119 protein-coding genes and 1 riboswitch (1 of these 120 cut by a window edge) are annotated in these 112629 nt (G+C 68.5%); of the genes, 69 read left to right on the plus strand and 50 right to left on the minus strand.

Annotated features, from left to right (window positions below):
- The 3 genes from EV643_RS04645 to rsrA all read left to right on the plus strand — a co-directional run.
- On the plus strand, positions 1-7 hold the final stretch of the coding sequence (locus EV643_RS04645; protein WP_133798714.1) for an alpha/beta hydrolase family protein. It extends 626 nt beyond the left edge of the window; only the last 7 of its 633 coding nucleotides appear in the window; the start codon falls outside the window, past its left edge; the stop codon is at positions 5-7.
- Positions 8-119: 112 nt separating this feature from the next.
- Complete coding sequence (locus EV643_RS04650) at positions 120-734, plus strand: sigma-70 family RNA polymerase sigma factor (protein WP_133798715.1); 615 nt, start codon at positions 120-122, stop codon at positions 732-734.
- Positions 731-1003: a mycothiol system anti-sigma-R factor gene (gene rsrA / locus EV643_RS04655; RefSeq protein WP_133798716.1), complete on the plus strand. Its 273-nt coding sequence runs from the start codon at positions 731-733 to the stop codon at positions 1001-1003. The genes EV643_RS04650 and rsrA overlap by 4 nt, the downstream gene beginning before the upstream one ends.
- 121 nt (positions 1004-1124) lie before the next feature.
- On the opposite strand, the gene EV643_RS04660 is transcribed toward rsrA, so the two are convergent.
- Positions 1125-3518 carry an XRE family transcriptional regulator gene (locus tag EV643_RS04660; protein WP_133798717.1) on the minus strand — a complete coding sequence of 798 codons (2394 nt, stop codon included), beginning with the start codon at positions 3516-3518 and terminating at the stop codon, positions 1125-1127.
- Positions 3519-3846: 328 nt separating this feature from the next.
- Complete coding sequence (locus EV643_RS46820; RefSeq protein ID WP_370452229.1) at positions 3847-3921, minus strand: 50S ribosomal protein bL37; 75 nt, start codon at positions 3919-3921, stop codon at positions 3847-3849.
- A gap of 260 nt (positions 3922-4181) precedes the next feature.
- On the opposite strand from EV643_RS46820, the gene EV643_RS04665 reads away from it, so the two are divergent.
- Positions 4182-5531 (plus strand): HD-GYP domain-containing protein, encoded by a 1350-nt coding sequence (locus EV643_RS04665; protein ID WP_133798718.1) that lies wholly within the window; start codon positions 4182-4184, stop codon positions 5529-5531.
- A complete protein-coding gene (locus tag EV643_RS04670) occupies positions 5532-6797 on the plus strand; it encodes an HD-GYP domain-containing protein (RefSeq protein WP_238165358.1) in 1266 nt (421 codons plus the stop codon).
- Here the strand turns inward: EV643_RS04670 and EV643_RS04675 are convergent.
- The 4 genes from EV643_RS04675 to EV643_RS04690 all read right to left on the minus strand — a co-directional run bounded on the left by EV643_RS04675 (position 6759) and on the right by EV643_RS04690 (position 10368).
- Positions 6759-7343 (minus strand): DUF5317 family protein, encoded by a 585-nt coding sequence (locus tag EV643_RS04675; protein WP_238165359.1) that lies wholly within the window; start codon positions 7341-7343, stop codon positions 6759-6761. The genes EV643_RS04670 and EV643_RS04675 overlap by 39 nt on opposite strands.
- 121 nt (positions 7344-7464) lie before the next feature.
- A complete protein-coding gene (gene mctP / locus EV643_RS04680; protein ID WP_133798719.1) occupies positions 7465-9114 on the minus strand; it encodes a monocarboxylate uptake permease MctP in 1650 nt (549 codons plus the stop codon).
- Positions 9111-9374: a DUF3311 domain-containing protein gene (locus EV643_RS04685; protein ID WP_133798720.1), complete on the minus strand. Its 264-nt coding sequence runs from the start codon at positions 9372-9374 to the stop codon at positions 9111-9113. Before EV643_RS04685 ends, mctP begins: the two co-directional genes overlap by 4 nt.
- An 85-nt stretch (positions 9375-9459) precedes the next feature.
- Positions 9460-10368 (minus strand): DUF2785 domain-containing protein, encoded by a 909-nt coding sequence (locus EV643_RS04690; RefSeq protein WP_133798721.1) that lies wholly within the window; start codon positions 10366-10368, stop codon positions 9460-9462.
- A 103-nt stretch (positions 10369-10471) separates the two neighbouring features.
- Here EV643_RS04690 and EV643_RS04695 point away from each other — a divergent pair, with 103 nt between their 5' ends.
- Positions 10472-11947 (plus strand): sensor histidine kinase, encoded by a 1476-nt coding sequence (locus tag EV643_RS04695; protein ID WP_133798722.1) that lies wholly within the window; start codon positions 10472-10474, stop codon positions 11945-11947.
- 110 nt (positions 11948-12057) lie between these two features.
- Here EV643_RS04695 and EV643_RS04700 read toward each other — a convergent pair whose 3' ends face one another.
- Positions 12058-12309 (minus strand): WhiB family transcriptional regulator, encoded by a 252-nt coding sequence (locus EV643_RS04700; RefSeq protein ID WP_012922773.1) that lies wholly within the window; start codon positions 12307-12309, stop codon positions 12058-12060.
- Between the two features lie 396 nt (positions 12310-12705).
- Between EV643_RS04700 and EV643_RS04705 the strand changes: the two genes are divergently transcribed.
- The gene (locus EV643_RS04705) at positions 12706-13116 is read left to right on the plus strand and encodes a hypothetical protein (protein ID WP_133798723.1); all 411 of its coding nucleotides are present in this window, start codon (positions 12706-12708) and stop codon (positions 13114-13116) included.
- Here EV643_RS04705 and EV643_RS04710 read toward each other — a convergent pair whose 3' ends face one another.
- The 5 genes from EV643_RS04710 to EV643_RS04730 form a co-directional block, all read right to left on the minus strand.
- Positions 13117-13911, minus strand: coding sequence for an RNA polymerase sigma factor SigF (locus tag EV643_RS04710; RefSeq protein WP_133798724.1), 795 nt, complete (start codon positions 13909-13911; stop codon positions 13117-13119).
- Positions 13908-14300, minus strand: coding sequence for an ATP-binding protein (locus EV643_RS44650; protein WP_133798725.1), 393 nt, complete (start codon positions 14298-14300; stop codon positions 13908-13910). The genes EV643_RS04710 and EV643_RS44650 overlap by 4 nt, the downstream gene beginning before the upstream one ends.
- A gap of 171 nt (positions 14301-14471) precedes the next feature.
- A complete protein-coding gene (locus tag EV643_RS04720; RefSeq protein ID WP_133798726.1) occupies positions 14472-15227 on the minus strand; it encodes an amino acid ABC transporter ATP-binding protein in 756 nt (251 codons plus the stop codon).
- Positions 15227-16045: an amino acid ABC transporter permease gene (locus tag EV643_RS04725; RefSeq protein WP_238165360.1), complete on the minus strand. Its 819-nt coding sequence runs from the start codon at positions 16043-16045 to the stop codon at positions 15227-15229. Before EV643_RS04725 ends, EV643_RS04720 begins: the two co-directional genes overlap by 1 nt.
- Positions 16046-16047: 2 nt before the next feature.
- Positions 16048-16893, minus strand: a complete 846-nt coding sequence (locus tag EV643_RS04730) for an ABC transporter substrate-binding protein (RefSeq protein WP_133798728.1) — start codon at positions 16891-16893, stop codon at positions 16048-16050.
- 302 nt (positions 16894-17195) lie between these two features.
- On the opposite strand from EV643_RS04730, the gene EV643_RS04735 reads away from it, so the two are divergent.
- The 4 genes from EV643_RS04735 to EV643_RS04750 all read left to right on the plus strand — a co-directional run bounded on the left by EV643_RS04735 (position 17196) and on the right by EV643_RS04750 (position 20951).
- A complete protein-coding gene (locus EV643_RS04735) occupies positions 17196-18428 on the plus strand; it encodes an NAD(P)-dependent malic enzyme (RefSeq protein WP_133798729.1) in 1233 nt (410 codons plus the stop codon).
- 542 nt (positions 18429-18970) lie between these two features.
- Positions 18971-19939 carry a zinc-binding dehydrogenase gene (locus EV643_RS04740; RefSeq protein ID WP_133798730.1) on the plus strand — a complete coding sequence of 323 codons (969 nt, stop codon included), beginning with the start codon at positions 18971-18973 and terminating at the stop codon, positions 19937-19939.
- A gap of 39 nt (positions 19940-19978) precedes the next feature.
- Positions 19979-20512, plus strand: coding sequence for a GNAT family N-acetyltransferase (locus EV643_RS04745; protein WP_133798731.1), 534 nt, complete (start codon positions 19979-19981; stop codon positions 20510-20512).
- 136 nt (positions 20513-20648) lie between these two features.
- The gene (locus EV643_RS04750) at positions 20649-20951 is read left to right on the plus strand and encodes a WhiB family transcriptional regulator (RefSeq protein ID WP_133798732.1); all 303 of its coding nucleotides are present in this window, start codon (positions 20649-20651) and stop codon (positions 20949-20951) included.
- A gap of 91 nt (positions 20952-21042) precedes the next feature.
- Here the strand turns inward: EV643_RS04750 and EV643_RS04755 are convergent, their stop codons facing one another.
- Positions 21043-22293, minus strand: a complete 1251-nt coding sequence (locus EV643_RS04755; RefSeq protein WP_133798733.1) for a calcium:cation antiporter family protein — start codon at positions 22291-22293, stop codon at positions 21043-21045.
- A 114-nt stretch (positions 22294-22407) separates the two neighbouring features.
- Here EV643_RS04755 and EV643_RS04760 point away from each other — a divergent pair, with 114 nt between their 5' ends.
- Positions 22408-22764, plus strand: a complete 357-nt coding sequence (locus EV643_RS04760; RefSeq protein ID WP_133798734.1) for an ArsR/SmtB family transcription factor — start codon at positions 22408-22410, stop codon at positions 22762-22764.
- A 21-nt stretch (positions 22765-22785) separates the two neighbouring features.
- Here EV643_RS04760 and EV643_RS04765 read toward each other — a convergent pair whose 3' ends face one another.
- The 4 genes from EV643_RS04765 to EV643_RS04775 all read right to left on the minus strand — a co-directional run bounded on the left by EV643_RS04765 (position 22786) and on the right by EV643_RS04775 (position 28097).
- Positions 22786-23274 (minus strand): AAA family ATPase, encoded by a 489-nt coding sequence (locus EV643_RS04765; RefSeq protein ID WP_238165361.1) that lies wholly within the window; start codon positions 23272-23274, stop codon positions 22786-22788.
- Between the two features lie 26 nt (positions 23275-23300).
- Positions 23301-23477, minus strand: a complete 177-nt coding sequence (locus EV643_RS44015; protein ID WP_165554028.1) for a DUF6104 family protein — start codon at positions 23475-23477, stop codon at positions 23301-23303.
- Position 23478: 1 nt separating this feature from the next.
- On the minus strand, positions 23479-27270 hold the full coding sequence (locus EV643_RS04770; protein WP_133798735.1) for a multifunctional oxoglutarate decarboxylase/oxoglutarate dehydrogenase thiamine pyrophosphate-binding subunit/dihydrolipoyllysine-residue succinyltransferase subunit: 3792 nt from the start codon (positions 27268-27270) through the stop codon (positions 23479-23481).
- A 416-nt stretch (positions 27271-27686) separates the two neighbouring features.
- Complete coding sequence (locus EV643_RS04775) at positions 27687-28097, minus strand: DUF3052 domain-containing protein (RefSeq protein WP_133798736.1); 411 nt, start codon at positions 28095-28097, stop codon at positions 27687-27689.
- A 42-nt stretch (positions 28098-28139) separates the two neighbouring features.
- On the opposite strand from EV643_RS04775, the gene EV643_RS04780 reads away from it, so the two are divergent.
- On the plus strand, positions 28140-28811 hold the full coding sequence (locus tag EV643_RS04780) for a FadR/GntR family transcriptional regulator (RefSeq protein ID WP_133798737.1): 672 nt from the start codon (positions 28140-28142) through the stop codon (positions 28809-28811).
- Between the two features lie 219 nt (positions 28812-29030).
- On the plus strand, positions 29031-30623 hold the full coding sequence (locus EV643_RS04785; RefSeq protein ID WP_133798738.1) for an ABC-F family ATP-binding cassette domain-containing protein: 1593 nt from the start codon (positions 29031-29033) through the stop codon (positions 30621-30623).
- On the opposite strand, the gene EV643_RS04790 is transcribed toward EV643_RS04785, so the two are convergent.
- The 4 genes from EV643_RS04790 to EV643_RS04805 form a co-directional block, all read right to left on the minus strand.
- Positions 30617-31480: a S1 family peptidase gene (locus EV643_RS04790; RefSeq protein WP_133798739.1), complete on the minus strand. Its 864-nt coding sequence runs from the start codon at positions 31478-31480 to the stop codon at positions 30617-30619. The genes EV643_RS04785 and EV643_RS04790 overlap by 7 nt on opposite strands.
- Positions 31481-31664: 184 nt before the next feature.
- Positions 31665-32660, minus strand: a complete 996-nt coding sequence (locus EV643_RS04795; protein ID WP_133798740.1) for an aldo/keto reductase — start codon at positions 32658-32660, stop codon at positions 31665-31667.
- Positions 32657-33409, minus strand: a complete 753-nt coding sequence (locus EV643_RS04800; protein ID WP_133798741.1) for an SDR family NAD(P)-dependent oxidoreductase — start codon at positions 33407-33409, stop codon at positions 32657-32659. Before EV643_RS04800 ends, EV643_RS04795 begins: the two co-directional genes overlap by 4 nt.
- Positions 33406-34722, minus strand: a complete 1317-nt coding sequence (locus tag EV643_RS04805) for an L-fuconate dehydratase (protein ID WP_133798742.1) — start codon at positions 34720-34722, stop codon at positions 33406-33408. Before EV643_RS04805 ends, EV643_RS04800 begins: the two co-directional genes overlap by 4 nt.
- A gap of 180 nt (positions 34723-34902) precedes the next feature.
- On the opposite strand from EV643_RS04805, the gene folP reads away from it, so the two are divergent.
- The 3 genes from folP to EV643_RS04820 are packed head-to-tail and all read left to right on the plus strand — an operon-like array spanning position 34903 to position 37172.
- Positions 34903-35715: a dihydropteroate synthase gene (gene folP, locus EV643_RS04810; protein ID WP_133799194.1), complete on the plus strand. Its 813-nt coding sequence runs from the start codon at positions 34903-34905 to the stop codon at positions 35713-35715.
- Between the two features lie 22 nt (positions 35716-35737).
- The gene (locus EV643_RS04815) at positions 35738-36484 is read left to right on the plus strand and encodes a pyrimidine reductase family protein (protein WP_238165362.1); all 747 of its coding nucleotides are present in this window, start codon (positions 35738-35740) and stop codon (positions 36482-36484) included.
- A gap of 1 nt (position 36485) precedes the next feature.
- Positions 36486-37172: a class III extradiol dioxygenase subunit B-like domain-containing protein gene (locus tag EV643_RS04820; RefSeq protein WP_133798743.1), complete on the plus strand. Its 687-nt coding sequence runs from the start codon at positions 36486-36488 to the stop codon at positions 37170-37172.
- A 129-nt stretch (positions 37173-37301) separates the two neighbouring features.
- Here the strand turns inward: EV643_RS04820 and EV643_RS04825 are convergent, their stop codons facing one another.
- Positions 37302-37961: a hypothetical protein gene (locus tag EV643_RS04825; RefSeq protein WP_133798744.1), complete on the minus strand. Its 660-nt coding sequence runs from the start codon at positions 37959-37961 to the stop codon at positions 37302-37304.
- Between the two features lie 54 nt (positions 37962-38015).
- A complete protein-coding gene (locus EV643_RS04830; protein ID WP_133798745.1) occupies positions 38016-38855 on the minus strand; it encodes an ABC transporter substrate-binding protein in 840 nt (279 codons plus the stop codon).
- Between the two features lie 303 nt (positions 38856-39158).
- On the opposite strand from EV643_RS04830, the gene EV643_RS04835 reads away from it, so the two are divergent.
- From EV643_RS04835 to egtD, 8 genes are all read left to right on the plus strand, one after another.
- Complete coding sequence (locus EV643_RS04835; protein ID WP_238165363.1) at positions 39159-40145, plus strand: FecCD family ABC transporter permease; 987 nt, start codon at positions 39159-39161, stop codon at positions 40143-40145.
- Positions 40142-41191 carry a FecCD family ABC transporter permease gene (locus EV643_RS04840; RefSeq protein WP_133798747.1) on the plus strand — a complete coding sequence of 350 codons (1050 nt, stop codon included), beginning with the start codon at positions 40142-40144 and terminating at the stop codon, positions 41189-41191. The genes EV643_RS04835 and EV643_RS04840 overlap by 4 nt, the downstream gene beginning before the upstream one ends.
- A gap of 3 nt (positions 41192-41194) precedes the next feature.
- A complete protein-coding gene (locus EV643_RS04845) occupies positions 41195-41971 on the plus strand; it encodes an ABC transporter ATP-binding protein (RefSeq protein WP_133798748.1) in 777 nt (258 codons plus the stop codon).
- Complete coding sequence (locus EV643_RS04850; RefSeq protein WP_133798749.1) at positions 41968-42636, plus strand: (2Fe-2S)-binding protein; 669 nt, start codon at positions 41968-41970, stop codon at positions 42634-42636. The genes EV643_RS04845 and EV643_RS04850 overlap by 4 nt, the downstream gene beginning before the upstream one ends.
- A 127-nt stretch (positions 42637-42763) precedes the next feature.
- Complete coding sequence (locus EV643_RS04855; RefSeq protein ID WP_133798750.1) at positions 42764-43990, plus strand: glutamate-cysteine ligase family protein; 1227 nt, start codon at positions 42764-42766, stop codon at positions 43988-43990.
- The gene (egtB, locus tag EV643_RS04860; protein ID WP_133798751.1) at positions 43987-45345 is read left to right on the plus strand and encodes an ergothioneine biosynthesis protein EgtB; all 1359 of its coding nucleotides are present in this window, start codon (positions 43987-43989) and stop codon (positions 45343-45345) included. The genes EV643_RS04855 and egtB overlap by 4 nt, the downstream gene beginning before the upstream one ends.
- Positions 45345-46193 carry a class II glutamine amidotransferase domain-containing protein gene (locus EV643_RS04865; RefSeq protein WP_133798752.1) on the plus strand — a complete coding sequence of 283 codons (849 nt, stop codon included), beginning with the start codon at positions 45345-45347 and terminating at the stop codon, positions 46191-46193. Before egtB ends, EV643_RS04865 begins: the two co-directional genes overlap by 1 nt.
- Positions 46190-47155 carry an L-histidine N(alpha)-methyltransferase gene (gene egtD, locus EV643_RS04870; protein WP_133798753.1) on the plus strand — a complete coding sequence of 322 codons (966 nt, stop codon included), beginning with the start codon at positions 46190-46192 and terminating at the stop codon, positions 47153-47155. The genes EV643_RS04865 and egtD overlap by 4 nt, the downstream gene beginning before the upstream one ends.
- A 66-nt stretch (positions 47156-47221) precedes the next feature.
- Here the strand turns inward: egtD and EV643_RS44655 are convergent, their stop codons facing one another.
- The 4 genes from EV643_RS44655 to EV643_RS44665 form a co-directional block, all read right to left on the minus strand.
- Positions 47222-47650: a hypothetical protein gene (locus EV643_RS44655; protein ID WP_202869390.1), complete on the minus strand. Its 429-nt coding sequence runs from the start codon at positions 47648-47650 to the stop codon at positions 47222-47224.
- Complete coding sequence (locus EV643_RS44660; protein WP_202869391.1) at positions 47647-47883, minus strand: hypothetical protein; 237 nt, start codon at positions 47881-47883, stop codon at positions 47647-47649. Before EV643_RS44660 ends, EV643_RS44655 begins: the two co-directional genes overlap by 4 nt.
- A gap of 69 nt (positions 47884-47952) precedes the next feature.
- The gene (locus tag EV643_RS04880) at positions 47953-49140 is read right to left on the minus strand and encodes an RNA-guided endonuclease InsQ/TnpB family protein (RefSeq protein WP_133798754.1); all 1188 of its coding nucleotides are present in this window, start codon (positions 49138-49140) and stop codon (positions 47953-47955) included.
- Between the two features lie 28 nt (positions 49141-49168).
- On the minus strand, positions 49169-49465 hold the full coding sequence (locus tag EV643_RS44665; RefSeq protein ID WP_202869392.1) for a sugar ABC transporter permease: 297 nt from the start codon (positions 49463-49465) through the stop codon (positions 49169-49171).
- A gap of 294 nt (positions 49466-49759) precedes the next feature.
- Here EV643_RS44665 and EV643_RS04890 point away from each other — a divergent pair, with 294 nt between their 5' ends.
- From EV643_RS04890 to EV643_RS46380, 3 genes are read left to right on the plus strand one after another with little or no spacing between them, the layout of a single operon-like run.
- The gene (locus EV643_RS04890) at positions 49760-50770 is read left to right on the plus strand and encodes a LacI family DNA-binding transcriptional regulator (RefSeq protein WP_238165364.1); all 1011 of its coding nucleotides are present in this window, start codon (positions 49760-49762) and stop codon (positions 50768-50770) included.
- Positions 50771-50818: 48 nt separating this feature from the next.
- Positions 50819-51589 carry an alpha/beta fold hydrolase gene (locus tag EV643_RS04895; protein ID WP_166665325.1) on the plus strand — a complete coding sequence of 257 codons (771 nt, stop codon included), beginning with the start codon at positions 50819-50821 and terminating at the stop codon, positions 51587-51589.
- Positions 51579-51704 carry a hypothetical protein gene (locus EV643_RS46380; protein ID WP_255512934.1) on the plus strand — a complete coding sequence of 42 codons (126 nt, stop codon included), beginning with the start codon at positions 51579-51581 and terminating at the stop codon, positions 51702-51704. The genes EV643_RS04895 and EV643_RS46380 overlap by 11 nt, the downstream gene beginning before the upstream one ends.
- A gap of 59 nt (positions 51705-51763) precedes the next feature.
- Here the strand turns inward: EV643_RS46380 and EV643_RS04900 are convergent, their stop codons facing one another.
- Positions 51764-52459 (minus strand): CHAP domain-containing protein, encoded by a 696-nt coding sequence (locus EV643_RS04900; protein ID WP_133798756.1) that lies wholly within the window; start codon positions 52457-52459, stop codon positions 51764-51766.
- A gap of 188 nt (positions 52460-52647) precedes the next feature.
- On the opposite strand from EV643_RS04900, the gene EV643_RS04905 reads away from it, so the two are divergent.
- The gene (locus EV643_RS04905) at positions 52648-53331 is read left to right on the plus strand and encodes an NBR1-Ig-like domain-containing protein (protein WP_133798757.1); all 684 of its coding nucleotides are present in this window, start codon (positions 52648-52650) and stop codon (positions 53329-53331) included.
- Positions 53332-53443: 112 nt separating this feature from the next.
- Positions 53444-55300: an alpha/beta fold hydrolase gene (locus EV643_RS04910; RefSeq protein ID WP_133798758.1), complete on the plus strand. Its 1857-nt coding sequence runs from the start codon at positions 53444-53446 to the stop codon at positions 55298-55300.
- A 64-nt stretch (positions 55301-55364) separates the two neighbouring features.
- On the opposite strand, the gene EV643_RS04915 is transcribed toward EV643_RS04910, so the two are convergent.
- Positions 55365-55868: a GbsR/MarR family transcriptional regulator gene (locus EV643_RS04915; RefSeq protein ID WP_238165365.1), complete on the minus strand. Its 504-nt coding sequence runs from the start codon at positions 55866-55868 to the stop codon at positions 55365-55367.
- Positions 55869-55965: 97 nt separating this feature from the next.
- Here EV643_RS04915 and EV643_RS04920 point away from each other — a divergent pair, with 97 nt between their 5' ends.
- The 8 genes from EV643_RS04920 (at position 55966) to EV643_RS04955 (ending at position 63172) form a co-directional block, all read left to right on the plus strand.
- Positions 55966-56883 carry an ABC transporter ATP-binding protein gene (locus tag EV643_RS04920; protein WP_133798759.1) on the plus strand — a complete coding sequence of 306 codons (918 nt, stop codon included), beginning with the start codon at positions 55966-55968 and terminating at the stop codon, positions 56881-56883.
- Positions 56880-58478: an ABC transporter permease gene (locus EV643_RS04925; protein WP_133798760.1), complete on the plus strand. Its 1599-nt coding sequence runs from the start codon at positions 56880-56882 to the stop codon at positions 58476-58478. Before EV643_RS04920 ends, EV643_RS04925 begins: the two co-directional genes overlap by 4 nt.
- Before the next feature lie 124 nt (positions 58479-58602).
- The gene (locus EV643_RS04930; RefSeq protein ID WP_133798761.1) at positions 58603-59004 is read left to right on the plus strand and encodes a pyridoxamine 5'-phosphate oxidase family protein; all 402 of its coding nucleotides are present in this window, start codon (positions 58603-58605) and stop codon (positions 59002-59004) included.
- Positions 58997-60193: a precorrin-6y C5,15-methyltransferase (decarboxylating) subunit CbiE gene (gene cbiE, locus EV643_RS04935; protein ID WP_133798762.1), complete on the plus strand. Its 1197-nt coding sequence runs from the start codon at positions 58997-58999 to the stop codon at positions 60191-60193. The genes EV643_RS04930 and cbiE overlap by 8 nt, the downstream gene beginning before the upstream one ends.
- Positions 60190-60930, plus strand: coding sequence for a precorrin-4 C(11)-methyltransferase (gene cobM, locus EV643_RS04940; protein ID WP_133798763.1), 741 nt, complete (start codon positions 60190-60192; stop codon positions 60928-60930). Before cbiE ends, cobM begins: the two co-directional genes overlap by 4 nt.
- Complete coding sequence (locus EV643_RS04945; protein ID WP_133798764.1) at positions 60927-61655, plus strand: cobalt-precorrin-6A reductase; 729 nt, start codon at positions 60927-60929, stop codon at positions 61653-61655. The genes cobM and EV643_RS04945 overlap by 4 nt, the downstream gene beginning before the upstream one ends.
- 12 nt (positions 61656-61667) lie before the next feature.
- Complete coding sequence (rpe, locus tag EV643_RS04950; protein ID WP_133798765.1) at positions 61668-62342, plus strand: ribulose-phosphate 3-epimerase; 675 nt, start codon at positions 61668-61670, stop codon at positions 62340-62342.
- 38 nt (positions 62343-62380) lie between these two features.
- A complete protein-coding gene (locus EV643_RS04955; protein ID WP_133798766.1) occupies positions 62381-63172 on the plus strand; it encodes an HAD-IIA family hydrolase in 792 nt (263 codons plus the stop codon).
- Here the strand turns inward: EV643_RS04955 and EV643_RS04960 are convergent.
- The 7 genes from EV643_RS04960 to EV643_RS04990 all read right to left on the minus strand — a co-directional run bounded on the left by EV643_RS04960 (position 63169) and on the right by EV643_RS04990 (position 69277).
- The gene (locus EV643_RS04960) at positions 63169-63888 is read right to left on the minus strand and encodes a polysaccharide deacetylase family protein (protein WP_238165366.1); all 720 of its coding nucleotides are present in this window, start codon (positions 63886-63888) and stop codon (positions 63169-63171) included. The two genes, EV643_RS04955 and EV643_RS04960, sit on opposite strands and share 4 nt — an antisense overlap.
- A gap of 41 nt (positions 63889-63929) precedes the next feature.
- Positions 63930-65492 (minus strand): IS200/IS605 family accessory protein TnpB-related protein, encoded by a 1563-nt coding sequence (locus tag EV643_RS04965; RefSeq protein WP_202869393.1) that lies wholly within the window; start codon positions 65490-65492, stop codon positions 63930-63932.
- 50 nt (positions 65493-65542) lie between these two features.
- Positions 65543-65827 carry a hypothetical protein gene (locus EV643_RS04970; RefSeq protein ID WP_133798768.1) on the minus strand — a complete coding sequence of 95 codons (285 nt, stop codon included), beginning with the start codon at positions 65825-65827 and terminating at the stop codon, positions 65543-65545.
- A gap of 159 nt (positions 65828-65986) precedes the next feature.
- Positions 65987-66658, minus strand: coding sequence for a polysaccharide deacetylase family protein (locus tag EV643_RS04975; RefSeq protein ID WP_238165367.1), 672 nt, complete (start codon positions 66656-66658; stop codon positions 65987-65989).
- 216 nt (positions 66659-66874) lie between these two features.
- The gene (locus EV643_RS04980) at positions 66875-67666 is read right to left on the minus strand and encodes an amino acid ABC transporter ATP-binding protein (RefSeq protein ID WP_238165368.1); all 792 of its coding nucleotides are present in this window, start codon (positions 67664-67666) and stop codon (positions 66875-66877) included.
- Positions 67650-68399: an amino acid ABC transporter permease gene (locus tag EV643_RS04985; RefSeq protein ID WP_133798770.1), complete on the minus strand. Its 750-nt coding sequence runs from the start codon at positions 68397-68399 to the stop codon at positions 67650-67652. The genes EV643_RS04980 and EV643_RS04985 overlap by 17 nt, the downstream gene beginning before the upstream one ends.
- Positions 68399-69277, minus strand: coding sequence for an ABC transporter substrate-binding protein (locus EV643_RS04990; protein WP_133798771.1), 879 nt, complete (start codon positions 69275-69277; stop codon positions 68399-68401). The genes EV643_RS04985 and EV643_RS04990 overlap by 1 nt, the downstream gene beginning before the upstream one ends.
- A gap of 147 nt (positions 69278-69424) precedes the next feature.
- Here EV643_RS04990 and EV643_RS04995 point away from each other — a divergent pair, with 147 nt between their 5' ends.
- The 6 genes from EV643_RS04995 (at position 69425) to ribH (ending at position 74755) form a co-directional block, all read left to right on the plus strand.
- Positions 69425-70363, plus strand: coding sequence for an MBL fold metallo-hydrolase (locus tag EV643_RS04995; RefSeq protein ID WP_202869394.1), 939 nt, complete (start codon positions 69425-69427; stop codon positions 70361-70363).
- An 83-nt stretch (positions 70364-70446) separates the two neighbouring features.
- Positions 70447-70579, plus strand: a riboswitch (FMN riboswitch).
- A 160-nt stretch (positions 70580-70739) separates the two neighbouring features.
- The gene (gene ribD, locus EV643_RS05000; protein ID WP_202869424.1) at positions 70740-71741 is read left to right on the plus strand and encodes a bifunctional diaminohydroxyphosphoribosylaminopyrimidine deaminase/5-amino-6-(5-phosphoribosylamino)uracil reductase RibD; all 1002 of its coding nucleotides are present in this window, start codon (positions 70740-70742) and stop codon (positions 71739-71741) included.
- 1 nt (position 71742) lies between these two features.
- Entirely contained in the window at positions 71743-72372 is a 630-nt protein-coding gene (locus EV643_RS05005) for a riboflavin synthase (protein ID WP_133798773.1), read from the plus strand.
- A complete protein-coding gene (gene pnuC, locus EV643_RS05010) occupies positions 72372-73049 on the plus strand; it encodes a nicotinamide riboside transporter PnuC (RefSeq protein WP_133798774.1) in 678 nt (225 codons plus the stop codon). The genes EV643_RS05005 and pnuC overlap by 1 nt, the downstream gene beginning before the upstream one ends.
- A 3-nt stretch (positions 73050-73052) precedes the next feature.
- Entirely contained in the window at positions 73053-74285 is a 1233-nt protein-coding gene (locus EV643_RS05015) for a bifunctional 3,4-dihydroxy-2-butanone-4-phosphate synthase/GTP cyclohydrolase II (protein WP_133798775.1), read from the plus strand.
- Positions 74285-74755, plus strand: coding sequence for a 6,7-dimethyl-8-ribityllumazine synthase (ribH, locus tag EV643_RS05020; RefSeq protein ID WP_133798776.1), 471 nt, complete (start codon positions 74285-74287; stop codon positions 74753-74755). Before EV643_RS05015 ends, ribH begins: the two co-directional genes overlap by 1 nt.
- A gap of 103 nt (positions 74756-74858) precedes the next feature.
- Here ribH and EV643_RS44670 read toward each other — a convergent pair whose 3' ends face one another.
- The gene (locus EV643_RS44670) at positions 74859-75878 is read right to left on the minus strand and encodes a hypothetical protein (protein ID WP_202869395.1); all 1020 of its coding nucleotides are present in this window, start codon (positions 75876-75878) and stop codon (positions 74859-74861) included.
- The gene (locus tag EV643_RS44675) at positions 75791-76738 is read right to left on the minus strand and encodes a hypothetical protein (RefSeq protein ID WP_202869396.1); all 948 of its coding nucleotides are present in this window, start codon (positions 76736-76738) and stop codon (positions 75791-75793) included. Before EV643_RS44675 ends, EV643_RS44670 begins: the two co-directional genes overlap by 88 nt.
- A 61-nt stretch (positions 76739-76799) precedes the next feature.
- On the opposite strand from EV643_RS44675, the gene EV643_RS05035 reads away from it, so the two are divergent.
- Positions 76800-77771 carry a helix-turn-helix transcriptional regulator gene (locus tag EV643_RS05035; RefSeq protein WP_133798777.1) on the plus strand — a complete coding sequence of 324 codons (972 nt, stop codon included), beginning with the start codon at positions 76800-76802 and terminating at the stop codon, positions 77769-77771.
- Here the strand turns inward: EV643_RS05035 and EV643_RS05040 are convergent.
- Positions 77759-78229, minus strand: coding sequence for a MarR family transcriptional regulator (locus EV643_RS05040; protein WP_133798778.1), 471 nt, complete (start codon positions 78227-78229; stop codon positions 77759-77761). The genes EV643_RS05035 and EV643_RS05040 overlap by 13 nt on opposite strands.
- An 85-nt stretch (positions 78230-78314) precedes the next feature.
- On the opposite strand from EV643_RS05040, the gene EV643_RS05045 reads away from it, so the two are divergent.
- Together EV643_RS05045 and EV643_RS05050 are read left to right on the plus strand one after the other, a co-directional pair.
- Positions 78315-79256, plus strand: coding sequence for an NmrA family NAD(P)-binding protein (locus tag EV643_RS05045; protein WP_133798779.1), 942 nt, complete (start codon positions 78315-78317; stop codon positions 79254-79256).
- A complete protein-coding gene (locus EV643_RS05050) occupies positions 79253-79789 on the plus strand; it encodes an anthrone oxygenase family protein (RefSeq protein ID WP_133798780.1) in 537 nt (178 codons plus the stop codon). Before EV643_RS05045 ends, EV643_RS05050 begins: the two co-directional genes overlap by 4 nt.
- Here the strand turns inward: EV643_RS05050 and EV643_RS05055 are convergent.
- Positions 79755-80567: a P1 family peptidase gene (locus EV643_RS05055; protein WP_133799203.1), complete on the minus strand. Its 813-nt coding sequence runs from the start codon at positions 80565-80567 to the stop codon at positions 79755-79757. The genes EV643_RS05050 and EV643_RS05055 overlap by 35 nt on opposite strands.
- 360 nt (positions 80568-80927) lie before the next feature.
- On the opposite strand from EV643_RS05055, the gene EV643_RS05065 reads away from it, so the two are divergent.
- On the plus strand, positions 80928-81758 hold the full coding sequence (locus EV643_RS05065) for an MBL fold metallo-hydrolase (protein WP_133798781.1): 831 nt from the start codon (positions 80928-80930) through the stop codon (positions 81756-81758).
- Between the two features lie 157 nt (positions 81759-81915).
- Here EV643_RS05065 and EV643_RS05070 read toward each other — a convergent pair whose 3' ends face one another.
- Positions 81916-82548, minus strand: coding sequence for an HIT family protein (locus tag EV643_RS05070; protein WP_133798782.1), 633 nt, complete (start codon positions 82546-82548; stop codon positions 81916-81918).
- Positions 82549-82604: 56 nt separating this feature from the next.
- Here EV643_RS05070 and EV643_RS05075 point away from each other — a divergent pair, with 56 nt between their 5' ends.
- Positions 82605-83042: a cupin domain-containing protein gene (locus EV643_RS05075; RefSeq protein WP_133798783.1), complete on the plus strand. Its 438-nt coding sequence runs from the start codon at positions 82605-82607 to the stop codon at positions 83040-83042.
- Between the two features lie 12 nt (positions 83043-83054).
- On the opposite strand, the gene EV643_RS05080 is transcribed toward EV643_RS05075, so the two are convergent.
- Entirely contained in the window at positions 83055-83885 is an 831-nt protein-coding gene (locus tag EV643_RS05080) for an LLM class F420-dependent oxidoreductase (protein WP_133798784.1), read from the minus strand.
- Between the two features lie 127 nt (positions 83886-84012).
- Positions 84013-84753: a phosphotransferase gene (locus EV643_RS05085; RefSeq protein ID WP_133798785.1), complete on the minus strand. Its 741-nt coding sequence runs from the start codon at positions 84751-84753 to the stop codon at positions 84013-84015.
- Positions 84754-85095: 342 nt separating this feature from the next.
- Between EV643_RS05085 and ald the strand changes: the two genes are divergently transcribed.
- The 9 genes from ald to EV643_RS05130 all read left to right on the plus strand — a co-directional run bounded on the left by ald (position 85096) and on the right by EV643_RS05130 (position 94704).
- On the plus strand, positions 85096-86211 hold the full coding sequence (gene ald, locus EV643_RS05090) for an alanine dehydrogenase (RefSeq protein ID WP_133798786.1): 1116 nt from the start codon (positions 85096-85098) through the stop codon (positions 86209-86211).
- Positions 86208-87176: a site-specific tyrosine recombinase XerD gene (xerD, locus tag EV643_RS05095; RefSeq protein WP_133799204.1), complete on the plus strand. Its 969-nt coding sequence runs from the start codon at positions 86208-86210 to the stop codon at positions 87174-87176. The genes ald and xerD overlap by 4 nt, the downstream gene beginning before the upstream one ends.
- A gap of 475 nt (positions 87177-87651) precedes the next feature.
- Positions 87652-88563: a ParA family protein gene (locus EV643_RS05100; RefSeq protein WP_133799205.1), complete on the plus strand. Its 912-nt coding sequence runs from the start codon at positions 87652-87654 to the stop codon at positions 88561-88563.
- On the plus strand, positions 88548-88967 hold the full coding sequence (locus tag EV643_RS05105) for a hypothetical protein (protein ID WP_133798787.1): 420 nt from the start codon (positions 88548-88550) through the stop codon (positions 88965-88967). The genes EV643_RS05100 and EV643_RS05105 overlap by 16 nt, the downstream gene beginning before the upstream one ends.
- A gap of 7 nt (positions 88968-88974) precedes the next feature.
- On the plus strand, positions 88975-89964 hold the full coding sequence (locus EV643_RS05110; protein WP_133798788.1) for a segregation and condensation protein A: 990 nt from the start codon (positions 88975-88977) through the stop codon (positions 89962-89964).
- On the plus strand, positions 89961-91415 hold the full coding sequence (gene scpB / locus EV643_RS46825) for an SMC-Scp complex subunit ScpB (RefSeq protein WP_370452219.1): 1455 nt from the start codon (positions 89961-89963) through the stop codon (positions 91413-91415). The genes EV643_RS05110 and scpB overlap by 4 nt, the downstream gene beginning before the upstream one ends.
- Positions 91408-92142 (plus strand): pseudouridine synthase, encoded by a 735-nt coding sequence (locus EV643_RS05120; protein WP_133798789.1) that lies wholly within the window; start codon positions 91408-91410, stop codon positions 92140-92142. The genes scpB and EV643_RS05120 overlap by 8 nt, the downstream gene beginning before the upstream one ends.
- Positions 92143-92233: 91 nt before the next feature.
- Positions 92234-93595, plus strand: a complete 1362-nt coding sequence (pafA, locus tag EV643_RS05125) for a Pup--protein ligase (protein ID WP_133798790.1) — start codon at positions 92234-92236, stop codon at positions 93593-93595.
- Between the two features lie 146 nt (positions 93596-93741).
- Entirely contained in the window at positions 93742-94704 is a 963-nt protein-coding gene (locus tag EV643_RS05130) for an FKBP-type peptidyl-prolyl cis-trans isomerase (RefSeq protein ID WP_133798791.1), read from the plus strand.
- 48 nt (positions 94705-94752) lie between these two features.
- Here the strand turns inward: EV643_RS05130 and EV643_RS05135 are convergent, their stop codons facing one another.
- Together EV643_RS05135 and EV643_RS05140 are read right to left on the minus strand one after the other, a co-directional pair.
- Entirely contained in the window at positions 94753-95217 is a 465-nt protein-coding gene (locus tag EV643_RS05135; RefSeq protein ID WP_133798792.1) for a hypothetical protein, read from the minus strand.
- 31 nt (positions 95218-95248) lie between these two features.
- On the minus strand, positions 95249-96349 hold the full coding sequence (locus tag EV643_RS05140) for a DUF3866 family protein (protein ID WP_133798793.1): 1101 nt from the start codon (positions 96347-96349) through the stop codon (positions 95249-95251).
- A 236-nt stretch (positions 96350-96585) separates the two neighbouring features.
- Here EV643_RS05140 and EV643_RS05145 point away from each other — a divergent pair, with 236 nt between their 5' ends.
- Together EV643_RS05145 and EV643_RS05150 are read left to right on the plus strand one after the other, a co-directional pair.
- A complete protein-coding gene (locus tag EV643_RS05145) occupies positions 96586-97548 on the plus strand; it encodes a helix-turn-helix transcriptional regulator (RefSeq protein WP_133798794.1) in 963 nt (320 codons plus the stop codon).
- Positions 97545-98522, plus strand: a complete 978-nt coding sequence (locus EV643_RS05150; protein ID WP_133798795.1) for a helix-turn-helix transcriptional regulator — start codon at positions 97545-97547, stop codon at positions 98520-98522. Before EV643_RS05145 ends, EV643_RS05150 begins: the two co-directional genes overlap by 4 nt.
- Before the next feature lie 3 nt (positions 98523-98525).
- Here the strand turns inward: EV643_RS05150 and EV643_RS05155 are convergent, their stop codons facing one another.
- A complete protein-coding gene (locus EV643_RS05155) occupies positions 98526-99716 on the minus strand; it encodes a winged helix DNA-binding domain-containing protein (protein ID WP_133798796.1) in 1191 nt (396 codons plus the stop codon).
- A gap of 117 nt (positions 99717-99833) precedes the next feature.
- On the opposite strand from EV643_RS05155, the gene EV643_RS05160 reads away from it, so the two are divergent.
- The 5 genes from EV643_RS05160 to EV643_RS05180 are packed head-to-tail and all read left to right on the plus strand — an operon-like array spanning position 99834 to position 104995.
- Complete coding sequence (locus tag EV643_RS05160; RefSeq protein WP_133798797.1) at positions 99834-100025, plus strand: hypothetical protein; 192 nt, start codon at positions 99834-99836, stop codon at positions 100023-100025.
- Positions 100026-100079: 54 nt separating this feature from the next.
- Complete coding sequence (locus EV643_RS05165; protein ID WP_133798798.1) at positions 100080-100394, plus strand: Sec-independent protein translocase subunit TatA/TatB; 315 nt, start codon at positions 100080-100082, stop codon at positions 100392-100394.
- 27 nt (positions 100395-100421) lie between these two features.
- Positions 100422-101237, plus strand: coding sequence for a twin-arginine translocase subunit TatC (gene tatC, locus EV643_RS05170; protein ID WP_238165370.1), 816 nt, complete (start codon positions 100422-100424; stop codon positions 101235-101237).
- Entirely contained in the window at positions 101237-102109 is an 873-nt protein-coding gene (locus tag EV643_RS05175) for a diacylglycerol/lipid kinase family protein (protein ID WP_133798799.1), read from the plus strand. Before tatC ends, EV643_RS05175 begins: the two co-directional genes overlap by 1 nt.
- A gap of 57 nt (positions 102110-102166) precedes the next feature.
- Positions 102167-104995: a DEAD/DEAH box helicase gene (locus EV643_RS05180; protein ID WP_133798800.1), complete on the plus strand. Its 2829-nt coding sequence runs from the start codon at positions 102167-102169 to the stop codon at positions 104993-104995.
- Here the strand turns inward: EV643_RS05180 and EV643_RS05185 are convergent, their stop codons facing one another.
- The gene (locus tag EV643_RS05185) at positions 104996-106264 is read right to left on the minus strand and encodes a glycoside hydrolase domain-containing protein (RefSeq protein WP_238165371.1); all 1269 of its coding nucleotides are present in this window, start codon (positions 106262-106264) and stop codon (positions 104996-104998) included.
- A 221-nt stretch (positions 106265-106485) separates the two neighbouring features.
- Here EV643_RS05185 and EV643_RS05190 point away from each other — a divergent pair, with 221 nt between their 5' ends.
- The 3 genes from EV643_RS05190 (at position 106486) to EV643_RS05200 (ending at position 109906) form a co-directional block, all read left to right on the plus strand.
- On the plus strand, positions 106486-106959 hold the full coding sequence (locus tag EV643_RS05190) for a GyrI-like domain-containing protein (RefSeq protein ID WP_133798801.1): 474 nt from the start codon (positions 106486-106488) through the stop codon (positions 106957-106959).
- Positions 106960-107087: 128 nt separating this feature from the next.
- The gene (locus tag EV643_RS05195; RefSeq protein WP_133798802.1) at positions 107088-109022 is read left to right on the plus strand and encodes a hypothetical protein; all 1935 of its coding nucleotides are present in this window, start codon (positions 107088-107090) and stop codon (positions 109020-109022) included.
- Between the two features lie 65 nt (positions 109023-109087).
- Positions 109088-109906 (plus strand): oxygen-binding di-iron domain-containing protein, encoded by an 819-nt coding sequence (locus tag EV643_RS05200; RefSeq protein WP_133798803.1) that lies wholly within the window; start codon positions 109088-109090, stop codon positions 109904-109906.
- Positions 109907-109947: 41 nt separating this feature from the next.
- Here the strand turns inward: EV643_RS05200 and EV643_RS05205 are convergent, their stop codons facing one another.
- A complete protein-coding gene (locus EV643_RS05205) occupies positions 109948-110991 on the minus strand; it encodes an NAD(P)-binding domain-containing protein (protein WP_238165372.1) in 1044 nt (347 codons plus the stop codon).
- Between the two features lie 109 nt (positions 110992-111100).
- Here EV643_RS05205 and EV643_RS05210 point away from each other — a divergent pair, with 109 nt between their 5' ends.
- Complete coding sequence (locus EV643_RS05210) at positions 111101-111988, plus strand: LysR family transcriptional regulator (protein ID WP_133798805.1); 888 nt, start codon at positions 111101-111103, stop codon at positions 111986-111988.
- 103 nt (positions 111989-112091) lie between these two features.
- Here EV643_RS05210 and EV643_RS44685 read toward each other — a convergent pair whose 3' ends face one another.
- Both EV643_RS44685 and EV643_RS44690 read right to left on the minus strand, forming a co-directional pair.
- Complete coding sequence (locus EV643_RS44685; protein WP_202869397.1) at positions 112092-112271, minus strand: cupin domain-containing protein; 180 nt, start codon at positions 112269-112271, stop codon at positions 112092-112094.
- A gap of 72 nt (positions 112272-112343) precedes the next feature.
- On the minus strand, positions 112344-112580 hold the full coding sequence (locus EV643_RS44690) for a cupin domain-containing protein (protein ID WP_202869398.1): 237 nt from the start codon (positions 112578-112580) through the stop codon (positions 112344-112346).
- Positions 112581-112629 lie beyond the last annotated feature (49 nt).

The following is a 112629-nucleotide window of genomic DNA, read 5'->3' on the forward strand; positions in this document are numbered from 1 at the left end:
CGGCTGAGACCGCCCCGGCCGGGAATGTGCGCGCCGCCGGGGATGTTGTGACGAACATGATGGCGACGAGTGTGGCTCCGGCGCGGAACGACGTGCCTGCCCCGGTATTCTCGATCACGATGCCGACTCCCACCACCACCGAGACACCCGAGCAGCGGACCGAGCGCTTCGAGCGCGAGGCGTTGCCTTTCCTCGACCAGATGTACGCCGCGGCGATGCGGATGACCCGTAATCCGTCAGACGCCGAAGACCTGGTCCAGGACACCTTCGCGAGGGCGTACAGCTCGTTCCACCAGTTCACGCCCGGCACCAACCTGAAGGCGTGGCTCTACCGGATCCTGACGAACACCTTCATCAACGGATACCGGAAGCGGCAGCGGCAACCGACGCAGTCGCCGACCGAGGAGATCGAGGACTGGCAGCTCACCGCGGCCGAGTCGCACACCCCGGGCGGACTGAAGTCGGCCGAAGCGGTCGCGCTGGAGCACCTGCCCGACTCCGACATCAAGGAGGCGCTGCAGGCGATCCCGGAGGACTTCCGGCTCGCCGTGTACCTCGCCGATGTCGAGGGCTTTGCGTACAAGGAGATCGCCGAGATCATGGGTACGCCGGTCGGCACGGTGATGTCGCGGCTGCACCGCGGCCGGCGCCAGCTGCGCGAGCTGCTGGCCGACTACGCGCGTGACCGGGGCCTGATCCCGGCGGACGAGACCGGAACCGAGGAGGAGTCGTGAGCTGCGGCGAGCACCACGACGTGGACTGCAGCGAGATCCTGCAGCGTGTTTACGTCTTCATCGACAATGAGCTCGAGGACGCCAGTAACGACGAGATCCGCCAGCACCTGGAAGAGTGCGCTCCCTGCCTCGACCAGTACGATCTCGAGCGCTGCATCAAGAAACTCGTCCACCGTTCCTGCGGCGACGACCACGCCCCCGAAGCCCTCCGCCAGAAAATCCTCCTCCGCCTAACCCAGATCCGAGTGGAAACCACCACCACGGACTGACCGCCGGCAAACGCCGGGGCGAAATCAATGACGGAACGCCGGTATCTGGGCACCCGCTGCCATCGGCCGGCTTCGGCTGGAGAAACGCATTCGGAGAGGTCGCGGATGCAATTCGGAGGATTCACTGCTTTGCGGTGAGTCGGGCGCGGAGGGCTTCGGCGTCATGGGGGATGTTGTTGGTTTCGAAGATGGTGATCGCTCGTTCACGGAGCGCGCGGGCTTCGTCGGGGGTGTTGGTCGCGTCCAGGATGTCGGCCAGGACGGCGAGCACCGAGCCTTGGCGGAAGGTGTCGCCGTACTTTTCGGCCAGCCGCAGGGCCTCACGAGCCGACTGTTCGGCCTCGGCGTGCCGTCCGAGGGTGAACCGGGCTGTGCTCAGGTGATGCAGGGCCTCGGACAGGCCGATCGGGTCCTGCTCGTCCGCGAAGACGTCGAGGGCCGCGTTCAGATGGTCGATGCCGCGCTCGATCTGACCGTTCTCCAGATAGCTGGTCGCGGCGACGCGTTGCCGGCGGCCGAGCGAACGACGGTTGCCGGCGGCAATGGCTAGGTCGAAGCTGGCCTGGAATGCCGCTGCCGCGTCGTCGGCCCGGCCGACCCGGTTGTAGAGAACGCCCAATGCCAGGTGGCTGGTGCCGAGCACCGTCGGATCACTTGCCCGGCCGGCCAGCTCCAGTCCGCGCTCGCCCCAGCTGATCGCTTCGTCGATCCGATCGAGGCGTTCGCAGACATGGCTCAGGCTGGAACAACTCCTCGCCATACCGGCCAGGTCACCCGCCTTCTCGAACAACTCGAACCCTCGCAGCAGGCCTGACCGGCCGTCCTCGAAGTGGCCTTGCTCCACCTCGGGAATCGCGCGGTCGTGCACCAGCCAACCCGCGGTCGCCGGATCACGCTCGACGTCGACGGCTTCGAGCGCGTAGTCGTAGATCAGGCGCATCTTCTTCCACAGCGCCCTGATCTCCAGGTAGCCGAACAGTCCCAGGGCGAGGGACGGTCCGAAACGTTCGGCCAGTCCCGGTACGCCGATCGCGCGCCGGTAGAGATCGACGATCCCGTCGATCTCGGCGTCGATCCAGGCCAGAGCCGATCCGACGTCCGCGAACTCCGGAACTCCGGTCTCATCGAGCGCCCGGGGTGGACGGCGTCCGCTCCAGGGATGGGTGAGGCGATGGATCCGCCACGACGCCGCGACATAGAATTCGAGACCGCGCTCGATCGCGGCGACCCGCTCCGTACTACGCGGCGCCGCGCCGAGTCGTTCGCCCGCGTAGGTGCGGAGTAGATCGTGCATCCGGTACCGGCGTGGGCCGATCGAGTCGAGCAGATGCAGGTCGACCAACCGCTCGAGCAGGTCCTCGGCGCCTGCTTCGTCGACGTCCAGGAGTCTGGCGATCAGCTGCACGGAGATCTCCGAACCCTCGGCAAGACTCAGCAGGTCGAAGGCGCGGACCGCGTCCCGGTCGATCTGGTTCGGGCTGGCGAGCAGTTCGTCCAGCGAACCCGCGAAGCTGGCGCGGACACCGGAATGGTCCAGCCCGAGCTCGTCGAGCCGACGGTGCTCGTCCTGGAGCTGGTCCGCGATGTGCTTCAGCAACCAGTTCGGCCGGGCCGCGAGCCGGGCGCCGACCAGCCGGATCGCGAGCGGAAGACCACCGGTCAAGGTGAAGACCTCGCGTGCGGCCTTGCCCTCCGCGGCCACCCGTTGCTGGCCAGCGACGCTGGAGAGGAGCTGGAGGGAGTCTTGTTCGGCCAGTGCCGACAATCTGACGATCAGACTGCCGGGCAGACTGGCGAGGAACCGCCGACTGGTCACGATCGTGGCGCAGCCGGGATCGCCCGGGAGCAAAGGCGTGACCTGGTCAACGGAGTTCGCGTCGTCGAGCAGGATCAGCATCCGGCGTCCGGCCAGCCGCGAGCGGTACATCGTCGCCATCTCGTCGACGCCGCCGGGAATTGCCTCGTGCCGGACGTCGAGGGATCGGAGCAACTGTCCGAGTGCCTCGCTCGGAGTCAACGCCGCGCCCGGATCGTACCCGCGGAGCTTGACGTACAGCTGGCCGTCGGGGAAGTACTTGGCGGCCAGATGCCCTCCGTGGACAGCGAGTGTGGTCTTCCCAACCCCACCCATCCCGGTGACTACAGTCAGCGTGCCGGCCCGGCGGATGGCGGCCAGTACGGTGGCGAGCTCGGCCTCGCGACCGGTGAAGTCGGCAACAGTCGGTGGAAGCTGCCAGGGGATGTCGAGCTGGGGGACGGCCGGCTCCTGCTTCGGCCGAGCGGCCGCACCGGCACGTGGCCGGCCGGCCAGGAGCAGAACCTGCTCGGCTTCCTGGTCGAGCCGCAGAGCTGCTGCCAGGGCGCGGATGGTCTCCTTGCGAGGACGGTTCCGTACTCCGCGTTCGAGCAGGCTGACCGCTTGCTCGCTCAGCCCGGCCACCTCGGCCAGCCCGGCCTGGGTCAGACCCGCGTCGAGTCGGTGGCGCCGCAGCAACTCGCCGAACGACTGGCTCATGCGGTCACCTCCCCGTCGTATACACACCGCTCGCCAACTCTAGGTCGGAACCGCGCGTTGATGCGGCCCGTTATCGACAGGTCAGAACGACCGGCATAGTCCAATTCAAACAGTCGTTGGATGCCGGAACGCGGAATGACGGGCGAGTTGCGAGGGTGTCGAGGCGAGGTGACGTCGCACTGGACGGCCGCCCAGGATTAGCACTAAGTGTTCACAGAGAAACCCTCTGTGTGCAAACCAGTGTGTTCATTGGTCTTGTCGAGACATGTGACCAAATTGCAAAGACCCCGGTTTTTGCCGGGGTCCTCGCTGTGCGTAGCCGCCTGACTCAGGCGTTCGGACGCTTTCCGTGGTTAGCGCCCTTCTTCTTGCGTCCGCGACGCTTACGTCCGGTCTTGCCCATTAGAAAGCCTCCTTGTAACAACTGCAAAGAGTCACAGTCTCTCATACCATAAAGGTGTCTTCACCGCAGTGCGGCGAGTCTCGGTCTGGCCTACAGTGTTTCGCGGCGCGCCTGATGAGCAAAATCATGACGAGTCAGCGAAGTGCTGTCTGCCCCCCTGTGCCCACTTTCCGGTGGGCACAAGACCGCGACCGCTGATCGGAGGTGACCTGACGTGTTTGGTAGTGACGCCTGGGAGTGGTGACGGTTACAGTTCCTGCGTGAACAGCCGCTGGCCGCTCCGTCTGACGGTGGCGTTCAGCGCTGGTATCGCGACCGTGGCACTGTTCGTCGCCCTTTTCCATACCAGGCCTGACGCCCCGACGTTAACGCTTGGCCTGCTCCTGTTGGTGGGGGCCCTACTCCGGTCCAAGGTCGGTCCCGTCCGGGCGTCGTTGGACTACGTGGTCGGTATCGCGCTGTTCCTCTTGTCCGGTGTGGCGGCCGCTGTGGTCGTTTCGGTTCTCCTTCCTCTCACTCAAGATCGTCGACTGCCGCTGATGCGGCGGGTCTTCAACGGCGCCATGGCCGTCCTCTGTGCGTCTGCCGCGGGTCTTGTCTTCCTCCGGGCGGGTGGTGTCCAGGGCAAGGAAGTTCTGGAGTCCCCGGGCCGGGCGATGTTCGCCGCCACCATGGCCATCATCACGTGGCTGGCGGTCAGTGCTGTGCTGATGTGTCTCGTGCTGTGGCTGGACCGCGGTGCGACCTCCCCGCTCGACTTCCTTCGCAAGGTGGCCGCCCCCACCGTCCTGCCGATGATGGGCTACGGCCTGCTCGGCGTACTGCTCGCCGTCGTCTGGATCGGTGGGCTCGGGATCGGCGCGGCTATCCTGGTCGTCGTTCCGTTGCTGGTGGCCCGCTGGACGCTGTCCCTGTACGAGGCCGAGCGGAACGCCCAGGCGGCGACGATGCGGGCCTTCATCCAGGTGATCGAGACCAAGGACCTCTACACCCGCGGTCACTCCGAACGGGTGAGCGAAGGCGTCGGGATGCTCGGCCGGCATCTGAAACTGAGCGAGAACCGGCAGCAGGCCCTCGAGCACGCGGGCCTGCTGCACGATGTTGGGAAGGTCGGCGTGCCGACGAACATCATCCGCAAACCCGGTCGTCTCGACGCGTCGGAGATGGACGCCATTCGCCTGCACCCCGCCCGCGGGGTCGAGCTGATCGGCAACATCCCCTTCCTCGAAGAGGTCAAGTCGGCCGTGCTGCACCATCACGAGAAGTTCGACGGGTCCGGCTATCCGGCCGGCCTCAGCGGCCAGAACATTCCGTACTTCGCGCGGATCATCGGCATCGTGGACGCGTTCGACTCGCTGACCTCGACGCGTTCGTATCGACCCGCCCGGGATATCGAGGAGACCTTGCAGATCCTGTTGCAGGACCGGTACACGCACTTCGATCCGCACCTGGTCGACGCGTTCGTCGAGGTCATCCGGGCGCGCGGCTGGGTGACGGTGACCGACCAGCCGGAGCCCGATAGCACGGTTCAGGCGGCCATCGACCACGACGACCTCAGTCTCGGCAGCGGCGGCGGTGCCACAGGTTCCGCCGCGGGTCCCGGGGCCTAGATGAGCGAGGTGGTAGAGCGCAGGCTGGGCAGCGGCGCGGTCCTGATCCTCGCCGGTGGAGTGCTCGGGCTGGCGGCGCTGATCATCACGGTTCGGCGGGGCGTCACGGAATGGCCCTACGCGCTGACGTTCGGCATCCTGATCGCGATCGGCGAAATGGTCCAGTTCCGCGTCGACCGGAGCCGGAACCGGGCGCCGATCGCAACCAGCGCCGCCCTCGGGTACGCCGTACTGCGCGGCCCGGAGGTAGGGATCCCACCGGACGTCGCCCAAGTCATCGCCGTCACCGGAATCGCCACCCTGGCAGGTGTCCTGCCCCGAGTGATCGCGGGCATGCGCTGGGACATCGTCGTGTCCTGCCGCCGGGTGCTGTCGGTGGCAGGTGCGGCCGCGGTCTTCTCGGCGGTCACGCCGATTGATCTGTACTGGACCGGATCCTGGCGTCATGCCCTTCCGCTGACCGGCGCCATGCTGCTCGCGGTTCTCGGCGCCGCCACGATGGACGCGCTGATCGGTGCCGGCCAAGCGACCGAGAAGTTCAACCAGCCGTTCCCCGCCGCCTTGCGCGATGAGGTCGTGATGGCCGGCCGGATCGGCATGGCGATGGGGATCAGCGGCATCCTGCTGGCCTGCGGAACGTCCTTGCTCGGACTGTGGGGACCGCCGCTCGTCGTTGTCCCGCTTTTCCTGACCCAGTTCGCGTTCCGGCGATTCGCATCGGCGCAGCGGACCTATCGGACAACCGTGCGTTCGATGGCGCGCAGTACGGAGATCGCGGGGTTCAGCAGTCCCGGGCAGAACGCGCGGACCGCACAGCTGGCGGTGACCCTCGGGCATGACTTGGGGTTGACGCCGGCGCGGATGGAGGCGTTGGAGTATGCCGCGCTGCTGTCGGGGGTGGGGCAGTTGGCGTTGGCGGATCCTAGTCCGGGTGGGGCGTCGTTGCTGCGGAGCCGGGGGGAGCGGCAGCAGGCGGCGGAGATCGGTGCCTCGATCATCGAACGGTCGGGGGTGCTGGATCACGTGGCGGAGATCGTGCGGCACTCCAACGATCCGTATCGGCAGGGCCGGGCGAACAACTCCGACATCCCGGTGGAGAGCGGAATCGTCAACGTGGCCTTGGCGTACGAGCAGCTGGTTGGCGAGGGCAACGGTCAGAGTCCGGAGAAGGCGATGGAGTCGATCGGGCTGGGGATCGGCGCGGAGTACGACCCGGTCGTGGTGGAGTCACTCCGCCGGGTGATCGGTCGCGGTTTTCGTTTCTAGTTCCTGCCAAGTCGGTGTGGGTTCGGTAGGGATATGGCCCGCGCCGTCCATCCCGGCGTACAGGAGTAAGGCGGCGCCGGCGGCGATGAGGACGTCGCCGGGGCTGACGGCCTGGCTGAGCCAGGGGAGGGCGACCGGTACGACGTCGCCCAGCCACGGCAGGACTGTGTGGGGGCCGGACAGCTCGTGGCGGGGATCGTTGACGGCCGAGGCCGACACGCCGGCGCGGGCGAGAGCGGCGACGGAGACAGGCATGGCGCCGTTCAGGATGACGACCATCGCGTTGCTCAGGAAGCCGATTGCGAGCAAGGCGACACCCGGCCGGAGCAGGTTCAGGCGGAGGAACACGATGATGCAGAGGGCCGAGCCGATCAGGCCGACGGGGTAGGCGATGCCCCCGGTGATCGAGCCGAGGAGCTGGCCGGTCGCCGCGGCGGCGAGCCAATGCAGGCCGACGAGGGTGTTGTCGGCCAGCGCGGTGAAGCGGCCACCCGTGAGGAGCGCCGCCCCCGCGGCCAGCACCATGACGAGGAGAACCAGCAACACCCTCGCGATTCTGCCCCGCCGTACGACGCATCCGGCGTACCCCTGTGCTTCTGAGCGTGTCGACATAACCGCAAAGCGTGATGGGCGGCACACACCAGTGTGCCGCCCATCACCACACACCTCAGGACTTGGCGGTGGCCCCGCCCTCGTCCAGCAGTTCGGGCAGATCCTTCACGCCCGGGTCGCCCGCATCGGCCGTGTAGTCGGACGCATGGGTCGAGTCGACGCCGTCCACCACCTTCAGCGCCTTGAAGACCAGCGTCAGCACGATCACCACGACCAGGTTGATGACGAGCGCCGTCAACGCGATGTACGCCTGCTTGTCGGTCCCCGGGATGTTCGCCAGCGATCCGCCGAAGTGCTTGCCGGTCACCGGATTGACCACGTTGTACGCCCTGATCGTGCCGTACACCATCGCCACCGCCCAGCCGGCCAGCAACGCCCAGCGGTGGAACCACCGGGTGAACAGGCCGCCCACGATCGCCGGGAACGTCTGCAGGATCCAGATCCCGCCGAGCAGTTGCAGGTTGAGCGAGATCGTCTTGTCCATCCCGAGCACGAAGATCAGCGCGCCGAACTTCACCAGTAGTGACGCGAGCTTCGACACCTTCGCCTCCTGGGCCGGGGTGGCGTCCGGCTTCAGGAAGTCGCGATAGATGTTGCGGGTGAACAGGTTCGCGGCCGCGATCGACATGATTGCCGCCGGCACCAGTGCGCCGACCGCGATCGCCGCGAACGCGATCCCGGCGAACCAGGACGGGAACTCCTGGTCGAACAGCCGCGGGATCGCCAGCTGCGGGTTGTTCAGCCCGTCGAGACCCTTGATGTTGACCTGGGCCTTGATCGCCATGAACCCGAGCAGCGCCAGCAACCCGAGCAGCAGCGAGTACGCCGGCAGGATCGCCGCGTTCCGCCGGACCACGTTCCGGTTCTTGGTCGACAGCACCGCGGTCACCGAGTGCGGATACATGAACAACGCCAGCGCGGATCCGAGTGCCAGCGTCCAGTACGCCGAGTAGCCCGCCTCGCCCGGGATGAACGCGCCGGTCGGCTTCCCGGTGGCGGGGTTCTGCGTCTCCATCTTCGTCTTGGCCGCGTCGAAGATGGAGTCCCAGCCGCCGAGCGCGTGCGGCAGGTAGAGGATCGCGACCGCGATGACGAGGTAGATCAGGCCGTCCTTGACGAAGGCGATCATCGCCGGTGCCCGCAGACCCGACGAGTACGTGTACGCCGCCAGCACCGCGAACGCGATCAGCAACGGAAGGTCCTTGGCCAGCAGGTTGTCGCCGCCCAGACCCATCGTCTCGAACACGGCCTGCATGCCGACCAGCTGCAACGCGATGTACGGCATGGTGGCCAGGATCCCGGTGACCGCGACGGCCAGCGAGAGCCCGCGACTGCCGTACCGGCCGCCGACGAAGTCCGCCGGAGTCACGTAACCGTGGCGGTGCGAGACCGACCAGAGCCGGGCCATGAAGATGAAGATGATCGGGTAGACCACGATCGTGTACGGCACGGCGAAGAAGCCGCTGATCGCACCGGTCGCGTACATCGCGGCCGGGACGGCGATGAACGTGTAGGCCGTGTAGAGGTCACCGCCGAGCAGGAACCAGGTGATGAAGGTGCCGAAACCCCGGCCGCCCAGACCCCATTCGTCCAGGCTCTCCAGGTCCCCGGTCCGCCGCCAGCGCGCGGCCATGAAGCCCATCGCGGTGACCGCGCCGAAGATCAGGATGACGATGCTCAGCTGAACCCAGTTGACGTCGTTCACTTGGCGCCCTCCCCGGGCTTACCGAGACCCTGGGCGGCCCGGCGCCGCCGTTCCTCCCGGATCACCAGCTGGTAGGCGATACTCACGGTGATCGCGGAGATGAACACCCACATCAGCTGGTACCAGTAGAAGAACGGGAAACCCCACAACCGGGGTTCGTCCCTGGCATAGGTGGAGACCAGCAGCGGTACCACGACCGAGACCGCCAGCACGACGCCGGCGATCCAGTACGCGGGTCTGACCGCGGACAGCTTTGACACAGCTACCTCCTCGGGGGCACAAGGCGCAACGGAGCACGCTACCGTCAGGCACAAGACGGTTACCAGCCCGAGTTCAGGAGTGAGATCAGCTCTGGGCGGCGGCGGGGCGGTAGATGTATGGCTGGGAGGAGCGGACCGCTTCGGTGACCATCAGGAGCAGGTCGGCGCGGGCCTCGATCGGGCGGCCGAACAACTCGTCGTCGCCTGGGATCGGGAAGCCCTTCACGCCGATCGCGAGCTGGCTGAGCAACACGTGCAGCACGCCGCGGGCGTTGAACACGTTCGGCGTCGGCCACTCCGGCAGGGTCTCGTGCATCAGTGGCTGCTGGGCCGCGGTCGCCGCGATCGGCTTCAGCCAGCGTTCCAGCTCGTCGCTGGTCAGCATGTTGCGGTGCAGGATCGTCATCACCGCGTGCGCGACCCTGTCGTGCTCCTCGTGCACCCAGCGGTACTTCGTCTCCTTGACGATCCGGTCCGCGAGCACGTCGAGCAGCGCACGCAGTACGCCGGCGTCGCAGTGCCGGGATCGGGCCAATGCGCCGATCGCGTCCGCGCCGTGGGCCACCGCGTGCGCCCAGCCGCAGTCCTGGACGAAGCCGCGGAGGTCGCGTTCGCGCAGCAGCCAGGTGGCCAGCCGGTCGCCCCAGCGCATCACCACCTCGTCGTGCACCAGGAACTCGGCGTTGTCCCGGTGGATCACCTCGGCCAGCGTGAGCGCGGTGAAGGACCGGCGGAACACGGTGTCCGTGCCGTCCTCACCGAGCCCGTAGGCGAGTCCGGCGCAGAGGCCGTCACCGAAGCCCGGCAGCAGGTCGTCGTACACCCCGCGCTCCAGCCAGGTGGCCAGGGTCGGGTACGCCAGGGCGTCCCGGATCTGCGGGTTGGTACTGGCCAGGCCGCGGACGAGCTCTTCGGTGAGGTCGGTCAGCGCACGGTCGTGCGGCACCGCGTAGTCCGCGGCCATCACGTCCTGCCAGTACGACGTCGACTCCACCGAAACATCCTTTCACTCGAACCTGCTCAATCAACACCCATCCAGCCCCATCTGTCGAGCATCCTTCACTTTCGTGATCAGCTGCCAGGCTAGGCTCAGCTCCGTGCCGTCGCTGACCGACGTGGTGCGGAACCACACGACCCTGGACCAGGCGGACCTGGACCGGTTGCAACTGCTGGTGTCCGACTGGCAGATGCTGGCCGACCTGTCCTTCGCGGACCTGGTGCTGTGGCTGCCCGACACCGAGGGGCTGGGTTTCTGGGCCGGTGCGCAGATGCGGCCGACGACCGGGCCGACGGCGTACCTGGACGACATCGTCGGCAGCTTCATCCCGCGGGACCGGCGGCCGCTGCTGGACCAGGCCTACGACCTCGGCCGGATCTGCCGGGAGGGCGATCCCGAGTGGCGCGACGAGGTCCCGGTCCGGGTCGAGACGATCCCGGTACGCCGCGGGGCCCGGGTGATCGCCGTGATCGCCCGGAACACCAACCTGCTCGGTGTCCGGACCCCGTCCCGGCTGGAGATCGCCTACCTGCAGAGCGCGACCGATCTGGCCCGGATGATCACCGACGGCATCTTCCCGTACGGCGGGGAACGGCTGCTGTCCACGAGTCCACGAGTGGGCGACGGGTGCATCCGGGTCGATCGGCACGGCATGGTGACGTTCGCCAGCCCGAACGCGTTGTCCGCCTACCGCCGGATGGGACTCGTCACCGACCTGGTCGGGAGCCGGCTGAAGGACGTCACCGGTGAACTGCTGCACAGCGGCCACAAGGTCGACGACGTGCTCGCCTCGGTGCTGACCGGCCGGGCGGCCAAGGAGATCGAGATCGAGAATCCCGAGGCCACCCTGTTCCTCCGGGCGATCCCGTTGCGCGCCGACGGCGACCACGTGGGCGCGCTGATCCTGCTCCGCGACGTCACCGAACTGCGGAGCAGGGAGCGGGAGCTGGTCACCAAGGAGGCGACCATCCGGGAGATTCATCATCGCGTCAAGAACAACTTGCAGACCGTCGCGGCGTTACTCCGGATGCAGGGCCGGCGGATCACCGTGCCGGAAGCCCAGGCGGCGCTGGCCGAAGCGGTACGCCGGGTCGGGTCGATCGCGATCGTGCACGAGACGTTGTCGGAGTCGTTCGACGAGAGCGTGGACTTCGATGACGTCGCCGACCGGATCGCGGCGATGGTGGCGGATGTGTCGACCGTCGCGACCCAGGTGGAGACCCGGCGGACCGGGAGTTTCGGCGTACTGGACTCCGAGGTCGCGACCCCGCTGGCGATGGTGCTCACCGAGCTGATGCAGAACTCGGTCGAGCACGCTTTCGGCACCCGATCGGGTGACGCCGCGATCGGCGTGATCGAGCTGGATGCGCAGCGGTCGGTCGGGCGGTTGCGGGTGGTGATCACCGATGACGGCAATGGACTGCCGGCCGGGTTCGACTCGGAGACCTCGGGCAACCTCGGGCTGTCGATCGTGCGAACGCTGGTGATCGGTGAACTCGATGGCGTGCTGGAGTTCCATCCCCGGCACGACGGGCCCGGCACCACGGTCGTCCTCGACATCCCGGTCAAGGAGTAGCAGGCCTCGCAGTACAAGCGGTCCTGCACATCAAAGCTGCGCTGCAGATCAAAGAAACCTGCAAATCAAAAGGCCCCGCGGATCCCGCGGGGCCCCATCGCGTTGCTGCTTCAGGCGGTGCGGATCCGGGCCCGGGCGTTCCGGCGCTTCAGCGCACGGCGCTCGTCCTCGCTCAGGCCACCCCAGACACCGTGGTCCTGGCCGGCCTCCAGTGCCCAGGCGAGGCACTGTTCACGCACGTCGCAACGGCGGCACACCTGCTTGGCTTCCTCGATCTGCATGATCGCAGGGCCGGTGTTGCCGATGGGGAAGAACAGTTCCGGGTCCTCATCGAGGCAAACGGCCCGGTGGCGCCAATCCATGGCGGATCCCATCTCTCTCGGTAGTTGTCGTACGCTGACTCGGGACTGTGCCCGATCAGCGGGTCGATACTCGTTGCTCACTCGCACCGGGGGGTGGTGCGGCGTGTTGTGAAGCCGTTCGACCGTGTTGTGAACGTTTTCACGAACGAGTCCATGTTCCCAATCCCAGGGGATCGAAACAAGGGTTATTGACTTGTCGATCGGATCACAACACTTCCTTAACACTCCGAACCGGTGCGTGGCCGTACACCACGTCCGTTTTCCGGACGGGGCCTCTGGCTGCGATCACCCGTTCACTGCAAGTAACCGATCCAACGGCCTTCGGGTTACGCAAAACCTTCGGAGTCCCTGTGGGGTCAAGGTTCTGACGCGCTGCGAACCACTAGGCTGGCGGTTGTGCCGACCGATTCGGAATCCGCTGTCGTCCCGCGCCCGCTCAAGCTAGCCGCCGGTGTGGTCGCTGCGGAAGGGGTTGTGGTCGCCGCACTCGGAATTGCTGAAGCTTTTACGATCGACAGCTCCCGCCTGGTCCTCGGGCTGACCACGACGGTGTTCCTGCTCGCGTACGGCGGCGGCCTGCTGGTGGTGGCTCGCGGGCTGACCCGGGCGTCGACCTGGAGCCGCGGGCCGACCGTTTTCAGCCAGCTCATGCAACTCCTGATCGCCTGGAGTTTCTGGGGTGGCTCGACCAAGTGGGTCACGATCGTGCTGGCGGTCGCGGCGCTCGCAGTACTGGTCGCCGTCTACCAGAAGGCGTCGATGGACGCGCTGCGGGATGACCCGACCAAGGATCATCCCGTTCTCTAACTACTCCTTCAGCAGGCCCGCTCTGAGCTCGGTGAGGGTACGGGCGAGCAGCCGGGACACGTGCATCTGGGAGATGCCGATCTCCTCGGCGATCTGGGACTGGGTCATCCCGCGGAAGAACCGGAGCGTGAGGATCCGCTTCTCGCGCGTTTCCAGCTGGGCCAGCAAGGGTTTGAGTGATTCGCGGTACTCGACGCTCTCCAGTGCCTCGTCCTCGCCGCCGAGCCCGTCCAGCACGGTGGTGGCGTCCTGCTCGTTCTGGTCCGGAGCGTCCAGGGACAAGGTGTTGTAGGCGTTCGCCGACTCCAGGCCTTCGATCACCAGGTCCTGGGCCAGCCCGAGCCGGTGGGACAGTTCCGCGACCGTCGGAGCCCGGCCCAGTTCCTGGGTCAGCTCGGCCGTCGCGGCGGTCAGCGAGAGGCGCAACTCCTGCAGCCGGCGGGGGACCCGGATCGCCCAGCCCTTGTCCCGGAAGTACCGCTTGATCTCACCCAGGATGGTCGGGGTCGCGTACGTCGAGAACTCCACGCCGCGCTCCGGATCGAACCGGTCGATCGCCTTGATCAGGCCGATCGTGGCCACCTGGACCAGATCGTCGTACGGCTCGCCGCGGTTGCGGAACCGGCGGGCCAGGTGCTCCACCAGCGGCATGTGCAACGAGACCAGTCCGTCCCGGGCCACGACATGCTTGGGGTCGCCCGGAGCCGCGGCCGCCATCGCGGCGAAGAACTCCGCCGTCCGGGTACGCAGGTCTGTTGGTTCCTGGGGATCGCCCAGGGTTCGGCCGTCGGTCACGCCTTCTCCGAGGCGTGGGCGGACGCCGTCACGGTGATCGTCAGCCTGCCGTCGTCGGTCTCCGCCGCGACGGACTCCACCAGCGCGGTCAGCACGGTCCAGCCGAACGAGTCGGTGTCCGGCATCCAGCCACTCGGCACCAGCGCGGACGTCCGTACCGTGAGCTGCGGCGGGTCGATCTCGAAGACGCAGTCCAGTACTCCGTCCGTGGCCTGCGGCAGCAGTAACGCGCACGCCTCGTCGATGGCGATCCGCAGGTCGTCGATCGCGTCCACGGTGAAGTCGTTGCGGGCCGCCAGGTTCCCCACGACCGACCGTGGTACCGCGATGTAGGCGCTGTCGGCGGGGATGCTGAGGCGGACCTCGGCCGGGCGTCCGGTGCTGCTCACAGTGCTCTTGCCTCCCAGGAAGGGCGTTGGTGTTTGGGCTCCCCTGACTGGGGCGGTGGGACGGGGAAAGAAATGACACCGCTTATATCTTCCCCGGTACCCGGGTTCTGTGCATGTGAACAGCCCTGGAGGCCGGTCCCGTACCGCGGAACCGGCCTCCTGCGGGTGGTTTCAGCTGGTGGGCTCGACGTGCGTCGGGTCGAGCACCCGGCGCAGGAACGTCCGGGTGCGCTGGTGCTGCGGGTTGCCGATCACGTCGGCAGGTGGTCCCTGTTCGACGATGACGCCGCCGTCCATGAAGACGACCCGGTCGGCCACCTCGCGGGCGAACGCCATCTCGTGGGTGACCACCAGCATCGTCATCCCGTCCAGGGCGAGCTTGCGCATCACCGTGAGCACGTCGCCGACGAGCTCCGGGTCGAGCGCCGAGGTGGGCTCGTCGAACAGCATCAGCGCCGGGTCCATCGACAGCGCCCGGGCGATCGCGACCCGCTGCATCTGCCCACCGGACAGCTGCGCCGGGTACGCCGTGACCTTCTCGCTCAGGCCGACTCGCTCGAGGTTGGCCCGGGCGATCTGCTCGGCGTGCGCCTGTTTCCGCTTCAGCACCGTGATCTGGGCGACCGTGCAGTTCTGCAGCACGGACAGGTGCGGGAACAGGTTGAACTGCTGGAACACCATGCCGATCTGCTGCCGCGCGGCGTCCAGGTGGCAGTCCCGGTCGGTGATCTCCTCACCGCGGACGAACACCTGGCCCTCCTGCGGTTGCTCGAGCAGGTTGACGCAGCGCAACAGGGTGGACTTGCCCGAGCCGGACGGGCCGATGACGCAGACCACCTCGCCCTGTTCGACGGTGAAGTCGATACCGCGCAGGACGTGGTTGCTGCCGAACGACTTGTTCAGGTTCTTGATCTCGACCAGAGCCATCAGCGCGTCCTCGCCGCCTTCGCCTCGAGCCGGCGGACCAGGATGCCCAGCGGCAGGGTGATGATCAGGTAGCAGAAGCCCGCGGTCACCAGCGGAGTCAGGTTCGCCTCCGTGTTGGCCAGGTCCCGGCCGAACCCGGTCAGCTCGTACGCGTCGGCCGCCGTACCGATGATGAAGACCAGGGACGAGTCCTTGACCAGCAGGATCAGGTCGTTGGTCAACGGCGGCAGCACGATCCGGAACGCCTGCGGCAACACGATCTTGCGGGTCGCCAGCCCGGCCGGCATACCGAGCGAGCGGGCCGCCTCGACCTGGCCCTTCGGCACCGCCTGGATCCCGGCCCGGATCACCTCGGCCATGTACGCCGCGGCGACGATGCCGAGGGCCAGCCAGACCACGCCGTACGGGTCCCAGGGGATCGTCATCCCCTCGAACGCCAGCGGCAGCAGGCTGAACGCGATGAACACCACGATGGCCGGCAGACCGCGGAAGAACTCGATGTAGGCGGTCGAGAGCCACCGGTACGGTCCGACGCTGCTCAGCCGCATCAGTGCCAGGATCGTGCCGCCGACCAGACCGATCACGAACGCGCCGGCGGTGTACTCCAGGGTCTTGACCAGCGCATCGAGCATGCCGTTCTCGAAGGCGGACTTGATGAACTCCGGCTTGAAGAAGACGTCGGCGATCTGGCCCCAGTTCGCGGTGAACGCCGCGACCAGGACCATGACGACCAGGATCGCGTACTGGATCCAGCGGGACCGCTGAGCCCGTTGCCGCGGGCTCAGCCCCTTTCGCTCGACGGTGTCAGTGGTCGGCACGCTCACTTCTTCGGCTCAACCCCGAACCACTTCTTGTAGATCTCGTTGTACTTGCCGTCGGTCTTGGCGGTGGCCAGCAGGGTGTTGAACTTCTCCACCAGCTTCGGCCCGCTGCCGTCCTTGAGCGCTCCGAACCCGTACTGCTCACCGGTGTTGAACTCGGCCGCCACGGCCATGTCCGGGTTGTCCTTGACGAAGTCGTAGAGCACACCGTTGTCGTTGATGGCGGCCTGGACCCGGCCGGACTTGACGTTGTTCTCCTGCAGCGCGAGGTCGTTGAACACGACCACCTCGAAGCCGTTCGTCTTCGCCTGCTCGTCGGCGTACACCTTGCCGGTGGTGTCGGCCTGGACGCCGACCTTCTTGCCCTTCAGGTCCGCGAGCGACTTGATCCCCGAGTCCGCCTTCACCATCAGCACCTGGGTGGCGTCCATGTACGGGTCGGTGATGCTGATCGCGGCCTGCCGCTCCGGGGTGATGGTCATCGCGCCCATGCCCATGTCGCACTTCTTGGCCTGGAAGGCGGCACCCGAGGTGACCTGGGCCCACTCGATGTTGACCACTTCCTGGGTCAGGCCGAGGTCGTTCGCGACCAGGTTGAGCAGGTCGACGTCGAAGCCGACAACGTCGTTGCCTTCCTTGTACTGGAACGGCTTGTACGGCAGGTGGGTGCAGACCGTCAGCTTGCCGGACTTGACCAGGGTGATCCCGGCGGCCGCGGCTTTGTCCTCGGTGCCACCGCTGGGGGAGTCATCGCTGCCGCAGGCTGTGAGCACGAGCGCGAACACGGCGACCGATGCGACGGCGGCCGCTGCGCGACTCTTGCGGAGGGTGGTGACGATGTTCATCGCGAATACTCCTCGACACTGGTTGTGGAAACTCCGGGTCGGACGTTACCGGTCCGGAATGTGCGCATCCTGACACAGCAGGCAGCCGCATGTCGGCTGGTAACGGGGCCCGAGACTCTATCGTCACCCGGATGAGTCCTGTGGGGACCCTCACAGACCAGACCAGTGCGTGCTGTGGTTTACTCGTAGCCACGGGTGACCCCCTGTAATGCCGCCGTCCGACGCACCCTCATCGGACGGCCGATCCGCATTCCGCTCTGTAAACGCTTGCCCGCTGTTCGCCGGGCTGACGAAGGGTCCCCATGGCCGCCGAAGCTTTCCCGTCCGAGGTTTCCGATTCCGATCCGTACGCCGATAACGCTGTCGATGTTGATCCGTACGCCGGTGACGCCGTCTTCGAGCTGCACCGCGGCGGCAAGATCGAGGTGACGTCGTCGGTCCAGGTCCGCGACGCCGACGACCTGTCGATGGCGTACACCCCGGGAGTCGCCCGGGTCTGCACCGCGATCGCCGAGGACCCGTCACTGGTCCGCCGGTACACCTGGAAGTCCAACGTCGTTGCCGTGGTCACCGACGGAACCGCCGTACTGGGTCTCGGTGACATCGGCCCGGCCGCATCGCTCCCGGTGATGGAGGGCAAGGCGCTGCTGTTCAAGGAGTTCGGCGGGGTCGACTCGGTGCCGATCGCGCTGGACTGCACCGACGTGGACGAGTTCGTCGACACGGTCGCCCGGCTGGCCCCGACGTTCGGCGGGATCAACCTGGAGGACATCTCCGCGCCGCGTTGTTTCGAGATCGAGCGCCGGCTGAAGGAACGCCTCGACATCCCGGTCTTCCACGACGACCAGCACGGTACGGCGGTAGTCGTACTGGCCGCGCTCCGTAACGCGCTGCGGGTGACCGGCAAGAAGATCGGGGACGTCCGGGTGGTGATCTCGGGAGCAGGTGCGGCTGGGGTCGCCTGCGCGCGGATCCTGCTGCAGGCGGGCGTCGGCGACCTGACCGTTGTCGACAGCAAGGGTGTGCTGTCCGAGGACCGGGCCGACCTGAACCCGGTGAAGCTGTCCCTGGCCCGCGACACGAACACCGCGCAGTTGTCCGGCCGGCTGGTCGACGCCCTCGACGGCGCGGACGTCTTCCTCGGCGTCTCCGGCGGCACCGTGCCGGAAGAGGCGATCGCGCGGATGGCGCCGGGCGCGATGATCTTCGCCCTCGCGAACCCGAACCCCGAGGTGCACCCCGACATCGCCCACCGCCACGCCGCGGTGGTCGCCACCGGCCGCTCGGACTTCCCGAACCAGATCAACAACGTCCTCGCCTTCCCCGGCATCTTCCGGGGCGCCTTCGACGCCGGCGCCACCCGGATCACCGAAGGCATGAAACTCGCCGCCGCGGACGCCCTGGCAAACCTCGTCTCCGACGAGGACCTACGCGCCGACTACATCATCCCGTCCCCCTTCGACGACCGCGTCGCCCCCGCCGTCGCCACCGCGGTAGCCACCGCAGCCCATCAGGACGGCGTAGCCCGCCCCTGAGCCCGACAACCCCGAGCCGGGGCGCCTGCGGCCGTAGTACAGAACCCCCGGGCCCGCCTCGCGACACCGTCGGATGTGTCGCCGGGCGGGCCCGGCCTCTGTTCAGGCCCCGTGCAACAACCCACCACACCGCAACCGGCGCCTGGCCTGACCCCAATCTCAGGGGTTGGCCACTCAGATTGGGGGTTGCCCACTCAGATTCTGAGTGGGCAACCCCTCATCCGAGGGGTCAACCACCGAGATTCGGCCGAGGCGGGTTTGCAGGCGTGGCCACGTCTCCAGGCCGCCACGCCACAACGACAAGTTCGCACGGGCGACGAATCCCGCCGGTGGCGGCGCTGTGCGAGCGCGTGCTGTGTACCGCTCGACATGAGGTAGTCGCCTGACCGGCAGCTCTTCACGCCTGGGATCCACCGATCGCAGGCGCCGTTGGCTACTACCTCATGTCGATCCGTACGCCGGGCGCACCTGAAACCTGTGGGTGGACGTGCGCGGTGATGTGTCTTACTGACGGGAGGTGGGGGCGGGCCTAGGGTAGGCGCATGCTTGCTGCCTATGCCGCCAAGTTCGATGCTGACGACCCGGTTTCCGTGTTGGAGGTGGGGGAGCGGCCCGAGCCGGTGGTGCCGGACGGGTGGGTGACGGTCGACGTCAAGGCGTCGGCGTTGAACCATCACGATCTGTGGTCGCTGAAGGGGGTCGGGCTGGCGGAGCGGAGTCTGCCGATGATCCTCGGTTGTGACGCGGCCGGGATCGATGTGGATGGCAACGAGGTGGTCGTGCACGCGGTGATCTCGGACCCGGCCTGGAAGGGGGACGAGACGCTCGATCCGAAGCGGTCGCTGCTGAGCGAGCGGTATCAGGGGACGCTGGCCGAGAAGGTCGCCGTGCCCGCGCAGAACGTCGTACCGAAGCCGGCCGGGTTGAGCTTCGAGCAGGCCGCGTGCCTGCCGACCGCGTGGCTCACGGCGTACCGGATGTTGTTCACGCAGTCGGGGTTGAAGCCGGGCGACACCGTGCTGGTCCAAGGGGCCGGTGGTGGCGTGGCGACGTCGCTGATCACGTTGGCGCGGGCGGCCGGGATCCGGGTCTGGGCGACGAGCCGGGACGAGGCGAAGCGGGCGAAGGCGGTGGAGATCGGCGCGCACGAGGCGTTCGAGTCGGGCGCGCGGCTGCCGGAGCGGGTGGACGCGGTGATGGAGACCGTGGGGCAGGCGACCTGGTCGCATTCGCTGAAGTCGTTGAAGCAGGGCGGCACCCTGGTGATCTCCGGGGCGACCAGCGGGCAGGCGCCGAAGTCGGCCGAGCTGAACCGGATCTTCTTCCTGCAGTTGCGGATCCAGGGGTCGACCATGGGGACCCGGCAGGAGCTGGCCGAGCTCGTCCGGTTCATGGCGAACGCCGGCATCGAGCCGCACATCGACTCCACCTTCCCGCTCGCCGAGGCGCGCACCGGCTTCGCGAAGATGAACGACGGCGACGTCTTCGGCAAGATCGTCTTCACGGTCTAGGCTGACGAGTTCGGAGCGGGTTGCCGGGGGCGGGTTGCCATGAACGAAAGTGTCGAGATCCGGCGCGCCGAGGTGGCCGATGCCGAGGCCGGCGCGCTGTGCCATCTGACCTGCTGGCGGGAGGCGTACGCCGGGATCGTGGAGCCCGCCTTGCTCCTCGAGCGCACGAGCGACCTGGTACGCCGTACCGAGCGCTGGGCCGCCGCGCTCGCCGACGGAGTGGTTCGGTGGATCGCGGTCAACCCTGATCCGGCCGCTCCCGTGGAGGATCGCGTGATCGGCTTCTCGGCGCCCGGTCCGGCCCGGGACGAGGACTCGCCGGTCCAGCTCGAGCTCTACGCGATCTACGTTCGCCAGAGCTGGTGGGGGACCGGCCTCGGCGCCCGGCTGCTGGATGTTGCCATCGGCACCCAACCGGCCTGCCTCTGGGTGCTGGAGGCGAACGGGCGGGCGCGGGCCTTCTACCGCCGGCATGGCTTCGTCGAGGACGGCAGCCGGGTCGACGAGCCCTTCTTCGACGTGCCCGAGATCCGGATGATTCGCCCGCATGGAGTGTCAGCGGCACCGTTGTGACAGGCGGCGCGCGGGACGTTTCATGCTTGAAACATTGCCGTCTCGGCGGGGCAACGCTTCTGGCTCAGGCTGTGCTTACCGCGGGAAACCCCCGCGGATTCGATCCGCCCGATCGAATGAGGGAGCAGGAGTGCCCATGAGGCCGACCTTGACGGTGATCGCCGACCCCGCCGACCGCTGGATGACGAAGGCCGCGTGCGTCGGCCAGGCCCCGGCGTACGACGAGACCGCAAGCCAGTGGGAGCAGCGTAAGGCGCAGGCGGTCTGCCTGACGGCGTGCCCGGTACTCGAGGAGTGCCGGGAATGGGCCCGCCGGACCAAGTTCACCGGGACCGCGGCCGGGGAGAAGTTCCTGTACGGCCGCCGTCGCGGGCGCCCCGGCCCGGCCGAGCGTCGCCGTACCGCGGTCGTCGGCGAGGAGCAGCAGCAGGCCAGCTGACAAAGACAGGCCTGCGGTTCGACTGACTGCCCAGTCGAACCGCAGGCCTTTGCCGTTCCAGCGGCCTGTTCCGGCGGCGTGTTCCGCGGGATCAGACCCCGACGAGCTCGTCCGCACGCTCCTCGACCTGCACCGACTGCCCCGACTTCTGCTTGTTCCGGCGGAACGGCTCGGCCAGTGTCGGCAGGATCTCCCGGCGGTGGTGGACGAAAGCGACCGCCGCGAGTACGGCGTAGATCCCGCAGAGGATGTACCGCCCCGTCTGCCCCGGTACGGCGAACTGCGCGGCGAAGAGACCCAATAGCGTCCAGGCGGCCCAACGCGGGAACCGGAGACTGAGCAGCACCGCGATCCCCAGCAGCGTCTGCGTCGCGGTGAGCATGAACTCCTCGACCTGCCGGCCATCCAGGTGCAACGCGGCCGAGCCGCCGCCGATGCCGTACGCGATCGGGAGGCTGCCGATCAGCAGCGTCCACTGGTTCACCTTGGCGGAGATCAGCAGAGCGAGCGCGGCCGCACCCTTGCCGCGCCACGCGAACAACAGCGCCACTATGAACTCCGGCGCCTCCGAGGCGAGCGGCGCCAGCCACTGTACGAGCAGGAACTGGTCGATCCCCAGCGCGTGCCCGCCTTCGACCAGCGAGTCCGCGAACGGTTCGGCCGATGCGACGATCACCGCGGCCGACACCATGAACATCGAGATCACCGCGAACCGCCGCTGCGCCGTCGAGAGCGCCCCGATCCGCGCGGCCGGGCCGATCAGGTCGGGCTCCTTGTCGTGGTCCGACGCGGCCGCGCGCCACAGGTAGTACCCGAAGAAGGCGAGCAGCGCGATCCCGAGGAGCAGGTGGATCTGCCCGGTCACCGGGATGACGAACGCGACCACGGACGCGATCGCGAGGAATCCGAGTTCGCGCCGATAACCCGACTCGAGCACCAGTTCCTTGACCGATCGGCCGCTGCGCCGACTGGCGACGTACAGGCTGATCAGGACGACACTGGACCAGCCGAGGCCGAGCAGTAGCCGGTTCGAGCCGGTCATGTTGGCGGCGGCGAACTGCACGTACTCCGGTTGGCTGCCGGCCGTGTGTGCGAAGTACAGGTCGACCGCGTACTCCGGGAGGACGGCGATCACCGCCAGCAAGGCGATCGCGAGTCCGCCGGAGATGTCGACCTCCGCGGCCTCGGCGGCCCACGCGAGGACGAACGACGCGGCGACGACAGCGACGCCGAAGAGAACGATCGCCAGCGGAGCGGCCGGGTGGGTGCCGGTCAGCCGGAGAGCGATCGCGGGGATCGCCAGTGCGAGGAGGAGCAGCACGGGGCGGAGAGCTCTTGGCATGCCTCCAGCCTGCCATCGTTTTGATACTTTCGCAATTGCGAAAGTGTGCGAGCGTGGTCACCACCGGCCTGCCGTGTTCCGGGGACCTGCTCCAGCGGTCACAATGACTCCGCGATGACGACACCGAACCCCGAACCGACGAAGGCTCAGCTGGATTCCGCCGCCGGCACCTTCGCGATGCTGTCCGCGCCGGTGCGGCTGCATCTGGTCTCCCTGGCGGCGCAGGGCGAGTACGACGTGGGCACGCTGGCCGAACGCGTCGGCGTGAGCATCGCGACGGCGAGCCAGCACCTGGGCAAACTCCGTCTGGCCGGCATCATCACGGCCCGCCGGGAGGGCCGCCGCCACATCTACACCGTCGACGACCCGCACGTACTGAACCTGGTCGACCAGATCTTCGAACACATCGCCCCGGACGGCTCCCTCGCGCCCGACCCGCCCCGCCGGACCAGGCCACCGCACACCGACTAGAGGATGTGCCGCAGGTACCGGTCAGGTGCGTCCAGGTAGGCCCGCCAGTTCCGCACGAGTTCGAGCTCGGACCAGGTGGTAGGCCGGATGCCCCAGTCGCCGATCTCCAGGATCGTCGCACCAGGCAGAGCGGCGATGACGGGGGAGTGGGTTGCGCACAGCACTTGTGAGCCCGTCGCGGCCAGCGCGGAGGAAGAACCCGGCCCGGCCTGCGCCGACCCCTCGGGTCAGCCGGATGTCGTCGGACAGGGCGGACTCCGTGGATCGGGTGGTGAGGCGGGCACCCGTCGAGCCGCCTTCGGGGGAGAGACCGAAGGCGATCGCGATCGCTTCGACCAGAGTGGACTTGCCGGTGCCGTTCTCGCCGACGAGGAAGGTGACGCCGGGAGCGAGGTCGAGCCCGTCGGTCAGCAGCTGTGCGACCGCTGGGATGGTGTGCGGCCAGTGGTTGGACACACGAATGCCCTCCGCGGCGGCGACTCGGCGTACCGGGTGGTCGGCGAAGGGCATTCGGTCAGACTAGATCAGCCGGTGGATCAGTCGTCCTCGTCGTCGAGGCGGGCCAGCCAGGTGGCGAAGCGTTCGATCGGGGTTTCGAACTCGGGGTTCAGGTCGACGAACTCGCGCAGCCGCTCGGCGACCCAGGCCAGCGTGACGTCTTCCTCGCCACGCCGGCCCTCGAGCTCCTCGATCCCTCGGTCGGTGAAGTACACGTCAGCTGAAGGCCTGCTTCATCAGCGTGGCCTGCTCCGCGACGTGCACGCCGTGCGAGCCGACCGACGGCGCGGACATGGCCGGCCGGGAGACCCGGTAGAACGGCAGCCCACCCAGGTGCTCGGTCAGGTTCAGCGCCATGAACGGCCACGGGCCCTGGTTCGCCGGCTCGTCCTGCACCCAGCGGACCTCTTGCAGGTTCGGGTACTTCGCCAGCTCCGCCTTGATCTCCTCGGACGCCAGCGGATAGAGCTGCTCGACCCGGACGATCGCCGTGCTGATCTTGTCCGGTTCCGCCTTCTTCCGCTCGGCCAGCAGGTCGTACACGACCCGGCCCGAGGCCAGGATCACCCGGTCGACCGCACCGGTGTTCGCCTCCGCCTCGGGGTCGTTGAGCACCGGCCGGAAGGTGCCGCGGGTGAGCTCTTCCGGCTGCGACACCGCCTCCTTCCGCCGGAGCAGCTGCTTCGGCGTGAAGACGATCATCGGGTTGTGCTCCTCCTGCAGCGTGTGCCGGCGGAGCAGGTGGAAGTACGACGCCGGTGTGGACGGCTGCGCGACCGTCAGCGCGTTCTCCGCGCACAGCTGCATGAACCGCTCGATCCGGGCCGACGAGTGGTCCGGGCCCTGGCCCTCGTACCCGTGCGGCAGCAGCAGTACGACGCCGGACTTCTGGCCCCACTTCGCCTCACCGGACGAGATGTACTCGTCGATGATCGACTGGGCGCCGTTCACGAAGTCGCCGAACTGCGCCTCCCACAGCACCAGCGCGTCCGGCCGGGCGACGGAGTACCCGTACTCGAAGCCGAGGGCGGCGTACTCGCTCAGCAGTGAGTCGTAGACGTAGAAGCTCGCCTGGTTCTCGTCCAGGTGCTGCAGCGGTACGTGGTCCTGACCGGTGACCCGGTCGACGACCGCGGCGAACCGCTGCACGAACGTCCCGCGGCGGCTGTCCTGTCCGGCCAGCCGGACCGGGCGGCCGGCCACCAGCAGCGACCCGAACGCCGTGATCTCGGCGCTGGCCCAGTCGATCGGGCCCTGGGTGATCGCCGCGGCTCGGCGCTGCATCTGCGGCAGCACCTTCGGGTGCGCGGTGAAGCCCTCCGGCAGCGTGGTGTACGCGTCGGCGATCTTCTTCAGGATCTCCGGCGTCGTGGCCGTCGCGTCCGGGCCCTCCGGCTTGTCCGGGTAGACCGGGACGGTCACGTACGGCGCCGGGGTGTCCGGCTGGCTCTTCGCATCGCGGACCTCGGTGAAAACCCGCTCCAGCCGCTGCTGGAAGTCCCGCATCGCCTGCTCGGCCTCGTCCACCGTGATGTCGCCACGGCCGATCAGGGCCTCGGTGTAGAGCTTGCGGACGGACCGCTTCTGCTCGATCAGGTCGTACATCAGCGGCTGGGTGAAGCTCGGGTCGTCGCCCTCGTTGTGACCGCGGCGGCGGTAGCAGACCAGGTCGATCACGACGTCCTTGTTGAACGCCTGGCGGTACTCGAAGGCCAGGTCGGCGACCCGGACGCAGGCCTCGGGGTCGTCGCCGTTCACGTGGAAGATCGGCGCCTGCACCATCCGGGCCACGTCGGTGCAGTACATCGACGACCGCGACGCCGCCGGCGAGGTGGTGAAGCCGACCTGGTTGTTCACGATCACGTGGATTGTGCCACCGGTGCGGTAGCCGCGCAGCTGGGACAGGTTCAGCGTCTCGGCCACCACGCCCTGGCCGGCGAAGGCCGCGTCACCGTGCACCAGGACCGGCAGCACCGGGAACGCGGCGCCCAGGTCGAGGAGGTCCTGCTTGGCCCGGGCGATGCCTTCCAGTACCGGGTCGACGGTCTCCAGGTGGGACGGGTTCGCCGCCACCGACACCTTGATCCGGTCGCCGAACTCGGAGACGAACTCGCCCTCCGCGCCCAGGTGGTACTTCACGTCACCGGAGCCCTGCACCGTCCGCGGGTCGATGTTGCCGTCGAACTCGCGGAAGATCTGCCCGTACGACTTGCCGACGATGTTGGCCAGCACGTTCAGCCGGCCGCGGTGCGCCATCCCGATGACGACCTCGTCCAGGCCGGCGCCGGCCGCCTCCTCGCAGATCTCGTCGAGCAGCGGGATGGTGGTCTCGCCACCCTCCAGCGAGAACCGCTTCTGGCCGACGTACTTGGTCTGCAGGAAGGTCTCGAACGCCTCGGCCTCGTTCAGCTTGGCCAGGATCCGCAACTGCTCCTCGCGCGGCGGCTTGGTGTGCGGCCGCTCGACCCGCTCCTGCAGCCACTTGCGCTGCTCGGGGTCCTGGATGTGCATGTACTCGATACCTGTGGTCCGGCAGTACGAGTCGCGCAGGATGCCGAGGATCTCGCGCAGCTTCATGAACCGCCGGTCGGTCGCTGCGCCGAACGACCCGGTGGCGAACTCGCGGTCCAGGTCCCACAGGGTCAGCCCGTGGGTGGCGACGTCCAGGTCCGGGTGGCTGCGCTGCTTGTACTCCAGCGGGTCGGTGTCGGCCATGATGTGGCCGCGCACCCGGTACGCGTGGATCAGCTCCAGGATCCGGGCCTGCTTGCTGATGTCCTCCTCGTGGCTGTGCGGGAGGTCGGCGGCCCAGCGGATCGGCTCGTACGGGATCCGCAGGGACTGGAAGATCTCGTCGTAGAAACCGTCCTCGCCGAGCAGCAGCTTGTGCAGCCGACGCAGGAACTCACCCGACTGGGCGCCCTGGATGATCCGGTGGTCGTACGTCGAGGTCAGCGTCATCACCTTGCTGACCGCGAGCTTGGCCATCGTCTCGTCGGCCGCGCCCTGGTACTCCGGCGGGTACTCCATCGCGCCGACGCCGACGATACAGCCCTGGCCGGCCATCAGCCGCGGCACCGAGTGCTGGGTGCCGATCGTGCCGGGGTTGGTCAGGCTGATCGTGGTGCCCTGGAAGTCGGGCAGCGCGAGCTTGTTGTCCCGGGCCCGCCGGACGATGTCCTCGTAGGCCATCCAGAACTCGGCGAAGTTCATCTCCTCGGCGGCCTTGATCGACGGCACCAGCAGCTGCCGGGTGCCGTCCGGCTTCTGCATGTCGATGGCCAGGCCGAGGTTGATGTGCTGCGGCTGGACCAGGGTCGGCTTGCCGTCGGTCTCGTCGTACGAGCCGTTCATCTCCGGCAGCGTCTTCAGCGCCCGGACCAGCGCCCAGCCGATCAGGTGGGTGAAGGAGATCTTGCCGCCGCGGGCCCGCTTGAGGTGGTTGTTGATGACGATCCGGTTGTCGATCAGCAACTTGACCGGCACCTGCCGGACGCTCGTCGCCGTCGGCACCTGGAGGCTGGCCTCCATGTTCTGCGCCGTCCGCGCGGGCGCGCCGCGCAGGATCACCCGCTCGGCGTCCGCGCTGGTCGCGGGAGCCGGCTTGGGCTTGGCCGTGGGCGGCTGGTTCACCGTTCCTCCGGTCGAGGCAGGAGCAGGCCGGGCAGGCGCGGCTGTGGCAGCGGCAGGTGTCGCGGGCGCCGGTGCGGCAGGCGCCGGTGCGGCTGCGGCTGCGGCCGGAGCCGAGGTGGCAGCGCCGCGGACAGGGGCCTCGGGGGTCTTGTTGTCGGACACCGCATCGGGTCGGGGAGCGTCGGCCGGACCGGTCGTCACCGGCGTCGCGTCACCCGGGCTGTTCCCCTTCGACTTCTTCCCCTCGAAGTAGACCGACCAGGCCGGATCCACCGACTTGGGGTCCTGAAGGTACTTCTCGTACATCTCGTCGACCAGCCATTCGTTCGCGCCGAAGGCTGCAAGGGGATTCGTGTCTGATGGCTCGGTGGCCACTTGGCAGTTCGCCTCTTCCGATGTGCGGGTCTGATACCACTGGTTATGACTGCTGAAGTTATGGGGTGCGTCCCGAGGGCAAGGTTAATAGGACGGGCAACACATCTACAGCCCGGGATCACCGGACCAGTGTGTCGAGTGGTTGCGTCGTCCCGGGATCCCCGGCCGGCTGCTGAAACACCCGGCTGCGAGGTGTTCCAGCATCGTCGCCGGCTGTTCTTTCGCCGTTCGCCGCGTTGGGAGCAGGCAACGCATCGAGACCCGTTGCATTCGTGGGATTTTGCGCTGCTCGCGGGGTGGCCGGCGGCATCCGGTACGCCTGGCTGCCCACTGTATGCAACTGCGCGGTCTCCAGCCGTAATGCTCAGTCGTCAACAAAAATGTGGTGAAGCTCACTCACTGGATCAGTCCAGTTCTCACCGATTGGCCAGCCGGCGTACCAGTTTCAGGCCCGACCAGGTGGCATCGACCGCGCACACCTTCACGTCCACCACGCCGAGCGGCAGCGCGAGGTTGCGGACGCCGTTCTCGTCCAGATCGGTCGGCACGCCGGACGACCGCTTCGGCCACGCGATCCAGATCATCCCGGCCCTCGTGGTCCGCTCGAGCAGGACCGGCAACCTCTTGGCCAGCCGCGCCCGATCCGGACAGAAGGCCAGCACCACGTCGTACTCCGTCCGCCCGGCGCGGGTCGCCGGCCGGATCCCGTCCGGCAGCCCCTCGATCGTGAAGCCCGCCGGCCCGTTGTCGAGCAACACCGCGTGCTCCGGCTTGATCCCGAGCTTCGCGGCCAGCGGCTTCCCGGAGTACCCGGGCGTGGTGGCCATGGTTTCGATGGTAAGTACCGTCCCGGGCGGCATACTGAGCGGATGGCGCTGACGGATGAGGCGATCGTCAAGATCAAGGAGATGATCACCTCGGGTGAGCTGGGTCCGGGGGACCGGTTGCCGAAGGAGGCGGACCTCGCGGCGCGGCTGGGGTTGTCCCGGAACTCGCTGCGCGAGGCGGTCAAGGCGCTCACCCTGGTGAATGTGCTGGACGTCAGGCACGGCGACGGCACCTATGTGACGAGTCTGGACTCGGCCCACCTGCTCGACGCGCTCAACTTCATGGTGGATCTGCACCGCGACGACTCGGTACTGCAGTTCTTCGAAGTCCGCCGGCTGCTCGAGCCCGGGGTCGCCGCGCTGGCGGCCGGCCGGATCAGCCAGGATCAGGTCGAGGAGCTCCGCCGGCTGACCAACAGCCTGGCGAACGACCCGTCGGTCGACGACCTGGTCGCGAACGATCTGCGCTTCCACCGGGCCATCGCCGAGGCGACCGGCAATGCGGTCGTCTGTTCACTGCTCGACGGCATCTCGGGGGCCACTCAACGGGCCCGGATCTGGCGTGGCGTCACCCAGGCCGGCGCGGTCGAACGCACGCTCGCCGAGCACACCGCCATCCTGGACGCGATCGAACAAGGTGACGCCGAGGTCGCCCGGGCCTGGATGACCGCGCACATCGCCGGCGTCGAGGCCTGGCTCCGCAGCGCCCCCTGATCGCCGCAGCGCCCTCTGATCCCGCAAGGCCCTGGATCGTTGCCGGCCGCAAGGATCGGAAATGGGCTTGAGCCACCTGCGCCGGTTGCCTACTCTGGTTGACGTCACATTGCCTACGTCAGGGGTGCGGGTTGTAACTCCGAGGTCTTTCCTCCGCGATTGATCGCCACCGGTCCGGTGCCGCGATCTCGTTCCGAGACCTCTTTGGAGTACCCCACGATGGCTTCTCTTACTTGTCACGACCTGTACTTCGCCTGGCCCGACGGTGACGTCCTCTTCGACGGGCTGAGCTTCGTCGCAGGCCCGATGCGCTCAGGTCTGGTCGGCCGCAACGGCGTCGGCAAGTCCACCCTGCTCAAGCTGATCGCCGGCCGGCTGAACCCGCAACGGGGCTCGATCCGGGCGACCGGCGAGCTCGCCTATCTCCCGCAGGACCTGACCCTCGACACCACCCTGCAGGTGGACCAGGCCCTCGGGATCGCCGAGATCCGCCGGGCGATCACCGCGATCGAGCAGGGCGACGCGTCCGAGCAGAACTTCACCACGGTCGGCGACGGCTGGGACGCCGAGGAACGCGCCGAGGCGATGCTGGGCAAGCTCGGCCTCGGTGCGATCGGCCTGGACCGCAGCGTCGGCGAACTCTCCGGTGGCGAGACGATCCTGCTCGGCCTGGCCGCCGAACTGTTGAAGCGTCCCGACGTACTGCTGCTCGACGAGCCGACCAACAACCTCGACCTCCGCGCTCGCCGGCACCTGTACGAGGCCGTCGAGTCGTTCCGCGGTGCCCTGATCGTGGTCAGCCACGACCGCGAGCTCCTCGACCGGGTCGACCAGATCGGTGACCTGCGAAAGGGCGACATCACCTGGTACGGCGGCAACCTCACGGCGTACGAGGAGGCGGTCGCGATCGAGCAGGAGGCCGCCCAGCGGTTGATGCGCAGCGCCGAGTCCGACGTCCGCAAGCAGAAGCGCGACCTGATCGAGGCCCGGATGAAGATGGACCGTCGCCGGGCCGCCGGACAGCGCGCCTTCGAGCAGGGCGGCATCCCGAAGATCATCGCCGGCGGCCTCAAACGGTCCGCGCAGGTCTCGGCCGGCAAGCACCTCGGTATGCAGTCCGAACGCCTCGAAGCCGCCCAGGATGCACTCGCCGACGCTGAGGAACGCGTTCACGACGACGACACGATCCGCGTCGACCTGCCGAAGACAGAAGTCCCCGCAGGCCGCGTCGTACTGAAGCTGGAGGACCTTGTACTGCGCACCGGGCTGCACGTCGATCTGGAGATCCGCGGCCCTGAGCGGATCGCCCTGATCGGTCCGAACGGCGCGGGCAAGTCCACGTTGTTGCATGCCATCACCGAGGAAGAGCTGCCCCGGGTCCCGTACCGCCTCCTGCCCCAGCGACTCGACCTACTACGCGACGAGTTGTCCGTTGTGGAGAACCTTGCCCTGCTGGCGCCGAGCGCGGAGAACCAGGAACGCCGGGCCCGGCTGGCGCGGTTCCTCTTCCGCGGTCGAGCGGCGGACCAACCCGTCAGCACCCTGTCCGGCGGCGAACGGTTCCGGGCAACGCTGGCGGCGCTCCTCTTGGCCGAGCCGCCACCGCAACTCCTGATGCTGGACGAGCCGACCAACAACCTCGACCTCTCCAGCGTCGCCCAGCTGCAGGACGCCCTGGCCTCGTACCAGGGCGCCCTGTTGATCGCCAGCCACGACCTCCCGTTCCTCCGGGAGATCGGCATCACCCGTTGGCTCCAGCTCGACAACGGCGAACTGACCGGAATCGATCCGCCCTTCGAGCCCGGTCAGTAGACGGTGACGCCGTACTTGTTCGCCGCTTCGGGGACGGGCTGGTAGAAGGTGGTGCCGCCGGAGCTGCAGTTGCCGCTGCCGCCGGACGTGATACCCAGGGCCCTGGTGCCGTTGTACAGCGGGCCGCCTGAATCGCCGGGTTCGGCGCAGACGGTGGTCTGGATCATGCCGCGAACCGTGCCGCCGCCTTGGTAGCGAACGGTGACGTTCAGCGCGGTGACCGTTCCACTGTGGGTGCCGGTGGTCGACCCAGTGCGCTTCACCTGCTCACCGACGAACGCGTTGGCCGCGGTGAAGCCACCGGGGTGGCTGAGCGAGGTGTTGTCGTACCGGACCAGGGCGTAGTCGTTGCCCGGGAAGCTGGCGCCGACGGTGGCCCCGATCAGGGTCCGGTGGGCGGAGTCGGTGAACCAGGTGTTGGCCACCTTGCCGCAGTGTCCGGCGGTGAGGAGGTAGTAGGTACCGCCCTTGACGACGTTGAACCCGAGCGAGCAGCGGTACTGCCCGCCGTAGATGGCGTCGCCCGCGGACAGCAACGGCCGGAATACCCCGGCCGCTCGTTCGACCCGGATCGCACCGGCTTTGTCACCGGCGCTCTTCTTGATCCCGTCGATCTCGTCGGACGAGACGGTGCTGTCGGCAGTGACGACGACGCGGTTGGTCGCGCTGTCGACGTACCACGCGATCCCCTCGGCACCGGACCGCAGTACGGCGGCGCCCGCGTCCGAGAGCTGATCCACGGAGTAGCGCGCCGGGGGCGCAGCCGACGCCGACGGACCGACGGCCGCGACGACGACCAACCCGACGGCAGTGGCGATCAACGTGGCGACCTGGCTTGGAGTGCGTTTGATCCTCACGGCATCCTCCTGTGAGCGACGGGACCTTGCCGGTCCCCAGGTGTAGGCGCCGAAACACGCACAGTCAGGGCGGGCGTGTTCCTGACGACGCAGCGAGTATCAGCCGCGTCCCGATCCCCCCGCAAGGCCGAACCCGGGCTTGGGATCGTTGGGCGGTGATTTTTGGTCGGTATGTGGCAACTTCTTACCGTGGTACGGCGCTGGTGGGCTCAACCGAGGCCGGGGTCGGGGCGTCCTCTCGTAGCAGTCCGGCGGACTTGAGGTCGGACCAGAAAGCGGCCGGGATCGCCGCGCGGGATAGCGCTGCGTTGGTATGGACCTCCGCCGGTGTGCGGCAGCCCACGGCGATTCCGGCAACCGCCGGGTGCGCCAGCGGAAAGGCCAGGGCGGCAGCGGGCAACGTGAGGTTGTGGGCCTCGCACAAGTCGGCGATCTTGTTCGCCTTGTCGACCAATACGGCAGCCGCCGGAGCGTAGTTGAAGGTGGCGCCGTCAGCGGGCCGAGGCTGGGAGAGCAATCCGGAGTTGAAGACGCCGACGGCCACAACCTGGACATTGTTCTCCACGCAGGCGGGGAGTACTTCGTCGAGGCCGTCCGGATCGATCAGGCTGTAGCGGCCGGCCAGCATGATGACGTCGATGTCGACCTCCCGAACGAACCGGGTCAGCATCGCCGACTGATTCATCCCCGACCCGATCGCGCCGATAACCCCCTGCTCACGAAGCGCGATCAGCGTCGGAAACGCAGTCGCCACCGCCTCATCGAAATGATCGTCAGGGTCGTGGACGAAGACCACGTCGAGCCGATCAGTACCGATCCGGCGTAGCGAATCCTCGATACTCCGAAGGACGCCATCGCGACTGAAATCCCAACGGCGGCGGCGCTTCGTGTGCACCGCGAAGCCTTCGTCGTCGGTCGCCTCGGTGTCCGCCTCGTAGATGATCCGTCCGACCTTGCTGGACAGCACGTACTTCGACCGTGGCTTGCCGGCCAGTCCGGCGCCGAGGCGTTCCTCGGCGAGACCGAGTCCATAGTGCGGCGCCGTGTCGAAGTACCGCCAACCCTCGTCCCATGCGGCCTCAACAGTCGCAACCGCGTCAGCATCCGTAACGACACCGAGCAGACTGCCGATCGGCGCACCGCCGAGTCCGATCCGCTGGTCGTCCGGGAAGAGTTTCATGAGCGGGCCGCCGGGAGCCGCAGGTTCTGCATGCCGCCATCGACCGCCAGCGCAGTACCGGTTGTTGATCCGGACAACGGGCTGGCCAGGTAGGCGATCGCGTTCGCGACCTCCTCCGCGGTGACCAGCCGGCCCATCGGCTGACGCGCTTCGAGCGCGGCCCGCTCGGCGGCGGGGTCGGCCGCGACGTCCAGCAGCCTTCCTACCCACGGCGTGTCCGCGGTACCGGGGTTGACGCAGTTGACCCGGATGCCTTCGCGGACGTGGTCGGCGGCCATCGCCATCGTCAGCGCGAGAACGGCGCCCTTGCTCGCGCTGTAGACGGCGCGGTTGGGCAGCCCGGCCGTCGCGGCGATCGAGCAGGTGTTGACGATCGCGGCGGCCTTCGAACGCCGGAGGTGGGGGAGGACCGCGCGGGTGACGCGGGCGACGCCGACCACGTTGACGTCGAAGACGCGGTGCCACTCCTCGTCGTCGTTGGCCGTGACGTTGCCCTGGGCGCCGATTCCGGCGTTGTTCACCAGCACGTCGATCCCGCCCAGCTGCAGGGCGGCCGCGGCCACGGCGTCCCGGACGGACGCGTCATCGGTGACATCCGCGGCGATCCCGGTCAGCGGCTCCGGTACGTCGGGCTTCAGGTCGAACACGACCACCTGCGCCCCGCGTTCCGCGAGCAGGGTGGCGGCCGCGAGCCCGATGCCCGACGCGCCTCCGGTCACCACGGCCCGCAGGCCGGCGAAATCCGTCACTTGCCCTCCTCCTTCAGCTCGGTCCAGATCTTGCCACCCGGGAACCGGTAGCCGGCCAGCGTCTCGGCGTTCAGTTCGGCGCTGAACCCGGGCCGCCCCGGCGCGACGTAGTGCCCGTCCTCGATCGTCACCGGATCGAGGAAGTGCTCGTGCAAATGGTCGACGTACTCGATCACGCGGTTGTCGCTGCTGCCGCTCACCGCGATCAGGTCGAACATCGACAAGTGCTGCACCAGCTCGCACAACCCGACCCCACCGGCATGCGGGCACACCGGTACGCCGAACTTCGCCGCCAGCAACAGGATCGCGATGTTCTCGTTCACCCCGGCGACCCGGGCCGAGTCGATCTGCAGCACTGACAACGCGTCGGCCTGCAGGAACTGCTTGAAGACCACCCGGTTCTGCACGTGTTCGCCGGTCGCCACCTTCGTCGGCGCGATGGCCTTGGCGATCGCGGCGTGGCCGAGGATGTCGTCCGGACTGGTCGGCTCCTCGACCCACCACACGTCGTACGGCTTGAGCGCGTTGATCCAGGTGATCGCGTCGGCCACGTCCCAGCGCTGGTTCGCGTCGATGGCGATCCGGATGTCCGGGCCGACGGCCTCGCGGGCCAGCCGCATCCGGCGGATGTCGTCGTCGAGGTTCGCGCCGACCTTCAGCTTGATCTGGGTGAATCCGTCGGCCACCGCCTCGTGGCAGAGCCGGACCAGCTTGGCGTCGTCGTACCCGAGCCAGCCGGGGGTGGTCGTGTACGCCGGATAGCCGCGCTCGCGCAACTGCGTCTCCCGCTCGGCGCGACCCGGTTCGGCCTTGCGGAGGATCTCCAGCGCCTCCTCCCGGGTGAGCGCGTCGGTCAGGTAGCGGAAGTCGACCAGGTCGACGATCTGCTCGGGGGTGAGATCGGCCAGCAACTTCCACAGCGGTACGCCGGCCCGCTTGGCGGCCAGATCCCAGACCGCGTTCACGACCGCGCCGATGGCCATGTGCATGACGCCCTTCTCGGGGCCGAGCCAGCGCAGTTGCGAGTCGTGCACGAGCGACTTCCAGAACCCGCCGAGATCGTCGAGGGTCGCGTCGACGTCGAGCCCGAGAACGTGGTCGCGCAAGGCCTCGATCGCCGCCGTCTGGACGTCATTGCCGCGCCCGATGGTGAAGGCGAAACCGTGCCCCTCCAGCCCGTCACCCGCGTCCGTCCGCAGGATCAGGTACGCCGCCGAGTAGTCCGGGTCGGCGTTCATCGCGTCGGAGCCGTCCAGCTCCAGCGACGTGGGGAAGCGGACGTCGTACGTCTCGAACTCGGTGAAGCGCGGCATGGATACCCGTTCTGGTGCGATCTAGGCGGTCGAGAGAATCCTATAGGATATGTGCCGCTTTGGGCAGTCGGCAGCCGGTTCCCTGCCCGCGTTAGAGTTCGGAGCGTGGCTGAGCCGGAAGTGCGGGAGCGGGTGTTGCGCCTGGGGGAGCGGGTGTTCGGGCCGGGCGAGTTCGCGGTGATGGCGATCGTCAACCGGACGCCGGACTCCTTCTACGACCGGGGCGCGACGTTCGCCACCGACGCGGCGTACGAGGCGATCGACAAGGCAGTCGCGGACGGGGCCGATCTGGTCGACATCGGCGGGGTCAAGGCCGGCTACGGCGAACCCGTCAGCGAGGACGAGGAGCTCAGGCGCACGGTCGACTTCGTCGCGGGGATCCGGCAGCGTCACCCTCGGTTGATCATCAGCGTCGACACGTACCGCAGCGGCGTCGCCCGCCGGGTCGGCCAAGCCGGCGCGAACCTCATCAACGACACCTGGGCCGGCTCCGACCCCGGGATGGCCGAAGCCGCCGCCGAGGTGGGCGCGGGCCTGGTCTGCAGCCACGTCGGCGGCCTCACCCCGCGCACCGATCCACACCGGATGGCGTACGACGACGTGGTGGCCGACGTGATCCGGACGACCACGGCCCTCGCCGAGCACGCGGTCGCCGCCGGGGTACGGCCGGACTCGATCGTGATCGACCCGACCCATGACTTCGGCAAGAACACCTGGCAGTCGCTCGAACTGACCCGCCGGCTCGACGAACTCGCGGCGACCGGCTGGCCCGTACTCGTCGCGGTGTCGAACAAGGACTTCATCGGCGAGACCCTTGACCTGCCGCCGGGCCGGCGCGGTTCCGGTACGTTGGCCGCGCTGAGCATCTCGGCCTGGCTCGGAGCCCGCGTGTTCCGCGTCCATGACGTCCCGGCCGCACGCCAGGCCCTCGACCTGATCGCCGTACTGCGCGGCTCCGCCGAGCCCGCCGGAACCCGAAGGAGCCTGGCTTGACCAGCCGGAGGAGCCCTGGACCGTGCGGGAGCCTCGCGTGATACGGCGGCTGTCCGAGCTCACGGAGGCGGAGGTGATCGCGGCGTACCAGGTCGACGATCGATCGCGACCACATCTGCGCAGCAACTTCGTCACCAGCCTCGACGGCGCGGTCGAACTCGAGGGCAAGTCGAAGGCGTTGTCCAGCAAGTCCGATCAGGAGATCTTCGGCAAGCTGCGGATGCTCAGCGACGTCGTACTGGTCGGCGCCGGCACGGTCCGGATCGAGGGTTACAACCCGCTCCGGCTCGGCGCCGCCCGGCGTGAGTGGCGACTGGCCAACGGGCTGGCCGAAAACCCCACCCTCGCAATCGTCTCGTCCCGGTTGAACCTGGACCCGACCGCGCCGTTCTTGGCCGAGGCGCCGGTCCGGCCGATCGTCTTCACCCAGGTGGCGGCCCCGGCCCTTCTCCGTGATGCGCTGGCTGAAGTTGCTGACGTGGTGGTGTGCGGTGAGGCTGGTGTGGATCTGCGCGCTGTTGTTCAGACCCTGGTCGAGCGGGGCTTGCCGCAGATCCTGTCCGAGGGTGGTCCGCACCTGCTTGGTGCACTGACCGAGGCGGACCTGGTCGACGAGATGTGTCTGTCGCTGGCACCGCTGCTGGCCGGCCCTGGTTCCGGACGGATCACCGCGGGACCGACCGCCACCTCGACGCGGGCGTTCGCCTTGCACAGCGCCTTGGCTGCCGACGACGGTTACCTGTTCCTCCGCTACCTACGCGAGTCCTGAGATGCCAGTTGTCGCCGCCGCTGTCTGCCCGCATCCGCCGCTGCTTGTCCCGGCCGTCGCCAGTGGTGCCGCGCACGAACTGGACGACCTCCGCGCAGCCTGCCTCACCGCGATCGACCAGCTCGCCGCCGCCGACCGACTCGTCATCGTCGGCTCCGGCCCTGTCACCGGCCGCTGGTACGACGCGACCGCAGCCGGATCGTTCGGCCCGTACGGCGCTCCGGACGTGCGCGTGGGCTCGGGCGATCCGGTGCTGCCGTTGTCTTTGACGATGGGCAGCTGGCTCGTCGAACAGAGCAAGACAGCCGCCCTTCCGCGCACCCTCGTAACGGTCGCCGTCGACGAGACACCGGAGTCCTGCCTGGCACTCGGCCGATCGGTTGCCGAGGGCCCCGATCGGATCGCGCTGCTGGTGATGGGCGACGGGTCGGCCCGGCGCAGCGAACACTCGCCGGTCCACCTGCACCCCCGCGCCGAGATCTTCGACACCACAGTCGCGGCAGCCCTCGACTCGGCCGACACAACCACCCTCGCCGCCCTCGACCCAGACCTGGCCCGCGAACTCCAAGCCGCCGGCCGCGCCCCCTGGCAGGTCCTAGCCGTGACCACTGGCCTATCCGGCTCCCTCCTCTACCACGCAGCCCCCTACGGCGTCGGCTACTTCGTCGCCTTATGGACCACGCCCTAGACCTCATGCATTTCGGTGGTTACCCCCCGAAATGAGTGGGCTTCCCGCTGCCGATGGCGGGTTGTTTGCACCGCTGGCAGGTTGCTGGACCGATGGCGGGTTGCAACAGGCCATCGGCGCAATATGCGGCTATTGGCGAGGCGATCTAGACACCGGTGGCCAGCGGGTCTCGGTGGCTGCGAGGTCGTGGTGGCCGCTGGCTCGAAGGTGTTGGGCCAGGGCTGTCCGGGCGGTTTGTACTGCGGCTGCCGCCTCGTCGGGGGAGGGGTGGGGGCCGGACCAGTTGGACACGGCGTCACCTGCGAACCACATGCCTGCCGCGGATCGGCGTACGTGGGAGGTGGCCAGGTGTGCGGTCGGTGGGGGGTTGCCGTCGCGTTCTGTGGCTAGCTGGATGACGGTCTCTACCGCGACGACGTCCGCATTCAGGTCTGTGCGGGGGCGGAGGTAGATCGCGTCGGTGAGGACGAATTCGTATCCTGCCGGCGCGCGTTCGGCGAGCCAGATGAAGGCGTCGCGGGCGGTGTCGGCCAGCTGGCGGGAGTTGTCCGGGTCGGCGAGCGTGTGTACGCCGCAGAGCCGGGTGTGCGTCGGGCGCAACTCGTTCTGCCAGAGGCGAACCTGAAGTTCCGCCCGGCCGTCCAGGCGTCGGCCGAGGATCCGCGCCAGGCCGACCACGTCGAAGTTCAGCTCGTCCGGTGTCCGCTTGCGGCCCGGTTCGAGCGGCTCACCCGGCAACGTCCCCCGTGTCGTCCACGGCCCGACATGCCATCTCTCCAACACGGTCACAGCCCCGACCCTACCGACCCAGCCCAGCCCGCAACCCCGTCGTACAAGCGGGGCTCAGCTGTGGACGGGATCGGGGACGTCGAAGGTTTTGGCTAGGTCGGTGAGGATGACCCAGGCGCCCTGCAGGCCGACGGCGGTCATCCAGGTGAGGTCGGGGACCTCGTGGACCTTCGGGGCGAGCGGCTTCCAGAGCGGGTTGGCCTTGAACTGGTCGGCGGTCTTGGCGCTCAGGCCCTTCTCGTCGGCGAACACGGAGACGAAGATCGCGTCGGCGTCGGCGTCCTTGATCCGCTCCGCGCTGATCTCCGCGGCGAAGTCGTCCACGTCCTGCGACTTCGGCCGCGCCAGCCCGGCGTCTTTGAAGACGATCCCGGAGAAGCTCTTGTTCTGGTACAGGCGGGTCGGCCCGTCGACGAACCGGACCATCGAGATCGTCGGGTTGCCGGCCTTGGCGTTGATCGCGTCGCCGACGGTCTTGGCCGCCGTCTGGTAGGCGGCCAGCTCCTTCGCCGCCAGTTCCTCCTGGCCGAGCGCCTTCCCGGTCAGGGTGATGTTCTCTTTCCAGGTCGGCCCGGTGGTCTCCGACATCACCGTCGGCGCGATCTTCGACAGCTGCTCGTACAGCTTCTCGTGCCGCACCTTCGCCGAGATGATCAGGTCCGGCTTCTGCGCCGCGATCATCTCCAGGTTCGGCTCGGCCAGCGTCCCGACCGCCTTCGCCTCCGACGCGTACGTCGTCCGGTCGTCGCCCAGGTAGTCCGGCAGCTTCCCGTTGATGCTCCGGTAGTCCGTGTACCCGACGACCGGCGTGTCCAGGATCAGCGAGGCGTCGACGAAACTCGCGTCCAGCGCCATCACCCGCTTCGGCTTCGCCGGGATCTCCGTCTTCCCCATCGCATGCTCGACAGTCCGCGGAAACCCGTCGCTCGACGCGCCGGCTGCGGCCGGGGTCTCCTCCGAGCCGGACCCGCAGGCGGTCAGGCCAATGCGGCGACAGCGAACAGGGCGGTGAGACGTGACAGACGCACGGGGCACTCCAGATCGACGGACGGATCGCGGGTTAAGGTGTCACACCCGACTGACTAGTAAGGCAACCCTAACCGTATGTCCTCGCCTGCCGATCCCGCACGTCCACCTGCTGGTTCCGCACGTACACCCGCCGGTTCCGCAGGTACACCCGCCGGTTCCGCACGTCCGTTGGCCCGCCGCACGGTCGCGCTCGCGGTTCTGCTGCTCGTCGTGGTCGTCGCGTTCGCGGCGAGTCTGGCGTTGGGATCTCGGTGGTTGGGCTTGGGTGCGGTGGCGCGGGCGTTGGTGGACGGGGGCGGGTCGGATGCCGACGTGATCGTGCGGAGTCTGCGGTTGCCCCGGACCGTGGTGGCGGTGTTGATCGGGGCGTGTCTCGGGGTGGCGGGGACGCTGATGCAGGGGCACACCCGGAACGCATTGGCCGAGCCGGGAATCTTCGGGGTGAGCTCTGGGGCTGCACTCGCGGTCGTACTGGGGTTGCAGGTGGGTGTGGTGGAGTCGGTCGGGTCGACGGTGTGGTGTGCGTTGATCGGGGCGCTGGTGGCGACGTTCGGGGTGCAGCGGCTGGCGGCGCGGGGGACTGGGGCGTCCCCGGTGGGGCTGGCGTTGACCGGGGCGGCCGTAGCGGCGTTGCTGGGGGCGATGACGTCGGCGATCGTGCTGCTCGACGCGGACACGTTGGACGGGTACCGCTTCTGGGCGGTCGGGTCCGTGTCCGGGCGCGGGCTGGACGTCGCGGTGCAGGTGTTGCCGTTCGCCGTGGTCGGGTTGGTTCTGGCCGCGATCAACGCACGGGACCTGGATCTGCTCGCACTAGGGGACGATGTCGCCGCAGGACTGGGTCTGTCGGTACGGCGGGCGCGGTTCGTCGGGCTGGTGGCGATCGGGTTGCTGACGGCCGCAGGGGTCGCCGCGTGTGGGCCGATCGGGTTCCTCGGGTTGCTGGCCGGTCACGTGGCGCGGCGGATCTTCGGGTCGCGGAACACCTGGCTGATCCCGGCCGCCGCCTTGACGGGTGCGGCCGCGCTGATCCTGGCCGATGTGGTGGGGCGGTTGCTCGGTGGTGCCGGCGAGGTCCAGGCGGGCGTCGTACTGGGTCTGGTCGGGGCGCCGTTGTTCGTGGTCGTGGTCCGGCGGCGGGCGGTGGCCTTGTGACGGCAGTTGAGCAAGCGGTCAAGCCTCGCACCCTTGTCCTGGGGATCGCCTTCGCTGCCGTTGCGGTCGCGCTCGCCCTGGTTTCCTTGAGCGTCGGTACTACGAAACTCCCCGTGGTTGACGTGGTGCGCGTGCTCACCGGTGGCGGTGACGGCGGGACTCGGCTGATCGTGCTGGAGTTGCGCCTGCCGCGAGTGGCGACCGGGTTGCTCGTGGGGATCGCGTTCGCGGTGTCGGGGGCGTTGCTGCAGACGTTGTCCCGCAACCCGCTGGCCAGCCCGGACATCATCGGCGTGAACTCCGGCGCATCCGCGGCCGCCGTAGCGGTGATCGTCCTGGCCGGGACCGGCGGTGGCAACATCTCCGGCCTCGCCGCGAAGGTCGGAATCCCACTCGCGGCAGTCGTCGGCGGACTCCTCGCCACCCTGATCGTCGGCGTCCTCTCGATCCAGCGAGGAGTCGTGGACGCCGGGCGAGTGGTCCTGATCGGAGTGGGCGTCGCGGCCGCCGCCAACTCACTGGTGACCTGGCTGCTCGTGATCGGTGACGTCACGGATGCGGGTCGGGCGGCCGCCTGGCTGGCCGGTTCGCTCAACGCGCGGACCTGGAGTGATGCAGTACCGGTCGGCCTGGCCGTGCTGGTCCTGCTGCCGTTGGCACTGACCTTCAACCGCAGCCTGGAGGCGCTCGTGCTCGGTGACGACGTGGCCTCGTCGCTCGGTGTGCGGGTGTCGCGAGCACGGCTCGCTCTGTTGATCATCGCGACAGTCCTGGCCGCCATGGCGACTGCGGGGGCCGGTCCGATCGCGTTCGTCGCTCTGGTTGCTCCACAGATCGCGCAACGCCTCGCCAAGTCCGACCGGCCGCCACTGATGACCACGGCGATGCTGGGTGCGCTGTTCGTCACCGCGGCCGACCTGGTTGCGCGCAACGGCCTCGAAGTACTCCGAGTCGGCCCGTACGAGTTGCCGGTCGGCGTGGTGACCGCCGCCTGCGGCGCGCCGTACCTGCTTCATCTCATCGGTCGTCAGCAGAAGGGACGCTGAACCGTGCACGTCGAGAACCTCACGCTTGCGTACGGCGCGGACGAGCCGGTCGTGACCGGGCTCACCCTGGAGGTGCCGCAGGGCCGGATGACGGCCATCGTCGGGCCGAACGGGTCCGGCAAGTCCACTCTGCTGCGCGGGATGAGTCGCTTGCTCAAGCCGCAGACCGGTCGCGTCCTGCTCGACGGCAAGGACATCCACCAACTGCCTGCCCGGGAGTTGGCCCGTCAGCTCGGCGTGCTCCCGCAGGGCCCCGTCACGCCCGAGGGGATCACCGCGGCCGAGCTGGTGTCGCGTGGCCGGCATCCGCATCGCGGGATGTTCGCGCGGCTCACCTCCGAGGACCAGCACGCGATCGACGAGGCACTGGCGGCCGTGGAGCTGGCCGACCTGCGGGACCGCCCGGTCGACCAGTTGTCCGGTGGTCAGCGGCAGCGCGTGTGGATCGCGATGGTGCTCGCACAGGGCACGCAACACCTCCTCCTGGACGAACCGACGACGTACCTCGACCTGGCGCACGCGGTGGACGTCATGAACGTCGTACACGCCGCGGCGCACGCTTCCGGTCGCACAGTGGTCACTGTGCTGCACGACCTCACCCTGGCAGCGCAGTACGCGGACAACCTGGTCGTCATGGGTGGTGGCCAGATCGCGGCGCAGGGGCGGCCCGTGGAGGTGCTGAGCGAGGAACTGCTGGCAGAGGTGTTCGGACTGCGCGCCACGGTCGTGGAGGTCGGCGGGGCGCCCGTGGTGGTGCCCGATCGTAGGGTGTCTGCATGACGTACTCCGCGGCCCGGCTCGCGGACCTGCTGGACGGCGAGGTCTCCTGGCTGTCCGTCCGTACTACGGATCGTGTGCCGGGGCCCGACTGGATCTCCTGCGCCGCGCTGCTTGACGAGCAACTGGCCGGCGGCGACCCGACGTACGGGTGGCGCAAGGCGCTGCAGGACGACTACGGGCGCGAGTACGACATCGAGGCGCCGGTGCAGGTGGCCGCGATGTTCGTGCTGATGTGGTACGTCTCGGTGCCGTCGATCGTCGCGGGTTTGTCCAGTGCGGTCGCCGGTGTTTCACCGGACGTGTCGCCTGGTTCGCTGGCCTTCCGGCGGCATCCGACCGCGTACTACCCAACCGATGTGGCCCTGCTGTCGCAGCGCGTCATTACCCCGGCCGAGGCTGCGCGCCAGGTGGAAGATCACACGAAGGCGTTCACGGACAGCTATCGGCCGGGGGTGAAGCTGAGTTCGCGGCAGCGGCGGGGTGCGGTCGAGGACGAGTTGCGGGCGGCGATCAGAATGCCTGAAGAAGCGCCGTATGCCGCGTCGACCGCGGAGGCGTTCGGGGTCGATCTGGAGCAGAAAATCCGGACTTCCTGCTGCCTCTTCTACGCCCTGCCGAACGTTAAACCATGTGGCGGGTGCCCCCGGGCGGTCGTCGCTGGCTGAAAACTGTCGGAGGCGTCGTGTTCGATGTCCGGCATGATTCTGACGAAGCTTTCGACGGTACCGCCGTCATCGAGGGGTAACCCGCTGTCAGTTGTCCGTCTCCTTGGGCAGAGCTAGGTTCGCTGACGTGACCGCCTCCGGTGAATCTCCGGCGACGACTCCGATCGGCTCCCGGGCCGAGGCGGAGGGGTACGTCGCGATGGTCTGTTTCAAGCATGGTCCACCGACGTTGCACGGTGTCGAGCTGGAGTGGACCGTGCACCACGCGGAGGATCCGCGCCGACCGCTCGACCCCGGCCGATTGAGCAAGGCCCTCGGCGCACATGCGCCCGCCACCCTGGTGCGCGGCAGCCCGCAACTGCCGCTGGACCGGGGTGCTCTGGTCACTGTGGAGCCAGGTGGCCAGGTAGAGATCTCCGGCCCTGCCTCGGCCTCCGTGCCCAGGCTGATCGAGGACACCGCCGCCGACGCGGCGCAACTGTCCTCACTTCTTCTCGACGCGGACCTCGTCCCCGGCGGCCACGGACTGGACGCCTTCCGGACCCCGCGCCGGATCCTGACCGTCCCGCGCTACGCGGCGATGGAGCGGGCCTTCCAACGGGTCGGCCCGCACGGTCCCCGGATGATGTGCAGCACGGCCGGCGTCCAGGTCTGCCTCGACGCCGGTGAGACCCACCAGACCGCGCACCGTTGGCGGGCTCTGCACGATCTCGGCCCGGCGATGGTCGGACTGTTCGCGAACTCCCGCCGCCGCGCCGGCACCGACACCGGCTGGGCCTCGGCCCGGACCGAGGCGACCTTCGGCACGTTCGCTCCGTTCACCGAACCACCCGCGCTCGACGGTGATCCCGCCGCTGCGTGGGCCCGGATGGCGATGGAGGCTCCCGTGCTCTGCATGCGCCGGGGCGACAGTTGGGATGCGCCCACCGGTCTCACCTTCGGCGCCTGGGCGGATGGGGCGCTGCCCGGCGACAGACCGTCGTACGACGATCTCGACTATCACCTGTCCACGTTGTTCCCGCCGGTCCGGCCGCGCGGGTATCTCGAAGTGCGCTACCTGGACGCCCAGACCGGCGACGGGTGGATCGCGCCCGTCCTGCTGCTGACCGCGCTGATGTCCGATCCCGCGCTGATCGACCGGGCTCAGGCGGCGGCCGCACCGGCAGCCGGCCGCTGGTTCCCGGCCGCCCGCGAAGGGCTGGGCGACAAGCTCGTCCGGCAGGCGGCCAATGACCTGGTCGACCTGGGTACAGGCGTACTGGATCGCACCGGAGTCGCACCAGACCTGATCGACCAAGTCGCAACCCGACTGCACCGCATCGTCGACGACACCCACAGAAGGCGAGCATCATGACCCACCAACTGTCCGACCTGTCCGCCGAGGGCCTGCGCGCCCTGGTCGCGGAGCAGCTCGAGCGGTCCCGGGCCCGGACCGTACAGCTGACCGACGCGGTCGACACCGACGACCTGGTCCGCCAGCATTCCAAGCTGATGTCGCCGCTGGTCTGGGACTACGCCCACATCGGCAACCAGGAAGAGCTCTGGCTGGTCCGCGACGTCGGCGGCCGCGAACCGGTCCGGCAGGACATCGACGAGCTGTACGACGCGTTCATGCACCCACGCGCGGACCGGCCGACCCTGCCGCTGCTCGGTCCGGCCGAGACCCGCGCGTACGTCGGTGAGGTCCGCGACAAGGTGCTCGACGTGCTCGACCATGTGAAGTTCGACCACGGGCGCGAGCTGGTCGACAACGCGTTCGCCTTCGGGATGATCGTCCAGCACGAGCAGCAGCACGACGAGACGATGCTCGCCACCCACCAGCTCCGGGCCGGTGTTCCGGTGCTCGACGCGCCGCCGCCCCCGCCTGGTCGACGGCTCGCCGCTGCCGAGGTGCTGGTGCCCGGTGGGACGTTCGAGATGGGGACGTCGATCGAGCCGTGGGCGCTCGACAACGAACGGCCCGCGCACGCGGTCCGCGTCGCGCCGTACTTCATCGACACGGCGCCGGTGACCAACGGCGACTACCTGAAGTTCGTGCTGGGCGGTGGGTACGAGGACGCGCGTTGGTGGTCTGAGGCTGGTTGGGCGCAGGTGCAGAAGGCGTCGCTGGTGGGCCCGCGGTTCTGGGATCTGGTTGACGGTCAGTGGACGCGAACTCGGTTCGGGCACTCCGAGCTGCTGCCGCTGGACGAGCCGGTGATGCATGTGTGCTTCTACGAGGCCGAGGCTTATGCGAAATGGGCGGGGAAGAGGCTGCCGACCGAGGAGGAGTGGGAGTTCGCGGCCCGGTTCGATCCCGCGACCGGCCGGACACGGCGGTTCCCGTGGGGTGACGAGAGCCCGGGTCCGCAGCACGCGAATCTCGGTCAGCGGCATCTCGGTCCGGCGCCGGTGGGCGCGTATCCGGCCGGGGCGTCGCCGCTTGGCGTCGAGCAGTTGATCGGGGACGTTTGGGAGTGGACGAGCAGCGACTTCCGGCCGTACCCGGGGTTCCGGGCGTTCCCGTATGACGAGTACTCGCTGGTCTTCTTCGGCACGGACTACAAGGTGCTCCGCGGTGGGTCGTTCGGGACCGACGAGGTGGTCGCGCGCGGTACGTTCCGGAACTGGGACTACCCGATCCGGCGGCAGATCTTCGCCGGCTTCCGCTGCGCCCGCGACGCCCAGCCCGCGGAGCTCGCGGCCGCGGAGCATTCGGAGCTGGTCTAGTGTGCCGGCATCTGGCGTATCTCGGACCACCGGTCAGTCTGGCGTCGCTGGTCCTGGATCCGCCGCATTCCCTGTATGAGCAGAGCTGGGCCCCCTGGGACATGCGCGGCGGCGGCAGCGTCAACGCCGACGGCTTCGGCCTGGGCTGGTACGCCGAACCCGAGCAGCCGGACGCGCTCAAGCAGCCGGGTGCGGCCGAGCAGCCGGGTGTGCGCGAGCAGTCGGGATCGGGCGGGGATGAGCGCTCACCTGTTCGGTATCGGCGGAGTGTGCCGATTTGGGCGGATGAGTCGTTGCCGGCGCTGGCCCGATCCGTTCGGTCCGGCGCGGTGCTTGCCGCACTGCGAAACGGGACTGTGGGCATGCCGCTCGATGAATCCGCGGTTGCGCCTTTCGCCCATGACCAGTGGTTCTTCAGCCACAACGGGCTGATCGCCGGCTGGCCGAACTCGGTCGAGAAGCTGGCCGAGACCCTGCCCGTCGCCGACCTCCTGACCCTCGACGCGCCGCTCGACTCCGCCCTGCTCTGGGCCCTCATCCGCGACCGCCTCGCCGCCGGCACCCCGGCCGCCGAGGCGACGGCGGCCGTAGTATTGGAGGTTGCCGCGGCTGCTCCGGAGTCGCGGCTGAACGTGTTGCTCACCGATGGCGAGCAGCTCGTCGCGACAACCTGGACGCATTCACTTTGGGTGCGGCAGACGGCCGACTCAGTCACCGTCAGCTCTGAACCTTTTGCCCGGGACGACCCCGCCTGGCAAGAGGTCCCTGACAAATCGTTGCTCACCGCAACCAGCACAACCTGCGCCATCACCCCATTGGCTGCACCACATATGGAAGGACGAGAGTGACCCTCATCGACATTCATCTGACCCCCGACTACGCCGTCCGCGCCCTTCGCGAGGACGCCCGGGCCGGGCTGACCGCGGAGCCGAAATGGCTGGCGCCGAAGTGGTTCTACGACGCCCGGGGGAGTGAGCTGTTCGAGCGGATCACCCGGCTGCCCGAGTACTACCCGACCCGGGCGGAGCGAGAGATCCTCGACAACCGCTCGGCCGAGATCGCCAAGCTGACCGGCGCCCACACGTTGGTCGAGCTGGGATCCGGTTCGTCGGAGAAGACCCGGCTGCTGCTGGATGGTCTGCGCGACCACGGCACCCTGACGACGTTCGTGCCGCTGGACGTGTCCGAAACGGCTCTGCGGGAAGCGGCCGCCGCGATCGAGGCCGACTACCCGGGCCTGGTCGTGCATGGCGTGGTCGGCGACTTCACCGCGCACTTGGACAAGCTGCCTGGCGACGCGCCGAGGGTGGTCGCGTTCCTCGGCGGCACCATCGGCAACCTGATCCCATCCGAACGTGAGACCTTCTTCGCCTCGATCCGGGAGGTGCTCGAGCCAGGAGAGTGGTTGCTGCTCGGCACCGATCTCGTGAAGGATCCGGCGACCTTGGTCGCGGCGTACGACGACAGCGCGGGCGTGACCGCCGAGTTCAACCGCAATGTGCTCCGGGTGCTCAACCGGCAACTCGGGGCGGACTTCGACGTCGACGCGTTCAGCCACGTGGCGATCTGGGACGCCGAGAACGAGTGGATCGAGATGCACCTGCGAGCCGACCGCGCGATGCGGGTGCTGATCCCCGAGATCGGTCTCGAGGTGGACTTTGCCGAGGGTGAGGAGTTGAGCACCGAGATCTCGGCCAAGTTCCACCGCTACGGCGTCGAGGCCGAGCTCGGCAAGGCCGGCTTCACCCCTGGCGCCTGGTGGACGGACTCCGAGGACCGCTTCGCCCTCTCCCTCTGGCAAGCGGTGTAATCCACCTGTTGCGTCCGAAGAACCGTGGCCTACAGCGCAGGGTTCTTCGGACGCAAGCAGTTGGGATCAGCCGGACTGCTTGATGAGGTCGTTGATCTTGGTGACGTAGGTTTGGAGGTCGTCGATGGGCTTCTTGCCGGTGAGAATCGGCTGGTAGTACGCCGTCGTGAGGTCGCCGACCTGCGACGCCCACTGCGTCGTGAACCGGACCCCGACCGTCTTCTCCGCGGCCAGATCAGCCTTGACCGTGTCGACCACCGTCGCCTGCCCGGCCTTGGTCAGCGCGCTGAAGTAACTGTCCTGCGCGGGTGTGTACGCCGGCGGCGCGACCGGCGAGGCAGGCAGCACCGCGTCCCACACCTTCGTGTTGATGTACTCGAGCACCTTGTACGTCGCGTCCTCGTTCGCCGTGTACTGCGGGGTGCAGATGCCGACCGAGTCGTACAGGGTCGCCGGTGTGGTCACCTGTGGGAACGGCGCGAACCCGTACTTCACCTTCGGCTTGTCGGTCTGGAACCCGGCCGCCAGCCATTGTCGCCGTACCCACCATTGGGGGTGTCGACCCGTTCGACGGTGATGTCCGGATCGCTGAACCCGGCCAGCGCCTTGTCGATCGCGGCGTTCGTCTGCGCCGACTCCCACGTCATCACGGTGACGGTGACCGGTCCGGACGTCTCGCCGCCGGAGTCCGATCCGCTGCATGCCGTTGCCGTCAGCAACCCCCGCACAGGGGGCTTCAGTCAGGAGTGTTTTGGCATCCTCCCTGCCGTGAACGGCAGGGATTCCTTCCATGCCGCTCATGCGGCACTCCGGGGGGTTCCTGCTTCGCCAACGACTGCCGGACCGACGTCCGGGCTTACACCGTCTCCACAGGCAGTCGCGGCCTGCCCGGCCGCCAAAATGTTGCGTGCCGCGTTCTCGTCGCGGTCGTGAACGGCTCCACAGCCGCACTCCCACTCGCGAACGCTGAGCGGCTTCTTACCACCCAGCCCACCGCAGACCGAGCACAACTGCGTGCTGGGGAACCAGCGGTCCACCTTCGTGACAGTCCTGCCGAACCGGGCCGCCTTGTCTTCCAGCACCCGCAGGAACTGGCCCCATCCGGCGTCGTGCACCGACTTCGCCAGCCTGGTACGGCCGAGCCCTGCGATCGACAGGTCTTCGACATGAACCGCTTGGTTATCGCGGATCAGGCGATGAGCCGTCTTGTGGGCGTGGTCGGCTCGGGAGTCCCGTACCTTCCGGTGCAGTACCGCGACCCGGCAACGGGCCTTGTTCCGGTTGGCCGACCCCTTCTGCTTGCGGGACAGAGCCTTCTGAGCATGCACCAAACGACGCTCGGCCTTCCGCAGGTGACGCGGGTTCTCAACCTTCTCAGTCGAACCGTCCGTGGCCGCCACGGTCGCGAACGTCGACAACCCAAGATCCACGCCGACCTGCCGCTCGACCTTCGGCAGCGGGGTGTCAGCGACTTCCACTACGAACGAGGCGTAGTACCGTCCGTCAGGCTCCATCACGACGGTGACCGACGACGGGACGGACGGCAGGTCCCTGGACCAGCGGACCTTCAGTTCACCGACCTTGGCCACATATAGCCGCTCACCGCGCAAAGAGAACCCGTTGCGGGTGAGGCGGATGCTCTGGCGGTTGGCCTTCTTCCGGAACCGCGGGCGGCCGATCTTGCGACCCTTGCGCCGCCCGGACAGCGAGTCGAACCAGTTCCTGTACGCACGGCGTGCGTCGTTGCACGCCTGGACCAGCGCCACGGACGGCGCTTCGGCCAGCCACACCCGCTCCGGGGTGGTCTTCGCCAGCGTGACCACACGCCGCTGAATCTCTGTGTCAGTGAGCTTCTCACCCGCTTCATAGGCCGCCTGGCGCAAGCGCAACGAATCGTTGAACACCACACGGACACAGCCGAACACCCGCGCCAACACCTGCCTCTGCGGCGCAGTGGGGTACACCCGGTACCTGTAGCGAACCATGCTCACGAGAACACAGACTGCCATCGGCCTACGACACTTTCTGACGAGGATCGCCATAGCACACTTCGTCTCGGCCCTTCACGTCCAGTTGGTCGTCGTGTCGATGTACCCGCGTGGGCGCTGGATCACGAGATTCTGAATGCGACCAGGTGATGCTCTCGGTCCGCGCCGACTTCGGCGCCGCGCCGGTCGCCCTCAACGAAGGCCAGAAGGCCGGGTCCACGGTGAAGAGCCGGCGGAAGTTGCCGAAACCGATGAAGATCGGGTCGGTCAGTCCGTTGTACTTGGTCAGCGCCAGGTAGAACGACCGGACCAGCGGATACACCACGAACACGGTGAACCCGATGATCGCCGGGCGCGATGAACAGGTACGCCGCGCGCACGTCGGAGCCGGCGTTCCGGCTCATCCCGCGGTTCTTCCGGGTTCGGTTGCCCTGAATTTGATTGCCGTGGGCACGATGGGGGCTGCGATTCATCCGGCCTCCTGGACGGTAACGTTTCCAGCGGCCTACTGTGGGGTGACGATGCCGTGTCGTGAGAGGGAAGTCAACCCCGTGCCCGAAACGTTTCCAAAGCAAACCGAGCCCAGCCGGCCGACCGTCGATTCCAGGTGGCCGCGGTGAGCGCGGAGCCCAGCCGGCCGACGATGATCGACGTGGCGAAGCGGGCCGGGGTCGGGCTCGGCACGGTGTCGCGGGTGGTCAACGGCGGGGCCGGTGTCCGGGCGGAGACCGCCAGCCGGGTCCATGCCGCGATCGAGGCGCTAGGTTTCCAACGCAACGAGGTCGCTCGCGCGCTCCGGCCGGGGAAGAAGTCGGCCAGCCTGGCGCTGGTGATCGGCGACCTGACCAACCCGTTCTATGCGACCATCGCGAAGGCGTCGCTCGAGGTCGCCGCGCAGTCCGGGTTCGCCGTCGTCCTCGGCAGTGTCGACGAGGACCCAGAAGGCGAGAAGCGGGCGATCCGCGAACTGGTCGGGCGGCAAGTGGCCGGGTTGATGATCGTGCCGGACCAAGGGGACCACTCGTTCCTGGCCGGCGCCGGCGTACCGGTGGTGTTCCTGGACCGGCCGGCGCACGGGATCGAGGCCGATATCGTGATGGTCGACAACGAAGGCGGCGGCCGGCTCGCGACCGAACACCTGCTGGGCCAGGGACATCAGCGGATCGCGATCCTGCTCGCCCCGTCGTACTACACCACCGGCCGCCGGCTGCGTGGCTATCGCCGGGCCCACCGGACGGCGGGTCTCACCGTGGACGAGTCGCTCGTCGTCCAGCTCCCCGAGGGCACCACCGAGGCGGCCGAGAAGGCGACTGGTGAGCTGATGGACCGGCCGTCCCCGCCGACCGCCATCTTCGCGTCCACCAACTTCGTTGCCGAGGGCGTCCTTCGCGCGCTGCGTCTGGTCGCCGACCAACCGGCCGTAGTCGGCTTCGACGATTTTCGGATGGCCGACATGCTGCCCACCCCGGTCACGGTGGTCGCCTCCGACACCGAGGAACTCGGCCGCACCGCCGCCACCCTCCTCCTCGGCCGCGCAGCCGGCACCAACACCCGCCCACCTCAACGCATCATCCTCCCCTGCGCCCTGATCCCCCGAGGCTCCGGCGAACGCCCACCCTTCTCCTGAAAGGAAAACTCGAAGCTCACCGCTCCAGGAATCGATACCGTCGGTCGGGTGATCACCCAAGTCGATGACCTGCCCGTGTACTACGAGTCATACGGCGATGGACGGCCGATCGTCTTCCTGCCCGGGTGGGGAAACGCCAACGGTGAGGCGCAAGCCGTCCACGAGCCGGTCTTCGGTGCGGGACGCGACCGCTGGCAACGCATCTACCTCGACCCACCGGGCACCGGGCGGACTCCTTCTCGCCCTTGGATCACCAACCAGGACGGCATGCTCGACGTCATCACCCGCGCTGTTGACACGATCGTCGGCGACCAGCCCTTCGCCCTGGTCGGTACGTCGGCCGGCGCACTGCACGCCCGGGGAATCGTCCACCGCGACCCGACCCGAATCCTCGGCCTCCTGCTCCGAGTCCCCGGCGTCATCGTCGACCGTGCCCAGCGCACGCTTCCCGAACCAGGCGGCCTACCCACCACCCCAGACTTCCTGGCCGCCCAGCAGGACAAGGAGACCCGCTTCTACCTGCCCGCCGAAGAACAGGCCGATCTGGAATTCCTCAACACCATCCAGTCCGACGTCACCACGTACTCCCTCTCCTTCGACCTCGCCGCCCGCCTCGACGCCCCGACCCTGATCGTCACCGGCCGACAGGACCACATCACCGGGTACGCCGACGCCTGGCCCCTCCTCGCCGACTACCCACACGCCACGTACGCCGTACTCGACGAGGCGGACCACAACCTCCCCATCCAGAACCACACCTTGTATCAAGCCCTGGTGACCGACTGGCTCACCCGCATGGAGACAGCTGATGCGCGCTGATACCCGTCTCATCGTCGACCGCTTTTGGGCGGACCTGTTCGGGATCACCGTTGAGGAACTGCATGCGCCTGGCACGAAGGCGATGTATGGGCGGAACCTGGTGTTCAAGCCGTGAGGCGCCCGGTCGCGGGGGCGGGAGCGACCGGGCGCCTATCTGTTCGAGCCGGATTGGGGTCAGAAGTTGGGCCAGGCCCAGCCGAGGTAGTTGGAGAAGTAGGGGAGTCTGGCGAGGCCGATCCTGCCGTTGACGCTGGTGGCCCAGAAGTAGCCGTCGCCGCGTGCCACACCGACATGGCCGTACGGGGCGGCGAGGTCCCAGAAGACGAGGGCGCCCTTGGGTGGGTTCAGGTCGCCTCGGTGGGCGGCGCCCCGGTTCACGGCGTCGTTCCAGTTCGCCTTGGCGGAGGCGTAGATGCCGGTCTTGCCGTACGAGTTCTCGGCGGCCATCTCGCAGTACCCCTGGAAGGCCGTCGAGCCGTTGCGGGCGGAGTACCAGGCGATCGACTTGTCGGCGCGCGGGTTGGTCGGACACAGGGGTGCGACGAGTCCGGAGCTGCCGGTGTCGACGTACGCGTCGGAGATGTAGCCCTTGCCCGGGATGTGGTCCCAGATCAGGCTGCGGCCGAACTTGCCGGTCACGGGTTCGCCGTAGAGCTGGCAGTCGATGGTGACCGGTCCGTTGGGCTGGGTGCCGACCGAGCCGAAGGTGGTGGCGTTGCCGGAGCGGATGGTGACACCGGCCCCGCTGTCGGTGACGACGGTCCCGGTGGCGGCGTGCGCGGGCAGGGCGACGCCGCCGACGACGGCGGTGCCGCCGATCAGGGCGGTGACGGTGACGCGGATGACGGTACGGAGAAGGGCGGTCCGCATGGTGTGCGTCCTTTCGCTGGGAAGGAGGGCGGATCCTTGGCGATCGACCGGGGCGGTGGGGCGGGGAAGGTATTCAATTCGGCACTGGTTGCAGAGAATCAAAGAGTCACCGCGTTGTCGCAGTAGGCAACGGAAAATCGTTACCTGTGAGATCGTGATCCGGTGACTGTGTGACCTGGGAGTCCACCGTGAGGCCAGCACAAGCTCGGAACGTGATCGGCAGCCGGATGCGGGAGCTGCGGGAGGCGGCTGGTGTGCCGCTGAGCCGTGCGGCCGCGCTGTCCGGCTGGGACAAGGGCCACCTGTCCCGGGTCGAGCGCGGTCACACCAAACCCAGCCGCGAACTGATCGAGTGGTACGACGTGTCGTTCGGCGCCGGGGACGCGTTGGTCAACCAGTTGGTGGAGCTCGACGCGGCCGTCCGGGCCGGCAAGGACGTCTCGCAACGGGACCTGCGGCGGCACGTCGTACCGATGCTCCTCGGTGGTTCGGTCCCGGCCGACCACCATCCCGACGATCGTGCCGAGCTGGTCGGCGAGACCGTGCCGGACGGGACCAGGGTCGCCCGCGACCAGGAGTTCGAGAAGACCTGGGAGATCCGGAACAGCGGTGACCGTCCCTGGTGCGATCGCTGGCTCACCCGTCAGGGCGCCGCGGCGACTCCCGGCTGGTTGCGGTCGCCCCACCGCGCGCGGCTGCCGGACGCCGTACCGGGTGAGGTCGTGACCGTGCGGATGACGTTGCAGGCGCCATCGCAGGTCGGTGCGTCCACGGCTTATTTCAAGGTGACCGACGAAGCCGGGCGGCTGTACTACCCAGGCCTGGAGTCCGCGCCCGTCTGCTGCACGATCTTCACCGTCTACGAGTTGTAGCGCGGGTTGTAGTGCGGGTTCTCCCTTGTGCCTGGGCCAAGTACTGGCCTCGGGGGCCGTCGCCGAATTAGGTTCGAGCATCCTGACCGCCCGGCAACACAGGAGCTGCACTGTGTTCAAACCTCACCGACTCGCGGTGGCACTGTCGGCGCTGCTGGTCGCGCCGCTGCTGACTGCCACCACTGCCACGGCGGCGCCCACGCTGACGGACCCGCCGACTCCGGCCATCCCGCAGAAGTATCTCGACCAGCCGATCACCTGGTCGGTCTGCTCGTTCGACGCCGCGGTGAAAGCCCTCTACCCGCAGGCGCCGACCACCGACTGCGCCAAGGTCAAGGTGCCGATGGACTGGGCCAACCCCGACGCGCACCCGGACGTCGAGGTCGCCATCTCCTACAGCAAGTCGCTCGGCACCTCGCGCGGCCTGATGACCACCAACCCGGGCGGCCCGGGTGGTGCCGGCCTCACCCTGTCGGCCGCTCTGGCGACCGAGAAGCCGCAGCTGTTCCAGGACTTCGACCTGCTCGGCTTCGACCCGCGCGGCTTCGGCCAGAGCACCCCGCTGCGCTGCCTCACCACCGCCGAGGCACTGAACGCGCTGCCGGTGACACCGGACTACAAGGAGCGCACCAAGCTCACCCACCAGACGGAGGTCGCCGAGGCGAAGCTGTACGCCGACGCCTGCTCGGCCACCGAGTTCGGCCAGTTCGTCAGCAGCCAGCAGACCGTGTACGACATGGAGTTCCTGCGGGCGCTGTTCAAGTCCCGTCAGCTCAGCTTCATCGGCTACAGCTACGGCACCTGGCTGGGCGGCTGGTACGCCGACACGTACCCGTCGAAGGTCGGCCGGTTCGTGCTCGACTCGAACATGGACTGGACCCACACCCAGTGGGACAACGTGAACTTCGACCCGTTCTCCGGCCAGCGCCGCCGCGACACCCAGCTGTTCCCGTGGATCGCCCGGCACGCCGACCAGATCCAGGGCCTCGGCAAGACGCCGGCCCAGGTGCTCGCCCGCTACAACGGGATCCGCGCCTCGCTGGTCACCCTGGTCAAGGCCGGCGAGAGCTCGGTCCGCGGTGACAACCTGGACGGCACGATCTACAGCACCATCTACGGCAACGTCCGGTTCATCCGGGCCACCGTCGACATCCTGGTGCACGACGAGTACACCAAGAACCCGTCCGACTCCGGCGAGATCGAGCTCCAGCACGTCGACCGTGCGTGGGCCCGGCTCGCGCCCGAGCTGCAGGCGTTCGACACGCTCGCCGCGATCAGGGCCCGGTACGGCGTGACGCCGGCGGCCGCGAGCACCATCGCCGCCGCGAAAGTGGATTCGCTGAAGGACGTGATCGCGGACGCGCGGGAGACCGCTGCGAAGGCGACCTCCCCCGACCAGGAAGTCAGCCTCGGCGCGGTCGGGACCACCGTTCGGTGCAACGACACGGCTTGGAACAAGGACCCGAGGTTCTACCTCCGCGAGGCCGACCGGATGGCGAAGAAATACACCTTCTTCGGCTACATGAACGGCGTGCCGATGTGCGCGTTCTGGAAGTACGCGCCGCAGGACCGCAAGCTCGACCTGACCGGATCGCCCCGGATACTGATGGTCCAGGGCGAGCTCGACCCGGCCACGTCGTACGAGGGTGCGCTGCGGACGCACAACGACACCCCGCGGGCCACCCGGTTCGTCGCGATCGACGACGAGGGGCAGCACGGCCAGTACGTCGGGTCGGCGTCGGCGTGTGCCGAGGCGATCGGCGACCGGTTCGTGTTCAGCGGTGAACTGCCGGGCAAGGACCAGGTCTGCGGGACCAGCCCGCTGCCGGCCGAGTTGTCGGTCTTCCCGGTCGACGGCCCGGTGGACGGGAACGCCGTACCGCTGCCGAAGTCGAAGGCGAACACCGGCAAGCTCAGCCCGCTGCTGCAGCAGACGCTCGACCAGGTCGCCGCAAGCTCGCTGCGCTAGTACCAGCACGACTAGGGCCCGGTGGCGATCCACCGGGCCCTAGTGTCCCGTGTCGGGGCACGAGTTATGCCCCGAACTCTGCGTCCAGCTCCGCGTCGATCTCGGCCTTGCGTTTGATCCAGCGTTCGCTCAGGCCCTCGACCTCGGTCTGGATGAACTCGAGGAAGCCGAGGGTGGCGCGGACCCGGCGGTTGGCCGGGGTGCCGTCGCCGGTGGACGCGAGCATCTGCCGCAGCGTCTCCTCCCAGCGGACCAGGAAGCGGTCCTGCCGCATCATGCTGTCGTACCAGAAGTCGTCCTGGACCACGTAGACGTCGCGGCGGCTGCCGGGCTCCCGCTCCCGGCTGGCCAGCCGCATCTGCAACAGGTAGTTGACCGCGCCGGAGACGGCGGCGGGACTGGCCTGCAACCTCTCGGCGAGCTCGGCGGCGGTCAGCCGGCCGTTCTCACTGGCCAGGATGGCGGCGAAGACCCGGGCCGACATCCGCGGCCAGCCTGTGTCGGCCAGCAGGTTGCCGAACTGCTCGGCATGCCGCTGCACCGCCTCGTCGTCTCGTTGTGCGCTCACCGCCTCATCATCTCCTGTCCGTGACCGAAAAACCTGACGTGTGAGAAACGTGTTAGCAATATTCACAATCTTCTGAATGAAGTGTACGTTATGAATCATGACATCAGCCATCGTGGTCTCCGGACTGCACAAGTCGTACGGGAGTACGCACGCCCTCGACGGTCTCGACCTGGATGTCGCGACCGGTGAGGTGCACGGATTCCTCGGCCCGAACGGCGCCGGGAAGTCCACCACCATCCGGGTCCTGCTCGGCCTGCTGAAGGGTGACGAAGGGGACGTGTCGCTGCTCGGCGGCGACCCGTGGCGCGACGCCGCGACCCTGCACCGGCGGCTGGCCTACGTCCCGGGTGACGTGAACCTCTGGCCCAACCTGACCGGTGGCGAGGTGATCGACCTGCTCGGCCGGCTGCGTGGCGGCCTGGACCCGAAGAAGCGCGACGACCTGCTCCGCCGGTTCGACCTGGACCCGACCAAGAAGGGCCGCACCTACTCCAAGGGCAACCGGCAGAAGGTCGCCCTGGTCGCGGCGCTCGCCTCCGACGTCGAACTGCTGATCCTCGACGAACCCACCTCCGGCCTGGATCCGCTGATGGAAGAGGTGTTCCGGCAGTGCATCGAAGACGAACGCCAGCGCGACCGGACGGTGCTGCTGTCCAGCCACATCCTGTCCAAGGTCGAGGCGCTGTGCGACCGGATCAGCATCATCCGCAAGGGCAAGGTGGTCGAGACCGGCACCCTCGCCGACCTGCGGCACCTGACCCGTACGTCGATCCAGGCCGAGCTGGCCGCGTCGCCGAACGGCCTGGCCCAGCTGCCTGGCGTCCACGCTCTCGATGTCCAGGGCAACCGGGTCCGCTGTGAGGTGGACACCGCCCAGCTCGACGCCGTGATGCGGCAGCTGTCCGCCAGCGGGATCCGCAGCCTGGTGGCCCAGCCGCCGACGCTCGAGGAGCTGTTCCTGCGCCACTACGAAGACGACACGATCGCTTCTGAACCTGAGGTGGCCGTGCGATGAAGGACTTCGCCGGTACCAAGACCCTGGTGCGGCTCGCCTTGCGCCGCGACCGGGTCCTGATTCCCTTGTGGATCGTGGTGTTCGCGGGGATGGCCGCCAGTTCCGCGCAGGCGTCCATCGAGCTCTACCCGGACGTCCAGTCGAGGGTCGAGGCAGCGGAGACGGCGAACTCGTCGCCCGCTCTGGTCTCGCTCTACGGGCGGATCTGGGACCCGACCTCGCTGGGTGAATTGTCGCTGTTCAAGTTGACCTCGTTCGGTGCGCTGCTGGTCGGGTTGCTCGCCGCGATGCTCGTCGTACGGCACACCCGTACCGAGGAGGAGACCGGACGGCTGGAGCTCCTCAGCGCCGGAGTAATCGGCCGGTACGCCGCTGTCACCGCAGCTCTCCTGGTGTCCGGGCTGACCGTCGTACTGGTCGGCCTGCTCACCGCGTTGAGCCTGATCGGTGTCGGGCTGCCTGCCGCCGGTTCGCTCGCCTTCGGTCTGACCTGGATCTCGGGCGGCCTCGCGTTCGCGGGTATCGCTGCCGTGATCGCCCAGCTCACCGAGGGCGCCCGTACTGCGAACGGTCTGGTCGCGATCGTCCTGGGCATCTCCTACGTACTCCGTGCACTGGGTGACTCCGCGGCCGATGGGAGTACGCAATGGGCGTCCTGGTTGACGCCGATCGGGTGGGCCCAGCAGATCCGTCCGTTCGCGTCGGACCGGTTTGCCGTGGCCCTGCTTCCGTTGGCGTTGCTGGCCGTGCTCGTGTTCGCTGCGTTCGCGTTGCTTCGCCGGCGGGACGTCGGGGCAGGTCTGGTCCGGCCACGCCCGGGTCCCGCCGTGGCCGCGGCGTGGTTGCGGTCGCCGCTTGCGTTGGCGTGGCGGTTGCAGCGTGGCGCGCTGTACGGGTGGACGTTTGCCTTCCTGTTGCTCGGGTTCCTGGTGGGGAACATCGCCAGCAACGTGGACGGGTTCGTGTCCTCGGAGAGCGCCAAGGAGATGATCCAGAAGCTCGGTGGGGTGCAGGAAATCACGGACGCGTTCCTGTCCACAGAGATGGGCGTGATGGGTCTGCTCGCCTCCGCTTTCGGCATCCAGGCGGCGCTCCGGCTCCGGTCCGAAGAGACCGCCCTGCGCGCCGAACCACTGCTCGCCACCGGCATCACGCGGACCAGCTGGCTCGCCAGCCACGTCGTGATGGCCCTGTCCGGTACCGGCATCCTGATCCTCGCCGGCGGTCTCGGCTCCGGGATCTCCTCCGGCGCCGAACTCGGCAACATGGGCCGCCAGGTCCCCCCGATGCTCGCCGCCGCCGCGGTCCAGCTGCCCGCGATCTGGATCGTCACCGCCCTGGTTGTGCTCCTCTTCGGCCTGGCCCCGAAGCTGGTCACCGGCGCCTGGGTCCTGTTCGGCTTCTTCCTCCTGATCGGCCAGTTCGGCCCGCTCTTCGACCCCCCCGACGCGGTCATGGACATCTCGCCCTACGCCCACACCCCCCGCCTCCCCGGCAGCGACTTCTCCGCCACCCCAGTCATCTGGCTCACCGCAACAGCTGCTGTCTTGTTGCTAACCGGCGCAACCACCTTCCGCCGCCGAGACATCGGCTGAGATTCGTACATTTCGACATGAGGTAGTCGCTCCTCCTCAGGGTGGCTGAGCGTGCCGGCCACGGCACGTCAGGTCGCCGGGGTGACTACCTCATGTCGATCGGTACAACGTCTACGATCGCCAGGTGGAATCGGTCTTGAGTGGGCGGTCGGGGGAGTTTGTCGGGTTCTGGACCGAGCGGCGGCTGTGTCTGCTGAGCACGGTGCGGAAGGACGCGACCGTGCATGTGGTGATGGTGGGGGCCACGGTGGATTTCGAGGCTGGGATGGTGCGGGTGATCTGTTCGGGCGGGTCGCACAAGGCGCGGCAGATCCGGTCGGCCGGGCTGGGCGGGGCCGCGGTGGCGGTCAGCCAGACGGAGGGCGGGACTTGGTCGACGCTGGAGGGGCGCGCGGTGGTGAGTGACGATCCCGAGCGCGTGGCGGATGCCGTACGCCGGTACGCCGAGCGCTATCGGCAGCCGCGGGTGAATCCTGAGCGCGTGGTCATCGAGATCACGGTGACGAAGGTGCTCGGCAATGCCTGAGTCGGTGACGGTCGTCGGTATAGGCGCCGACGGTTGGGAAGGGTTGTCGCCTGCCGCCCAGGAGGCGGTTCGGTCGGCTGAGGTGCTGATGGGCAGTGTTCGGCAGTTGGGCTTGGTTCCTGAGGATACTGCCGAGCGGATCAGTTGGCCTTCACCGCTGTCCGAGTCGTTGCCGGGGTTGTTGGCGGAGCACCAGGGAAGCCGGATCTGCGTGTTGGCCAGCGGCGACCCCACCTTCCATGGGATCGGAACCACCCTGACGCGGTTGCTCGGTGCGGAGGCTGTCCGGGTGATCCCGCATCCGTCGAGTGTCTCGCTGGCCTGTTCGCGACTCGGCTGGCCGCAGGATCAGGTGCAAGTGGTCAGCCTCGTCGGCTACCCGGTTGAACTCGTGCACCCGCACATCCAGCCCGGCCGTCGACTCGTGATTCTGAGTTGGGGTGCGCACACTCCGGCCGAGGTCGCGGAGTTGCTGATCGCGCGCGGGTACGGCGACAGCGAGTTCACCGTGCTGGAGCAACTCGGCTCAACAAACGAAGTCGTCAAGAAAACCGTCGCCAAGGACTGGACGAACACCGCAGACCCGCTCAACGTGATCGGCGTCCTCTGCCGAGGTGAAGGCGCCGAACTCCTGCCGACCACACCGGGCCTGCCGGATTCGGCGTACGAGAGTGACGGCCAGCTGACCAAACGCGAGGTTCGCGCGGTCACCCTGTCCCGGCTCGCACCAGTCCCCGGGCAGTTGCTGTGGGACGTCGGCGGCGGCGCGGGCAGTATCGCGATCGAGTGGCTGCGGCATCACCCGAGCTGCCGCGCCGTCGCGATCGAGCGGGATCCCGATCGCGCCAAGCGCCTCGACCGGAACGCGGCGACCCTCGGCGTCGCAGTACGGACCGTGGTCGGCGAAGCGCCATCGGCCCTGAAGGATCTCGAAGCGCCGGACGCGGTCTTCGTCGGCGGCGGCGCGACCGTCCCCGGCGTGATCGAGTCCTGCTGGGATGCGCTCAGGCCGGGTGGCCGGCTGGTGGTCAACGGTGTCACGCTCGAGACCGAGGCGTTGATCGCCAACTGGTACGCCGAGCTCGGTGGTGACCTGGTTCGGCTGTCGGTACAGCGCGCGTCGCCGGTGGGCGGGATGACCGGATGGCGGCCCGCGATGCCCGTGACGATCTGGAGCGTGACGAAATGACGGTCCACTTCATCGGCGCCGGTCCGGGCGCGGCCGACCTGATCACGGTTCGCGGGCGGGACCTGATCGCGAGTTCGCCGGTCTGCCTGTACGCCGGTGCGCTGGTGCCCGTCGAACTCCTCGACCACTGCCCATCGGGTGCCCGCAAGATCGACACGGCGAACCTCGACCTCGACCAGATCCTCACCGAACTTGTCACCGCTCATCGGCAAGGCAGCGACGTCGCGCGGCTGCATTCCGGGGATCCGTCCGTGTTCAGCGCGATGGCCGAGCAGATGCGCCGGCTCGACGCGCTGGGGATCCCGTACGACGTGACGCCCGGCGTACCGGCGTTCTCGGCGGCCGCGGCCGCACTGAAACGCGAGCTGACCGTGCCCGAGGTCGGCCAGACGGTCATCCTCACCCGGATCGCCGCCCGCGCGACCGCGATGCCGCCCGGCGAGGACCTCGCCACCCTCGGCGCCAGCCGCGGCACGATCGTCCTGCACCTCGCCGTCCAGCACATCGAACGACTCGTCGAGGAGCTCACCCCCAACTACGGCGAGGACTGCCCGGCCGCGGTCGTCGCCCGCGCCTCCCGCCCGGACGAACTCATCCTCCGCGGCACCCTCGCCGACATCGCCAAGCAGGTCCGCGAAGCCGGCGTACTGCGGACCGCTGTCGTGATCGTCGGCCGGACCCTCGCCGCCGCGAACTTCCCCGACAGCCACCTCTACTCGACCACCCGCGAACGATGAAGATCCTGCTCCTGGGCGGAACCGGCGAGGCGCGCGAACTCGCCCAGGTGCTGACGCCCGACTTCCACGTGATCTCGTCCCTCGCCGGCCGGACCACCGACGCGCACGTGCCCGCAGGCGAAGTACGGCGTGGTGGGTTCGGCGGAGTGGACGGGCTGGTCCAGTGGTTGCGGGACAACCCGGTCGACGCAGTGGTCGACGCGACGCATCCGTTCGCGGCGGTGATGACCGAGCACGCGGTCGAGGCGACGCGTCTGGTCGGCGTACCGCTGCTCGTACTACGGCGCCCGGGCTGGACAGAGACGCGTGGTGACGAGTGGCACTGGGTTTCGTCCGCGACCGCGGCGGCCCGGATTCTGCCGGCCGTCGGATCACGGGCGTTCCTCACGATCGGGCGGCAGGGGCTCGGGGACTTCGCGGGGACGGGACTGTGGATCCTGGCGCGCTGTGTGGATCCACCTGAGCCGGCGCCGTCCTGGTGTGAGGTGATCCTGGATCGCGGACCGTTCGAGTTGGCGGCCGAGCTGGCGTTGCTGCGGGAGCACCGGATCGACGTACTGGTGACCAAGGACAGCGGGGGAGCCCAGACCTCGGCGAAGCTGGTCGCCGCGCGGGAGCTCGGTCTGCCGGTCGTGATGATCCGGCGGCCGGCGCTTCCTGCGGGTGCCGCCGTGGTCGAGTCGGTGGACCAGGTCGTCAACTGGCTCCGGGCGCCGCGTCGGTAGACTCGCGATCCCATGGGAATTCAGATCGCGCCTAGCATCCTGACCGCCGACTTCGCCCGGCTCGCCGACGAGGCCGCCGCCGTGTCGAACGCCGACTGGCTGCACGTCGACGTGATGGACAACCACTTCGTGCCCAACCTCACCCTCGGCCTGCCGGTGGTCGAGTCGCTGGCCAAGGCCGCATCGCAACCGCTCGACTGCCACCTGATGATCGAGGACCCCGACCGCTGGGCGCCGGGGTACGTCGAGGCCGGCGCGTCCAGCGTCACCTTCCACATCGAGGCCTGCCGCGCCCCGATCCGGACCGCCCGGGAGATCCGCGCCAAGGGCGCGCGCGCCGCGATGGCGTTGAAGCCGGCCACCCCGATCGAGCCGTACGAGGACATGCTGTCCGAGCTCGACATGATCCTGATCATGACCGTCGAGCCCGGATTCGGCGGGCAGAAGTTCCTCGACGTGTGCATCCCGAAGATCCGCCGTACTCGCGAGCTGGTCCGCAAACACGGCCTCGACGTGTGGATCGAGATCGACGGCGGCGTCTCCGCGGAGACCATCGAGCGATGTGCCGAGGCGGGCGCGGACGTCTTCGTCGCCGGTTCGGCGGTGTACGCCGCCGACGACCCGAACGCGATGGTCGAAAACCTCCGCGCCCTGGCCCAGAACGCGAGCAGCCAGAACGCGAGCTAGCACCCGAGCCGTTGGTTCACCTACTCCGGGAGGTTTGCATGACCGAGCCGAAGCCGGTGGAGAGCTGGCTGACCGATATGGACGGCGTGCTGGTGCACGAGGAGCGCGCCATTCCGGGGGCCAGCGAGTTCATCCAGACGTTGCAGACGTCGGGGAAGAAGTTCCTGGTGCTGACCAACAACTCGATCTTCACGCCGCGTGATCTGCGGGCCCGGTTGCTTGCCGGTGGCATCGATGTGCCGGAACACGCGATCTGGACGAGTGCGCTGGCGACCGCCCAGTTCCTCGACGATCAGCGGCCCGGCGGTACGGCGTACGTGATCGGTGAGGCCGGGCTGACCACCGCGCTGCACGAGATCGGCTACGTGCTGACCGACCGCGCGCCCGACTACGTGGTGCTGGGGGAGACCCGGACGTACTCGTTCGAGGCGATCACGAAGGCGATCCGGCTGATCTCGGACGGCGCCCGGTTCCTCGCTACGAACCCGGATCCGACCGGTCCGTCCACCGAGGGCCCACTGCCCGCGACCGGATCCGTTGCTGCCCTGATCACCCGCGCCACCGGCGTCGCGCCGTACTTCGTTGGCAAGCCGAACCCGCTGATGATGCGCAGCGCCCTCAACCGCATCGAGGCCCACTCCGAGACGACCGTGATGATCGGCGACCGGATGGACACCGACATCATCAGCGGACTCGAGGCGGGCCTGCGTAGCGTGCTGGTCCTCACCGGCTCGACCGGCGAGCACGAGGTCGACCGCTTCCCCTACCGCCCGACCCGCATCGTCGAGTCCATCGCCGACGTCGTCCCACTGGTCACCGCACTGGCCTAGCGGCACCAGATCGGGTAGAAAACGTAGCCCTTGGCCTTCAGCGTTTTGAGGATGGCCGGAAGTGCGGCGACGGTTTGGCTGCGGTCGCCGCCACCGTCGTGCATCAGGATCACCGAGCCGTTGCGTGCCCCGTCGAGCACCTGGCGTACGACGGCCGCCGTACCGGGCCTCGCCCAATCGCGCGAGTCGATCTTCCACCGGACGACGTCCTTGCCGAGGCTCGCCGACCGCTTGGAGACGAGGCTGTTCACACTGCCGTACGGCGGTCTCAGGCAGCGCGGGGTGTAGCCGGTCTGCGCTTGGATGTACCGGTCCGTCGTCTGGATCTGGTCCTTGAAGGACGCCCACGAGACGGTGCGGAGATCGGGGTGTGACCAGGTGTGGTTCTGCACGCTGTGGCCGAGCAGGTGGACGCGCCGACTCAGCTCCGGATGTCTCGCCACCTCCTCGCCGACCTCGAAGAACGTTGCCTTGGCCCCATAGGTAGCAAGGATGTCGAGGATCTGCGGCGTGTACTTCGGGTCAGGACCGTCGTCGAAGGTGAGATACACGTACTTCGCCGGATCGGCCGCCGGGGACACGGCGGCAGTCGGACCACCTGCCTGCCGGGGCGGAGCGGACGCCGCTATCACGAGCGCGGTGATCACGCCGATGACCAGTGTCGCGATCATCAGGCCGGCAGCCCGGCGACCCTTGCGCGTCAGACGAAGAACCATGCGTCCCTCCGGACGTAGGCGACCTCACTACCTCACCGTTCCTAGACACTGAGCAGAACTGTGTCCTGGTCGGTGGGCGGCCCCGAACGGTGTTGGGTCGCCTGGTTGCCCGCGTACGTGCTCCTGGTCGGTGGCACGGATCGTGTCCGTGGTCCGGGTCCTGGGTGGCCGGCTTCCTCGCGCCCTGGGGTGCCTGATCCGGCCTGGAGGGTCCGATGCCCGGCAGCATCCGTCTGGTGCTGTCGGGGCGGTGTCGTCCGTCGCCGGATCTGGTGCCCGAGGGCGCGTCTCCCGATCGCGATGGCGGCTGCCTCGTGTCGGGTGGTCTTGTGGGTGGGGGTGCTGGTGGGTTTCTGCCAGTGTTGGGCGCCCCACCGGCTGGTGTAGGCGGGGTCGACGGCGATCACCGCGATCCCGGCTTCGGCGGTCATGGCGAGTAGTCGTGTCCGGAGTCTGCTGGTGGGCATACCGGACACCAGTTGCCGGAACCGTTTGCGTCGGCCGTGTTGTTCGCGGGTCTTGGAGTCGGTGAAGTCGAGGTCTTCCACGGCGATCGCCTTCACCCCGGACTGTTTGGCCCAGTGCAGCAGTCGGGTGAGGGCGTGCCGCACCTGGGCGTCTCGGCGGGTGGCGGTGCCGGTGAGGTCGTAGGCGAAGGTGCGTGGCTTGCCGGTGGGGTTGCCGTGGGTGTCGAGCCGCCAGGCGGCGAGGTGGTCGGCGTTCATGTCCACCCCGATGACTTCACCTGCCCGGAGTGTCTCCAGCAGTATTACGGTCGTGTCCTTGCGTTGCCAGGAGGCGTCCAGGTACCAGCGGTCCTTCCCCGGGTTGTGGTGGATCCGGTAGGCGACGGCCCGGTTCGCTTCTACCCGGTCGCCCCACTCGTGGCCGCGGTGGCCGAATGTGACTCGCCCGGTGAGGACGTACCTGCCGTGCGGGGCGTTCGCCAGGTGTGTCAACGGCGCCGGGAGGCGGAGACTGACCTCTCCGTCGAGGGTGACGCGGATGGTTTCGTTGCCGCACCGTTTCCCTGACTCCCCGTCCGCGGACAGGAACCAGCGGGTGGCCTCCCACTCGTGCCGCCACTGGGCTTCGGTCAGTCCGGCGGCATTCAGGTTGTGCCGCTTGTTCAGCAACCGTTTGCCGCCGCGCACCACCGAGACGTGCCCGGCCGCACGGTCGGCCTCCACCGCCGCGAGGCGTGCTTCCAAGACGGTCAGGCGGCGGGACTTCGCGTGCCATTCCTGCCGCGAACGGTACCCACCCGGCTGGCCGCTGCGGCCGGGTTCACCGACGGGCAGGCAGAGCCGGTCCCGGATAGTGCGGACACCGGCCGTCAGGGACTGGGCGTGGGCGTGCTGGGCGCGGCGGGCCAGACCCCACTGGTCGTGGGTGGCCTTCGTGATCGACCCCGCCCACCGTGACGACGAGGATGCGGTCAGGTCCCGCTTCCGATCCGCCCACCTGTCGCTGTCGTGGTCGAGTCCGTCGCGAACCCGGCAGGCCAGATCCGCTGAGGCCAGACGCCCCAGATGCTCGCCCACCGTTCGCAGCACCACCTCGTCGCCAGCGGTCAGCCCTTTGATCCGGTCACGGATGCACACCCCCGTCCCCGGGGACGCCACAAACGGACGCGCGACAGAGCGGAGACGGGTCACTCGAACTCTTCCGCCGTGGACCGCCACACCACCCGGCCAGTGGCCGCGTCCACCACCCGAACCTCGACCTCCGCGGGGTCATCGACACCCTCGATCGCTGTGGCCACAGCAACAGACCGCGAGGCGTACACAGTCGTGAACGCCCCCGCGGGGAGCCAGTCGCTCGACAACTCCACATCACTCTCAATCCGGAACATGACCACCATCCTCCCCGTCGCCACCGACAACAACTCGAGGGCCGACACCGAGTCGGGCGCAGCCGACTGCTCTGTCAGATTCACTCCTCCAGGATACAAACTAGAACACACATACGCTTACTATCACGCGGTATGTCGCGAACTGTTCGTACCCCTCCACCATCGGTGCGACCGACCGAAAAGTAAGCGGCCACGCCGCTTCCTCGTCAACTACCTCGAATACCGGACAGCTGGAGCCGGTCCCTACCTGCACCAGGTCGGGTAGAAGAGGTACCCCCTGGCCGTCAGGGTTTTGAGGATGGTCGGTAGCGCGGCGACGGTTTGGCTGCGGTCGCCGCCGCCGTCGTGCATCAGGATCACCGAGCCGCTGCGTGCCCCGTTGAGCACGCGGCGCACGATCACCGACGTACCAGGCCGGGACCAGTCGCCGGTGTCGATGGTCCAGAGCCGGACCGTCTTGCCGAGGCCGGCCGCGCGACGATAGACGAGGCTGTTCACCGCGCCGTACGGCGGTCGCAGGCAGCGCGGGGTGTAGCCCGTTTGCGCGCGGATACGGCTGTCGGTGTTGAGGACCTGGGATCTGAACGTCGACCAGGAGACGTTCCGCAGGTTCGGGTGGGACCAGGTGTGGTTCTGCACGCTGTTGCCGTACAGGTGCGCCCGCCGGGTCAGGTACGGGTAGCGCGCGACGTTCTGGCCGATCTGGAAGAACGTTGCCTTCGCCCCGTAACTGCGCAGGATGCTGAGGATCTGCGCGGTGTACTTCGGATGCGGACCGTCGTCGAAGGTGAGGATGACGTACGGCGCGGGTGGCGGTGCCCACTCGCTCGCCACGGGCTGTGCTTGCGGGGTCGACGTTTGTGGTGGTGCTGGCGTCGAGGTTGCCGCGAACCCGAGCGCGACGATCAGCCCCAACGCGGCGACCGTCCAAAGACCTAGTGTCCCGTGTCGGAGATTCCTTGACGTGGGCGGTGCCTGGGCGCCGCCCACTGTCAAGCAATCTCCGACACGGGACACTTGCCGGCCGACCCTGGCCGGGAACCGAGAAGACCGAAGCATGACTGCCCCCAGTAGCCGATGACAACAACCCCACCATCGGCGCTCGGTCCCCAAAAGACCAGAGCCCAAGTGTTACAGCACCTGGGACAGGAACTGCTGCAGCCGCGGCGACTCGGCGGCCGTGAAGAGCTTCTCCGGTACGCCGGACTCCACCACGACGCCGTGATCCATGAACGCGACCTGGTCCGCGACCTGCCGGGCGAACCCCATCTCGTGGGTGACGACGACCATCGTCATCCCCGCGGACGCGAGGTCGGCCATCAACGCGAGCACGCCCTTCACGAGTTCGGGGTCGAGCGCCGACGTGGCCTCGTCGAACAGCATCACCTCGGGCCGCATCGCCAGCGCCCGGGCGATCGCGACCCGCTGCTGCTGACCGCCGGACAGGTTGCCCGGCCGCGCGGACGCCTTCTCCCGCAGTTCGACCAGGTCGAGCTGGGCGAGTGCCGCGTCGGCCGCCTCCTCCTTGGTCAGCTTCTTGATCTTGCGCAACGGCAGGGTGATGTTGTCCAGCACGGTCTTGTGCGGGAACAAGTTGAAGTGCTGGAACACCATCCCGATCCGGCGCCGCAGCTGGTCGGGATTGCTGGTCAGCACGGATTCACCGCCCATCCGGATGTCGCCGGCATCCGGTTCGAGCAGCCGGTTCACCGCCCGGAGCAGAGTGGACTTGCCGGACCCGGACGGCCCGATAACGCACGCGGTCTGTCCGGCCGGTACGGCGAGGTCGACGCCGCGCAGCACCTTGTTCTTGCCGAAGGCGAGCTCGATCCCCGACACCTCCAGGCTGGCCGCCTCGAACGATTGCACCCCCACCCCACCGCCCCGGTCAGGCCGTGTCTGGTCCTCAGCGGTGGTCGGCATGAGCTAGCTCCTCGATCTCGTGTTCCTCGGGACGTCCTTCGCGCAGTCGCCGGTCGAACCAGTTGACCAGGTGCGTCAGCGGCACCGTGATCACCAGGTAGAAGATGCCGGCGAGCAGCAGTGGGGAGAGGTTCCCGTTGGTCGCCGCGGCGTCCTGGCCGATCCGGAACAGCTCGCGCTGGCTGGCGAGCAGGCCGAGGAAGTAGACCAGGCTGGACTCCTTCACCAGGGCGATGAACTGGTTCACCAGGGCCGGCAGGACCCGGCGTACCCCTTGCGGGATGACGACGAGCCACATGCCGGCGCTGTAGCCGAAACCGAGCGCGCGGGCGGCCTCGAGTTGACCCTTCTCCACGCTCTGGATGCCGGACCGGAAGATCTCCCCGATGTACGCGGCCGCGATCAGCGACAACGCGAGAATGCCCAGCGGGTAGGGATTCGGGCCCCACCAATGCCGGGTGATAGGGGACAGCCCCTGGCCGATCAGCAGGATGGTCAGGATCGCCGGCAGGCCGCGGAAGATGTCGGTGTAGATCTTCGCGGGCCAGCGCAGCAAGCGTTTCCGGGACAGGCCCATCACCGCCACGATCATGCCGAGCACGGTGCCCAGCACGACCGAGGCGGCTGCCAGGATGAGGGTGTTGACGAGTCCCACCTTGAGCATCTCGGGTAGAACCGCCCGCATCGACTCCCAGTCGAGGAAGGTGTCTTTCAGAGTGGACCAGATGTCCATCAGCCGGCGGCTGGGGTGGTGCTGGTGGTCGCCTTGGGCGTGCTGAACTTCACGTTCCCGCTACCCGGCTTGAACGACGCGGGCACGGCGCGGCCCGGGTAGTACTGCTCGACCAGCTTGGTCCAGGTGCCGTCGGCAATCACCTCGTCGAGCGCCTTGTTGACGGCCTCGCGGAGCTGGTCGTTGCTCTTGGCCACGGCGTACGCGGTCGGCGCGGAGCTGAGCTCCTTGGCGGCCAGGATGACCACACCGCCACCCTGCTCCTTGGCCATCTTCTCGCCGATCTCGGCAGGCGAGATCCACGCGTCCGCGGTACCGGCCTTGAGTTGGCCGACGGCGGCGTTGTAGTTCGGGACGCGAACCGGGTTCAGGTCCTTCTGGGTGGCGTAGTCGTCCTGGACGGTGCCCTGGACAACGACCACCCGCTTGCCACTGAGCTGGTCGAAGGAGGTGATCCCCGAGGTCTTGGTGGTGTTCAGGCCGAGGTAGCCGAAGTCGTAGCCGTTGCTGAACGCAACCGTCTTCTTGCGCGCCTCGGTGATCGTGATGGAGGAGCTGCCGAGGTCGTACTGGCCGCTGTTCACCTGGGACAGCAGCGCGGAGAAGTCGGTGCCGACGAACTCGGGCCTGAGGTTCAGCTTGGCCGCGACGGCGGTGATCAGGTCGTTGTCGAACCCGGTGAACTTGCCGTCCTTGACGTACACGTTCGGCGGTGCGTCGGTGAGGGTGCCGATCCGCAACGTGCCGGGCTGGATCAGGCCGAGGTCGGGGCCGGCGGCATCGGTCTTGTCATCGCTACCGCAGGCCGCGAGCGCGACGGCCAGGGTGACGGCCGTACCGAGGGCGGCGAACCGGCGGAAGGCGCTGATGGCGCGCACAGGTATCTCCTTTGAGAACGTGGTGGTTTGGTCGGTGGGGTTGGCCCACCGCACGACGTTAACGTCACCCAGCGGTACCGAATTCCACCGTGACACCGGCTGAGACGGCGCCGGAATGTCCACCTGACTCGTGGTATATCAGCCCGATTGTCGATCGCGAGTCACTTCTTATTGACAAGGCCGGCGCTGCGGCGGACTGTCCTGTCTAGGGGGCAAGTTCAGGGGGCGAGGCAAATGACAACCACCGAGACGTTCAATCTCCTGGAGCCTTACGAGGTCGCGGAGGAGACGTTTGTCATTCCCTGGGCCCTGGAGGCCCCGCCGGTCGGGCACTTCCCGATGAATTCGATGGTGATCCGTGGGGCTGAGCCGGTGCTCGTGGACACCGGGGCGCCGGCGGTACGGCCTCAGTGGCTGGAGGCCGCCTGGTCCGTGGTCGATCCGCTCGACGTGCGGTGGGTGTTCCTCACCCACGACGACCGTGACCACGCCGGCAACCTCTTACCGGTCCTCGCGGCATGCCCGAACGCGACGCTGCTGACGACCTGGTTCTCGATCGGACGCATGGCCGACGAGTGGGAGACGCCCCTCAACCGGTGCCGTTTCGTGAACGAGGGTGACACCGTCGACGTCGGTGACCGCACGCTGGTCGCCATGCGGCCACCGTTGTTCGACAACCCGACGACCCGCGGCCTGTTCGATTCGAAGACCAACGTCTTGTGGTCGGTGGATACCTTCGCGACGAACGTGCCTACTCCCATGCCCGATATTGCGGAGCTGTCAGCCGACGAGTTCCGGGATGGCCAATTCTTCGGTGGACGCCTGGTCTCCCCCTGGGCCGCGTGGCTGGACAGCCAGAAGTTCCAGGCGGTGGTGGACGACATCCAGCGGCTTGACGCCGACGTCATCGCAGGCTGCCACTCGCCCGTGCTTCGCGGGCCCCGGATCGCAGAGGCGTTTGACCTCCTGCGTCAGCTTCCTGATATTCCGCCGTGGCGGGAGTTCACGCAGGCCGACCTCGACGCCTGGATGGCGGCCGCCGAGGGGTCGGTCCCGCCGGAACAGCCGCGGCCGTCGGACACTTGATGGGGCGGTGCAGGGACCGAGTGGTGGAAGCAACATTCGGGGCGCTGCGGGCCGTCGTACACTTCAACTACGAGTGAACCCACTCGCGTGCTCCGGGGTCGGTGTAATTCCGAGCCGGCGGTGACAGTCCGCGACCCGGCCGTGCAGTTCGGCGGCCGGTTGACCTGGTGGAATTCCGGGACCGACGGTGAAAGTCCGGATGGGAGGCGCACGCGATCGGCGGGTGCGCTCCGGCGACCGGTCAGGCCCGCAATCAGAGGGGCCAAGGCACCGAGTCGGTCCGGTCGCGCGCGTGCCGGTTGTCATGGCCCCGGAGTGCGACCGTGACAACGAGGGATCGTCTGTGGAGAACGCTTCACCGGTCGACGTCGCCTGGATGCGCCGTGCGATCGAGCTGGCCGCCCGTGGGATCGGGAGCACGCATCCGAACCCGGTCGTGGGCTGCGTCATCACCAGTCGCGAGGGGCAGCCGGTCGGCGAGGGCTTCCACGCCGTTGCCGGTGGCCCGCATGCCGAGGTGGTGGCGCTCCGGATGGCCGGCGATCAGGCTCGCGGCGGTACGGCGTACGTGACGCTGGAGCCGTGTAACCACACGGGCCGGACCGGGCCGTGTGCGGACGCGCTGATCGAGGCCGGGATCGCCCGGGTGCTGTACGCCGTACCGGATCCGAACCAGCAGGCGGCCGGTGGCGCCGAGAAGCTGCGCAGCAAGAATCTCGCGGTCGAGCAAGGTGTTCTCCAGCAGGAGGCCGAAGAGGTCAACCAGGTGTGGTTGCACAGCGTCCGGGCCGGGCGACCCTTCGTGACCTGGAAGTTCGCGACCACCCTCGACGGGCGTAGCGCGGCGCCGGACCGGTCGAGCCGGTGGATCACCGGTGAGCTCGCCCGCGCCGACGTACACCGCAAGCGGGCCGAGTGCGACGCGATCGCGGTCGGGACCCAGACCGTGCTGGACGACGACCCCGAGCTGACCGTCCGCGACCAGCTGGACCGGCCGGCGCAACGGCAGCCGCTCAGAGTGGTGGTCGGCGACCGGGAGATCCCGCCGACCGCCCGGGTCCGCAACGACCGGGCCGAGACGTTGCTGCTGCCCACCCACGATCCGGCCGAGGTGCTCCGGCAGCTCGACGACCGCCAGATCCGGCATCTCTGGCTGGAGGGCGGGCCGACGCTGGCCGCCGCCTTCCTCCGGGCCCGGCTGGTCGACCAGATCGTCGCGTACGTCGCGCCGGCGGTGCTCGGCTCGGGGTTCTCGGCGATCGGCGACCTGGGCGCGGAATCAATCGACCACCTGCGGCGGTTCCACTTGGCGGACGTCACTCGTCTCGGCGACGACGTCCGGCTGACCCTGACGCCGCTCGACCGAAGGACGTTCTGACATGTTCACCGGAATCGTCGAAGAACTCGGCACCGTCGAGTCGCTCGACCTGCTCGACGGGGACGCGGCCCGGCTCACCATCCGCGGACCCAAGGTCACCGAGGACGCCCGGCACGGCGACTCGATCTCGGTCAACGGCTGCTGCCTGACCGTGGTCGAGACCGGTGACGGCACCTTCACCGCGGACGTGATGCGCGAGACGCTGAAGCGCACCAGCCTGGGCAGCGCCGAGAAGGGTTCGCGAGTCAACCTCGAACGCGCGACCCAGGCGCACGCCCGGCTCGGCGGCCACATCGTGCAGGGACATGTCGACGGCGTCGGCACGATCGCGAGCCGCGAGCCGGCCGAGCACTGGGAGGTCGTCCGGGTGGCGGCCCCGGCGGAGATCCTCCGGTACGTCGCGGAGAAGGGCTCGATCGCGGTCGACGGAGTGTCCCTCACCGTCACCGACGTCGACGACTCGACCGGCACGTTCGGGATCAGTCTCATTCCCACCACGCTCGAGCTCACCGTGCTCGGCCGCAACAAGGTCGGCGACACCGTGAACCTCGAGGTGGACGTCATCGCCAAGTACGTCGAACGCCTGCTCACCGCGGGCGGAGGACCGGATACCGTTGCTGGAGGCAAGTAATGGACTTCTTCGACTGGTTGCTGCACGAGCGGGTGACGATCGCCGGCTCGCCGGTGCTGGTCCGCGAGATCGTCGGCAACGTGTTCGGCCTGGGCAGCGCGCTGTTCGGGATGCGCCGGCTGGTCGCGGCCTGGCCGGTCGGCATCGTCGGTAACGTGCTGCTCTTCACCGTGTTCGTCGGCGGCCTGTTCGACACGCCGCAGGACAAGGACCTGTGGGGTCAGGCCGGTCGCCAGGTGTTCTTCGCCCTGGTCAGCCTCTACGGCTGGTACCGCTGGTACCAGACCCGCCACGGCGGCGCGGCGACCGGCGTACAACCGCGGTGGGCGACGGCTCGCGAGCGCATCGAGCTGCTCGGCGCCGCGGCGGTGCTCTACACGATCTCGTACTTCGTCCTCCAGGCCCTCGGCTCCTGGGGTCCGCAGTGGGACGCGTGGATCCTGACCGGCTCGATCCTCGCCACCTACGGGATGGCCCGGGGCTACGTGGAGTTCTGGCTGATCTGGATCGCGGTCGACGTGGTCGGCGTACCACTGTTGCTGCAGGCAAAGTTCTACCCGTCGGCCGCGATGTACGTCGTCTACGGGTTGTTCTGCGTGCTCGGATTCGCCGCCTGGTGGCGGATCAACCAGCGCGAGAGTGTCGCGGCGGCCCCCGAACCAGTGGCGGTGAGTTAGATCATGGGCGAACTGTTGAAGCTGGACACCATCGAGAACGCGATCGACGAGATCCGGGCCGGCCGCCCGGTGATCGTGGTCGACGACGAGGACCGGGAGAACGAGGGCGACCTGATCTTCGCGGCGTCCAAGGCGACCCCGGAGTTGCTGGCCTTCCTGATCCGGTACAGCTCGGGCGTGGTCTGCGTGCCGATGGAGCCGGCCGATCTCGACCGGCTCGGCATCCCGCTGATGACACCGCACAACCGCGAGCGGATGCGGACGGCGTACACGGTCTCGGTCGACGCGCGGGACGGCATCAGTACCGGGATCTCGGCGGCGGACCGGGCCCGGACGATCCGGGTGCTGACCGATTCGGCGTCCGAGCCGTACGACATGGTCCAGCCCGGGCACGTGTTCCCGCTGCGCGGGCGGGACGGCGGCGTCCTGGTCCGGCCCGGGCACACCGAGGCCTCGATCGACCTGGCCCGGCTCGCGGGGCTGACGCCGGCCGCGGTGATCTCCGAGCTGGTGAACGACGACGGCACGATGAAGCGCGGGCCGCAGCTGCGGCAGTTCGCCGACGAGCACGGCCTGGTACTGGTCTCGATCGCGGACCTGATCAGCTACCGGCGCCGTACCGAGAGCCAGATCCAGCGGGTCGCCACCACCACCCTGCCGACCCAGTACGGCGATTTCGTTGCCCACGGCTACCGGAACATCGTCGACGGGTCGGAGCAGCTGGCTCTGGTCCGCGGCGAGATCGGCGACGGGCCGACGCTGGTCCGGTTGCACTCGGAATGCCTGACAGGTGACGTCTTCGGCTCGCTCCGCTGCGACTGCGGTCCGCAGCTGGACGAGGCGATGCGACAGGTCGCACACGAAGGCGGCGTGGTCGTGTACCTGCGCGGTCACGAGGGCCGGGGGATCGGGCTGCTGCACAAGCTGCGGGCGTACGAGTTGCAGGACGCCGGCCGGGACACGGTCGACGCCAACCTCGACCTCGGGCTGCCCGCCGACGCCCGCGACTACGGCACCGGCGCGCAGATCCTGGCCGACCTCGGCGTCACCTCGGTGAAGCTGCTGACCAACAACCCGGACAAGCTGGCCGGCGTCCAGGGCTACGGCATCGACGTGGTCGAGCGCCGCGGCATCTCCATCGACCCGACCGAACACAACCTGCGCTACCTGCGCACCAAGCGCGATCGGATGGGCCACCACCTGCCCACCGGGACCGACGAGAAGGGAGCCAACTGATGTCGGGTAGCGGAGCACCCACGATCGAGACGCCTCGCGCGGAAGGTGCCCGGGTCGCGGTCGTCGCGGCGCAGTGGCACCCGAAGGTCACCGACTCCCTTGTCGCCGGGGCGATCCGGGCGCTCGAGGAGTCCGGCGTCACGGAGTACAAGGTGATCCGGGTGCCTGGCTCCTTCGAGCTGCCGGTCGCGGCGCTGCACGCAGCAAAGGGCGGGTACGACGCGGTGGTCGCGCTGGGCGTTGTGATCCGGGGAGACACGCCGCACTTCGAGTACGTCTGCCAGGCGGCTACGGAAGGGCTGATGCAGGTCGGGGTGACGACAGGGGTGCCGATCGGGTTCGGCCTGCTCACCTGCGACAACGACCCGCAAGCCCTCGACCGCGCGGGCCTGCCGGACTCCCGCGAGGACAAGGGCTACGAGTCAGCCCAGGCCGCGCTAAGCACGCTCGTCGCCATCAAGGGGCTGTAATCACCCCACCCGTTCATTCGTCGCCTTTTCACCCGCCGGTGCGGGCAGTTGACCCGCAGAACGCCTTCTCGCGGGTGAAAAGGCGACGAATGAGCGGGGAGCGTCAGGCTGTCCTGGTGTGGGTCATCTGCCAGTTCGGCACCCAGGTCCGGCCGCCGTCGGTCGAGAAGGACTGCTCCCACGAGGCCTGCTCGGCGCCGGGCGTCCAGCGGAACCGGACGTCGATCGGCTGCCCCTCCCACACATCCGGCCCTTCGAAGATCCCGATGCCGTCGGCACCGAACGATCCGATCACCGGCGTCTCCAGCACCCCGCGCTGACTGTTGATCCAGTGAATCGACCAGGTGCGCTTGAACGGGTTGTAGACCCGGAACGTCGCGCCGCGGAACCCTAGTGACGGGAACCACCCCTCGTCGAAGCTGATCGCGCCGTCGAAGTAGCTCCAGACCTTCATCGTCGACTCCAGCTCGTACCACTCGGCCGGTTCGCCGAGAGCGGGCCGGCGCCGCCGGTTGTGCATGTCCCACTCGCCGACAAGGAAGTCGAAGTCACCCGTCACCTTCGGTACGTCGGGCCGGGGCGGCGGCGTGTCCCGGCGAGTGAAGTCCATCGTCCAGTTGAGTTCCCACGTCTCGCCGCCGTCGACCGAGAACGACTGCTCCCAGTGCGCCGTGGTCTCGGTGATGTCCGACCAGGCGTAACTCGCGAGCACCGGCCGTCCGTCGTACTCGTCCTCGCCGACCAGCCAGCAAGATCCGTCGCTCCACCGGCCACGCACCGGCGGGCCGACCTCGTACGTCGTGCTGTTCACCCAGTAGACCGACCACTCCTTCTCGACCGGGTCGAACAGTCGCAGCGACATCCCGTACGACGCCTTGTCCGGGAACCGCATCTCGTCAATGCTGATCGCCCCGTCGAAGTGCGTCCGTGCGCTGCACGTGCCGCTGTACTGCGTCCACTCGTCGCCGCCGCTCAACGGTTTGACCAGTTGGCGGTGCAGTACGTCGAAGTGTCCGGTGAGGAAGTCGAAATCCATCATGATCGCGGCTCCGGCCGGGTGAAGGTCATCGTCCAGTTGTGCTCCCAGGTCCGGCCGCCGTCGCCGGAGAAGAACTGCTGCCACACCGGCACCTCGCCCGTGGTCCACCGGAACCGCACGTCGACCGGCCTGCCGTCATGCTCGTCGGGTCCGTGGAAGGACCCGACGCCTTCGTGGTCGAAACCACCATGCACCGGCGGTTCGAGGACACCCCGGGTGCTCATCACCCAGTAGATCGACCACTTCTTCTCGACCGGGTCGAACAGACGCAGGGTGAAACCGGTGAAACCCCTTCCGGTGAAGTCGATCTCGTCGGTGCTGACGGCGCCGTTGAAGTACGTCGTACCGGTGGTGACCGCGGGCGCCTCGAACCAGTCGTCGGCGTCGGCCAGGATCGATTTCAGTCGGCGGTTGTGCACGTTCCACTCGCCGACGAGGAAGTCGAAGTCGCCGGTGACCTTCGGGAACTCCACGGTCGGCGGTTGATCCGCGCGGCGGGTGAAGTCCATTGTCCAGTTGGTCTCCCAGGTCGCGCCGTCGTCGATCGAGTAGGCCAGCTCCCAGTGGGCGGTCTGCTCGGTGACGTCGGACCAGCGGTATCGGGCGAGCACCTGGCGACCGTCGTACTCGCGCTCCCCGGTCAGGTCGGCCGTGCCGTCGTCGGACCAGGATCCCCGGACCGGCGGCTGGGTGATCCGGCCGTCGCGGCTGTCGACCCAGTAGATGGACCAGAGTTGCTCGGTCGGGTTGTACAGCCGGACGGACAGGCCGCGGTAGCCCTGGTCGGGGAACTGCATCTCGTCGATGCTGATGCCGCCGCCGAAGTGGGTGCGGCCGGTGGTGGTGCCGTGGTACTCGATCCATTCGTCGCTGCCGGTCAGCGGTTTGGTCAGCTGCCGGTGGACCACGTCGAAGTGGCCGGTGAGGAAGTCGAAGTCGTTCATGGCTCCAGCTTTCCGGCTTAACCTGACACATCCTGGCAGTGTTTGTGACTACTCTCGAAGCGTGCGTTCGAGTCGGTTGTTGTCGATCCTGTTGCTGCTGCAGACGCGGCGGCAGTTGACCGCGCGCGAGCTCGCCGAGGAGCTGGAGGTCTCGCTGCGGACGATCTACCGCGACGTGGAGGCGCTGGCCGCGGCGGGCGTTCCGGTGTACGCCGATCAGGGGCGGGCCGGGGGATATCGGCTGCTCGACGGGTATCGCACCAAGCTGACCGGGCTCACCGAGCAGGAGGCGGCCGCGTTGTTCCTGGTCGGCATGCCGGGTGCCGCGGCGGCGCTCGGGTTGACGGCGGAGACCAGTGCGGCCGAGCTCAAGTTGCTGGCCGCGTTGGCGCCGGACCAACGGGATCGGGCCGGGCGGCTGAAGAACCGGTTCCACCTCGATCTGCCCGCGTGGTACCAGGAGGCCGAGGATTCACCACAGCTCGCGGCGGTCGCGGAGGCGGTGCTACACGATCGGCGGATCAAGGTGCGCTACCGCCGGTGGGAGGCGCCGCGCGAGGTTGATCGGGTGCTTGATCCGTATGGGTTGGTGTTGAAGAACGGTAGTTGGTACGTCGTCGCCGCGGCGACGGGCGGTGGGATTCGGACGTATCGGGTGTCGAACATCCTCTCGTTGGAGGCTACGGAAGAGGAGTTCAGCCGGCCGCCGCGCTTCGAGTTGGCTCGGTACTGGCAGGAGCATCTGGACGAGTTCGAGCAGCGGCGGTTCACGGGGGAGGCTGTGGTCCGGGTGGCCGCCGGGTTGGTGCCGCGGTTGAAGGACCTCTCGTTCGCGGATCTGCAGCGGGCGGTGGAGGCGGCCGAGCCGGCCGAGGACGGGAGCGTGACCGCCGTCGTACCGGTCGAGTCCATCGGCAACGCGGCGAGCCGGTTGATCCGCTTCGGCGATCAGCTGGAGGTGCTGAAGCCGCCCGAGCTGCGGGCGGAACTCAGGCGATTGGCGCAGTCTGTGGCTGACCTCTACGAGTCCTGACCGAGTTTGCCGGCTGAGGTGCGGCCGGCGTCGGCGCTGCGCTGGAGGAAACCGGCGATCAGCTCGAGCTCGGCTGCGGTGTAGTCGGCGCAGATCTCGTCCATCGCACGGTTCATGCCGCGATATAAGCGATAGACCTCGACGTTGCGGTCCGGCAGCACCCGGATGCTGACGCTGCGCCGGTCGGCCGGGTCGCGGTCGCGGGTGATCCAGCCGCCGCGCTCGAGCCGGTCCAGGATGCCGGTCAGTGTCGCCGGGTGCAGGCCGACCTGCCGGGCCAGCGCGCTCGGCGTCATCGGGCCGTGTTTGGCCAGCACGTCCAGGCAGTCGAGATCGATGTCCTTCAGTGCCAGCTTGCCGCCGACCTGATGGTTCAGCAGGGCGAGCTGGATGCGCAGATCCCGCAGTGCGGCCTTGATCACAGTGGTGGCCCGACGGCTAGTCTGTTTGGATTCCATATATTACGATTCCCATATTATATGACTTACGGAACAGCTGACGCGGGCACCGTACCGCAGATCAGCCCAGAACAGGGAGCAAGAGTTGACCATCCTGATCACCGGAGCGACCGGCATCCTCGGCCGTCCACTCGTCGCACTACTGCAGAACGAAGGCATCGCAGTCCGCGCGGTCGCCCGATCAACGCCAGGTCCGAAGTCGCCGACCGCGACACCGGCCGAGACGCCGATCGAGACACCGGCCGAGACGCCGATCGAGACGCCGGCCGTTTCCGGGGAAGCGGGTGTCGAGTGGGTCAGTGCGGACCTGACCCGGCCCGAGAGCCTCGCGCCCGCCCTCGATGGGGTGAGCGCCCTGTTTGTCCACCCGCGCGCGGTCGGCGAGAACGCAGGCAAGCTGCTGGCGCTGGCCGCCGAGCACGGGGTACGGCGGGTCGTGGCGCTGTCCGCCATCAACGTCGACGACGACCCGGCGTACCAGCCGTCGCGGTTGAACGGGGACCGCAACAAGGAGGTGGAGGACGCGGTCGTCGGGAGTGGACTGCCTTGGGTGGCGGTGCGGCCGAGTGCGTTCGCGACCAATGTGGTCGGGATGTTCGGCGCGCAGCTACGGGCCGGCGAAATCGTGCGCGGCCCGTACGCCGACTTCGCGGAGGCATTCGTGCATGAGGTGGATCTGGCCGAGGTGATCGCCCGTGCCCTGCTCGACGAAAGCCTGGATGGGCTTCGGATCCCGGTCACCGGTCCGCAGTCGTTGACGCACTCGGAAATCGTTGCGGTCATCGGTGAGGTGCTCGGGCGACCGGTCCGATTCGAGGAGGTCCCGCCGCAAGTTGCCGCTCGTGGTCTGGTCGCGCACGGTCTGGCTGAGGCGTTCGTGTCCGCCCTGATGGCCCGGTACGCGCGTGGGGCGGGGCAGCCCGCGCTCGTCACCGACGGCGTCGAACAGGTCCTCGGTCGCCCGGCGCGTACCTTCGCCGACTGGGTCGCCGACCACGCGGCCGCCTTCCAAGTGAGTGTCAGATGACCAGCAGGTTGGTGCGGCTGCTGGGGCTGTTGTTCACCGGGTTGTTCGCGGGGTTCCTGCTCGGGGTGCTCGTGCTGGAGAACTCGCTGCGCGGGTACGACGCCTCGGTCTACACCCAGGTCCGGCTGGTCGAGCTCGACTCGTTGGACAAGCTGGCGTCGGCGACGTTGATCCCGGCGCTGATCTGCACGCTGGTCCTTGCCGTTTCGGCGATCCGGGCCAGAGGCAACGATCGTTGGTTGGTGCTGGGGGCGTTCGGGTTGCTGACACTGGTTCTGGTCACGTCGCTGGTCGTCAACTTGCCGATCAACGGCGACCAGGCCGATTGGTTGGTTCAGTCGCCGCCGTCGGACTGGGCGAGCGTGCGGGACCGTTGGCAGGTTGCCCATGTGGTGCGTACTGTCTCCGCCGTCTTGGCGTTCGGCGCGCTGATCGTTGCTGCGGTCAACCGTGCGAACCGGTCTGAACACATCGAGGTGGTCGGCGCCGAGCCGGCGCTCAGTGCAGTACGCCGGCGGAGCTCAGTCGATTGAGTAGGTAGTCGTGCGGTACGGCGTACCGGGTGTTCCCGCGGAAGCCGGTCACGGTGTGCGCCATCGTGAGGGAGTTGAGGAGGGCCTCCTCGACCGATTCCATCGTCGCCTGGAACACGGGTTTGAGGTCCTGTTCGGGCATCGGTGGTTGGCGGGAGGTGCTGAACGCGATCGCGTAGTCGCCGCTGCCGGGGGCGTAGTCGGAACCGACGAGTCCGAGCGCGAAGATCGCGCGCCGGGCGATCCGGCCGAGCTGCCGGGCGTCGAGCGGGAGATCAGTGGCGAGCACGATCATGCAGGAGTTGCCGGTGGGTTCGCTCGGCGAGGGCGGCGCCGGAATCGGCGTACCGAGCACACGCAACACCCCAGAGAAGTTCGCCTGCACCAGCGCACCGACTACACCCGTGGGCGCGACTCTCGAGGACGTGCCGATGCCGGCTTTGAAGCCGAGGGCGGCTGTGCCGGTACCGGCGCCGACGCAACCTTCGGCGGGTAGTTCGGCGGAGGCGGACGCGAGCGCGCCGAGCACGTGCTGCTCGGTGATCGGCCGCTGCCGGATGTCCGAGAGGAAACCGTCGTTGGTCTCGCCGACGATGGGATTGAGGCTGATCGCGTTCGGGTCGAGATCGAGCAGATAGGTGAGCAGCGCATCCGCGGCCCGGAAGACCGACAACGTGCCGGTCAACAGGATCGGCGTCTCGATCACGCCCAGCTCGTCCACCTGGGTCGACCCGACCAGCTTCCCGTACCCGTTGCCCACAGCAACAGCAGCCGGCAACCCCCGCTGCCCTCCGCCGCTCCCACCCGCGCCAGCCCCACTCGCCCCGACCCCACTCGCCCCGACCCCACCCGCGCCGGCCCCACCCGCGCCAGCCTCACCGGCCCCGACCCCACCTGCCCCAGCCCCACCTGCCCCAGCCCCGCCCGCTCCGATCACCGGCCGGAGGGCAGGGTTCAGCGCGTCGGGGACGATTGCGGTGACGCCGGTGTGGAGGTTGGCGCCGTCGTCGAGGGTGGTGTGTGGCCTACTCGGATGCCGGGGACGTCGGTGATCGAGTTCAGCAGGCCGGTGGGGAGGGTGCCGGGGGTGATACCCAGGTCGCGCGCTCGGAGTTGCATGCCGACTATCGTCGGGCAGATGCGTGAGGACAGCATCGACCGGGTTGCCCCAACGGACCGAGGTGAGCCGACAGACGGGGGTGAGCCGACATACGGGGGTGAGCCGACATACGGGGGTGAGCCGACCGATCGGGTTGGGGCGATCGGGCGGGAGTTGCAGCGGGTGGCTGGGCGGGTTTGGTTGTATCCGCATGATCCTGACCCGGAGGCGATCGGCGCTTCGGTGGGGGTGATCGCGGACGAGCGGGGCAGTGTGCTGATCGACGCGGGCAACAGTCCGGCTCATGCGCGCGAGATCCAGCGGGCGATCCGGGAAGCGAATCTCCCCGCGCCTCGCTGGCTCGTGTACACCCACCACCACTGGGATCACACCTGGGGCGCCAGCGCGTGGGACGACGTCGAGGTGATTGCGCACTCCACGGCGACTGGGATCCTCTCCCGTGAGGCTGAACGCCCGTGGAGTCATCAGTACCTGCGCGAGCAGGTGATGCTGAACCCCAAGCTCGGACCCAGTTTCCGCGCCCGCGCGCTCGCCGTGCCGGACTTCGATGAGCTGACCATCGTGCAGCCGCACCGGACCTTCGACGACACCATCAAACTGCCGATCGGTGTCGAACTCCGCTTTGTCGGCGGCAATCACGCGCCGGACTCGATCGTTGCCGTCGACCCCGAATCAAGCGTCATGCTCGTCGGCGACTGCTACTACCCGCCGCCCTTCCACCTGCGGAAGGACACCGACACCACCGACCTGGCCCTGGCCCGCCGGCTGTTGTCCGAGCGCCACGCCTACTACATCGACTCCCACTCGGCCCCGCGCAGCCGCGAAGGAGTACCGATCGACATGAGGTAGTGCCCCGATTTCAGCCCGCCGCCGCTTGTCTGAGCGTGACAGCCTCGGCTCGACACGACTACCTCATGTCGATCGGTACAGAATCAGCCCGCCGCGATCCCCAGCACTCAGCTCGCCGCGATCCCCAGGAGCTCAGCTCGCGGGGATGCCCAGGAACTCAGCCCGCCGCGATGCCCAGGGGGCGACCGCTTGTGGTGGTGAGGGCGGCGGCGACGGTTTGGGCGTTGGTGCGGAACTCCTCGTCGGGGACTCGGGGGAGGAGGTCGTCCCAGACGGCGAGCATCGCGCCGCGGAGTTGCATCATGCCGAGCGGACGGGCGAGGAACCAGATGTGGAAGTGGTCGCTGCCGTCGCCCCAGCGGCTGAAGTGGGTGCGGCCGACACCCTCGATGCTGCGGATCGCATTGGCGATGCGCTGGATCACGGGTCCGAGCGAGGCGGTCAGCTCAGTGGGCAGGTTGTCGAGCCGGTAGTGCTCGCGCGGCACCAGCAGCGCGACCATCGGCAGCCCGCTCGGTTCGAAGCCTGCCTTGAGCAACCACTGCTCGTCGCCCCAGATCGCGTTGCCCTCCGGATCGGCACACGTCGGGCAAGGGGCCCCGCCTGGTTCACCCGCCCGGGGTGGTTCCGGGAGCACCGGCTCGGCCAGCGGGACCACGCGGACGTCGCCGTCGAAGGCAAACAACGGGTTGCCCAGCAGAGGATCAGCGGGCACGCGTTCGCCGTATGGGAGTCTGCGGTGGTATGCCGTCGGCAGTTCAGGTTCGCTCGGCGGCTCGAGTTCGCTCATGCCTGAAGATCTTGCCCAGCAGCGGTTCTTGCGCCAAGGGGTTATACGGTTCGGGCATGTCGATTGAGCAGCGGCCGGAGCTCGCTGAGGCGTTGGAGTTGGCGCGGCATCCGGAAGGTGGATGGTTCCGCGAGACGTGGCGGTCGGACGTGAGTTTCCTCCCCGACGGGTACGACGGGGAACGGGCCAGCGCGACGGCGATCTACTTCCTGCTCGCGCCGGGGGAGGAGTCGCGCTGGCACAAAGTGCGGTCGGCCGAGATCTGGTTGTGGCACTCGGGCGGTCCGCTGACCCTCGAACTCGGTGGCACCGGCAACGATCCGGAGCCGGCGCAGACGATCACGCTCGGCCCGGATGTGAAAGCCGGCCAGCACCCGCAGGCCGTAGTACCGGCGGGTGCTTGGCAGGCGGCACGTCCGGTCCGGGACGAAGCCGTGCTGGTGTCGTGCATCGTCTCGCCCGGCTTCGGCTTCGCCGACTTCACACTTCTTTAGATGAGAACTGCCTTAGAACAGAACGGTTGCCAAGGCCTCGTAGCCCGGTAGCAGGTCTGGGCCTTCCTTGCCTAGTTGCTGGATGACGACCTGGTCGGCGCCGGCTTCGAGGTGTGCCGTCAGGCCTTCGGCGACCTCGACCGCTGTCCCGTGCAGGACGAGCGCGTCGATCAGCCGGTCGCTGCCGCCGTCCTCGAAGTCCTCGTCGCTGAACCCGAGCCGCTTCAGGTTGTTCGTGTAGTTGCTCAGCTGCAGATAGCCGGCCAGATAGTCGCGCCCGACCGTCCGGGCGATCTCCTCGTCGGTCTCCAGCACCACCTTCTGTTCAGGCACCAGCAGCCTGTCCTCGCCCAGCACCTCTCTCGCCTGCTTGGTGTGCTCAGGGGTCGTCAGGTAGGGGATGGCACCGGCCGTCCGCGCGGCCGCCAGCTTGAGTACGCGCGGGCCGAGCGCGGCCAGGGCCCGCCGGTCGACCGGTACCTTGCCCTCGTCGAGCGCGTCCAGGTAGTCGACGATCGTCTCGTACGGCGACTTGTACTCGCCCGTGCGCTCGCGGTGACCGATCCCGACCCCGAGGACGAACCGGCCCGGGTGCAGCTCCTCCAGCCGGTGGTACGACGCCGCGACCGCGGCCGCGTCCGACTTCCACATGTTCACGATGCTCGTGCCGACCGCGACCGAATTCGTCGAGGCGAGCAGCACCTCGGCGTCGCGCAGGTCCTCCGCCGGCGAGCTGCCCAGCCAGAGCGTCCCGTAGCCGGCACTCTCCAGTCCGGCGGCGAGCTCAGGTCCCCAGTTCAGTGCCGCGTGCCAGACTCCGAACCGTCCCAGTTCGACCGCCACGTCGTGCTCCTCTCGTCAATGCTTTCACTGACGGCAACTCCGGGCGGAGAGCAGCCAAGTCCGGCCAACCTGAGCAAGTCTTCCCGACCATCCGGCCGCACTCAACGATGGTTGCGTGAGCAACTGATCACAGGTGCGTGGCGATGATCGGGACCCGGCGGCGCAGGTCGGCCAGCCGTCGTTCGGTGCGTTCGGGTTCGCCGGCCTTGGCGAGGTTGAGCATGCCGGGATCACCCGCGACCTGCCCGGCCCGGATCACCCGGGCCGACCGTTCCGCCCGGGTCGGCGCCGCCTCGAGGATCTCCAGCGGCGTCACCGATCCGCCGTACGCATCGGCCATCAACTGAACCCGCGCGGCCTGGTACGCCGGGTCGAGTGGTATCGCGAGCGGCACCGTGTTCCAGGCGGCGAAGGCGATGTCGTCGAGCGGTACCCCAGGCCCGGCCATGTCCCAGTCGATCACGCCGCTGAACCCGTGCTCGTCGCCGATCCAGTTGTAGTACCCGAAGTCGTGCATGCAGACGATCTCGTCCGGCCCGAGCACCCCTTCGCTGGTCCGCCAGACGACGACTCCCTCCGGCCGGTACGACGCGACCACCCGGTGGTACTCCGCGAGCCACTTCATCGCGTCGGCCAGGACTTCGTCCGGCACTTGTTCGCCGTACGACTCACCGGGCAGGTAGTCGAGGATCTCCCGGCCGAGTTCGTCGAACCCGAGCACCCGCGGTACGCCGGGCAGATCCGCGGCCGCCAAGTGGTTCAGCAGACCGTGCACGGCCGGGGTCCACGGACCGGTCGGCCGGCGGACGGTGTTGCCGACCCGGACCGCGCCGCCGACGTTGCCGCCGGGCAGCAGGATTTCTTCCATCGCAGAACCTTTCTGGGCGTTTCCGGAGGGGGTACTTCAGGGGTGCCGACAGTTCCTTGGCGGCTGTGCGCACGGGGAGCGGAGGGAAGGAAAAGATTCCGTCAAGAATGCGCCGGGCAAGCCTTCACGGAGCCAACCTCACGGGGCGCCACGACGTCGTACCAACAGTGTAATCGGACCGTAGAACACCGGTTCCGCGCGTCGGATCCGGACAAGACCATCGGATCAGGTGGTATTGACTCCGCGGACGTACACTCGCAGCGACCTGGCAACAAACCCCTCGATCGCCGGGCCGCGGACACAACGATGTGGGCCGCTAGGACGACGGAAGAAGGGCGAGCTGTGAAGGTCGGAGTTCCGAAGGAAGTCAAGAACCACGAATACCGGGTGGCGATCACACCCTCCGGTGTTCACGAGTTCGCCCGCAACGGGCACGAGGTTCTGATCGAGCAGGGCGCGGGGTCGGGCTCGTTGCTCACCGATGACGAGTTCGTCGCCGCCGGAGCACGGATCGTGCCGACGGCCGACGACGTCTGGGCGGACGCGGAGCTGGTACTGAAGGTGAAGGAGCCGGTGGAACAGGAGTACCACCGGATGCGCCGGGACCAGGTGCTGTTCACGTATCTCCATCTGGCCGCCAGCAAGGAGTGCACGGACGCGCTGATGACGTCCGGGATCACCGGGATCGCCTACGAGACGGTGCAGTTGCCGGACGGCTCGCTGCCGTTGCTGGCGCCGATGAGCGAGGTCGCGGGCCGGCTGGCACCGCAGGCCGGCGCCTACCACCTGATGCGCAGCGGTGGTGGTCGCGGCGTCCTGATGGGCGGTGTCTCCGGTGTGCATCCGGCGCGGGTCGTGATCATCGGCGCGGGTGTCGCCGGGATGAACGCGGCCGCGATCGCCCTCGGTATGCAGGCCCAGGTGCAACTGTTCGACCGCAACATCGCGCGGCTCCGCGAGGCCGACCGGATCTACCAGGGGCACCTGCTGACGATCGCCGCGAACTCGTACGAGATCGAGCGCGCGGTGCTCGAGGCCGACCTGGTGATCGGTGCCGTGCTGGTGCCTGGGGCGAAGGCCCCGAAGATCGTCACCAACGACATGGTGCGCCGGATGAAGCCGGGCAGCGTGCTCGTCGACATCGCGATCGACCAGGGCGGCTGCTTCGAGGACTCGCGGCCGACGACCCACGCGGACCCGGTCTACCAGGTCCACGACTCGCTGTTCTACTGCGTCGCGAACATGCCCGGCGCGGTGCCGAACACGTCGACGTACGCGCTCACCAATGTGACCCTGCCGTACGCCATCGAGCTGGCGAACCTCGGGTGGCGGGAGGCGATGAAGCAGGACCACAGCCTCGCGCTCGGGCTGAACACGTTCGACGGTCACATCACCTACGGCCCGGTCGCGGACGCGCACGACCTGGCCCAGTTGAAGCTCGACGAGGTGCTGGTCTGAGCGGCGAGATCAGCAGGGCGTTCAGCGCGTATCTCGACCATCTGACGGTCGAGCGAGGACTGGCCGCCAACACGCTCGCGTCGTACCGGCGGGACCTGCGCCGGTACGACGAGTACCTGGCGTCAGCCGGCATCACGGGTCTCGGCCGGGTCTCCGAGGCCGTGATCGGCGACTTCCTGATGCGCCTTCGCGAGGGCGACGCGGACCACCCGCCACTGACCGCTTCGAGTGCCGGGCGGACCGTGGTCGCCGTCCGGGGGTTCCACAAGTTCTGCCTGCGCGAGGGGCTGACCGTGGTTGACCCGGCGGCCGCGGTGAAACCCCCGACGCCGCCGCAACGGTTGCCGAAGGCCCTCTCCGTCGACGAGGTGACCCGGATCCTGGCGGCCGCGGCCGGCGTCGAGGGCAACGTTTCGGCGCCTGGTTCGGAGACTGCATCGGCTGGGCCGGCGGTGCTGGCGACCCGGGACGCCGCGCTGCTGGAGTTCCTCTACGGGACCGGTGCGCGGATCTCGGAGGCGGTCGGGCTCGACGTGGACGAGGTCGATCTGGAGGCCGGTGCGGTTCTCCTGCGCGGCAAGGGCAGCAAGGAACGGGTGGTCCCGGTCGGGTCCTACGCCCGCGACGCGCTGTCGGCGTACCAGGTCCGCGGCCGGCCCGAGCTCGTACGCCGGGGTCGCGGGACGCCGGCCTTGTTCCTCAACGCGCGGGGCGGAAGGTTGTCGCGGCAGAGCGCATGGACTGTCCTTCGCCGGGCGGCCGCGCGGGCTGGGATCGCGAAGGAGATCTCGCCGCACACGTTGCGCCATTCGTTCGCCACGCACCTGCTGGACGGGGGCGCGGACGTCCGGGTCGTCCAGGAGTTGCTCGGGCACGCCTCGGTGACGACGACCCAGGTCTACACCCTCGTCACCGTCGACAAACTCCGCGAGGTCTACGCCACCTCCCACCCCCGCGCCCTCTAGGGAACGAGGGGTATCTCCACCACTCAGTAAGCACCTGAGTCCGGGGGGCGGCTGAGCGTGGGTTCGTGCGGCGGCGGGTCGTGTGTGGCGTTTGATGAGTGGTGGGGGTACGTGGCTGGCCCGATGTGCGTTCGGAATGGACGGTGTGCGATCATTCGGTCACGGTTGGTCACCCGGGCGGGGTGATCGGCCGGGTCCGGAGGTTTGTCGACAAACCCACCCCACCCCGGTGCGGAGTGGCTGGTTGAGAGTGCTTGAATGCACGCTTACAGTCGCTGGGATCGCCCGTATCGGTTGAAAGGTTTGACGAGTCATGAACGAGTCGACATTCCCGGGCACCCAGCACCTGCCGTCGCCGACGGAACCGATGTCGTCGACCCACGAACCGGCGCCCACCAGCACCCCGCCGGCACCGACCACCCCGCCCGCCCCGGTGCCGCCGCGGGCCGTGACCCCACCCAGCAACTATGCGGAGATGCCCCGGCCGACGGCCAAGCTCACCGCGGAGGACATCGCACCTGTGAACGATCACCACGGTCCGAAGAACCGGATCGGGCCGACCGGCAGGCCGCTCCCCGATCTGCCCGAGGTGAAGCCACCGACCGGGCGTGGTCCGGCCCAGGTGATCGCGATGTGCAACCAGAAGGGCGGCGTCGGCAAGACCACCACCACGATCAACCTCGGCGCGGCGATCGCCGAGACCGGGCGCAAGGTGCTGCTGATCGACTTCGATCCGCAGGGCTCCGCGTCGATCGGGCTGGGAGTGCAGCCGCACGATCTGGACATCTCTGTCTACAACCTGCTGATGCAGCGCGACATCACCCCCGACGAGGTGATCCGGCCGACCAAGGTGGAGAACCTCGACCTGCTGCCGGCCAACATCGACCTGTCCGCGGCCGAGGTCCAGCTGGTCCAGGAGGTCGCTCGGGAGTACACCCTGCAGCGGGTGCTGGAGCCGATCATCCCGCTGTACGACGTGATCCTGATCGACTGTGCGCCGTCGCTCGGCCTGCTCACGGTGAACGCGCTGACCGCGTCCAACGGCATCGTCGTACCGCTGGAGTGCGAGTTCTTCGCGCTCCGCGGCCTGGCGATGCTGACCGACACGATCGGCAAGGTGCAGGACCGGCTGAACCCGAAGCTGGAGATCGTCGGCATCCTCGGCACCATGTTCGATGGCCGGACCACGCATGCCCGCGAGGTGCTCGACCGGGTCGTGCAGGCGTTCGACGAGCGCGTCTTCCACACCGTCATCCGGCGCACCGTCAAGTTCCCCGAGACCACGGTCGTCGGCGAGCCGATCACGACGTACGCCCCGTCCTCATCTGCGGCTACCCAGTACCGCGACCTTGCCAAGGAGGTGCTCGCGCGTTGTCCCGCCGGGTGAGCCTGCCAGGTGCCAGCGAACTCTTCGGGGGTGCGGCACCCAAGCAGACCAGACCCGAGAAGCGCACGACCCCAGACGGATCGGCTTCGGCCGACCGCCCGTCACCGAACGGGCGGTCGCGCACGGCCGTGGTCGATGACCGCAAGTCCAGTGGGCGGATTCGGCACGACACGAAGATCACTGTGTACGTGACCGAAGAAGAGCTGATCGGTTTGGAAAAGACGAGACTCGCGCTGCGCGAGGAGCACGGCCTGAACGCCGACCGCGGGCGGATCGTTCGCGAGGCGATCGACGTGTTGCTGGCCGACTTCGTCGACCACGGGCCGGACTCCCTGCTGGTACAGCGTCTCCGTGCCGCCAACGAACCGGCTGTCGCTGCCGGCGAACGGGTCGTCGCGGAATGACCGGCGAATGAACGACGCACCCGCGGCCGAACTGCCGGTCGCTGCGGAGGGCAAGGGTTTCAGCGTCCACCTGGTCAACTTCGAGGGGCCGTTCGACCTGCTGCTGCAGCTGATCAGCAAGCACAAGCTGGACATCACCGAGATCGCGTTGTCCCAGGTCACCGACGACTTCATCGCCCACATCAAGGCGCTCGGGTCCGAGTGGGACCTGGATCAGACGTCGGAGTTCCTGCTGATCGCGGCGACCCTGCTCGACCTGAAGGCGGCCCGGTTGCTGCCGCAGGGCGATGTCGAGGACGCGGAGGACCTGGCGCTGCTCGAGGCGCGGGATCTGCTGTTCGCGCGGCTGCTGCAGTACCGGGCCTTCAAGCAGATCGCCGGGCTGATCCAGCAGCGGATGGCGGACGAGGGGCGCCGGTTCCCGCGCGCGGTCGGGATGGAACCGCGGTTCGCGGAACTGCTGCCCGAGGTGTTGCTCGGCGTCGACCCGGCCGGGTTCGCGGCGTTGGCGGCGGCCGCGATGGCGCCGAAGAACAAGCTGCCCGAGGGCGTTTCGCTGGCGCACCTGCACGCGCCACGAGTGACGGTGCGCGAGCAGGCCCTGGTGATCGTCGACCGGTTGCGCCGGCAGCGCAGTACGACGTTCCGCGCGCTGGTGTCGGACTCGCCGGACACCGTGACGACGGTGTGCCGGTTCCTGGCGTTGCTGGAGTTGTTCCGGGAGGCGGCGGTGACGTTCGACCAGGTGACGCCGCTCGGTGAGCTGACGATCCGGTGGACCGGGTCGGACGAGGGCGAGATCGACGTCAGCGACGAGTTCGACGAGGAGAAGGCGCCGGAATCAGCTGAGGATGAGGCGCCGGAGGTCACCGACGAGTTCTCCGAATTCCTGGAGGACGGCGAGATCCTGACCGAGCTCGACGAGCCGGATCTCGCCGATGAGGCGACCGAAGCGACCCAGACGACGGACGGCACGAACGAGGCGGTGGAGCAGTGACCGAAGACCAGACGACAACCGACGTCGACGACCGCACGGCCGACGAGGCCGCTGAGGCTGCGGCCGAGCAGGTTGTCGAGCAGGAACCGGTTGATGTCGAGGCGTCCGCCGACGAGCTTGCCGACGTCGAGGCGTCCGCCGACCAGTCTGCTGATGAGGATCAGCCCGAGGCCGGGCGGGCCGACGCACCGGTTGAGGGTGAGCAGACCGAGGTGCCGGTCGAGGCCGAGGTTGTCATTGATGACGACACGATGCGGCGGGCGCTCGAGGCGATTCTGATGGTGACGGACGAGCCGTTGCCGGTGCTCACGTTGGCGCGGGCAGTTGGGCGGCCGACGGGGGATGTGTCGGCGGCGTTGGCGACGCTGGCGGACGAGTACACCGAGCAGGGGCGCGGGTTCGATCTGCGCGAGGTCGGTGGGGGATGGCGGTACTACACGCGGCCCGAGTCGGCGCAGTACGTCGAACGGTTCGTGCTCGACGGGCAGCAGGCGCGGCTGACCCAGGCGGCGCTGGAGACGCTGTCTGTGGTCGCGTACAAGCAGCCGGTCAGCCGGGCGCGGGTGTCCGCGATCCGGGGCGTGAACGTGGACGGCGTGATGCGGACGCTCGTCAGCCGCGGCCTGGTCGAGGAGGCCGGGGCGGACACGGAGTCGCAGGCAACCCTCTATCGGACAACGTCTTATTTCCTTGAGCGAATGGGTATGCAGAGTCTGGACGACCTGCCAGAACTCGCCCCCTACCTCCCGGAGATGGACGACGTGGAAGAAGAGCTCGCCGCTCAGAACGCCCGCACTCAATCCGCCGACGAGACCGCGACGGCCGACGAGACCGCGACCACCGACGAGACCGCGACCACCGACGAGACCGCGACCGCCGGTGCGGATGCGACCTCGGATGCCGAGGAGGCGGTGACGTCCGACATCGGCGCCGCCACGGATGCGGAGAGCGGACCGGGGATCGACGCCGACCTGTCGACCGGGGACGGTCCCGAGCTTGACATCGAGCCCGGTGACGAGGAGCTCGCGCCGGCCGAGGAGCTCGAGGCCGGGGGAGACACCGAGCTCGAGCAGGTGGAGATCGACCCGGACGAGATCCCCGAGACCGGGGACTCCCCGGCCGAAGCCGCCCCGGACTCGACCGATGACGAGGACGACGACGCGTCCGACGCAGAGGACGAACTTGAGGGTGCTGAGGCCGACGAGCCGGACGATGGGTCCGGCGAGGAGGATTTCGATGCCGGTACGGACGAGGACGCGGAAGCCGTGGACGACGTGCTGCGCGACGACGACGCGTTCTCCGACGAGACCGACCTGGCGAGCACCGCGGACGACGTACTGCGCGACGAGGACGACGTACTGCGGGACGACGTACCCGGAGACGGTGAGCTGGCGTCGGCCGAGGAGCTCGAGGCCGGGGAGACGCAGTACCGTGTCGACAGAGATGACTGATCAGGACGGGATCCGGCTGCAGAAGGCGCTCGCCCAGGCTGGGGTCGCCAGCCGGCGGAATGCCGAGCTGCTGATCGAGCAGGGGCGCGTCGAGGTGGACGGCGCTGTCGTGACGGAGTTCGGTACGCGGGTCGATCCGGCCGTGTCCGTGATCCGGGTCGACGGCGAACGCATTCCGCCGACGACCGCGCACGCGTACCTCGTACTGAACAAACCGCGCGGCGTCGTCACCACCATGTCCGACCCGCAGGGCCGCCCCTGCATCGCGGACTTCGTGCAGGACCGCCCCGAACGGCTGTTCCACATCGGTCGCCTCGACACCGACACCGAGGGACTGCTGCTGCTCACTAATCACGGTGAGTTCGCCCACCGCCTCGCGCACCCGTCGTACGAGGTCTCCAAGACGTACGTCGCCGAGGTCGACGGCAACGTCAAGCCGGCCGTACTCCGGCACCTGCTCGACGGGGTCGACCTCGACGACGGCCCGGCCCAGGCCGACACCGTCAAGGTGGTCTCCGAGGTCAAGGGCCGCACCCTGATCCAGATCACCCTGCACGAGGGCCGCAACCGCATCGTCCGCCGCATGTTCGACGCCGTCGGCCACCCGGTCAAACGGTTGACCCGTACGGCGATCGGCCCGGTCCGCCGAGGCAACCTCCACACCGGCGAACTCCGCGACCTGGACCCCAAGGAACTAGGCCAACTCCTCGACCTGGTCGACCTCTGACCCGGCCGGTCGGTTGACATTGGGTAACGCAATTCAGCGGCGCGCCTGTGGCCGGGACGGAATGTAGGAGGCGGGCCGTAGGGTGGGTGATGTGAACCGGCGAATCTTCGGTCTGGAGAACGAGTACGGCGTCACGTGTACCTTTCGCGGTCAGCGCCGACTGACCCCCGACGAGGTGGCGCGGTACCTGTTTCGGCGCGTCGTGTCCTGGGGGCGGAGCAGCAACGTCTTCCTCCGCAACGGGGCCCGGCTCTACCTCGACGTGGGCTCCCACCCGGAGTACGCGACCGGAGAATGCGACTCGGTCACCGACCTGATCGCGCACGACAAGGCGGGCGAGCGGATCCTCGAGGGGCTGCTCGTGGACGCGCAGAAGCGGCTGCACGACGAGGGCATCTTCGGCGACGTCTACCTGTTCAAGAACAACACCGACTCGGCCGGCAACAGCTACGGCTGCCACGAGAACTACCTGGTCAGCCGGCATGGCGACTTCGCCAAGCTGGCCGACGTGCTGATCCCGTTCCTGGTCACCCGGCAGCTGATCTGCGGCGCCGGCAAGGTGCTGCAGACCCCGCGCGGCGCGGTGTACTCCGTGAGCCAGCGCGCCGAGCACATCTGGGAAGGCGTCTCCAGCGCGACGACCCGGTCCAGGCCGATCATCAACACCCGTGACGAGCCGCACGCGGACGCCGAGCGGTTCCGCCGGCTGCACGTGATCGTCGGCGACTCGAACATGTCCGAGACCACCATGCTGCTCAAGGTAGCCAGTACCGACCTGGTGCTGCGGATGATCGAGGCCGGCATCGTGATGCGCGACCTCACGCTGGACAATCCGATCCGGGCGATCCGGGAGATCAGCCACGACATGACCGGCCGCCGCGAGGTCCGGCTGGCGAACGGCCGGGAGGCGAGCGCCCTCGACATCCAGGGCGAGTACCTCTCCAAGGCCCGTGACTTCGTCGACCGCCGGGAGCTCGGTACGCCGGCCGTCGAGCGCGCGTTGTCGCTGTGGGAGCGGACGCTGAAGGCGATCGAGTCCGGCGACCTGTCCGGGATCGAACGCGAGATCGACTGGGTGATCAAGTACCGGCTGATCGAGCGGTACCGGCACCAGAACAACCTCGGTCTGGCCAGTCCGCGGGTGGCGCAGCTGGATCTGGCGTACCACGACATCCACCGGCCGCGCGGGTTGTACTACCTGCTCGAGCGCAAGGGCGCGGTCACCCGGGTGGTCGACGACCTGCGCGTCTTCGAGGCCAAGTCGGTGCCGCCGCAGACCACGCGGGCCCGGCTGCGCGGCGAGTTCATCAAGCGCGCGCAGGAGCGCCGCCGCGACTTCACCGTCGACTGGGTGCACCTGAAGCTGAACGACCAGGCCCAGCGCACGGTGCTGTGCAAGGACCCGTTCAAGTCCCACGACGAGCGGGTCGAGAAGCTCATCGCCAGCATGTGAGCGGCATCGCGACACTGCGTGACGTGACCGAACGGTGACGCAGGTAGCTGGTGGCGGCCTTGCCCGTGCCCGCTAGGGTGGGCGCGTTATCTGGCCGTCCACCGAGGTGCGGGGTTCCGCGCCGGGATATTTCGAGGTGCTCGTTCGTGCGCAAGCTGTTGAGTGTGGTCGCAGTGCTGGCGCTGGGGTCGTCCCTGGCTGCCTGCGGCTCCGAGGGTTCGGACTCCGGTGGCGGGGGTGACTTCGGCAAGGCCGGCATCAAGGTCGAGTCCGAGTTCGGTCAGAAGCCGACCATCACCCACCGCGAGGGCGAGCCGGACAAGGCGCTGGTGACCGAGGTCCTCAAGGAGGGCGACGGCGCCGAGGTGAAGAAGGGCGAGCTGCTCACCGCGAACTACCTCGGCCAGATCTGGCGCGACGGCAAGGTGTTCGACAACTCCTACGACCGCGGCGCGCCGTCGTCGTTCCCGATCGGTGTCGGCGGCGTCATCGCCGGCTGGGACGAGGGTCTGGTCGGCAAGAAGCTCGGCAGCCGGATCCTGCTGTCGATCCCGTCCGACAAGGGGTACAAGGAGACGGGCAACGAGCAGGCCGGGATCAAGGGCGACGACACGCTGATCTTCGTCGTCGACCTGGTCAGCACCGCTGCGAACGACACCAAGCTGGACGCCGACCCGGTCGCCGCGCCGGCCACCAAGTTCAAGGTCACCGGCGAGCTGAACGCCGAGCCGAAGGTCACCGTCCCGGCCGGATCCAAGCCGCCGGCGAAGCCCGGCAAGCCCGTCGTGATCGCGACCGGCAAGGGCAAGCCGATCGAGAAAGGCAGCCAGCTGATCGGCCGCTACGTCGTCTACGACTACGCCGGCAAGAAGCAGGCCAGCACCTGGGACGGACAGCAGGGTCAGGCCGGCGCCCCGACCGACCAGCTCCAGGTCGGCCCCGGCCCGAACGGTCAGGCAGGCGCCCTCGACGGCCTCGCCGGCATCCCGATCGGCAGCCGCGTCCTCGTCGAGCTCCCCGCCTCCAAGGACCAGGCCGGCAAGACGGTCAACGCCTTCGCGGTGATCGACATCCTCAACGCCTTCCCGGCCCCGAAGCAGCAGCAGTAATCGTTCGCGTGCGAAAGGCCGGCCTCCCACGAACGGGAGGCCGGCCTTTCACTTCCTGTGGAACCAGCGGTTGGCGTCCGGGGCGAACATCAGGGGGACCGCCGCGAGGACGGCGAGGATGTGGACGGTGCGGATCGCGGCGAAGGTGGCGAAGGTCGCGTCGGGGTGGAGGGTGGTGAAGTCGCCGTTGGTGATCAGCCATTGGAGTGGGCCGATGACGAGGGTTGCGAGGCCGACGATGCCGAGCAGGCCGGCCAGCAGCCAGCGGGACCAGGGCACGCCCTGGCGGAAGTAGCGGTCGATGATGACGAAGAGCGAGCCGTAAACGACCGCCCGGAAGGCGATCTGGGCGGCTATCGCGACGACGGGGGTGTCGTCGCCGATCGCGCCGATCACGCCGACGACCGTCTCGGCGACACCGGAACCGACTGCCAGCAACCAGGCTGCGGTCGCGGCCCGTACGGCGAGCGGTGGGCCGGTCGGGGCCTCGTGGATGCGGATTGTGGTTGCCATACCTCAAGAGTCGGCCGCCGGGCCCGCTGAATCAGGAGTACTGGGACCCCGAACCAGGTGGGGGTACGTCCACCAGACCGGCTGCATGGCGGCCGGCGGCTGCGGCGGCTTCGAAGTAGGCGCGGTCGGCGTCCAAGTCGCGGCCCATCGTGGACAACTTGACCGGCGCGGCGCGCAGCGCGTCGTACAGGCCGTCGACTCCGATGCGGACGACCCGGTGCCGCGCCTTCAACGGCTCGGCCGCGTCCCGGACGGCGTCGCCGAAGTCACCGGGGAGATCCGGTACGACGACGTCCGCGGGCTGGAGTGCGACCCGTCCGTACGCCGTGAGGCTGTGGTGCGAGATGCCGCGGTGACGTGGTCGCGGGTCGGCCTCGGAGATCCGCAGCGACGCCACGGCCCGCCCGCCGAGCGTGCCGATCGCGTTGACCGCCTCACCCGACTGGACCCCGGAGAACCCCCATCGCGTGCCCGTACCGAGGTTGCCCGGTCCCTGGGTCAGTACGACGACCTCCGCCGCCAGCACGTGTACGGCGGTCAACAGGCCGGTGTGGACCGTCACGGCCTCCCGGTCACCGCCATACGCCTGCCCGACGGTCACGGTCCCACCCAGCCAGCCGCTCTCACGCAGTGACGCCACAGTCCGCGAGAACGCCAACGGCAGCGCCCCGCCGTCCGTCATCACGTACACCACCCGCGTAGTCGGCCGCGCCTCGTACACACCGGCCAGTACTGCGGGCAACGCCGAGTGCAGGTCCGCGACGACGACCGGCGTACCGAACAGGTCGTCGGCGTCCCGCAGTACGTCGTGGTCGGGGGAGTCCTGCTCGTCGGCGCCCAGCACCATCGCCTGGAGTGGGGTGTACCGGGCCTTCACCAGGTGCCCCGTCTCGGGCGGATCCGCGGGCAGCCGATCCGGGATCGCCACGACGAGCGCGTACCCGCCTGTCCCGAGCCCACGATCGAGCGCGCCCACGTTGAGCAGCACCCGATCGCCGACCACCGGAGCACCGACCAGGTCGGGATAGGCCAGCGCCCGCACGCTCAGCTCACCCACGGATACGACCAGCTCCTGAGCGCCCGCCCAGGCCCGGCCCAGCTCGACCACAGACCCTTCACGCCACCGAATCACACGCCGACCCTAGCCACTCCCACAGACGCACCGTGGTCGGTGGTCGCCGGCTGGCACCTTGAACAAGAAACGGTGGGCTTGAACAACCCACAGCTGGTTCAAGCTCACCGTTAGTTGTTCAAGCTCCCGGTTTCGTCGCCCGGGGGATCGGTTGCGGAGCGGAGTACGGCGTGGATCCGAAAGTATGTTCGGCGAGGAGCGAGCGTTTCGGCCCACCGAGCCCGTAAGGTGGTCGGGTGTCGGCGCGGAAGAGTGAGCGGCTGCTCAACCTGGTGATCTGCCTGCTGGTCGCGCGCACGTACGTGACCAAGGAGCGGATCCGCGAGGTGGTCGAGGGCTACGCGGGGCAGACCGACGACGCCTTCGAGAAGATGTTCGAGCGCGACAAGGACGAGTTGCGCGATCTCGGCATCCCGATCGAGATGGGCACCATCGACAAGTTCTTCTCCGACGAGGTCGGCTACCGGATCCGCCGGGACGTGTTCGAGCTGCCCGAGGTGCACCTGGAACCGGACGAGGCGGCCGTGCTCGGTGTCGCCGCCCGGGTCTGGCAGCACGCCAGCCTGGCCGAGGCGACCACATCGGCCGTGCTGAAGCTGAAGGCGGCCGGGATCCAGACCGACCAGTCGGCGCTGAGCGCGATCGAGCCGCATGTCGGGGCCTCGGAGCCGGCCTTCGACCCGCTCTGGTCGGCCGTGGTCAGCCGGACCGTCGTCCGGTTCGAGCATCGCCGCAGCGGCGCCGCCGAGTCGACCATGCGGACCCTCGAGCCGTGGGGGATCGTCTCCTGGCACGGCCGCTGGTACGTCGTCGGCCGGGACCGCGATCGGCAGGCGACCCGGATGTTCCGGTTGTCCCGGATCGGCGGCAACGTGAAGACCGTCGGAAGAGCCGGCGCGTTCACCGTGCCGGAGGGGACCGACATCCGCTCGCTCGTCTCCGAGCTGGCACCGCCGCGACCGACATCCGAGGCGAAGGTCCGGGCCCGGGCCGGGTGCTGTGTCAGCCTGCGCCGCCGGGCGAATGCGATCGAGCCGTACGAGGACGGCTGGGACCTGCTGCACGTGCCGTATGCCGATTCCGAGGTGCTCGCCGAGGAGATCGCGTCGTGCGGTCCGGATGCTGTGGTCGAAGGGCCGGGCGACGTGCTGGACGGCGTACTGCGCCGCCTGCGGTCGGTGGCAGGGGTGCCCGGATGAGCAATGCGCGGGACCAGGTCCAGCGGCTGCTCGCGCTGGTGCCGTACCTGCGGGAGAACGACGGCGCCCGGGTGGACGACGTCGCCGCGGAGTTCGGGGTGCGGCCGAGGCAGATCATCGCGGACCTGAAGGTGCTGTGGTTCTGCGGGCTGCCGGGCGCGCAGATGGGCGACCTGATCGAGATCGACATCGACGCCGCCGAGGGCGAAGGCGTCATCCACCTGAACAACGCCGACTACCTCGCCCGGCCGCTCCGGCTGGCCGCGGACGAGGCGCTCGCACTCCTCACCGCGCTCCGGACGCTGCGCGAGGTGACGGCCGGCCAGGATCGCGATGCCGTCGACCGCGCGATCACCAAGCTCGAGACCGCCGCCGGTGAGGCCGCCGCCGCAGGTGAGGGCGCAGCTGCGCACGTCCACGTGGAGCCCGCCGCGCCCGAGATCGCCGAGACCGTCAACCGCGCCCTGGCCGGTCAGCGCCGCCTGCACCTCACGTACGACGTACCGTCGCGCGACGAGACCACCGAGCGGGACGTGGATCCGATGCGCCTGGTCGTCTCGGAGGGCCGGACGTACCTCGAAGCGTGGTGCCGGCTCGCGGAGGACGTCCGGTTGTTCCGCCTGGACCGGATCGCCGCGGTGAAGCTTCTCGATCTCCCCAGCGAACCCCCGCCCGAGGCGACCCCGCGCGACCTCTCGAACGGCATGTTCCAGCCGTCAGAACACGACCTGCTGGCCACGATCCGGCTCGCCCCGCCGGCCCGTTGGGTGGCTGAGTACTACCCCACCGAGTCGGTCAAGGAAGCCGCCGGCAACTCCCTCATCATCAAGCTCCGAGTCGCCGACACCGCTTGGCTCCAACGCCTCGTACTGCGCCTCGGCGGCGCCGCGACCGTCCTCGAACCCGCCGACCTGGGCGACCAGATCGCCACCACGGCCCGCGAGGCCCTCACCGCCTACGACGACCAGCTGTAGTCGCTATCCCTGGCTGAGGATCTTCTCCAAGGGCGAGCGGAAACGGGGTGTGACGCGGACGCCGGAGAGCCATTTGGTCCAGCGGTCAGCCTCGCGGTCGATCAGGGCAGCCGTTTCGGAGCCGACGTCCTCGAGGAGTTGGTAGCGGACCTCACCGGATTCAGGCTGGCCCCAGCCACCGACGATGCGGCCGTCGGCCCAGACGGTGGGGCCGATGTTGCCGGTCGTGTCGAACAGGCGGGACTTGTGCTCGCCGAGGTACCAGTCGCGCTCCTTCCAGCCCATCGGCGTTGGGTCCAGCGCGGGCAGGAACGCGACCCACGGCTCGACCTCCACCTCCGGCGCCTCGTCCCCGGGCAGCACGTAGCCGACGGCGCCGTCCAGCTCGACCTCGACGGCTTCGACCGCCTTGAGCGCCTTCCTGGTCTGGCCGAGGCCCCAGCCGGTCCACCACTGCAGGTCTGCCAGCGTCCCCGGCCCGAACGACTCCAGCCAGGCGCGGGCCAACGCGGCGCGGGCCTCGTCCGCCGACGGCTTCTCGCCGGTCTCGTCCGGGAACCAGGCCTCGGCCGGGGACCATTGGTGCTGACCGCTGAGCCACGTGCCGAGTGGGCGGCCCCGCACGATCCGCCCGTCGGCCGCGAGCTGGAAGAGGACGCGACTGGTGACATACGGCTGGGCGGCGTACGTCTTGCCGGCCGCCATCGCCAGTCGGCTGCGCAACCGCGGCTCGTCCTGGGACAGCTCTTGCGCCGTCGCGGATCCGCGCAGGCTGAGTGCGGTCGCGGTGGACTCCTCGACCGCCCGCAACCACTGCCCGGCCGCCTCGGCGTCACCCTCGATCCCCGCCTCGACGAGGTGCTTGACCAGGAGTTTGCGCTGCTTCACCGCGATGTCGTCGGTGCAGGCGGCCTGGATCACCTGCGCAAGCTCGGTCGGCGCCACGAACACGGTCCGCCGCATCCCGAGCATCCGGATCAGCGCGCGATCGTCGTACAGGGCACGCTCCGTACCCGCGACGTCACTCCCCGGAACCCGGGCCGCGACCGACAGGTGAACGGTCGCCGGGTCGGTGGCATGCAGTACGACGACTGCCCGCGCAGCCTCCACCGGATCGGCCGCCTGGCAGGAGGACGCCAGCTTGTGTCGCCGCCCCAGCCTGGTCCGCCGTTCCTCGGCCCCGATCCGCACCATCGGCCCCCCTTTGTGTCTGCCGGAAACCCATTCTTACCATCACGTTCCGACACCGTTGGGCGGCCGGAACCCCCGCGAGGCGTGGGCCGTGACCAGGAACCGGATAGGCTCGTGGACATGTACTGGTTCCTGCTCTTCCTCGGTGTGGTGGCGGTGTGGCTCCTTGTCCTCGCCCTGCTCGCCAAGAAGTTGTGGGGCCAGGGCAAGGCGTTGGCCCGTGAGCTGGTCGCCGCCCAGTCCAAGCTCGGGGAAGCGCAGTCTCAGGCCGGTTCCGGACGGTCTGGCCGGACTGCCAGGTCCCCGGCGTAGTATTCGGCCCAGTCTCAGCGTTGAGCCACCATCAGTTGTGAAAGGGAGATCCTCATGGCCCCGCTCATCGGTATGCCCCAGGGCGCAGAGTGGCTCGTCATCCTGGCGATCGTCGTGCTGCTGTTCGGTTCGGCGAAGCTGCCCGCGCTGGTGAAGCAGCTCGGCCGGTCGAAGAAGATCTGGGAAGAGGAGGTCGGACCGGGGAAGAAGGACAAGGACCCCGAGCTGACCGAAGGCCCCCAGACCTCCGCGGCCCAGCAGGTGAACCAGCCGACCCAGCAGCCGGCCGCCCAGCCTGCCCAGCAGCCGAACCAGGTGAACGGCCAGGCCCCCGGCGACGGCATGCCGCCGACCCACACGGCCAACTGAGTCACGCGTAGCCCCTGACCTGTGACGATGGTGAAGTTCGGACGGCGGAAAGAGCGCCGCCCGCAGGACGACGAGGGTCGGATGACCCTGCGCGAGCACGTCACCGAGCTGCGCAACCGGCTGGTCGTGTGCATCATCGCGATCCTGATCGGCACGGTGGCCGGCTGGATCTTCTACGATCGGCTGTTCGAATTCCTGACCCAGCCGTTCGTGACCAGTGTGAGTGAGCTGGCCAAGGAACAGGGCAGCACGAAGATCCCCGAGCTGACCTTTCCCGGCGTCGGCAACGCGCTGACGTTCAAGATCAAGATCTCGGCCCTGGCCGGGCTGGTGGCAGCCGGTCCGATCTGGTTGTTCCAGCTCTGGGCGTTCATCGCGCCCGGGCTGCACCGCAACGAGAAGAAGTGGGCGATGGTGTTCTCCGCCATCGCCACGCCGCTGTTCCTGGGCGGCATGGTGGTCGCGTACTGGACGCTGCCGAAGGGCATCGAGATCCTGCTCGGCTTCACCCCGCTGGACATCCAGAACCTGGTCGAGCTGCCGGCCTACCTCGATTTCGTGATCCGGACGATGCTGGTGTTCGGCGTCGCGTTCCTGATCCCGCTGGTCGTGGTGCTGCTGAACATGCTCGGCGTGGTGTCCGCGGCCGCGATGGGCAAGTTCCGGCCGTACATCGTGCTCGCCATCTTCCTCTTCGCGGCCGTCGCGACGCCGTCCGGTGACCCGTTCACGATGTGCCTGCTGGCGATCCCGATGTGCCTGCTCTTCGTGGTCGCCGAGATCATCTCCCGGTTCAACGACAAGCGCCGGGCGCGCAAGACCGAAGAACTGCTGGCCGACTGATGGGCCGCAAGATCGCGCTGGTGGTGAACCCCACCTCCGGCCGGGGCCTCGGCGCCCGGCTCGCCCCGATCGTGCGGTCGCGCCTGGAAGCGGTCGGCCTCACCGTCGCGGAGCACACGACCAGCTGCGCCGAGGACGTCGGCCGGATCTCCGCCGAGGTGATCGCCGAGGGTGCGGACGCGGTCGCCCTGATCGGCGGTGACGGCACGATCCACCTCGGCGCCCAGGTGCTGGCGAAGTCCGGGATGCCGTTCGGCGTGATCCCGGCCGGCACCGGGAACGACTTCGCCCGCGGCATCGGCGTACCGCTGAAGGACCCGGACGCTGCCGTCGACCTGATCGTGGCCGGCCGGACCCGCTCGGTCGACCTGGCGGTGGCGAAGGACGAGTTCATCACCACGGTCGTTGCCGGTGGTTTCGACTCCCTGGTCAACAAGCGGGCCAACGCGATGACCTGGCCGAAGGGCAATGCCCGCTACACCGTCGCCACCCTCGCCGAACTCCGCACCTTCAAGCCCCTCTCGTACGTCGTCACCGTCGACGGCCAGGTGATCGAGACCGACGCCATGCTGGTCGCGGTCGGCACCGGCCCGACGTACGGCGGCGGCCTGCAGATCTGCGCCGGCGCGGAGATCGACGACGGCCTGCTGGACATCACCATCATCAAGCCGGTGTCGCGACTGACCCTGCTGCAGATGTTCCCCAAACTCTCCAAGGGCACCCACGTCGGTCACCCGATGGTCCACACCCTCCGCGGCCGCTCGGTCCGACTCGAGTCCGAAGGCGTGACGGCGTACGCCGACGGCGAGATACTCGGCCCCCTCCCGGTCGACATCACCATCGCCCAGGGCGCCCTCACCGTCTTCGCCTGAAGCTGAGCAGCCAGCCCACCGCGGGGTTCAGGTACCGGCGTCGCATAGCCTGGGGCAATGAGCACCCCGTCCGAGAAGTACGCCGTGTTCCGCTCGGACCAGGGGCATCCGGCTGTGAGGGAGTTCCGGTCGCTCTACGACTTCAAGCTGGACGAGTTCCAGTTGCGCGCCTGCGCCGCCCTCGAGGACGGTCACCAGGTGCTGGTCGCGGCGCCCACCGGGTCCGGTAAGACGCTGGTCGGCGAGTTCGCCGTCCACCTGGCTCTGCAGCGCGGGCAGAAGTGCTTCTACACCACCCCGATCAAGGCGCTGAGCAACCAGAAGTACAGCGACCTGGTACGCCGCTACGGCACCGAGAACGTCGGCCTGCTGACCGGCGACAACTCGATCAACTCCGAGGCCCCGATCGTCGTGATGACGACTGAGGTCCTCCGGAACATGCTGTACGCCGGGTCGCACACGCTGCTCGGTCTCTCCTACGTCGTGATGGACGAGGTGCACTACCTGGCCGACCGGGCCCGTGGAGCCGTCTGGGAAGAGGTGATCATCCACCTGCCCGACTCGGTCGCGGTGGTGTCGCTGTCGGCCACGGTGAGCAACGCCGAGGAGTTCGGCGACTGGCTGGAGACCGTTCGCGGCAACACCGTCGTCGTGCTGGAGGAGAAGCGGCCGGTGCCGCTGTTCCAGCACGTCATGGTCGGCAAGCGGCTGCACGACCTGTTCGCGGGCGAGGCGCCGACGGCCCGTACCGGAGCCCCAGTCAAGCCGAGCAAGTCGGGCAACCCAGCCGCCAGGGCCAACCAGACCGACCTGAAGGACCTGGTCAACCCGCAGTTGGTCCGGATCGCCCGGGATGACTCGCGGATCTTTCGCGACGACTCGCGCAAACCACGACGACGCCGGGACCTGCCGAAGACCCGGCCGAGCCGGTCGCACTTCACGCCGTTCCGGTCGGACGTGGTCGAGGAGCTGGACGCGGGCGCGTTGTTGCCGGCGATCTACTTCATCTTCTCCCGCAAGGGCTGCGAGGACGCGATGCTGCAGTGCCTGCGCTCGGGCCTGCGGCTGACCAAGCCGAGTGAGCGGGACGAGATCAAGCGGGTGCTGGCCGAGCGGACCGCCGAGCTGCCGGACGAGGACCTCGGCGTACTCGGCTACCACGACTTCGCCGAGGCGCTCAGCCGGGGGATCGCGGCGCACCACGCGGGCATGCTGGCGGCGTTCAAGGAGGTCGTCGAGGAGCTGTTCGCGCGTGGTCTGATCAAGGTGGTGTTCGCCACCGAGACGCTTGCCCTCGGCATCAACATGCCGGCCCGCACGGTGGTGCTGGAGAAGCTGAGCAAGTGGAACGGCGAGGCACACGTCGACATCACGCCGGGGGAGTACACCCAGCTGACCGGACGGGCCGGCCGCCGTGGGATCGACGTGGAGGGTCACGCGGTCGTGCTGTGGCAGCCCGGATTCGATCCGCGCGCCGTGGCCGGCCTGGCGAGCACCCGTACGTATCCGCTCCGCTCGTCGTTCTCCCCGTCGTACAACATGGCCGTCAACCTCGTCCGCCAGGTCGGGCGGTCGAGGGCCCGGGACATGCTGGAGCTGTCGTTCGCGCAGTTCCAGTCCGACCAGGCCGTGGTCGGACTGGCCCGGCAGGTGCAGCGCAACACCGAGGCACTGGAGGGGTACAAGGAGTCCATCGACTGCCACCTCGGCGACTTCCTCGAGTACGCCGCGCTCCGGCGCCGGATCGGTGATCGGGAGGCGTCGGGGTCCAAACGGCGCAAGCTGGACCGGCGGGTCGAGGCGCAGGAGTCGATCGAGAAGCTGCGCGTCGGCGACATCATCCGCATCCCCGCGGGTCGCAGTGCGGGCTGGGCACTGGTGCTCGACCCGGGCTTCAGGTCCGAGCGGGAGGGGCCGCGGCCGACCGTACTGACGCTGGACCGGCAGGTGCGGAAGCTGTCGATGATCGACTTCCCGACCCCGGTCGAGGGGATCGACACGTTGCGGATCCCGAAGAAGTTCAACCCGCGCAACCCGCAGCAGCGGCGCGAGCTCGCCCAGGTACTGCGCAACCGCACCGACATGCTCGGCGAGGACGGACCGCCGTCGCGCAGCAAGAACCGCGACGTGATCACGCACGCGGACGACCCCGAACTGCAGGAGATGCGCGCCCAGCTCCGGGCGCACCCGTGCCACGGGTGTTCCGACCGCGAGGACCACGCCCGCTGGGCCGAGCGGTACTTCCGGCTGGACCGGGAGAACCGCGACGTGCAGCGCAAGATCGAGCAGCGGACGAACACCATCGCCCGCCAGTTCGACCGGGTCTGCCAGGTCCTCGACGCGTTGCACTACCTCGACGGCGACAAGACCACCGAGGCCGGCGACCGGCTGGCCCGGATCTACGCCGAGCTCGACCTGGTCGCGGCCGAGTGCTTGCGGCAGGGCGTTTTCGACGACCTGGACGTACCGGAGCTCGCGGCCTGCCTGGCTGCCCTGGTGTACGAATCGCGCGCGAAGGACGAGCCGTCGTCGCCGCGGTTGCCGCGTGGCGAGGTCCGGGATTCGCTGGAGCGGATGGGCGTGATCTGGCGCGACCTGTCCGCACTGGAGCGGGACATGCGGGTCGACTTCCTCCGGTCGATGGACCTCAACTTCTGCTGGGCCGCGTTCCGGTGGGCGTCGGGTGCGTCGCTGAGCGAGGTGCTCTACGAATCCGACCTGGCCGCCGGGGACTTCGTCCGCTGGGTGAAGCAGCTGATCGACCTCACCGAGCAGGTCGCCGACGCGGCCGGCGCCACCCCGTTGCGCGCGACCGCCCTGGCCGTGACGGATCAGATCCGCCGCGGCGTCATCTCGTACGCGTCCGTGGTGGACGAACCGGAGTAGTCAGCAACGCCGGATTGGAGCGGAGTACGTCGTGTTGCTGGCGTTGGCGACGTAGTAGTCGGTCACGTAGCTGCCGTCGGTGAGCCGGTTCCACACCGACGTGGTGCCGACCTTCGTACCGCTTCGCTGGCAGGTCACCCACGCCAGGGAGCCGGCCGGAAGCGTGCCCACCACCGAGTACGACGTACCGGGGCCGCTGCGTCTGCTCAAGGACGTGGTCGTCTGGTACGGGTGACTGCATCCGGGGATCGGGGGACTGTACGTCGTCTTGGACGGGGTGTTGACGTAGTAGTCCGTGACGTACGCACCAGTGGTCAGCTTGTTCCAGACCGTCGTGGTCCCGACCTTCGGGCCGAAGGTCTGGCACACCACATGCACGGTCGAGCCGGCCGGATACCCCGTCACAGCCGGGTAGCTCCACGAGGGCCCGCTGCGGGAAGTGACGTTGCCCGTGACGGTGTAGGCGAACTCTACTGACGCGACTGGTGCGTCGAACCGGTTGCTGTCGATTCTGAGGGTGACACCGCCATAGGTCCGGTTGTGGTCGCCCTGGTACTGCTTGGCGCGTTGACCGTTCGCCCAGTAGGAGTTCGGGATGTTCGGCCAGTTGGTCAGTGAGTAGTTCCCGTCCCACCGGGCGATCCACAGCGCATCCGGGCGGGCGTAGGAGGCGAAGTTGTAGGCACCGGCCAGATGCACGGCCCCTGAGTTCTGGTGGGCGTAGACGGCTGAGATGTAGCCGTGCCGGTGCAACTCCTTGGTCCAGGAGGACAAGTAGCGCAGGACGGCATCCCTACAGCTGGCGCTGCTGGCGTCATAGTGCTCCATGTCGCCGTAGATCGCACTGCCACCGACGAGGCCAAGTGCCTTGGCTTTGGAGACCGCGTCCGCCGCCGCCCCGGTCGCCTGCGCAGACGCCGTGGCCGGGTTCGATGACATCCGCAGCGGCTTCGTCGTGTTGCAGGGCGCCTGCCAGCCGAGGTAGATCGGGATCAGCCGCCAGCCCATCTTGGTCACGCTGCTCACCCAGCTGGGCGTCAGGTTGGTCTGCGCCTTGCACGCGCGGTTCCCGCCGCCGATGTAGATCCCGACCGCCCTGTACGGCGACGACTTCCACGCCGTCATCTGCGCCAATGTAGGCGCATCACAGGTGTCGAACGCCCACCCGACGTACCGGGTCGACGTCGCACCCGCTGGGTACGCGATCGGCGTCGAGGGCTCGGCCGCGGCCGACCCGGCCGCCCCTACGAGCAACAACCCACTTGCCATCAAGACTTTCAACCGCAGCAACACCGATACCACACCCTCTGGACGGACCCCACCTGAATTACACCGCTGAAACTCCACCACTGCAATGGGCTATTTCGGCGCCTGCCCGCGGCAGATCGTCCGCAACATCCGCCGCTGCAGATCGGGCGTCCACGCTGCCTCCTCGCCGGGCTGCCGGATGTCGGGCAGGATTGGGACGCAGACGACGAGGGAGGGAATCCATGCCGGAGATCGTTGAGCGTGACGAGCAACCGTACGTCGCGCTCAAGGGGACGGTCCCGATGGACGGGATCGGGGCGTTCGCGCAGCGGGGCGAGGAGTTGTTCGGCTGGCTCGCGGTACGGGACATCGAGCCGATCGGTGCGGTGTTCTTCAAGTACGACGTGGTCGACATGGAGAACGGCCTGGTGATGGAGATCGGCGTACCGGTCGAGGAGCGGCCCGACGGCGAGGGCGAGATCGTCACCGGGGTGCTGCCGGCCGGGCGGTACGCCAGTTCGACCCACATCGGCCACCCGGACGGACTGCTGAAGGCGACCAGCGACCTGCTCGACTGGGCTCGCGAGCAGGGGCTGGAGTGGGATGCCGACGGCAACAACTGGGCCAGCCGGCTGGAGGTCTACAAGTCCGACCCGGCTGAGGTCCCGGACGTGAACGACTGGGAGACTGAACTCCTCTTCAAACTGAAAGACTGATAGCTCAGACGGCGAGCACCGGCGCCGGTCGGCCCCCAACCAGCTGCAATCCCCCCAAGGCGGAGATCACACCGGCCCGGTGGCACTCCCCCCACCTGCTCGCGTCGCTGCGACCGTAGACTCTCAAGGTGGCCACTGAGCCTGGTGTTAACGCAGGCGTCGCGATTTACCACGCCCTCGCGGCGTTTCAGAGCGGACAGGTCCAGGCGGGGATCGACGAGCTGTCCGCCGCGCTGCGCGGCTTCACCGATGCCGGCAACGTCCGGCAGGCGGCACTCGCGTGCGCCCGCCTCGGCTGGGCCTTCGAGACATACGTCGGCAACCGCACCGCCGCCAGGGTCTGGTTCCGTCGGGCCGCCCGCCTGCTGCGCGACGAGCCGGACTGCCTCGAGCAGGGCTGGGTCGCGATCGCCGGCGCGGGCTGCGACGTGGACGACCCGAGCGAGCTGCGCTCCAAGGCCGAGCTCGCGCTCGACCGGGCACGCCGCTTCGGCGACGTCAACCTCGAGGCCAAGGCCCTCGCGGACGGGGGTCTCGCCTGCGTGCAGGCGGGCGAGGTCACCGAGGGCATGTTCATGCTCGACGAGGCTATCGCGCTCTGGTGCGGCCCTGCAGACGACCGCGACGCGGCGGCCATGGGCGTGTGCTCGTTCTTTACCGCCTGTTACTACTCGGCGGAGTTCGACCGTGCGAGCCACTGGGTGGACGACCTGCGCCGGGTCGGGTTGATCGGCCCTGCACCCGGAGCCGGGGTCTTACTCACCGGCCACTGCGCCGCCGTCCAGGCCACCGCCCTCATCGAGCTGGGGCGGTGGAGCGAGGCGGAGTCGCTCCTGGCCAGGTCCATAGCGGAGTTCGAGGCGTGCATGCCGATCCCCAGCTGGCATCCCGCGATCGCCTTGGCCGACCTGCGGATCAGGCAGGGACTCCTGGCCGATGCGGAGGCTCTGCTCGTCGGCAAGGACGCCAATATGCAGGCCCTGCTGCCGGTGGCGCGGCTTCACCTGGCCCGCGGGGAGGTCGACCTGGCGCTCGCCACTGCATCGCGTGGCCTGCGGATGGTCGGGCCTGACCGCCTACGGGGCGTCGAGCTGCTCGCCCTGGTGGCCGAGGCCGAGCTCGCGGCCGCGCGCGTCGGGGCCGCGAGGACCGCGTGCGACGAGCTGATGGACCGGGCCCGTGGGCTGGACGTGCCTCGCCTCCGCGCGCAGGCGAGCCGCGCGCAGGCCCTCCTGCTGGCCGCCTCGGGAGACCTGGCCGAGGCGATCAGCACGATGGAGCAGGCCCTGGATGCCGTGCCGAGCGGCTTGCCAGTCCTCCGGGTGGAGCTGCTCCTCGGCCTGGTTCGCCTTCACGAGCAGGCCGGCAACCGAGCGGCGGCCACCGTGGAGGCGGCCCGCGCCACCAGTGTCCTGGCCGGGCTCGACGTGGCACTCCCTGCCCGTGACACCGTCCTCCTGCAGCGCTTCGCGAGGACCGCGCCGCCCACGGGCACTACGGCGTTGCTGACCCGCGACGGAGCCGTCTGGAGCGTGAGCTGCGACCGGGTGAGAGTCCGACTGCCCGCGACGAAGGGGCTGCGCTACCTGGTCGAGCTTATCCGCGCTCCGGGTGTCGAGCGCCACGTGCTGGACCTCGTCGACGAGGTCGAGGGCGTCGCGGTCGACGGCCCGGACCGCCACCGCCTGGGGGACGCGGGTGAGCTGCTTGATTCGGCTGCCCGCCGGGCCTACCGCCACCGGGTGGAGGAGCTGCGCACAGCCGTGGAGGAGGCACTTGCCGACGGCGCCGACGACCGGGCCGCAGCACTGCAGCGGCAGTGTGACGAGCTCGTCCGCCAGCTCGCCTCGGCCTTCGGCCTCTCCGGCCGGAGCCGCACGGCGTCGTCGGCGGCGGAGCGCGCCCGCCTCAACGTCACCCGCTCGGTGCGCACCGCGGTCGCGCGCATCGGTGCGGAGCTGCCAGCTGCGGGCCAGATGCTGGACCGACGGATCCGCACGGGCGTTTACTGCGCCTTCGAGCCGGCGGCCGACGACCCGGTTCGCTGGATCGTTCAGTCCTGACTGAACGTGCGGGGCTCGAACTGAACGCCTCCGGGGTGGCGACGAACGCAATCCAGGAGGCTCCGATGGACGAGATCTACCACCCCGCACCCGACGTGCACGTGCTGCCGACGACCCTGCCGATCGGTCCTGCGGAGGTGCTGACAGTGAACGCCTTCGTGCTGGCCGCACAGGAACCCGTGCTGGTCGACACCGGTCTCGGTCAGTCCGGCGACGAACTCCTCGATGCGGTCGACGCCGTTGTCGGCCTGGCCAACCTGAAGTGGCTGTGGCTGACACACGACGACGCCGACCACACGGGCGCCGTCCAACGTGTCCTGGCAGCGGCACCCCAGGCCCGGCTGGTCACCCACGCCTTCTCGGCGATCCGGATGTCGACGTGGTGGCCGGTCCCGCTCGATCGCGTCCATGCGATCCGTCCGGGCGATCGGCTGTGGGTGGGAGACCGCACCTTGCGCGCGGTCGCGCCGCCCCTGTACGACAACCCCATGTCCGTGGGCCTGCTCGACGAGTCCACCGGCAGCCTGTTCAGCGTCGACTCCTTTGGTGCGGTGCTGGCCGCTCCGACGCAGGACGCCGCCGAGGTGCCCCAAGACGCACTGGCCGCGGGGATGCTGGCCTGGTCGGTCATGGACTCGCCGTGGTCGTCGATGCTGGACCGCGAGAAGTTCGCGGAGGTGCTCGACGACGTCCGTCGGCTCGAACCGAGCCGGATCTTCTCCTCGCACCTGCCGGCCGCGAGCGGGACCTCGCTCGAGCGGTTCCTCGACGTGCTGTCGAGCGCTTCATACGCCACGCCCGTCCCTGCCCCGAGCCACACCGAGTTCACCGCGATGATCGAGGACATGCAGGCGCAACTCGAGGCCGCCGCGGCCGCCGGCTGACGGCAGGCCGCGGGAGCGGCGTGCGGGGCGGGGTGCCGGGTCTACGCGGCTTCGGCGCGGAGTAGGTCGCGTAGTTCGCGGGCGGCGGTGTAGCCGGCTCGGTTGCCGCCGATGGTGCTCGCGGACGGGCCGTATCCGACCAAGTGGATGCGCGCGTCGCGGACCGTACGGGTGCCGTCCATCCGGATACCACCGGACGGTTCGCGCAGCTGCAGCGGTGCCAGATGTCCGAGATCCGCGCGGAACCCGGTCGCCCAGAGGATCGCGTCCACGTGCTCGGTCCGCCCGTCGGCCCAGACCACCCCGTCCGGCGTGATCCGCTCGAACATCGGCAGCCGCGTGTACACCCCACGCTCGGCCGCCGCCCGTTCCTGCTCACGCAACTGCAGCCCGGTCACACTCACCACACTCCGCGGCGGCAACCCGGCCCGCACCCGTTCCTCCACCTTCGCGACCACCTTGCGACCGAGTTCCGGTCCGAACTCCCCATCCGTCCGCCACTCCGGCGGCCGCCGAGTCACCCACGTTGTCGTCGCGATCTCGGAGATCTCCGCAAGCAACTGCACCGCCGACGCACCCCCACCGACCACCAGCACGTGCTGCCCGGCGAACTCCCCGGCGCCGTTGTAGTCGGCCGTATGCAACTGCCTCCCGCGGAAGGTCTCGATCCCCGGATACCAAGGCACAAACGGCCGGTTCCACGTCCCGGTCGCATTGACAATCGCTTCGGCTCGGTACATCCCGCGATCCGTGGTCAGCTCAAACCGTCCGTCCACTTCATGCACGCTCCCCACCGTCACCGGCCTGACGACCGGGAGCTCGAAGCGAGACTCGTAGTCCGCGTAATACCGCGGCACGAACTCGTTCGCCCGCTCGTCACCCGCACTCTCCGGTACTCCGGCCCCCGGCAGGTTCGCGATCCCGTGCACGTCGTGCATGGTGAGCGAGTCCCACCGATGTTGCCACGCTCCACCGGGTTCCGCGTTCCGGTCCAGCACCACGACCTCGTCGTACGGGCGGAAGCCGAACCGGATCAGGTGATACGCCGCCGACAACCCGGCCTGTCCGGCCCCGATCACGATCACCTGCGCATCCACAACCAGTCCAACAGCACCGACGGGCCCATCTCTTCCCGGACTAATCCAGTGCGCCGCCATCGTGCAAACAACATCACTAACGGCAAACTGGCTGCCCATGGACCTCACCGCGGCGTACGGCTATCGGCTGGACTGGATCGTCAGCTTTGTCGCCGTCGCCCGGTACGGCGGGTTCTCGGCGGCGGCTAAGGCGGTGTTCCGCGGCCAGTCCCGGATCAGCGAACACGTCGCCGAACTGGAGAAGTCCCTCGGCGTTCAACTCTTCGACCGTACTGCGCACCCGGTGGCCCTGACTCCGGAAAGGCGGGCCCTGCTCCCGGCCGCCGAGGAGATCCTGCACCGGCTCGGTTCGCTGGCGACGACTCGAGGGGAGGTGCGGTTCGGTGCTTATCCGAGTGCGGCGGCCTGGTTGTTCCCACAGGTCGCCGTGAAGGTGCACGAGGTCCGGCTGCTGCTGGTCGAGGGACCGAGCATCGAGCTGGAACGGGCACTCGTCCAGGGCGAGATCGACCTGGCGATCCGGCCCATCCACCCGCTGGTCGCATCGGAGGCGCTCGAACACCACCTGCTCTGGCGCGAGCCCCTCGTCGCGGTATTCGCCGAGAACCACCCGCTCGCCGCTTCGCCTTCCGTCAGCCTGAACGACTTGTCTTCGCTGCCGCTCATCTCGATCGGCGAGGCGTCGGGCGGCAGGCAGTTCGAGTCGCACCTGGCGTTCGCGTCGGCCGGCCTCAATCCCGAAAGCGTCTACCGCACGAACCAGCCGCAAACGCTGCTCTCCCTGGTCCGCCACGGCCTCGGCACCGGCGTCACCAACCTGCTCGCGGTAACCACCGCCAACCTCACCGGCGTACGCCTGGTCCCCATCCACAACGCCGGCGTCGAACGCCAAGTAGCCCTCTTCCTCCCCCGCCACCGCCCCCGAACCCCCGCCCTGAACGCCGTCATCGACGCGGTCACCACCATCCCCCCACCCCACCCGTAGCCCCGCGCAACACCGCACGCGCCCCCGGCCCGCCCCGCAGCCCCGCCCTGCACCCGCAGCCGGCTGCCCCGGCTACCCGGCCGCGCCGGGGCGGGGGATGGGGTCAGCGGATGAACTGGTCTACGTAGGTGGGGCCTAGGCCGTTGGTGGTGTAGTGGTCGCGGCATAGTTGGATCTTGGTGAAGGTGTCTTCGTAACCGGTCTGGTTGCCGTCGTCGTCGACGTAGATCATCGCTCCGGAGATGTTGAAGAACGTGATCATCTCCCCGGTGTCCTCGGGCACCCGCAGCGTATGGATCTCGCCCGGCGGCTCGTAAACGAACGACCCGGTCTCCGCGACCCAGTCGTGTTCGTCCTACTTCCATCTGCCCTTGATCACATACCCGAACACCGCGCTCGGATGCCGGTGCCGCGACACGATCCCCGCCCGGGTCACCTTGAGCAGGTTGCACCACTGGCCGGTGATCGTGTTCAGCATCAGCGGCCGGAACCACACGTCCGGCGCCTGCGGTACCCACAACCGGTCGTCGTCCGGTACGGCCGGTACGGCGATCTCCTGCGGAACTCCGGCCGAGATCGGGATGACACCCATGTCGTCTCCTCATGCACTCAGGTAATTCGCCGTACGCACTGGGTTGACG

It is taken from the genome of Kribbella caucasensis (assembly GCF_004361855.1).
Lineage (GTDB): Bacteria > Actinomycetota > Actinomycetes > Propionibacteriales > Kribbellaceae > Kribbella > Kribbella caucasensis.

Bases quoted from the DNA above. Each gene is read 5' to 3' on its own strand.
- EV643_RS04775 (WP_133798736.1), bottom strand. From the start codon at position 28,097: ATGGCCACCACGCCCGGGTACTCCGGGAAGCCGCTGGCCGCGAAGCTC.
- EV643_RS05160 (WP_133798797.1), top strand. From the start codon at position 99,834: ATGTACTGGTTCCTGCTCTTCCTCGGTGTGGTGGCGGTGTGGCTCCTT.
- EV643_RS04830 (WP_133798745.1), bottom strand. From the start codon at position 38,855: ATGGGGAAGACGGAGATCCCGGCGAAGCCGAAGCGGGTGATGGCGCTG.
- EV643_RS04760 (WP_133798734.1), top strand. From the start codon at position 22,408: ATGACGACACCGAACCCCGAACCGACGAAGGCTCAGCTGGATTCCGCC.
- EV643_RS04850 (WP_133798749.1), top strand. From the start codon at position 41,968: ATGACGTACTCCGCGGCCCGGCTCGCGGACCTGCTGGACGGCGAGGTC.
- EV643_RS04920 (WP_133798759.1), top strand. From the start codon at position 55,966: ATGACATCAGCCATCGTGGTCTCCGGACTGCACAAGTCGTACGGGAGT.
- EV643_RS05180 (WP_133798800.1), top strand. From the start codon at position 102,167: ATGAGCACCCCGTCCGAGAAGTACGCCGTGTTCCGCTCGGACCAGGGG.
- EV643_RS04735 (WP_133798729.1), top strand. From the start codon at position 17,196: ATGGCCGCCGAAGCTTTCCCGTCCGAGGTTTCCGATTCCGATCCGTAC.
- EV643_RS04660 (WP_133798717.1), bottom strand. From the start codon at position 3,518: ATGAGCCAGTCGTTCGGCGAGTTGCTGCGGCGCCACCGACTCGACGCG.
- EV643_RS46380 (WP_255512934.1), top strand. From the start codon at position 51,579: ATGCGCGCTGATACCCGTCTCATCGTCGACCGCTTTTGGGCGGACCTG.
- EV643_RS04755 (WP_133798733.1), bottom strand. From the start codon at position 22,293: ATGCCAAGAGCTCTCCGCCCCGTGCTGCTCCTCCTCGCACTGGCGATC.
- cbiE (WP_133798762.1), top strand. From the start codon at position 58,997: ATGCCTGAGTCGGTGACGGTCGTCGGTATAGGCGCCGACGGTTGGGAA.
- EV643_RS04670 (WP_238165358.1), top strand. From the start codon at position 5,532: ATGAGCGAGGTGGTAGAGCGCAGGCTGGGCAGCGGCGCGGTCCTGATC.
- EV643_RS05015 (WP_133798775.1), top strand. From the start codon at position 73,053: ATGGGCGAACTGTTGAAGCTGGACACCATCGAGAACGCGATCGACGAG.
- EV643_RS05050 (WP_133798780.1), top strand. From the start codon at position 79,253: ATGACCAGCAGGTTGGTGCGGCTGCTGGGGCTGTTGTTCACCGGGTTG.
- EV643_RS04750 (WP_133798732.1), top strand. From the start codon at position 20,649: ATGAGGCCGACCTTGACGGTGATCGCCGACCCCGCCGACCGCTGGATG.
- EV643_RS05100 (WP_133799205.1), top strand. From the start codon at position 87,652: ATGCCCCGGCCGACGGCCAAGCTCACCGCGGAGGACATCGCACCTGTG.
- EV643_RS05165 (WP_133798798.1), top strand. From the start codon at position 100,080: ATGGCCCCGCTCATCGGTATGCCCCAGGGCGCAGAGTGGCTCGTCATC.
- EV643_RS04745 (WP_133798731.1), top strand. From the start codon at position 19,979: ATGAACGAAAGTGTCGAGATCCGGCGCGCCGAGGTGGCCGATGCCGAG.
- pnuC (WP_133798774.1), top strand. From the start codon at position 72,372: ATGGACTTCTTCGACTGGTTGCTGCACGAGCGGGTGACGATCGCCGGC.
- EV643_RS05065 (WP_133798781.1), top strand. From the start codon at position 80,928: ATGCGTGAGGACAGCATCGACCGGGTTGCCCCAACGGACCGAGGTGAG.
- EV643_RS04700 (WP_012922773.1), bottom strand. From the start codon at position 12,309: ATGGATTGGCGCCACCGGGCCGTTTGCCTCGATGAGGACCCGGAACTG.
- EV643_RS05075 (WP_133798783.1), top strand. From the start codon at position 82,605: ATGTCGATTGAGCAGCGGCCGGAGCTCGCTGAGGCGTTGGAGTTGGCG.
- EV643_RS04880 (WP_133798754.1), bottom strand. From the start codon at position 49,140: ATGGTTCGCTACAGGTACCGGGTGTACCCCACTGCGCCGCAGAGGCAG.
- folP (WP_133799194.1), top strand. From the start codon at position 34,903: ATGGCGATCGTCAACCGGACGCCGGACTCCTTCTACGACCGGGGCGCG.
- EV643_RS05175 (WP_133798799.1), top strand. From the start codon at position 101,237: ATGGGCCGCAAGATCGCGCTGGTGGTGAACCCCACCTCCGGCCGGGGC.
- EV643_RS04740 (WP_133798730.1), top strand. From the start codon at position 18,971: ATGCTTGCTGCCTATGCCGCCAAGTTCGATGCTGACGACCCGGTTTCC.
- EV643_RS04805 (WP_133798742.1), bottom strand. From the start codon at position 34,722: ATGCCGCGCTTCACCGAGTTCGAGACGTACGACGTCCGCTTCCCCACG.
- EV643_RS05190 (WP_133798801.1), top strand. From the start codon at position 106,486: ATGCCGGAGATCGTTGAGCGTGACGAGCAACCGTACGTCGCGCTCAAG.
- EV643_RS04985 (WP_133798770.1), bottom strand. From the start codon at position 68,399: ATGGACATCTGGTCCACTCTGAAAGACACCTTCCTCGACTGGGAGTCG.
- EV643_RS05150 (WP_133798795.1), top strand. From the start codon at position 97,545: ATGAGCAATGCGCGGGACCAGGTCCAGCGGCTGCTCGCGCTGGTGCCG.
- EV643_RS04925 (WP_133798760.1), top strand. From the start codon at position 56,880: ATGAAGGACTTCGCCGGTACCAAGACCCTGGTGCGGCTCGCCTTGCGC.
- EV643_RS04820 (WP_133798743.1), top strand. From the start codon at position 36,486: ATGCCAGTTGTCGCCGCCGCTGTCTGCCCGCATCCGCCGCTGCTTGTC.
- EV643_RS04765 (WP_238165361.1), bottom strand. From the start codon at position 23,274: ATGCCCTTCGCCGACCACCCGGTACGCCGAGTCGCCGCCGCGGAGGGC.
- EV643_RS44675 (WP_202869396.1), bottom strand. From the start codon at position 76,738: ATGAACGACTTCGACTTCCTCACCGGCCACTTCGACGTGGTCCACCGG.
- EV643_RS04945 (WP_133798764.1), top strand. From the start codon at position 60,927: ATGAAGATCCTGCTCCTGGGCGGAACCGGCGAGGCGCGCGAACTCGCC.
- ribD (WP_202869424.1), top strand. From the start codon at position 70,740: ATGCGCCGTGCGATCGAGCTGGCCGCCCGTGGGATCGGGAGCACGCAT.
- EV643_RS04785 (WP_133798738.1), top strand. From the start codon at position 29,031: ATGGCTTCTCTTACTTGTCACGACCTGTACTTCGCCTGGCCCGACGGT.
- EV643_RS05085 (WP_133798785.1), bottom strand. From the start codon at position 84,753: ATGGAAGAAATCCTGCTGCCCGGCGGCAACGTCGGCGGCGCGGTCCGG.
- EV643_RS05185 (WP_238165371.1), bottom strand. From the start codon at position 106,264: ATGGCAAGTGGGTTGTTGCTCGTAGGGGCGGCCGGGTCGGCCGCGGCC.
- EV643_RS05070 (WP_133798782.1), bottom strand. From the start codon at position 82,548: ATGAGCGAACTCGAGCCGCCGAGCGAACCTGAACTGCCGACGGCATAC.
- EV643_RS05135 (WP_133798792.1), bottom strand. From the start codon at position 95,217: ATGGCAACCACAATCCGCATCCACGAGGCCCCGACCGGCCCACCGCTC.
- EV643_RS04980 (WP_238165368.1), bottom strand. From the start codon at position 67,666: ATGCCGACCACCGCTGAGGACCAGACACGGCCTGACCGGGGCGGTGGG.
- EV643_RS04795 (WP_133798740.1), bottom strand. From the start codon at position 32,660: ATGAAACTCTTCCCGGACGACCAGCGGATCGGACTCGGCGGTGCGCCG.
- EV643_RS04955 (WP_133798766.1), top strand. From the start codon at position 62,381: ATGACCGAGCCGAAGCCGGTGGAGAGCTGGCTGACCGATATGGACGGC.
- EV643_RS04960 (WP_238165366.1), bottom strand. From the start codon at position 63,888: ATGGTTCTTCGTCTGACGCGCAAGGGTCGCCGGGCTGCCGGCCTGATG.
- EV643_RS05200 (WP_133798803.1), top strand. From the start codon at position 109,088: ATGGACGAGATCTACCACCCCGCACCCGACGTGCACGTGCTGCCGACG.
- EV643_RS05005 (WP_133798773.1), top strand. From the start codon at position 71,743: ATGTTCACCGGAATCGTCGAAGAACTCGGCACCGTCGAGTCGCTCGAC.
- EV643_RS05120 (WP_133798789.1), top strand. From the start codon at position 91,408: ATGACTGATCAGGACGGGATCCGGCTGCAGAAGGCGCTCGCCCAGGCT.
- EV643_RS04730 (WP_133798728.1), bottom strand. From the start codon at position 16,893: ATGAACATCGTCACCACCCTCCGCAAGAGTCGCGCAGCGGCCGCCGTC.
- EV643_RS04780 (WP_133798737.1), top strand. From the start codon at position 28,140: ATGGCGCTGACGGATGAGGCGATCGTCAAGATCAAGGAGATGATCACC.
- EV643_RS05155 (WP_133798796.1), bottom strand. From the start codon at position 99,716: ATGGTGCGGATCGGGGCCGAGGAACGGCGGACCAGGCTGGGGCGGCGA.
- EV643_RS04650 (WP_133798715.1), top strand. From the start codon at position 120: ATGCCGACTCCCACCACCACCGAGACACCCGAGCAGCGGACCGAGCGC.
- egtB (WP_133798751.1), top strand. From the start codon at position 43,987: ATGACCCACCAACTGTCCGACCTGTCCGCCGAGGGCCTGCGCGCCCTG.
- EV643_RS04900 (WP_133798756.1), bottom strand. From the start codon at position 52,459: ATGCGGACCGCCCTTCTCCGTACCGTCATCCGCGTCACCGTCACCGCC.
- cobM (WP_133798763.1), top strand. From the start codon at position 60,190: ATGACGGTCCACTTCATCGGCGCCGGTCCGGGCGCGGCCGACCTGATC.
- EV643_RS05210 (WP_133798805.1), top strand. From the start codon at position 111,101: ATGGACCTCACCGCGGCGTACGGCTATCGGCTGGACTGGATCGTCAGC.
- tatC (WP_238165370.1), top strand. From the start codon at position 100,422: ATGGTGAAGTTCGGACGGCGGAAAGAGCGCCGCCCGCAGGACGACGAG.
- EV643_RS05110 (WP_133798788.1), top strand. From the start codon at position 88,975: ATGAACGACGCACCCGCGGCCGAACTGCCGGTCGCTGCGGAGGGCAAG.
- EV643_RS05040 (WP_133798778.1), bottom strand. From the start codon at position 78,229: ATGGAATCCAAACAGACTAGCCGTCGGGCCACCACTGTGATCAAGGCC.
- ribH (WP_133798776.1), top strand. From the start codon at position 74,285: ATGTCGGGTAGCGGAGCACCCACGATCGAGACGCCTCGCGCGGAAGGT.
- EV643_RS04720 (WP_133798726.1), bottom strand. From the start codon at position 15,227: ATGGCTCTGGTCGAGATCAAGAACCTGAACAAGTCGTTCGGCAGCAAC.
- rpe (WP_133798765.1), top strand. From the start codon at position 61,668: ATGGGAATTCAGATCGCGCCTAGCATCCTGACCGCCGACTTCGCCCGG.
- EV643_RS44690 (WP_202869398.1), bottom strand. From the start codon at position 112,580: ATGGGTGTCATCCCGATCTCGGCCGGAGTTCCGCAGGAGATCGCCGTA.